113 protein-coding genes, 2 tRNA genes, 1 other RNA gene and 2 riboswitches (2 of these 118 running past the window's edge) are annotated in these 115,343 nt (G+C 36.5%); of the genes, 74 read left to right on the top strand and 42 right to left on the bottom strand.

Features of this window, described 5'->3' with window-relative positions; genetic code table 11:
- Positions 1-117 carry the 3' portion of a bifunctional 23S rRNA (guanine(2069)-N(7))-methyltransferase RlmK/23S rRNA (guanine(2445)-N(2))-methyltransferase RlmL gene (gene rlmKL, locus A6B43_RS01755; protein ID WP_124210874.1) on the top strand. The gene continues 2,031 nt to the left of window position 1, outside the view, so the window shows 117 of its 2,148 coding nt (coding positions 2,032-2,148); its start codon lies beyond the left edge, outside the window; its stop codon occupies positions 115-117.
- Between the two features lie 16 nt (positions 118-133).
- Positions 134-613, top strand: a complete 480-nt coding sequence (trmL, locus tag A6B43_RS01750) for a tRNA (uridine(34)/cytosine(34)/5-carboxymethylaminomethyluridine(34)-2'-O)-methyltransferase TrmL (RefSeq protein ID WP_124210873.1) — start codon at positions 134-136, stop codon at positions 611-613.
- 516 nt (positions 614-1,129) lie between these two features.
- Here trmL and A6B43_RS01745 read toward each other — a convergent pair.
- From A6B43_RS01745 to exbB, 3 genes are read right to left on the bottom strand one after another with little or no spacing between them, the layout of a single operon-like run.
- Entirely contained in the window at positions 1,130-1,918 is a 789-nt protein-coding gene (locus A6B43_RS01745) for an energy transducer TonB family protein (RefSeq protein ID WP_124210872.1), read from the bottom strand.
- Between the two features lie 8 nt (positions 1,919-1,926).
- Positions 1,927-2,313, bottom strand: a complete 387-nt coding sequence (exbD, locus tag A6B43_RS01740; RefSeq protein ID WP_124210871.1) for a TonB system transport protein ExbD — start codon at positions 2,311-2,313, stop codon at positions 1,927-1,929.
- A gap of 42 nt (positions 2,314-2,355) precedes the next feature.
- Complete coding sequence (gene exbB, locus A6B43_RS01735) at positions 2,356-2,805, bottom strand: TonB-system energizer ExbB (protein ID WP_124210870.1); 450 nt, start codon at positions 2,803-2,805, stop codon at positions 2,356-2,358.
- Between the two features lie 149 nt (positions 2,806-2,954).
- Between exbB and glpE the strand changes: the two genes are divergently transcribed.
- The 5 genes from glpE (at position 2,955) to A6B43_RS01710 (ending at position 7,131) form a co-directional block, all read left to right on the top strand.
- On the top strand, positions 2,955-3,281 hold the full coding sequence (gene glpE, locus A6B43_RS01730; RefSeq protein WP_124210869.1) for a thiosulfate sulfurtransferase GlpE: 327 nt from the start codon (positions 2,955-2,957) through the stop codon (positions 3,279-3,281).
- Between the two features lie 86 nt (positions 3,282-3,367).
- The gene (gene sohB / locus A6B43_RS01725) at positions 3,368-4,426 is read left to right on the top strand and encodes a protease SohB (protein ID WP_124210868.1); all 1,059 of its coding nucleotides are present in this window, start codon (positions 3,368-3,370) and stop codon (positions 4,424-4,426) included.
- Positions 4,427-4,699: 273 nt separating this feature from the next.
- Entirely contained in the window at positions 4,700-5,662 is a 963-nt protein-coding gene (dusB, locus tag A6B43_RS01720; protein WP_124210867.1) for a tRNA dihydrouridine synthase DusB, read from the top strand.
- A gap of 28 nt (positions 5,663-5,690) precedes the next feature.
- Complete coding sequence (gene fis / locus A6B43_RS01715) at positions 5,691-5,984, top strand: DNA-binding transcriptional regulator Fis (RefSeq protein WP_124210866.1); 294 nt, start codon at positions 5,691-5,693, stop codon at positions 5,982-5,984.
- A gap of 205 nt (positions 5,985-6,189) precedes the next feature.
- A complete protein-coding gene (locus A6B43_RS01710) occupies positions 6,190-7,131 on the top strand; it encodes an arginase (protein WP_124210865.1) in 942 nt (313 codons plus the stop codon).
- A 50-nt stretch (positions 7,132-7,181) separates the two neighbouring features.
- On the opposite strand, the gene apbC is transcribed toward A6B43_RS01710, so the two are convergent.
- The 3 genes from apbC to A6B43_RS01695 are packed head-to-tail and all read right to left on the bottom strand — an operon-like array spanning position 7,182 to position 10,515.
- A complete protein-coding gene (gene apbC / locus A6B43_RS01705) occupies positions 7,182-8,279 on the bottom strand; it encodes an iron-sulfur cluster carrier protein ApbC (protein WP_124210864.1) in 1,098 nt (365 codons plus the stop codon).
- Positions 8,280-8,287: 8 nt separating this feature from the next.
- Positions 8,288-9,859: a peptide ABC transporter substrate-binding protein gene (locus A6B43_RS01700; protein ID WP_124210863.1), complete on the bottom strand. Its 1,572-nt coding sequence runs from the start codon at positions 9,857-9,859 to the stop codon at positions 8,288-8,290.
- Between the two features lie 2 nt (positions 9,860-9,861).
- Complete coding sequence (locus A6B43_RS01695; protein WP_124210862.1) at positions 9,862-10,515, bottom strand: YchE family NAAT transporter; 654 nt, start codon at positions 10,513-10,515, stop codon at positions 9,862-9,864.
- A 155-nt stretch (positions 10,516-10,670) separates the two neighbouring features.
- Between A6B43_RS01695 and rsuA the strand changes: the two genes are divergently transcribed.
- The 5 genes from rsuA (at position 10,671) to A6B43_RS01670 (ending at position 16,534) form a co-directional block, all read left to right on the top strand.
- On the top strand, positions 10,671-11,363 hold the full coding sequence (gene rsuA, locus A6B43_RS01690) for a 16S rRNA pseudouridine(516) synthase RsuA (protein ID WP_124210861.1): 693 nt from the start codon (positions 10,671-10,673) through the stop codon (positions 11,361-11,363).
- A gap of 1 nt (position 11,364) precedes the next feature.
- A complete protein-coding gene (locus A6B43_RS01685) occupies positions 11,365-12,570 on the top strand; it encodes a Bcr/CflA family multidrug efflux MFS transporter (protein WP_124210860.1) in 1,206 nt (401 codons plus the stop codon).
- 316 nt (positions 12,571-12,886) lie between these two features.
- Positions 12,887-14,293 (top strand): 3-isopropylmalate dehydratase large subunit, encoded by a 1,407-nt coding sequence (gene leuC, locus A6B43_RS01680; protein ID WP_124210859.1) that lies wholly within the window; start codon positions 12,887-12,889, stop codon positions 14,291-14,293.
- A 24-nt stretch (positions 14,294-14,317) separates the two neighbouring features.
- Complete coding sequence (gene leuD, locus A6B43_RS01675) at positions 14,318-14,923, top strand: 3-isopropylmalate dehydratase small subunit (RefSeq protein ID WP_124210858.1); 606 nt, start codon at positions 14,318-14,320, stop codon at positions 14,921-14,923.
- Positions 14,924-15,163: 240 nt separating this feature from the next.
- Positions 15,164-16,534, top strand: a complete 1,371-nt coding sequence (locus A6B43_RS01670; RefSeq protein ID WP_124210857.1) for an SLC13 family permease — start codon at positions 15,164-15,166, stop codon at positions 16,532-16,534.
- 55 nt (positions 16,535-16,589) lie between these two features.
- On the opposite strand, the gene lon is transcribed toward A6B43_RS01670, so the two are convergent.
- Entirely contained in the window at positions 16,590-18,992 is a 2,403-nt protein-coding gene (gene lon / locus A6B43_RS01665; RefSeq protein ID WP_124210856.1) for an endopeptidase La, read from the bottom strand.
- A 131-nt stretch (positions 18,993-19,123) separates the two neighbouring features.
- Positions 19,124-23,962: a DEAD/DEAH box helicase gene (locus A6B43_RS01660; RefSeq protein ID WP_418902975.1), complete on the bottom strand. Its 4,839-nt coding sequence runs from the start codon at positions 23,960-23,962 to the stop codon at positions 19,124-19,126.
- A 285-nt stretch (positions 23,963-24,247) separates the two neighbouring features.
- Between A6B43_RS01660 and hflD the strand changes: the two genes are divergently transcribed.
- The 5 genes from hflD to A6B43_RS01635 all read left to right on the top strand — a co-directional run bounded on the left by hflD (position 24,248) and on the right by A6B43_RS01635 (position 28,225).
- Entirely contained in the window at positions 24,248-24,877 is a 630-nt protein-coding gene (gene hflD, locus A6B43_RS01655; protein ID WP_124210854.1) for a high frequency lysogenization protein HflD, read from the top strand.
- Between the two features lie 13 nt (positions 24,878-24,890).
- The gene (purB, locus tag A6B43_RS01650; RefSeq protein ID WP_124210853.1) at positions 24,891-26,258 is read left to right on the top strand and encodes an adenylosuccinate lyase; all 1,368 of its coding nucleotides are present in this window, start codon (positions 24,891-24,893) and stop codon (positions 26,256-26,258) included.
- 138 nt (positions 26,259-26,396) lie between these two features.
- A complete protein-coding gene (locus tag A6B43_RS01645) occupies positions 26,397-27,164 on the top strand; it encodes a DeoR/GlpR family transcriptional regulator (RefSeq protein ID WP_124210852.1) in 768 nt (255 codons plus the stop codon).
- Positions 27,161-28,042, top strand: a complete 882-nt coding sequence (gene ubiA, locus A6B43_RS01640) for a 4-hydroxybenzoate octaprenyltransferase (RefSeq protein WP_124210851.1) — start codon at positions 27,161-27,163, stop codon at positions 28,040-28,042. The genes A6B43_RS01645 and ubiA overlap by 4 nt, the downstream gene beginning before the upstream one ends.
- 97 nt (positions 28,043-28,139) lie before the next feature.
- Positions 28,140-28,225 (top strand) — tRNA-Leu (locus A6B43_RS01635).
- A gap of 227 nt (positions 28,226-28,452) precedes the next feature.
- Here the strand turns inward: A6B43_RS01635 and gap are convergent.
- On the bottom strand, positions 28,453-29,457 hold the full coding sequence (gene gap, locus A6B43_RS01630) for a type I glyceraldehyde-3-phosphate dehydrogenase (RefSeq protein ID WP_124210850.1): 1,005 nt from the start codon (positions 29,455-29,457) through the stop codon (positions 28,453-28,455).
- Between the two features lie 304 nt (positions 29,458-29,761).
- Here gap and leuS point away from each other — a divergent pair, with 304 nt between their 5' ends.
- From leuS to holA, 3 genes are all read left to right on the top strand, one after another.
- Positions 29,762-32,344, top strand: coding sequence for a leucine--tRNA ligase (gene leuS / locus A6B43_RS01625; protein ID WP_124211035.1), 2,583 nt, complete (start codon positions 29,762-29,764; stop codon positions 32,342-32,344).
- Between the two features lie 76 nt (positions 32,345-32,420).
- Positions 32,421-32,924 carry an LPS-assembly lipoprotein LptE gene (locus A6B43_RS01620; RefSeq protein ID WP_124211034.1) on the top strand — a complete coding sequence of 168 codons (504 nt, stop codon included), beginning with the start codon at positions 32,421-32,423 and terminating at the stop codon, positions 32,922-32,924.
- A gap of 2 nt (positions 32,925-32,926) precedes the next feature.
- Positions 32,927-33,949: a DNA polymerase III subunit delta gene (gene holA, locus A6B43_RS01615; RefSeq protein WP_124211033.1), complete on the top strand. Its 1,023-nt coding sequence runs from the start codon at positions 32,927-32,929 to the stop codon at positions 33,947-33,949.
- Here holA and A6B43_RS01610 read toward each other — a convergent pair.
- From A6B43_RS01610 to A6B43_RS01575, 8 genes are read right to left on the bottom strand one after another with little or no spacing between them, the layout of a single operon-like run.
- On the bottom strand, positions 33,942-34,532 hold the full coding sequence (locus A6B43_RS01610) for a Maf family protein (RefSeq protein WP_418902971.1): 591 nt from the start codon (positions 34,530-34,532) through the stop codon (positions 33,942-33,944). The two genes, holA and A6B43_RS01610, sit on opposite strands and share 8 nt — an antisense overlap.
- The gene (locus A6B43_RS01605) at positions 34,529-35,338 is read right to left on the bottom strand and encodes a glycosyltransferase family 2 protein (RefSeq protein ID WP_124210849.1); all 810 of its coding nucleotides are present in this window, start codon (positions 35,336-35,338) and stop codon (positions 34,529-34,531) included. Before A6B43_RS01605 ends, A6B43_RS01610 begins: the two co-directional genes overlap by 4 nt.
- Complete coding sequence (locus A6B43_RS01600; protein WP_124210848.1) at positions 35,338-36,222, bottom strand: glycosyltransferase family 2 protein; 885 nt, start codon at positions 36,220-36,222, stop codon at positions 35,338-35,340. The genes A6B43_RS01605 and A6B43_RS01600 overlap by 1 nt, the downstream gene beginning before the upstream one ends.
- Position 36,223: 1 nt before the next feature.
- A complete protein-coding gene (locus A6B43_RS01595) occupies positions 36,224-37,396 on the bottom strand; it encodes a hypothetical protein (RefSeq protein ID WP_124210847.1) in 1,173 nt (390 codons plus the stop codon).
- A 3-nt stretch (positions 37,397-37,399) separates the two neighbouring features.
- Positions 37,400-38,176 carry a glycosyltransferase family 25 protein gene (locus A6B43_RS01590; protein WP_124210846.1) on the bottom strand — a complete coding sequence of 259 codons (777 nt, stop codon included), beginning with the start codon at positions 38,174-38,176 and terminating at the stop codon, positions 37,400-37,402.
- A 1-nt stretch (position 38,177) separates the two neighbouring features.
- Positions 38,178-39,101: a glycosyltransferase family 52 gene (locus A6B43_RS01585; RefSeq protein WP_124210845.1), complete on the bottom strand. Its 924-nt coding sequence runs from the start codon at positions 39,099-39,101 to the stop codon at positions 38,178-38,180.
- Positions 39,098-40,303 carry an oligosaccharide flippase family protein gene (locus tag A6B43_RS01580; protein WP_124210844.1) on the bottom strand — a complete coding sequence of 402 codons (1,206 nt, stop codon included), beginning with the start codon at positions 40,301-40,303 and terminating at the stop codon, positions 39,098-39,100. The genes A6B43_RS01585 and A6B43_RS01580 overlap by 4 nt, the downstream gene beginning before the upstream one ends.
- A 2-nt stretch (positions 40,304-40,305) precedes the next feature.
- Entirely contained in the window at positions 40,306-40,977 is a 672-nt protein-coding gene (locus tag A6B43_RS01575; RefSeq protein WP_124210843.1) for an acylneuraminate cytidylyltransferase family protein, read from the bottom strand.
- Between the two features lie 120 nt (positions 40,978-41,097).
- Here A6B43_RS01575 and A6B43_RS01570 point away from each other — a divergent pair, with 120 nt between their 5' ends.
- A complete protein-coding gene (locus tag A6B43_RS01570) occupies positions 41,098-41,847 on the top strand; it encodes a YdcF family protein (protein ID WP_124210842.1) in 750 nt (249 codons plus the stop codon).
- Between the two features lie 58 nt (positions 41,848-41,905).
- Here the strand turns inward: A6B43_RS01570 and thiI are convergent, their stop codons facing one another.
- From thiI to gpt, 4 genes are all read right to left on the bottom strand, one after another.
- Positions 41,906-43,357, bottom strand: coding sequence for a tRNA uracil 4-sulfurtransferase ThiI (gene thiI / locus A6B43_RS01565; RefSeq protein WP_124210841.1), 1,452 nt, complete (start codon positions 43,355-43,357; stop codon positions 41,906-41,908).
- A 178-nt stretch (positions 43,358-43,535) separates the two neighbouring features.
- Positions 43,536-44,930 (bottom strand): toxin/drug exporter TdeA, encoded by a 1,395-nt coding sequence (gene tdeA / locus A6B43_RS01560; protein ID WP_124210840.1) that lies wholly within the window; start codon positions 44,928-44,930, stop codon positions 43,536-43,538.
- Between the two features lie 102 nt (positions 44,931-45,032).
- Complete coding sequence (gmk, locus tag A6B43_RS01555) at positions 45,033-45,656, bottom strand: guanylate kinase (protein WP_124210839.1); 624 nt, start codon at positions 45,654-45,656, stop codon at positions 45,033-45,035.
- A 75-nt stretch (positions 45,657-45,731) separates the two neighbouring features.
- Positions 45,732-46,208: a xanthine phosphoribosyltransferase gene (gpt, locus tag A6B43_RS01550; protein WP_124210838.1), complete on the bottom strand. Its 477-nt coding sequence runs from the start codon at positions 46,206-46,208 to the stop codon at positions 45,732-45,734.
- Positions 46,209-46,374: 166 nt separating this feature from the next.
- Here gpt and A6B43_RS01545 point away from each other — a divergent pair, with 166 nt between their 5' ends.
- Positions 46,375-47,829: an aminoacyl-histidine dipeptidase gene (locus A6B43_RS01545; RefSeq protein ID WP_124210837.1), complete on the top strand. Its 1,455-nt coding sequence runs from the start codon at positions 46,375-46,377 to the stop codon at positions 47,827-47,829.
- A 38-nt stretch (positions 47,830-47,867) separates the two neighbouring features.
- Here the strand turns inward: A6B43_RS01545 and A6B43_RS01540 are convergent, their stop codons facing one another.
- Together A6B43_RS01540 and A6B43_RS01535 are read right to left on the bottom strand one after the other, a co-directional pair.
- On the bottom strand, positions 47,868-48,056 hold the full coding sequence (locus A6B43_RS01540; protein WP_124211031.1) for a YegP family protein: 189 nt from the start codon (positions 48,054-48,056) through the stop codon (positions 47,868-47,870).
- Positions 48,057-48,148: 92 nt separating this feature from the next.
- Positions 48,149-48,433: a PTS sugar transporter subunit IIB gene (locus A6B43_RS01535; RefSeq protein WP_124210836.1), complete on the bottom strand. Its 285-nt coding sequence runs from the start codon at positions 48,431-48,433 to the stop codon at positions 48,149-48,151.
- A gap of 304 nt (positions 48,434-48,737) precedes the next feature.
- Here A6B43_RS01535 and thrS point away from each other — a divergent pair, with 304 nt between their 5' ends.
- From thrS to A6B43_RS01495, 8 genes are all read left to right on the top strand, one after another.
- Complete coding sequence (thrS, locus tag A6B43_RS01530) at positions 48,738-50,669, top strand: threonine--tRNA ligase (protein WP_124210835.1); 1,932 nt, start codon at positions 48,738-48,740, stop codon at positions 50,667-50,669.
- A 105-nt stretch (positions 50,670-50,774) separates the two neighbouring features.
- Positions 50,775-51,938: a glycerate kinase gene (locus A6B43_RS01525; protein ID WP_124210834.1), complete on the top strand. Its 1,164-nt coding sequence runs from the start codon at positions 50,775-50,777 to the stop codon at positions 51,936-51,938.
- A 113-nt stretch (positions 51,939-52,051) separates the two neighbouring features.
- Positions 52,052-52,627: a translation initiation factor IF-3 gene (infC, locus tag A6B43_RS01520; RefSeq protein ID WP_418902970.1), complete on the top strand. Its 576-nt coding sequence runs from the start codon at positions 52,052-52,054 to the stop codon at positions 52,625-52,627.
- Between the two features lie 114 nt (positions 52,628-52,741).
- Entirely contained in the window at positions 52,742-52,939 is a 198-nt protein-coding gene (gene rpmI, locus A6B43_RS01515) for a 50S ribosomal protein L35 (protein WP_124210833.1), read from the top strand.
- A 91-nt stretch (positions 52,940-53,030) separates the two neighbouring features.
- On the top strand, positions 53,031-53,384 hold the full coding sequence (rplT, locus tag A6B43_RS01510) for a 50S ribosomal protein L20 (RefSeq protein ID WP_005714486.1): 354 nt from the start codon (positions 53,031-53,033) through the stop codon (positions 53,382-53,384).
- 153 nt (positions 53,385-53,537) lie between these two features.
- Positions 53,538-53,822 (top strand): hypothetical protein, encoded by a 285-nt coding sequence (locus tag A6B43_RS01505; protein WP_124210832.1) that lies wholly within the window; start codon positions 53,538-53,540, stop codon positions 53,820-53,822.
- 56 nt (positions 53,823-53,878) lie between these two features.
- Positions 53,879-54,139 (top strand): hypothetical protein, encoded by a 261-nt coding sequence (locus A6B43_RS01500; protein WP_124210831.1) that lies wholly within the window; start codon positions 53,879-53,881, stop codon positions 54,137-54,139.
- A gap of 207 nt (positions 54,140-54,346) precedes the next feature.
- Complete coding sequence (locus tag A6B43_RS01495) at positions 54,347-54,571, top strand: YgjV family protein (protein WP_124210830.1); 225 nt, start codon at positions 54,347-54,349, stop codon at positions 54,569-54,571.
- A gap of 261 nt (positions 54,572-54,832) precedes the next feature.
- Here A6B43_RS01495 and secF read toward each other — a convergent pair whose 3' ends face one another.
- The 3 genes from secF to yajC are packed head-to-tail and all read right to left on the bottom strand — an operon-like array spanning position 54,833 to position 58,009.
- Positions 54,833-55,819, bottom strand: coding sequence for a protein translocase subunit SecF (secF, locus tag A6B43_RS01490; protein WP_124210829.1), 987 nt, complete (start codon positions 55,817-55,819; stop codon positions 54,833-54,835).
- A 9-nt stretch (positions 55,820-55,828) separates the two neighbouring features.
- Entirely contained in the window at positions 55,829-57,673 is a 1,845-nt protein-coding gene (secD, locus tag A6B43_RS01485) for a protein translocase subunit SecD (protein ID WP_257792856.1), read from the bottom strand.
- 42 nt (positions 57,674-57,715) lie between these two features.
- The gene (yajC, locus tag A6B43_RS01480; protein WP_124210827.1) at positions 57,716-58,009 is read right to left on the bottom strand and encodes a preprotein translocase subunit YajC; all 294 of its coding nucleotides are present in this window, start codon (positions 58,007-58,009) and stop codon (positions 57,716-57,718) included.
- Between the two features lie 202 nt (positions 58,010-58,211).
- Between yajC and A6B43_RS01475 the strand changes: the two genes are divergently transcribed.
- The gene (locus A6B43_RS01475) at positions 58,212-58,772 is read left to right on the top strand and encodes a YtfJ family protein (RefSeq protein ID WP_124210826.1); all 561 of its coding nucleotides are present in this window, start codon (positions 58,212-58,214) and stop codon (positions 58,770-58,772) included.
- A gap of 99 nt (positions 58,773-58,871) precedes the next feature.
- On the opposite strand, the gene ruvX is transcribed toward A6B43_RS01475, so the two are convergent.
- The 3 genes from ruvX to rsmE are packed head-to-tail and all read right to left on the bottom strand — an operon-like array spanning position 58,872 to position 60,577.
- Positions 58,872-59,285, bottom strand: coding sequence for a Holliday junction resolvase RuvX (gene ruvX, locus A6B43_RS01470; RefSeq protein ID WP_124210825.1), 414 nt, complete (start codon positions 59,283-59,285; stop codon positions 58,872-58,874).
- Positions 59,285-59,842 carry a YqgE/AlgH family protein gene (locus A6B43_RS01465; protein WP_124210824.1) on the bottom strand — a complete coding sequence of 186 codons (558 nt, stop codon included), beginning with the start codon at positions 59,840-59,842 and terminating at the stop codon, positions 59,285-59,287. Before A6B43_RS01465 ends, ruvX begins: the two co-directional genes overlap by 1 nt.
- Complete coding sequence (gene rsmE, locus A6B43_RS01460) at positions 59,843-60,577, bottom strand: 16S rRNA (uracil(1498)-N(3))-methyltransferase (RefSeq protein ID WP_124210823.1); 735 nt, start codon at positions 60,575-60,577, stop codon at positions 59,843-59,845.
- Between the two features lie 173 nt (positions 60,578-60,750).
- Here rsmE and A6B43_RS01455 point away from each other — a divergent pair, with 173 nt between their 5' ends.
- From A6B43_RS01455 to rlmC, 6 genes are all read left to right on the top strand, one after another.
- Positions 60,751-61,938 (top strand): BaiN/RdsA family NAD(P)/FAD-dependent oxidoreductase, encoded by a 1,188-nt coding sequence (locus tag A6B43_RS01455; protein WP_124210822.1) that lies wholly within the window; start codon positions 60,751-60,753, stop codon positions 61,936-61,938.
- A 97-nt stretch (positions 61,939-62,035) separates the two neighbouring features.
- Positions 62,036-63,715, top strand: coding sequence for a DNA repair protein RecN (gene recN / locus A6B43_RS01450; RefSeq protein WP_124210821.1), 1,680 nt, complete (start codon positions 62,036-62,038; stop codon positions 63,713-63,715).
- 58 nt (positions 63,716-63,773) lie between these two features.
- Positions 63,774-64,454, top strand: a complete 681-nt coding sequence (gene mutH / locus A6B43_RS01445; protein ID WP_124210820.1) for a DNA mismatch repair endonuclease MutH — start codon at positions 63,774-63,776, stop codon at positions 64,452-64,454.
- A gap of 88 nt (positions 64,455-64,542) precedes the next feature.
- Entirely contained in the window at positions 64,543-65,271 is a 729-nt protein-coding gene (locus A6B43_RS01440; protein WP_124210819.1) for a TerC family protein, read from the top strand.
- Positions 65,272-65,316: 45 nt separating this feature from the next.
- Entirely contained in the window at positions 65,317-66,354 is a 1,038-nt protein-coding gene (gene nagZ, locus A6B43_RS01435) for a beta-N-acetylhexosaminidase (RefSeq protein WP_124210818.1), read from the top strand.
- On the top strand, positions 66,347-67,531 hold the full coding sequence (rlmC, locus tag A6B43_RS01430) for a 23S rRNA (uracil(747)-C(5))-methyltransferase RlmC (protein WP_124210817.1): 1,185 nt from the start codon (positions 66,347-66,349) through the stop codon (positions 67,529-67,531). Before nagZ ends, rlmC begins: the two co-directional genes overlap by 8 nt.
- Before the next feature lie 91 nt (positions 67,532-67,622).
- On the opposite strand, the gene A6B43_RS01425 is transcribed toward rlmC, so the two are convergent.
- Positions 67,623-68,984, bottom strand: coding sequence for an alanine/glycine:cation symporter family protein (locus A6B43_RS01425; RefSeq protein ID WP_124210816.1), 1,362 nt, complete (start codon positions 68,982-68,984; stop codon positions 67,623-67,625).
- Between the two features lie 111 nt (positions 68,985-69,095).
- Positions 69,096-69,194, bottom strand: a riboswitch (glycine riboswitch).
- Positions 69,195-69,196: 2 nt separating this feature from the next.
- Positions 69,197-69,280: riboswitch (glycine riboswitch) on the bottom strand.
- 265 nt (positions 69,281-69,545) lie between these two features.
- Here A6B43_RS01425 and A6B43_RS01420 point away from each other — a divergent pair.
- The 8 genes from A6B43_RS01420 (at position 69,546) to A6B43_RS01385 (ending at position 75,904) form a co-directional block, all read left to right on the top strand.
- Complete coding sequence (locus A6B43_RS01420; RefSeq protein WP_124210815.1) at positions 69,546-70,586, top strand: extracellular solute-binding protein; 1,041 nt, start codon at positions 69,546-69,548, stop codon at positions 70,584-70,586.
- 136 nt (positions 70,587-70,722) lie between these two features.
- On the top strand, positions 70,723-71,328 hold the full coding sequence (lptC, locus tag A6B43_RS01415) for an LPS export ABC transporter periplasmic protein LptC (RefSeq protein ID WP_124210814.1): 606 nt from the start codon (positions 70,723-70,725) through the stop codon (positions 71,326-71,328).
- Between the two features lie 14 nt (positions 71,329-71,342).
- A complete protein-coding gene (lptA, locus tag A6B43_RS01410; protein WP_124210813.1) occupies positions 71,343-71,861 on the top strand; it encodes a lipopolysaccharide transport periplasmic protein LptA in 519 nt (172 codons plus the stop codon).
- Between the two features lie 8 nt (positions 71,862-71,869).
- Positions 71,870-72,595, top strand: a complete 726-nt coding sequence (gene lptB, locus A6B43_RS01405; protein WP_124210812.1) for an LPS export ABC transporter ATP-binding protein — start codon at positions 71,870-71,872, stop codon at positions 72,593-72,595.
- Between the two features lie 63 nt (positions 72,596-72,658).
- Positions 72,659-73,186, top strand: coding sequence for a PTS sugar transporter subunit IIA (locus tag A6B43_RS01400; protein ID WP_176672536.1), 528 nt, complete (start codon positions 72,659-72,661; stop codon positions 73,184-73,186).
- Between the two features lie 3 nt (positions 73,187-73,189).
- Entirely contained in the window at positions 73,190-74,050 is an 861-nt protein-coding gene (gene rapZ, locus A6B43_RS01395) for an RNase adapter RapZ (protein WP_124210810.1), read from the top strand.
- Between the two features lies 1 nt (position 74,051).
- Positions 74,052-75,242: an FAD-dependent monooxygenase gene (locus A6B43_RS01390; RefSeq protein WP_124210809.1), complete on the top strand. Its 1,191-nt coding sequence runs from the start codon at positions 74,052-74,054 to the stop codon at positions 75,240-75,242.
- Positions 75,243-75,367: 125 nt separating this feature from the next.
- Positions 75,368-75,904 (top strand): lipoprotein HlpB, encoded by a 537-nt coding sequence (locus A6B43_RS01385; RefSeq protein ID WP_124210808.1) that lies wholly within the window; start codon positions 75,368-75,370, stop codon positions 75,902-75,904.
- An 85-nt stretch (positions 75,905-75,989) separates the two neighbouring features.
- On the opposite strand, the gene menC is transcribed toward A6B43_RS01385, so the two are convergent.
- Both menC and A6B43_RS01375 read right to left on the bottom strand, forming a co-directional pair.
- Positions 75,990-76,961 carry an o-succinylbenzoate synthase gene (gene menC / locus A6B43_RS01380; RefSeq protein ID WP_124210807.1) on the bottom strand — a complete coding sequence of 324 codons (972 nt, stop codon included), beginning with the start codon at positions 76,959-76,961 and terminating at the stop codon, positions 75,990-75,992.
- Between the two features lie 51 nt (positions 76,962-77,012).
- A complete protein-coding gene (locus A6B43_RS01375) occupies positions 77,013-78,956 on the bottom strand; it encodes an ABC transporter ATP-binding protein (RefSeq protein ID WP_124210806.1) in 1,944 nt (647 codons plus the stop codon).
- Between the two features lie 78 nt (positions 78,957-79,034).
- Between A6B43_RS01375 and A6B43_RS01370 the strand changes: the two genes are divergently transcribed.
- The 5 genes from A6B43_RS01370 to A6B43_RS01350 all read left to right on the top strand — a co-directional run bounded on the left by A6B43_RS01370 (position 79,035) and on the right by A6B43_RS01350 (position 83,947).
- Positions 79,035-79,658 carry a MarC family protein gene (locus A6B43_RS01370; RefSeq protein WP_124210805.1) on the top strand — a complete coding sequence of 208 codons (624 nt, stop codon included), beginning with the start codon at positions 79,035-79,037 and terminating at the stop codon, positions 79,656-79,658.
- Positions 79,659-79,717: 59 nt separating this feature from the next.
- On the top strand, positions 79,718-80,947 hold the full coding sequence (gene moeA / locus A6B43_RS01365) for a molybdopterin molybdotransferase MoeA (protein WP_124210804.1): 1,230 nt from the start codon (positions 79,718-79,720) through the stop codon (positions 80,945-80,947).
- Between the two features lie 9 nt (positions 80,948-80,956).
- The gene (bcp, locus tag A6B43_RS01360) at positions 80,957-81,436 is read left to right on the top strand and encodes a thioredoxin-dependent thiol peroxidase (RefSeq protein WP_124210803.1); all 480 of its coding nucleotides are present in this window, start codon (positions 80,957-80,959) and stop codon (positions 81,434-81,436) included.
- Positions 81,426-81,977 carry a D-glycero-beta-D-manno-heptose 1,7-bisphosphate 7-phosphatase gene (gene gmhB / locus A6B43_RS01355; protein ID WP_124210802.1) on the top strand — a complete coding sequence of 184 codons (552 nt, stop codon included), beginning with the start codon at positions 81,426-81,428 and terminating at the stop codon, positions 81,975-81,977. The genes bcp and gmhB overlap by 11 nt, the downstream gene beginning before the upstream one ends.
- A gap of 68 nt (positions 81,978-82,045) precedes the next feature.
- Complete coding sequence (locus A6B43_RS01350; RefSeq protein WP_124210801.1) at positions 82,046-83,947, top strand: DUF262 domain-containing protein; 1,902 nt, start codon at positions 82,046-82,048, stop codon at positions 83,945-83,947.
- Positions 83,948-84,024: 77 nt separating this feature from the next.
- On the opposite strand, the gene A6B43_RS01345 is transcribed toward A6B43_RS01350, so the two are convergent.
- The 6 genes from A6B43_RS01345 to A6B43_RS01320 all read right to left on the bottom strand — a co-directional run bounded on the left by A6B43_RS01345 (position 84,025) and on the right by A6B43_RS01320 (position 89,022).
- Complete coding sequence (locus tag A6B43_RS01345) at positions 84,025-85,476, bottom strand: alanine/glycine:cation symporter family protein (RefSeq protein ID WP_124210800.1); 1,452 nt, start codon at positions 85,474-85,476, stop codon at positions 84,025-84,027.
- Positions 85,477-85,573: 97 nt separating this feature from the next.
- Complete coding sequence (locus A6B43_RS01340; protein WP_124210799.1) at positions 85,574-86,560, bottom strand: nickel/cobalt transporter; 987 nt, start codon at positions 86,558-86,560, stop codon at positions 85,574-85,576.
- Positions 86,551-87,186 carry a DUF1007 family protein gene (locus A6B43_RS01335; RefSeq protein ID WP_124210798.1) on the bottom strand — a complete coding sequence of 212 codons (636 nt, stop codon included), beginning with the start codon at positions 87,184-87,186 and terminating at the stop codon, positions 86,551-86,553. Before A6B43_RS01335 ends, A6B43_RS01340 begins: the two co-directional genes overlap by 10 nt.
- Positions 87,187-87,278: 92 nt before the next feature.
- An RNA gene (rnpB, locus tag A6B43_RS01330) (RNase P RNA component class A) lies at positions 87,279-87,658 on the bottom strand.
- A gap of 63 nt (positions 87,659-87,721) precedes the next feature.
- A complete protein-coding gene (locus A6B43_RS01325; RefSeq protein WP_124210797.1) occupies positions 87,722-88,261 on the bottom strand; it encodes a hypothetical protein in 540 nt (179 codons plus the stop codon).
- Positions 88,262-88,338: 77 nt separating this feature from the next.
- Positions 88,339-89,022 (bottom strand): 2,3-diphosphoglycerate-dependent phosphoglycerate mutase, encoded by a 684-nt coding sequence (locus A6B43_RS01320; RefSeq protein WP_124210796.1) that lies wholly within the window; start codon positions 89,020-89,022, stop codon positions 88,339-88,341.
- Between the two features lie 273 nt (positions 89,023-89,295).
- Between A6B43_RS01320 and lepA the strand changes: the two genes are divergently transcribed.
- The 5 genes from lepA (at position 89,296) to recO (ending at position 94,628) form a co-directional block, all read left to right on the top strand.
- Positions 89,296-91,089, top strand: coding sequence for a translation elongation factor 4 (gene lepA / locus A6B43_RS01315; RefSeq protein ID WP_124211029.1), 1,794 nt, complete (start codon positions 89,296-89,298; stop codon positions 91,087-91,089).
- Between the two features lie 78 nt (positions 91,090-91,167).
- Positions 91,168-92,130 (top strand): signal peptidase I, encoded by a 963-nt coding sequence (gene lepB, locus A6B43_RS01310; protein ID WP_124210795.1) that lies wholly within the window; start codon positions 91,168-91,170, stop codon positions 92,128-92,130.
- Positions 92,131-92,168: 38 nt separating this feature from the next.
- Positions 92,169-92,840, top strand: coding sequence for a ribonuclease III (rnc, locus tag A6B43_RS01305; protein WP_124211028.1), 672 nt, complete (start codon positions 92,169-92,171; stop codon positions 92,838-92,840).
- A gap of 71 nt (positions 92,841-92,911) precedes the next feature.
- Entirely contained in the window at positions 92,912-93,814 is a 903-nt protein-coding gene (gene era, locus A6B43_RS01300; RefSeq protein ID WP_124210794.1) for a GTPase Era, read from the top strand.
- A gap of 94 nt (positions 93,815-93,908) precedes the next feature.
- Positions 93,909-94,628, top strand: a complete 720-nt coding sequence (gene recO / locus A6B43_RS01295; RefSeq protein ID WP_124210793.1) for a DNA repair protein RecO — start codon at positions 93,909-93,911, stop codon at positions 94,626-94,628.
- On the opposite strand, the gene metX is transcribed toward recO, so the two are convergent.
- Entirely contained in the window at positions 94,614-95,723 is a 1,110-nt protein-coding gene (metX, locus tag A6B43_RS01290; RefSeq protein ID WP_124210792.1) for a homoserine O-acetyltransferase MetX, read from the bottom strand. The two genes, recO and metX, sit on opposite strands and share 15 nt — an antisense overlap.
- A gap of 194 nt (positions 95,724-95,917) precedes the next feature.
- Here metX and A6B43_RS01285 point away from each other — a divergent pair, with 194 nt between their 5' ends.
- Both A6B43_RS01285 and A6B43_RS01280 read left to right on the top strand, forming a co-directional pair.
- Positions 95,918-96,817: a DMT family transporter gene (locus A6B43_RS01285; RefSeq protein ID WP_124210791.1), complete on the top strand. Its 900-nt coding sequence runs from the start codon at positions 95,918-95,920 to the stop codon at positions 96,815-96,817.
- On the top strand, positions 96,814-97,542 hold the full coding sequence (locus A6B43_RS01280; RefSeq protein WP_124210790.1) for a SanA/YdcF family protein: 729 nt from the start codon (positions 96,814-96,816) through the stop codon (positions 97,540-97,542). Before A6B43_RS01285 ends, A6B43_RS01280 begins: the two co-directional genes overlap by 4 nt.
- Positions 97,543-97,598: 56 nt before the next feature.
- Here the strand turns inward: A6B43_RS01280 and hpf are convergent, their stop codons facing one another.
- Complete coding sequence (hpf, locus tag A6B43_RS01275; protein WP_124210789.1) at positions 97,599-97,925, bottom strand: ribosome hibernation-promoting factor, HPF/YfiA family; 327 nt, start codon at positions 97,923-97,925, stop codon at positions 97,599-97,601.
- A gap of 190 nt (positions 97,926-98,115) precedes the next feature.
- Here hpf and A6B43_RS01270 point away from each other — a divergent pair, with 190 nt between their 5' ends.
- The 15 genes from A6B43_RS01270 to A6B43_RS01200 all read left to right on the top strand — a co-directional run bounded on the left by A6B43_RS01270 (position 98,116) and on the right by A6B43_RS01200 (position 109,894).
- Positions 98,116-99,048, top strand: coding sequence for a Kdo(2)-lipid IV(A) acyltransferase (locus A6B43_RS01270; protein WP_124210788.1), 933 nt, complete (start codon positions 98,116-98,118; stop codon positions 99,046-99,048).
- 41 nt (positions 99,049-99,089) lie between these two features.
- On the top strand, positions 99,090-99,692 hold the full coding sequence (locus A6B43_RS01265; protein WP_124210787.1) for an XTP/dITP diphosphatase: 603 nt from the start codon (positions 99,090-99,092) through the stop codon (positions 99,690-99,692).
- Positions 99,689-100,006 carry a YbjQ family protein gene (locus A6B43_RS01260; protein ID WP_124210786.1) on the top strand — a complete coding sequence of 106 codons (318 nt, stop codon included), beginning with the start codon at positions 99,689-99,691 and terminating at the stop codon, positions 100,004-100,006. Before A6B43_RS01265 ends, A6B43_RS01260 begins: the two co-directional genes overlap by 4 nt.
- Entirely contained in the window at positions 100,006-100,461 is a 456-nt protein-coding gene (locus A6B43_RS01255) for a YcgN family cysteine cluster protein (RefSeq protein WP_124210785.1), read from the top strand. Before A6B43_RS01260 ends, A6B43_RS01255 begins: the two co-directional genes overlap by 1 nt.
- An 80-nt stretch (positions 100,462-100,541) precedes the next feature.
- The gene (locus tag A6B43_RS01250; RefSeq protein ID WP_124210784.1) at positions 100,542-101,294 is read left to right on the top strand and encodes an SDR family oxidoreductase; all 753 of its coding nucleotides are present in this window, start codon (positions 100,542-100,544) and stop codon (positions 101,292-101,294) included.
- A 145-nt stretch (positions 101,295-101,439) separates the two neighbouring features.
- Positions 101,440-101,979 carry an adenine phosphoribosyltransferase gene (gene apt / locus A6B43_RS01245; RefSeq protein WP_124210783.1) on the top strand — a complete coding sequence of 180 codons (540 nt, stop codon included), beginning with the start codon at positions 101,440-101,442 and terminating at the stop codon, positions 101,977-101,979.
- Positions 101,980-102,002: 23 nt separating this feature from the next.
- Positions 102,003-104,063, top strand: a complete 2,061-nt coding sequence (gene dnaX, locus A6B43_RS01240; protein ID WP_124210782.1) for a DNA polymerase III subunit gamma/tau — start codon at positions 102,003-102,005, stop codon at positions 104,061-104,063.
- Positions 104,064-104,106: 43 nt separating this feature from the next.
- Complete coding sequence (locus tag A6B43_RS01235; protein WP_124210781.1) at positions 104,107-105,003, top strand: ABC transporter ATP-binding protein; 897 nt, start codon at positions 104,107-104,109, stop codon at positions 105,001-105,003.
- 9 nt (positions 105,004-105,012) lie between these two features.
- Entirely contained in the window at positions 105,013-105,768 is a 756-nt protein-coding gene (locus A6B43_RS01230) for an ABC transporter permease (protein ID WP_124210780.1), read from the top strand.
- A 24-nt stretch (positions 105,769-105,792) separates the two neighbouring features.
- Positions 105,793-106,551, top strand: coding sequence for a molybdate ABC transporter substrate-binding protein (modA, locus tag A6B43_RS01225; protein WP_124210779.1), 759 nt, complete (start codon positions 105,793-105,795; stop codon positions 106,549-106,551).
- 33 nt (positions 106,552-106,584) lie between these two features.
- Positions 106,585-107,280, top strand: coding sequence for a molybdate ABC transporter permease subunit (modB, locus tag A6B43_RS01220; protein ID WP_124210778.1), 696 nt, complete (start codon positions 106,585-106,587; stop codon positions 107,278-107,280).
- A 6-nt stretch (positions 107,281-107,286) separates the two neighbouring features.
- Positions 107,287-108,339 (top strand): molybdenum ABC transporter ATP-binding protein ModC, encoded by a 1,053-nt coding sequence (gene modC, locus A6B43_RS01215; protein ID WP_124210777.1) that lies wholly within the window; start codon positions 107,287-107,289, stop codon positions 108,337-108,339.
- A gap of 96 nt (positions 108,340-108,435) precedes the next feature.
- Positions 108,436-108,512 (top strand) — tRNA-Ile (locus A6B43_RS01210).
- 137 nt (positions 108,513-108,649) lie between these two features.
- Positions 108,650-108,967, top strand: coding sequence for a DUF4298 domain-containing protein (locus tag A6B43_RS01205; RefSeq protein WP_124210776.1), 318 nt, complete (start codon positions 108,650-108,652; stop codon positions 108,965-108,967).
- 90 nt (positions 108,968-109,057) lie between these two features.
- Entirely contained in the window at positions 109,058-109,894 is an 837-nt protein-coding gene (locus A6B43_RS01200) for an SDR family oxidoreductase (RefSeq protein ID WP_124210775.1), read from the top strand.
- Between the two features lie 414 nt (positions 109,895-110,308).
- On the opposite strand, the gene ppc is transcribed toward A6B43_RS01200, so the two are convergent.
- Together ppc and prmB are read right to left on the bottom strand one after the other, a co-directional pair.
- On the bottom strand, positions 110,309-112,948 hold the full coding sequence (ppc, locus tag A6B43_RS01195) for a phosphoenolpyruvate carboxylase (protein WP_124210774.1): 2,640 nt from the start codon (positions 112,946-112,948) through the stop codon (positions 110,309-110,311).
- Positions 112,949-113,137: 189 nt separating this feature from the next.
- The gene (gene prmB / locus A6B43_RS01190; protein ID WP_124210773.1) at positions 113,138-114,088 is read right to left on the bottom strand and encodes a 50S ribosomal protein L3 N(5)-glutamine methyltransferase; all 951 of its coding nucleotides are present in this window, start codon (positions 114,086-114,088) and stop codon (positions 113,138-113,140) included.
- A gap of 120 nt (positions 114,089-114,208) precedes the next feature.
- On the opposite strand from prmB, the gene smrB reads away from it, so the two are divergent.
- Both smrB and A6B43_RS01180 read left to right on the top strand, forming a co-directional pair.
- The gene (gene smrB / locus A6B43_RS01185; protein ID WP_124210772.1) at positions 114,209-114,745 is read left to right on the top strand and encodes an endonuclease SmrB; all 537 of its coding nucleotides are present in this window, start codon (positions 114,209-114,211) and stop codon (positions 114,743-114,745) included.
- Positions 114,746-114,882: 137 nt separating this feature from the next.
- On the top strand, positions 114,883-115,343 hold the 5' portion of the coding sequence (locus tag A6B43_RS01180; RefSeq protein WP_124210771.1) for an EamA/RhaT family transporter. The gene runs 403 nt beyond the window's last position; the window shows 461 of its 864 coding nt (coding positions 1-461); it begins with the start codon at positions 114,883-114,885; its stop codon lies beyond the right edge, outside the window.

Genomic DNA, 115,343 nt, shown 5'->3' with positions numbered 1-115,343 from the left:
GCAGAACTTGGCTTACAGGCTGAAAATATTTCTCATAAAACATTACCGTTAGATTTTGAACGAAATCCGCAAATTCATAATTGCTGGATTGTTAAACCAATGCCAGATAAACAGTAATTTAAAGAGTAAAAAAATGTTAGATATTGTGTTATTTGAACCCGAAATTCCGCAAAATAGTGGCAATATTATTCGCTTATGTGCAAATTGTGGATTTCGTTTACATATGATTGAACCTTTAGGCTTTACTTGGGACGATAAAAAATTACGCCGTTCAGGCTTAGATTATCACGAGTTTGTTGATATTAAAAAATATAAAGATTTTGAAACCTTTCTTGTTGAAGCGAAGCCAAAAAGGCTTTTTGCTCTAACCACAAAAGGTGAGCCCAATCATAGTGATGTACGTTATCAGTTAGGTGATTTTTTGATGTTTGGGCCTGAAAGCCGAGGCATTCCAATGGCAATTTTAGATAGCTTGCCAATGTCGCAGAAAATTCGTATTCCAATGTGTGCAAATAGCCGTAGTATGAATTTATCTAATTCTGTGGCGGTGGTGGTGTATGAAGCGTGGCGACAATTTGGCTATCAAAATGCCGTTTCTCGACAGCCAATTTAGTGTACAAGCGGTCAGTTTGTATTTTTTTCTGTAAAATCTATTAGTAACTATACATCGGATAATTCAGCCCTTGAACTTAGTAATATCCAGACTATTCATTTTTCGTTGGATTGTGTTGTTATAAAATTTTGTTCCTATTGAGTATTTTTATCAATTTGGGGATTCAAATAATAGAAAAAATATTGTAGCCAGTTGGCTGTTTTGAGTAAGGTAGGTAAGAGATGATTTATCAAAAAGATATGGGATTCTCTTGCATTTGAGAAATAACCGTATAGCTTTTTCCAAGCTTTGTATATAGGCTTACTAAATTTGAATTAGCAATACCTAGCTTTAAGATATCCTTTTGTGTAGAAAATATCTCATACCTTGCAGTTTACATTACATTAAAATTTAATTAAATAAACTGATTTTTAATGTAATACTGTTAATCTATTTTGTCTAAGTGTTACAAGGTCATTCATCGTAATACTATGTTACAAGATAGCTGAACGTAATACCGAGTTTTAGGTGAATTTCTCATTTATAACCAAAGTTGATTGGTACAGTAAAATTACTCGGGAAGTCTTTTGGTGGCGGGTCAACCTGTGTTGTTTGTTGTGCAGCTTTTGTTGAAGCATTATCTAAGCGGCTATTTCCAGATGGTTTTACTAATACAATATTGGTTATTTGCCCTGTTGGGCTGAGTGATATTTTGAACATTACAGTGCCAGTTATCCCTCTATTTCTATTTTTCGGATATGCATCGTTGATCCGTTTATAGAGAATTCGGTGTAGCTTGGCAGTATAGGCTGCTTTAATTTCATCATTATTATTTCGTTGTGTTGTTGGTAAAGTCGCAGTTGTTTGTGCTTTTTCTACAGGAGCTGGATTTAATGTATGTTTAGCCACAACTGATGCTTTAATTTCAGTTGGCTTTGTTAAAGGATTAGGTAGAGAATTCTCTTTTTTAGCCTGTGTTTTGGGTTTTTCTATCGGCTTTGGTTTAATTTTTTCAATAGGCTTTGGCTTCAGCTTTTCGATAGGCTTAGGTTTTTCAATAGGTTTTATCTTTGGTTTTTTAACTGGTTTTACGATTGGATCAGGTTCTTTTTCTTGTTCTTCAAATTGTTCTTCTTTTACGGGTATTGGTTCAACTACTTCGGATTGTTCTAAAACAGCTGTCATCATTTCCATTGAAATGGTTGTTAATTCTTCATTTATATTTTTAGGCTGTGAATGATTAATCGTCCACCAAACACCAGAGAATAGTGCTGAATGAAAGAGTAAAGAAATAATTGTACCAATTAAAGGATAGTGTTTAATCATTGTGTACCCTATTTTGAATGCTCTTTTTTGGTAACTATCGCTACATTTTTGATTTCGTTAGCAGATAAAATATCGGTTAATTCTACAAATTTTTCAAAAGCGACTGCACCATCAACTTTCAGTGTAACTTTTTGAGATTTATCCCATCCTGCAATTTCGTTTTTCAGCTGCAGAATATCAATAGGCTGATCATTATAAAAAAACTCGTTTTTATCAGTAATCGTCAGTAATTTTGCCAATTCATCGGCTTTAATTTTTTGTGTTGTTGATGCCTTGGGCACATTGACTTGAATTTTTCCTTGAGAGATAAAGGATGCTGTGACTAAAACAATTGCTAACAAGACCAACATAATATCAATAAAAGGAATAATATTGATTTCATCAAATTTTTTCATTTTTTACTCATTTGTAAAATAATAGGAGGAAGTAACCGCTTGTTACGCCTGTTTTTTTGCTGCAAGCGCTTGCCATTTAAGTTTATTTTCTTCAACTTTACGTCCAAAGCCGTTATAGAACATCATTGCGGGTATTGCTACTAAAATACCAACTGCGGTAGCTTTGAGGGCAAGAGAGAGATGGACCATAATTGATGCGGCATCAATATCGGCGTTAGATTGCCCTAATTGATAGAAGGTAAGTAAAATGCCAATTACTGTACCTAACAAGCCGATATAAGGCGCATTTGAGCCAATGGTAGAAATGGTTGTGAGATTACGAGTTAAGTCAATTTCTAACTCGTGTATAGTTGTATAGTGCTCAATATCAACTGTTTTATAGAAAAGTACTCGTTCAATTATTTTAGCTACTAAAATAATGCTCATTAATGCCAGTAATCCCAAAATAATATAGTCAGTATATTGTTGTAAAAATTGGAAAATTTGTTCCATAAATTAAACCTGTAAATAGAATAAATTTGAGAATAGTTATTATATGTGTTTATGGCAAAACCGCAATGAAATTTATTTTCAATTGCTCTGTACAATTTCTAATTTGGTGCTATATTTCTTCACTTTAATTTGGTTAATGGGAATTCAAAATGGAAGAACAATATATTGAAATCACACCACAGCAAGCGTGGGAAATGATGCAAAATGAAGATGCTGTGTTAGTTGATATACGAGATAATATTCGTTTTAGTCATAGTCGCCCACAAGGGGCTTTTCATTTAACAAATCATAGTTATGGTGAATTTATCGATGAATATGATTTTGATCAGCCAATTATTGTGATTTGTTATCATGGTGTAAGTAGCCGTAATACCGCTCAGTATTTAATAGAGCAAGGCTTTGAAAAAGTATATAGCCTAAAAGGAGGCTTTGATGGCTGGGTTAGAGCAGAATTACCCGTGGAAATGGGATATTAGTGTTTGTGAAAATAAAATAAATTGTAAACTCACCGCTTGTATTTGTGTAAATTTATAAGTAATAACGGAAGGATAATAAAAAGGTTATGTGGAAAGAGGTATTACTGAATTACGGTATGTTTTTATTAGAATTATTAACAGTATTTGGTGTTGTTGCTGTTGTGATAATGTTAATTTTGGCAAATCGTAAACAGGCTGGAAATGGCACGATTATGCTGACAAATTTAACTGAAAAATATGCAGATCAAACAAAAGATTTAGCGAGTTTTTTCTTGAGTGAAGCAGAGCAAAAACAGCAAGAAAAAATGCAGAAAAAAGCGGATAAAGAGAAGGTAAAAGCCGAGAAAAAACGATTGAAGTCAGGGGAAGAGCATTCAGAAGAGAAGAAAAAATCTCGGGTTTTTGTGCTAAATTTTCACGGCGATGTACAAGCAAGCCAAGTTAATTCATTAAGAAAAGAGATTGATGCAGTGATTAGCCTCGCAAATCCTGAAAAAGATGAAGTTTTATTAAAATTAGAAAGTCCGGGTGGTGTTGTTCATGGGTATGGCTTGGCAGCCTCTCAATTACAGCGATTAAAAGAGCAGAAAATCCCATTAACGGTTGCCGTAGATAAAGTTGCAGCAAGTGGTGGTTATATGATGGCTTGCATTGCGAATAAAATTTTTTCTGCACCCTTTGCAATAATTGGTTCTGTGGGGGTTGTTGCTCAAATACCTAATATTCACCGTTTACTTAAAAAACACGATATTGATGTTGATGTAATGACGGCTGGAGAATATAAACGTACAGTGACATTAGTGGGTGAAAATACTGAGAAGGGCAAGCAGAAATTTCAACAAGAACTCGATGAAACTCATCTTTTATTTAAACAATTTGTTGCGGAGCATCGTCCACAGTTAGATATTGAAAAAGTGGCAACAGGCGAGCATTGGTTTGGACAACAAGCGGTTAGTTTACAATTAGTTGATGCAATTTCAACAAGTGATGATTTAATTTTAAATGCGATAAAAGAAAAAGAAGTAATTGAGATTAAATATTCTTACAAGAAGAAATTAGGACAACGATTAGGTGATCAAATTGAAGGTCGTTTGGAAAATTTAGTCGCAAAATTATTGAATAAAAATCGGTCACCGTTGTTATAATTGTTATCATAATAAATCAAATAGAAACATTAGTGTAAACTAGCTATTTAAAAAATGATAATAATTGAGGAAATTTTACTATTTACGCAAATTGCTCAATAAATAGACTTCCAAAATGACGAAATAATGTGTATGATACGCACCACAAAACGAAGCAGGTTTACTCTGTTTTGTTAAATTGGCTGATAGATAAAAAGTACGGTTTTAGACCGTACTTTTTATTTTGGAATCATTTGAGTTAAATTTGTTTTGAACTTAATCAATGGATGGGTGATGAGAATTGGTCAATATGCAATAAAAAACCGTATTTTCCTTGCACCAATGGCTGGAATTACTGATCAGCCTTTTCGTCGATTATGTAGTCAGCTTGGCGCAGGTTTAACTTTTTCAGAAATGATGTCCACAAACCCTGATGTATGGCATACCGAGAAGTCGAAATTGCGTTTAGCGCATCATCACGAAATTGGAATTAATGCTGTACAAATAGCTGGATCTGATCCAACAGAAATGGCTGCAGCCGCTAAAATTAATGTGGAGTATGGAGCAAATATTATTGATATCAATATGGGTTGCCCAGCGAAGAAGGTAAACAAAAAAATGGCAGGCTCTGCATTATTGCGTGAACCTGATTTAGTTGCTCGCATTTTAGATTCTGTGGTAAATGCTGTTGATGTGCCTGTAACATTAAAAATTAGAACAGGTTGGGATAAAGAAAATCGAAATTGCTTAGAAATTGCTAAAATTGCGGAACAAGCGGGTATTTCTGCATTGACTATTCATGGGCGAACACGGAATTGCCTATTTAATGGTGAGGCAGAGTATGATTCGATTAAAGCCGTTAAACAAGCTGTTTCGATTCCAGTTATTGCGAATGGGGATATTACTTCTGCACAAAAGGCACAGCAAGTCTTAGCTTATACGGGAGCAGATGCTGTGATGATTGGACGTGGGAGTTACGGTCAGCCTTGGCTATTTGGGGAAATTATACATTTCCTAGAATATGGACAAAAGCCAAGCCTATCGCTTGCTGAGAAAAGCCAATTAATGTTTAAGCATATTGAGGATCTTCATCATTTCTATGGAGAAGAAAAAGGTTACCGTATTGCTCGTAAACATATTGGTTGGTATAGCGAAAATTTATGCCCAGGCTCAAATTTTAAGCGTACTTTTAATGCGTTAGAGACGACTAAAGATCAGCTCAAGGCATTGGAAGATTTTTTGGAATTGATTCATTAGAATCTTAATAAAGTTGGATAGAAGAACAATGTTAGAACAACAAACAACAAGCCCATTAACAGTATCAATGTTGAATGCACAAGCACAACAAGTAAATAAACCATTACGTGATAATGTTAAACAAGCGGTGAGAAATTACTTATCTCAATTAAATGGCGAAGATCCAACAGAATTATATGAGTTGGTTTTATCTGAAATTGAACATCCAATGTTAGACATCGTCATGCAATATACTCGTGGTAATCAAACCCGTGCTGCAACAATGTTAGGTATTAACCGTGGAACATTGCGTAAAAAATTAAAAAAGTACGGTATGGGCTAATTTTTGATGATTAGTCTATAAATTTTAATAGCCCCACTAATGTGGGGTTTTTTATTGAAAAGGATTATACTTTTAATGATTAGTAATAAATTTGCAATAAGGGTCACAAATTTAACAAAAATTTATCATTCTTGGTGACGGATTATACAAATTACTGACATAATGACTTCTATTCGTGATATAGCAAGATTATGAGGAAGACATTATGCGATCGTTACAGTTTATCAACATTTTATCTGATATTGGCGCTGGAAAACTAGGTGCTCGGCAAGGCGTCCAGCAATTATGGGAAAAAGCGAGAGTGATCTATCCACATCAGCGATGTACTGAGTTGAGTATAGATACTGTTCCTACTGTTTATCATAACGTAAAAAATGAAGCAAAACATATTGATAAACTCACTTCATTCTTCCAGCATCAAGTTGTACCTAGCCTCACCAAGTTATTCCAATTCCCCGAATTTCCAATCATTTTAAGTGGCGATCATTCAAACGCAATAGGAACGCTTTCTGCTTTGTGTAATGCTTATCCGAATAAGCGTATTGGCGTATTGTGGATTGATGCCCATAGTGATTTACATACACCATATACGACTCCATCAGGTAATGTACACGGAATGAGTTTAGCGGCAGTTAGTCGGCAAGATAATCTTCTTTCATCAGTCCGAATTCCAACCTCAACAATTATTGAACAGTGGTGTAAATTAAAAATGTTAGCACCAACAAGTAGTGGAATTCGCCCCGAAGATATATTTTTTCTTGGGTTACGTAGTTATGAAGAGCCTGAATTAAATCTAATCGAACAGTTTAATATTCCTTACATTTCGGCAATTCAGACAAGAGAATTAGGTTTTAAAAGAGTACTAAATAGCATTAAGCATCATTTTGAAGCGGTGGATTTACTTTATGTGAGTTTTGATGTAGATGCATTAGATGCAAGCTTAATTCCAACAACGGGTACGCCAGAGCCAGACGGCTTTACTTATGCAGAAATCAAAGAGATTTTAGATGCTGTATTAACTCTTCCGCAGCTTGCTGTATTTGAGATAACGGAATTCAATCCAACGTTGGTAACAAACGAGAACTATTTAACTTCAATTTATACATTATTATCTTATGCAATCGAGAAAATTCAGCAGAAAGTGTAAAAAATTTGAAAAACTGACCGCTTGTTTAAGCGGTCAGTTGGCGGAAAGATTTATTTTACTTCACGAATCATAATTTCAGAAGGAATGACACTGCCTTGCCAGTAAAGCTCTGCTGCAATTTTAGCAGCAAGCTCGTTATAAGCTTGGCTAATTTCATGTTCGGGGCTAGCAATCACGGTTGGCGTGCCGTTATCCAAATCTTCTCGTAAACGAATATGTAACGGAATATGTCCCAGTACTTGCGTGTTGTATTTCTGTGCAACTTTATCAGCGCCACCAGTACCAAAAATATGTTCGTGTTGTCCGCAATTTGAACAGATATGTACGCTCATATTTTCGATAATACCTAAAACAGGTACGGATACACGCTCGAACATTGCAATTCCTTTAATCGCATCAAGTAAAGCAATATCTTGTGGCGTGGTGACTACAATTGCTCCAGTAACAGGGATCTGTTGTGAAAGTGTTAGTTGAATATCACCTGTACCTGGTGGCATATCAATGACTAAATAATCTAAGTCTGGCCACCAAGTTTCTTGTAATAATTGGCTTAATGCACTACTTGCCATTGGGCCACGCCAAATAGTTGCATTATCGGGAGACATTAAATAACCAATAGAGTTAGAAAAAATGCCTTGTGCTTCAATAGGAACAATATGTTTATTATCTGGCGATGTTGGGTGTTGATCCGTAGCGCCAAGCATATGTGGAATTGATGGGCCGTAGATATCTGCATCTAAAATACCAACCCTTGCTCCTTGATTTTTTAAAGCTAAAGCGAGGTTTACAGCCGTTGTCGATTTGCCAACTCCTCCTTTTCCTGAGGTTACGGCAATAATATTTTTAACGCCATTAACTGCTGGATGATTATTTGCACGTTTTAAGGTCGCAATTTGATAATGAATAATCCATTTGAGGCTATGTGCTCCTGTCATTTCCTTTAATTTCCGCTCAAGTGCCGTTTTTAATTGCTCAAAACCAGTATTCCAGGCAAAGGGCATTACTAATTCAATGCGTAGAATGCCTGCACCTAATTCAATGCTTTTTAAGGCATTTAGTGTAATGAGATCTTTTTGTAACGTAGGGTGCTGAAACCCTTGGAAAATGTGTTTAATGTCCGAAAGTTGCTGTTCATTAAGTTGGTTCATAGGTATCCTTATTGTCGAGATAAATCTTTACTGTAAATGACCTCACTATCATTGCTAATTGTTACCCCTTGAATATCTGGATCAATCGCAATTCTGCGTTGATATTGAAATAGCGGTAAAATAGCAACATCATCTTGGAGTATATTTACAATATCTAAAATCAGTTTATGGCGTGTTGTTTTGTCTAAATTCTTCCCTTGTAATTGCTCAAGCAATGTATCTACTCGTGAATTAGCATAGCCACTTTTATTATTAGGGCTAGCAGAATGGAATGGCATTACAAAGAGAGCAGGATCATCATAATCTGCACACCAACCGCTACGAATGAATTGGAAATCATTTTTTGTGCGTTTTGTTAAAAGTTGTTGCCAATTTACCGCTTGTAAGTGAATACGAAAAAGATCGGATTGACCAAGTGTACGAGCTATGCGCTTAGCAATGTATTCATTTTTTCCTTGATTGTCGTAGGTTACCGTTAAATTGAGTGGAGTATTTGAATCAATTCCAATTTTGCGAAATAGCTGTTCGGTGGCAAGAGCTGGTAAATGACGGCGAGGTTTATCTCCCATTGTTGCAGGCAGAGCTGAGTATGTAGCAATACCGAGATCACGGCTAATATCTGTGGATGAAAGCATTGAGCTAATTGCTTGGCGAATTTCTTTTTTGTTTAGGGCTTTATCTTTAAAATTAAATTCATAAAAATAGGTACAAAGCCGTGGCAGTTTAACATTATGGTGGTGATAATTTTCTAAAGGATTTTCAATAATATCAAAGCAATCAGGATTTTGTGCCGTATTAATAAGATGATATTCCACTGTTTGGAATGCCTGAGTTGGGGATATAGCTTGTAATTTGAGATTGAGTTTACCTCGTGCAATGATTTTATATGCTCCATTACTAATAAATGTTTGATTTTCTTGAGGTTTCTCCCCTTTGAATGTAGGCAGTAAAGCTAAATGCGCTAACATTTTTGGTAATTGGAAATTTGGCTGACTAAGTTCAATTTTGAGTGTTTTGGGTGATATCGCTGTAACACCTAGTTCGGTTATTGGTAACTTATGCTGAATAATTGCTTTAGCATTATTGATTCCCATATAGATTAAATATGGGGCAAGTGGAGAATGATTATTTGGATCACTTAATCTTTGCCAACTAGCAACGAAATCACTAGCAGTAACTGGCTCTTCATTTGACCATTGAGCTTTTTCATCTAGTTGAATGATCCAGGTTTTTCCATCTTTACTGGTCAAAGAGGTTGCAATTGCAGGAACAATATCACCTTGCTTATCAAATTGCATTAAACCTGTAAGAAGATCCCGTACGGGAGCAGCATCAGCAATCGCCTTGATAAATTGTGGATCCAGTTGTAAATAGGCGGAATAGATTGCTCTGCTAAGGGTTTGTGGGGATTTTGTACAAGATGGCTTTTCAGAGAGAATTACTGAAGGCTTTTTATCGCACCCACTCAGTAGCATTGTGCTAAATAGGAAAATCAGTGTGTAAAGGTAAGCGGTAGGTTTAGCCCATTTTTTTGCAAATTTTAGAAGAGAAGTGACCGCTTGTTGTAGCATATTTTTCATTATTAATGTATCGCAGTTAGTCCCGGAAATAGATTACTCACCCCAGCAACAATGATTTCGATACCTAGTGCCATTAAGATTAGTCCCATAATACGGGTAACAATATTTGAGCCAGTTTTACCGAGACGCTTTACCAGTGGAGCAGAAAAACGGAAAAGAATATAACAAATAATGGCAAAAAGTATAATTGCAAGGCTAAAGCCGAGATAATCTATCCAAGAATTATAACGGGTACTCCATACAATCGTTGAGCCAATTGCCCCAGGGCCTGCCATAATAGGCATTGCTAGTGGCACCACGGCAATATGTTCATATTTAGATACGTCTGCATTTTTTTCTTCTTTATTTTGTTTATGTTCGCCGAGTTTTCCGCTAATCATTGTCATTGCAATGCTAGCAATCAAAATACCCCCAGCGATTCGAAATGAATTTAGAGAAATACTGAATGCATCTAAAATCCATTTACCGACAAAGAGGCTAACGAGCAGAATTATTGCAACGGAAATAGATGTAGTGAGATTCGTCCTATTGCGATCAGCCTCGTATTGATGTGCTGTCATACTAAAGAAAATCGGCAATGTGCCGAATGGATTTACAATCGCAAATAGCCCGATAAAAAATTGTAGGTAGATAGCAAAATTTATGACTATATCCACGAGAAATCCTTAATCTAAAGTTGAAATAAGTAACTATTATATAGGCAATCTTTGTGATGATCTAAATTGCTTGCAAAAATTTACATCAAGAAAAAGAAAAGCATAGGAAAATCGGGCTATAATTCATTTTTATTAAATTAGTGAGCTAAAAATTTATGCGTTTAGATAAATTTATCGCAGAGCATACGGGGCTAACCCGTTCTCAAGCAACCAAAGCCTTGAAAGCAGGACAAGTGTCAGTAAATGGCGATATTGTGAAAAATAGTGCGTTAAAAGTGAATGAACAAGATGAAATTTGTTTTGATGACGCACCGATAGAATGGGTCGGTGAAGGGCAATATTTTATGTTGTATAAACCGCAGAATTGTGTCTGTTCTAATGATGATGACGAATATCCAACGGTATTCCAATTCTTTGATTACCCTTTAACCTCAAGACTACATTGTGCTGGGCGGTTAGATGCGGATACAACGGGTTTAGTTTTATTAACCGATGATGGTAAATGGTCGCATCGGATAACATCACCAAAATATCAATGCGAAAAGACATATTTGGTTACATTGGCTGATCCTATTGAAGAATTTTATGCGGAAAAATTGACTGAAGGGATTTTATTGCGTGGGGAAAAAACACTTACAAAGCCTGCAATATTAGAAATATTAGATGACTATAACGTAAATTTAACGATTAGTGAGGGGCGTTATCATCAAGTAAAAAGAATGTTTGCCGCATTAGGAAATAAAGTTATTGCTCTGCACCGTTGGAGAATTGGCAATACGATATTAGATGAATCTCTAAATGAAGGAGAATTTAGAGCATTAACAAAACAAGAAATAGAGAGCTTTTAAAATGGTTTTAAGAAAAAATGTAAGAGCAAGTGGGCTATTTATTCTGATTTTAGGTTTATTGGCAATGTTACCACCTTTGGCCATTGATATGTATTTGCCATCATTTATTGATATTGCAAATGACCTGAATGTTTCCCAAGAAAAAGTACAAGGAACATTATCTTCATTTACGTTTGGGTTTGCTATTGGGCAGCTTTTTTGGGGACCTGTGGCAGATAGTTTCGGACGAAAGCCACAAATCCTATTAGGATTGGCTGGTTGGAGTATTGCATCTTTCCTACTTACTTGGGTTGGTGATATTGAGAATTTCTATGTATTACGCCTTATCCAAGGGCTATTTGGTGCATCATCTGCAGTTGTATCGGGGGCTTTAATTCGAGATCTGTTTGATCGTGATCAGTTTGCTCGTATTATGTCTACCATTATGATTATTACAATGTTAGCTCCTCTTATTGCTCCGCTTATGGGAGGATATATCGCGAAATGGCTTCATTGGCATTCTATTTTCTATCTTTTGATGGGAAGTGGGATCGTGTGTTTCATTTTAGTTTTTATAAAAATACCCGAAACGTTATCTAATGAAAATAGAGTCCCTCTCAATTTTAGTAACGTATTGAAAAATTTTGGCAAATTGTTATCGCATAAAGCAACTTTAGGCTATGTATTAGTCACAGGTTTATCTTTTGCGGGTATGTTTAGTTTCTTAACATCAGGTTCTCTCGTATATATACAACTTTATGGCGTTTCTCCAGAACATTTTGGCTATTTCTTTTTAATGAATATTGTTGTATTAATTGCAATGACTTCAGTTAATCGTCAGCTTGTTGTAAAAGTCGGATCAGAAAAAATGCTACGATTAGCGCTGATTTTACAGCTTATTTCAGGGCTATTTTTGATTGTTGTAGGCATTTTCCATTTAGGTCTATGGGCAATGGCGTTAGGGATCGCTCTCTATATTGGAATGATTTCGACAATTGGAAGTAATGCGGCAGCGGCAATTTTAGATCGTTATCCACAAATGGCAGGGACGGCGAATGCGGTTGCGGGTACATCACGTTTTGGTATTGCGTCTTTAGTTGGAATGGGACTATCGTATATCCCATTAACCAGCGAGCGTCCAATGCTTTTCACAATGGCAGTTTGTACGATTTTATGCTTTGTGATCTATTATTTCTTTTGCTGTCGTGGCGTATTAAATCAGAATTGATAGAATTTACCTTTTAATAAATAAATATTCGAAATTCTTATTTTTAACAAATCTGCTACAAATTTGAAATGTAGCTAGACATACTCCTAAAAAAATAGATAAAAACAGAATAATTCTCTTTAAATGTTTTGTTTTTGTCTATTTTTTCCTTATTCATTAGCATAAAAGTTTTTATTTTTATTAAAAATAGCATTTTACATTCCATTTTAGAGCAGTTATAGTCCAACTCATTAGCAAGCGGTGAAATAGCCAAATCTTTTGCAGAATAGACCGCTTGCAGATTAATTTGAGTTAATTTAATTGAGTTGGAATTTCTATGAAAAAGACGTTATATGAAAAATTGTTTGATGCGCATATTGTCCATGAAGCACCAGGTGAGACACCACTAATTTATATTAATCGCCACTTAGTCCACGAAGTAACGTCTCCACAAGCCTTTGATGGTTTACGTGCAATGGGTCGATCTGTTCGTCAGCCTGGTAAGACGGTAGCAACAATGGATCATAATGTTCCAACGGATAGCCGAAACCTGAGTGGTTCAGGTGAAATGGGGCGTATTCAAATGGTTGAATTAGCTAAAAATACAAATGAATTTGGCATTCAACTTTACGATATCAATCATATCAATCAAGGTATTGTTCACGTGATGGGACCTGAACAAGGGCTAACATTACCAGGTATGACGATTGTGTGTGGTGATTCTCATACGGCGACACACGGTGCATTTGGTGCATTGGCATTTGGTATTGGTACATCGGAAGTTGAACACGTTCTAGCAACTCAAACAGTGAAGCAAGCCCGAGCGAAAAAAATGAAAATTGAAGTGCGAGGGAAGGTAAGAGAAGGAATTACTGCTAAAGATATTGTCTTGGCAATTATTGGTAAAACAACAATGGCGGGGGGAACGGGGCACGTTGTTGAATTTTGTGGTGAAGCCATTCGAGATCTTTCAATGGAAGGAAGAATGACGGTATGTAATATGGCGATTGAGCTAGGAGCAAAATCGGGCATTATTGCACCTGATGAAACCACCTTTGCTTATTTAAAAGGTCGTCCTTTTGCCCCCCAAGGAAAAGATTGGGAGCAAGCGGTTGCTTATTGGAAAACATTACATACTGATGATGGAGCGGAATTTGATACAGTTGTTATCCTTGAGGCAAGTGAAATTGAGCCACAAATTACTTGGGGAACAAATCCTGGGCAAGTGATAGGAGTAAATGATTTTATTCCCAATCCTCAAGAAATCAGTGATCCGATTGAGCGTCAGTCAGCAGAAAAAGCGTTAGCTTATATGGGCTTGCCTCATAGTATCCGTTTAACTGATGTGGGGATCAATAAAGTGTTTATTGGCTCTTGTACCAATTCTCGTATTGAAGATTTACGATCAGCCGCAGCCGTCGCAAAGGGGCGTAAAGTAGCTAAGGGGGTACAAGCGTTAGTAGTTCCCGGATCTGGTTTAGTGAGAGAGCAGGCAGAGCAAGAAGGATTAGATAAAATTTTTATCGATGCAGGATTTGAGTGGCGTCAGCCTGGGTGTTCAATGTGTTTAGCAATGAATCAAGACCGTTTAGCACCGGGTGAACGTTGTGCTTCAACCAGTAATCGTAATTTTGAAGGGCGTCAAGGGCGTAATGGGCGTACCCATTTAGTTAGCCCTGCAATGGCGGCAGCCGCAGCGATTTATGGTAAGTTTGTCGATATTAGGCAGATAGAATTACATTAAACTAATAATAGTTAGGATAATAAAATGGCGAAAGAATTTAAACGACATACGGGTATTGCAGTGCCTCTTGATGCCTCAAATGTGGATACTGATGCAATTATTCCAAAACAATTTTTACAAAAAGTAACCCGAGTGGGGTTTGGCTCTCATTTGTTCCACGAATGGCGTTTTTTAGATGAGGAGGGGCAGCAACCTAATCCAGATTTCGTACTAAATTACCCTCGTTATCAAGGGGCTAGTATTCTATTAGCTCGTGAGAATTTTGGTTGTGGATCTTCCCGTGAACACGCGCCTTGGGCATTAGATGATTACGGTATTCGGGCTATTATTGCCCCAAGTTTTGCAGACATTTTTTACGGCAATAGCTTAAATAACCAGATGTTACCAATTCGATTAAGTGAACAAGAGGTTGATGAATTATTTCAGTTTGTCAAAGCACGCGAAGGTGCAGAAATTACGGTTGATCTAGGGGCTCAAACCGTAATAGCAAATGGTAAAGTATATCTATTTGAAATTGATAGTTTTCGTAAACACTGTTTATTAAATGGGCTAGATAATATCGGCTTAACGCTACAGCACGCTGATAAAATTGCTGAATTTGAGCGTAATATTCCTGCTTTCCTACGTTAATATGAATAGAATAAGCGGTGAGATTTGTATAAATATTTACTTGAATTGCTAAACTAGTGAAGATAAATCGCCCTGTTAAGGTAACTTAGCAGGGCTTTTTTACATCCAAATTATAAATAAAATTTTTTAATAATATTATTTTGTAAATTATTTGTTAAAAATGTGAACTGTATCCTATACAAATATATTACTCTTATTTATGCTTTACTCAATTAACAAGATGGTTATTTAGGAGGTGTTATGCCAAATCGTAGAGGATACTTTATTCTTTCTATCAGTTTAGCTATTTTTTTCTTGTTGCTAAATATTCTACCTTTCTCATTAAAAGAAAATAAAGGCCTTGCACTATTAGTTTTTGTGGCGATTTTGTGGCTTACAGAAGCGTTTCATATCACAATGACAGCCTTACTCGTGCCTATTTTTGCTATTTTTCTAGGGGTATTATCCACAGAAGCCGCTTTTGCACCTTTTTCTAAGCCCATCATTTTTATGTTTTTTGGTGGGTTTGTGATTGCTGCCGTATTACGTATTCAAAAAATTGATATGTGGATCGCAGGGCATATTATTAGGCTAGCAAAAGGTAGTTTAAAACTTACGATTATCTATTTATTTACCGCAACTGCTTTTTTATCAATGTTTATCAATAATACGGCGGTAGCTGCAATGATGTTGCCTTTAACATTAGGTATTTTGTCAAAAATCGAAGTAGAAGGAAATAGAAACCTCTATGTATTCGTATTATTAGGTATAGCGTTTAGTTCTAGTATTGGCGGGATAGGGACACTAGTTGGAAGTACGCCTAATGCACTGTTAGCGCTTTTGACTGATGTTACGTTTAGTGAATGGCTGCCTTATGGAATGCCAGTAATGTTATTGTTAATGCCTGCAATGATTTTCTCATTGTGGATAGTCTTAAAGCCAAATTTTAATGTTCCGTTTACCTCTTCTGTTGAGGATGTTTCGCTTACAGGTATTAGATTATTTACGTTAGTAGTATTTATCTTAACCTCAATTTTACTGATTTTAAGTAAATTTATCGAACCCCATTTACGCTTATTTTTTGATATTCCCAATCAAATTAAGAACTTTGATTCTGTTATTGCAATGATTGCAGTCGTCGTGCTTGGAATGAGCGGGACAGCAACTTGGAAGCAGATACAAGAAAAAACAGAATGGGGTGTTTTAATGCTGTTTGGTGGTGGGCTGGTTTTGAGTATTGTGTTGAAAGATACGGGAGCGAGTAAAATTTTAGCGGATACCATCGTCTCTTTTGTGGGAGATAAACACTGGCTGTTTATGACCGTTATTTTAACGTCATTTATTGTTTTTCTTACAGAATTCACCTCAAATACGGCAAGTGCTGCTTTATTGATGCCGATTTTTATTTCTGTTGCCAATTCACTTAATTTACCTGTGTTATCGTTAGCCGCAATTATAGCAACTGGGGCATCGTGTGCTTTTATGTTACCGATTGCAACGCCTCCAAATGCCATTGTGTTTTCCACAGGATTTATTAAGCAGAAAGAGATGGCAAAAGTAGGATTATTACTCAATGTAATTTGTATTATGGTTATTGGTGGATTATCTTATTTCTGTTGGATTAACTGGTAACGATGAAAATAAAAAGGCTGGTACAAATTTGTGCCAGCCTTGTATTTAATTGATTTTATTGAATAGCTCTAGTGCTTTTCGTTTTTTTCACCTTGATTGGTTTGCTATGAGCAATCATTTCAATACCTTCAGGTGGATTTTCCAATGCAATGGTAAGTACCTCATCAATAGTCTCAACTGGGTAAATATTGAGAGCGGCTTTGGCATTATCCGGTATTTCTTCCAAATCTTTTTCATTATCTTTTGGAATAATCACAGTTTTAATTCCACCACGATGTGCGGCTAATAACTTCTCTTTAAGCCCACCGATAGGTAATACTTTACCACGTAAAGTGATTTCACCTGTCATTGCCACATCAGCTCGAACGGGGTTACCTGTTAAACTAGAAATAAGAGCAGTACACATTGCAATCCCTGCACTTGGGCCATCTTTCGGCGTTGCTCCTTCTGGAACGTGAACGTGAATATCCCGTTTTTCGTAGAAATCACTTGCAATACCGAGTTTTTCAGCTCTTGCTCGAACAACCATCATTGCCGCTTGGATTGATTCTTTCATTACATCGCCTAAAGACCCTGTATAAGAGAATTTACCTTTGCCAATAACAGAAGCGGTTTCAATGGTAAGTAAATCGCCACCAACTTCTGTCCACGCTAAGCCAGTAACTTCACCGATACGATTTTGGCTATCCATTTTGCCGTAGTCGAAACGTTTTACTCCTAGGTAGTCTTTCAAGTTTTCGCTATTTACTGTAATAGATTTAAGGTTTTTATCGATTACTAATGCTTTCACGGCTTTACGACAGATTTTGGCGATTTCTCGCTCTAAATTACGTACACCAGCTTCACGGGTATAGTAACGAATAATATCTAACACTGCACTGTCTTCAATAATCAGCTCATTATCTTTAATGCCGTTGTTTTCTTTTTGCTTGGCAATCAGATGATCTTTAGCAATATGCATTTTCTCATCTTCGGTATAGCCTGAAAGACGGATAACTTCCATACGATCTAATAGTGCTGGTGGAATATGCATAGAATTTGATGTTGCAACAAACATTACATCAGACAAATCATAGTCCACTTCTAAATAGTGATCATTAAAGGCTTTATTCTGTTCTGGATCTAATACCTCAAGTAATGCAGAGGCTGGATCGCCACGCATATCTTGTGCCATTTTATCGATCTCATCAAGTAAAAATAGTGGATTACGAACCCCTACTTTTGCCATTTTCATCATTAACTGGCCCGGCATTGAGCCAATATAAGTTCGGCGATGGCCTCTAATTTCTGCCTCATCACGCACGCCACCTAGTGCCATACGGACATACTTACGCCCCGTTGCATTGGCAATAGATTGACCTAGTGAAGTTTTCCCTACTCCTGGTGGACCAACCAAACAGAGAATTGGACCTTTTAATTTATTTAAACGGCTTTGTACTGCGAGATATTCTAAAATACGCTCTTTTACACGCTCTAATCCGTAATGATCTTTATTTAAAATATCTTGGGCTTGTTGCAAATTTTTCTTAATTGCAGACCGCTTGTGCCAAGGCATTTGTAAAATCCAATCAATATAGCCACGAACAACAGTTGCTTCTGATGAGCTTTGGGGCATTGCTTTGAGCTTATTAAATTCGCCATCAACTTTCTCTTTAACGTCCGCAGGCAGTTTAGCTTCTTCGATTTTTACTTTGAGCTTGTCGAGTTCTGTTTGTTCGGTTTCTTCTTCGCCACCTAATTCTTTACGAATGGCTTTAATTTGCTCATTAAGATAGTAATCACGTTGGTTCTTTTCCATTTGCTGTTTAACACGGTTACGAATACGTCCTTCCATTTCGAGGGTATCCATTTCTGTAGCCATAGCAACTAACAAGGTTTCAAAGCGTTTAATTAAATTTGCTTCTGCTAATAGCTCTTGTTTTTGTTTTACCGTAGCAATCAAATTTGCCGCAATGGTATCTGCCAAGCGGTCTTCTAAGGTGATTTTTTGCAATTTAGGCAAAATTTCGGCAGGTACTTTTTTATTGCTTTTTACATAGTTCTCAAATTCAGTTAAAGTCGTTTTTGCAACGGCTTTTAATTCTTCATTATTTTCTTCATATTCTGAAAGTATTGGGGAAACCCCTGCCCAAAAGCCGTTTTCATCATCGTGAATATGCTCAACTTTTCCTCGAACTTGACCTTCTACTAATACTTTTACTGTCCCGTCTGGCAAATTGAGCATTTGAATAATGTTCGCCATTACGCCGATATCATAAATATCTTCTACTGTTGGATCTTCATTATTAGGGTCTTTTTGAGCCACTAAAAACAGTTGTTTATTGCCTTCCATTGCGGCACGCAGTGCTTGAATAGATTTATCTCGCCCAACAAATAGGGGCATTACCATATAAGGGAATACCACAACATCACGTAAAGGTAGTAGTGGTAATTCAATTGGTTTTTTCTTTCTTGCCATTTTTACTCTCTAATCTTTTCATTTGAAAATTTGATTTGAACATTATGGGGGTTGATTAAAGAAATACAAGGGAAATTTTAATCAGAAAAAAGTAAAAGGGCGTTGTAACTCGCCCTTTTATTTTAAAATAATTAAACAACCAATTTTGGTAAGCTATTTACAATTTTCATGGTTTCGAGGCTGACGGTGATAATCCGTAAAAATAGCTCCATTGGATAACGAGGGTTATTCATTGTTTCGATTGCCCAATCGTTAGCGTCATTCACAATTCCGCTGGCTTTATCGACTTTTACGCCTTGCCGTTCCATTACCCATTCTAAAGCAGGCTTGCCATTGACAATATATTCATAGGCTTGCTCTGGGATATTTTCTAATGCAAATTTTCGGTTGTAAATGACCGCTGTTTTGTCGTCTTTTTTGGCAAATTTCATTTTTTCGACATAAAAATCTTCACCGATACCGCCGATAATGCAGTCATTTTCGATTTTTAAACCGCCGTTTAGGCGAATATCTGAATACATCGGCACACGTTCATAATGTAAATGCAAATTGGCTAATCGTCTGCCTGCCTGCGAAAACGCCCAAAAATCAGCAGCCTGTTTCACCTGTGGAATGCGTGGTAATTGTTTGCTTAAATTATCGGCGTATTTTTCTCGGTATTCTTCAGAATGCAATAAGCCGTAAATGTAATAGAAAATATCTTCTTTGCTGATGTTTTCATCGGGATAAGGCTGCCTGAAATGGGCTAATGCCTCATCGGTAATGGCTTCACGGCGAGCGTATTCTGTGCAAACGGTGGTTTCCGTTTCATTTTTTGCAAAAAGATCATCAGAACTGACGGCTTGATTAGGCTCGTAGAGGTAAAGTGGGAAGCATTGCCCATTTGCCTGTAATTGAATATCAGGAATAACATCAGTCATAATTACTGAAAATGCCTTTGGTGTTCCTAATCCTGTAAGTGAAATGACCTTATTTTCTGCATCGGCAGTGGGGAAAATTTTGGGGATTTGGTATTGTGTTTCGTTAAATAGCTTATTAAAGTAAATATTTTGCTTTGTATAAGGACGATATAGAGCAATACGTAAATCTTTTTCATCAAAAGTAGCAATTTTTTCTTTGTTCAGATTATTTTTTAATGCTCTGCTCCAGCTAATTTTTTTGCTATCTAAGTTAATAAAATTTTCTAAAGCAATAGATTTATTACTATTATGAAACTTCTTCAATTCTTGATTATAGAAAATGGTGCATTCTTCCATTGTGTACCGTAATTTGTGCTTAGAATAGTTAAATACCCAAGCATCTCGACTGGTAACAACACCTAGCGAATTAATTGTAAAAATAGTATTGTTATTGGTCTTTTTATCTCCCAGCACCATATAATTATCAAAATTCGGATCACGTTGATTGAGCCAATCGTTAAATTGATCGGGGATAATTTGCGTCCATTTGTTTTGCTCGGTAATGCCGTTAATAGATTTTAATTCATCAATGATTTCTAGTTTTTCCTCACGGTTTAGGTAATCGCCGATGTCGTGAAAATAGATGTTGCCGTGTTTGTCGGCAGTCGGATTTTTTACAAAAATGGCAATGGCTATTGGCGTTCTTGTGCCTTGTCCAAAAATATTATCTTTTTCTTTACGGCGGCGTTCACCTGATGTGCGAGCGTTTCCTCGTAAATGGAAAATATAGAGCGAGCTAAATTCTTCAGCCAAACATTTGCGTAAACCGTCTGCGGAATTACTTTCTAAATAACCGCCATTGGTGACAAAGCCAATCACACCGCTGTTACCAATGCGATCACTCGCCCAGCGAATCGCTCGGATATAGCTGTCGTAAAGATTTTTTTGTAAACCCGCATTTGAATATTTGACATAACTATTTTCAATCTGTTTGTCTAAATATTTATATTTGATATTTTTAGCATTATCATTTTCAGATTTTTGCCCTGAAGAATAAGGCGGATTGCCGATAATGACTTTAATCTCCAATTTTTTCTGGCGTTTACGGCGTTTACTGTTTTCGACCAAAATTTGGTCGATTAAATCTTCTTTTTCGTACATTTGGAAGGTATCGGTTAAGCAAATGCCTTCAAACGGGGTGTATTGGGTGCCAGCGGGTACAAGGGCGTGATAGACCGATTCAATATTGATTGCTGCAATGTAATAGGCAAGTAGCACGATTTCGTTAGCGTGGATTTCGTGATATTTTTCAGGCAGCCGTTCAGGGGGAATAATACCGCTTTGCAATAAACGGGTGATGAATGTGCCTGTGCCAGTGAATGGGTCGAGAATTTCTATGCCTTTATCGGCAAGGCTGGCGTTAAATTCGTTGTTTAGAACGTCTTCCACTGAATGAATAATAAAATCCACCACTTCAACGGGGGTATAAACAATGCCGAGCCGTTCTGCCATTTTGGGGAAGGCTTTGTTAAAGAAATTATCGTATAGCTCTTTGATGACTTTTTGTCTGCCTTCTGGTGAGGTGATATTGCCAATTTTGGTTTTGACTTCCTCGTAAAATTGGGTGAGCGGTTTACTTTCGGTTGGCACGTTTTTGCGTTCTAATAGCCCAATAATTTTACTCATCTCTTTAGACATTGGGTTGTGCTTGGTAAAGTTTTCATTGGCAAATAACGCATCAAAAATCGGCTTGGTGATTAAATGTTGAGCTAACATTTCAATCACTTCTTCATCGGTAATGGCATTATTGAGATCATCTCGCAATTCATTGGCAAAGGCGTTAAATACCGCTTTTTCTTCGGCATTATCGGGGTTGGCTAAAATGGTTTGAATGCGGGTGATAAAGGTAGTGGCGATTTTGGCAACATTGCCTGCCCATTCGGCAAAATAGGTGCGTTTTCCAACTTTTTGTACAATTTTTGCGACCAACGCCCGTTCAATTTCGCCGACTTCAAAAACCATTTCCCGCTGTTTGGATTCATCGGGGTAGCCTGTTTCTTTCTGCCCGATGGCGGTTTCGCCTCTGCCTGTGGTTTTGCCTTTTTTGCTCTGCTTCTGTTGGGCTTTTTTGGTGAGATCTGCTATCGCAATCACTTCAATTTTATTTTTTGCCGAGCCGTCAAATTCGGCTCGGTTAATCATTGCATCAAAGCGATCATCGTGAGAACGCAAGGCATTTAATACCTGCCAAACGACTTTGTAGTTTTCGTTTTTATCCAGTGCTTGTTCAGGGGCAACGCCCGCAGGGATAACCACAGGTAAAATCACATAGCCCCGTTTTTTATTTGTTTCGTCAGATTTACGCATTACTCGCCCGACCGATTGCACTACATCAACTTGCGAACTGCGAGGGGTTAAAAACAGTACGGCATCAAGGGCTGGCACGTCCACCCCTTCGGATAAACAGCGAACGTTGGATAAAATTCGGCAAGTGTTAGCTTCAGTGCTGTCTTTTAGCCATTGGATTTTGGCAGCTTTTTCGCTGGCATTCATCGAACCATCAACGTGTTCGGCTTCACAGTTGAGTTTTAATGCTAAATCAGGCACAAAATCAGGCTTTTTAGCCTGTAATGCTTCAATTTCTTGTTCTTGATAAGCTTCAACTACTGTACCAAACATTTCAGAAATAGCGATTGAACTGACTTTGTGATGTTTGCCTTTGTAGTCTTTATCGATTACTTGGCAGAAGGCAACGGCACGTTTCATCGGTTCGTTATCGCCCAATTCGTCCATAATGCCTGATTTAGAAAGGGCTTTCCAACAGCCGACAATTTTGGCTGCGTCATCAACTTGAATTTCACCGCCGTTAAATAGTTTTTCTAGCCGTTGTTGCACTAGGGCTTCTTCTACGGCTAACACAATTACTTTGTAATCTACCAATAATCCTCTTTGCACGGCTTCAGAAAAACTGATTACAAATAATTCTTTACCAAATTGTGTTTCATCGTCCATTGAATAGACGGTTACACCGTCTGTTTTTTTAGCGTCTTCGGTGTAAATACGAGGGGTAGCGGTCATATATAGCCGTTTTTTGGCTTGAATATAATCGTTATTGTGAATGCGAACAAAGGCGGATTCTTCTTTGGCATTATCAAAGGTTGCGCCTGTGGTGCGGTGAGCTTCATCACAAATGACTAAATCAAATTCACCAAAACCTTGCTGTTGGGCTTGGTGAATGACTTCAATGGAATGATAGGTGGAAAATACAACGGTCATTGCCAAATCACGGTTATAGGCTTGATAACTTTTCACCAACGCTTTGGCTTCGGTGGTGGCAGGATATTGCAATTCGTGAATGAGCTGTTGTACCCGATCATCGGTTTTCTCTTTGCCTTTATTTTGTTTGCCCACATCAGAATCAGAGCAAACGGCAAAGCTATGCAGTGGAATGGTGGCTTCTTGCGTCCATTCGGTTAAAGATTGAGAAAGCAGGGCAAGGCTCGGCACTAAAAACAGCACTTTTTTGCCCCTGCCTGCCATTTCTTCGGCAATTTTTAAGGCAGTAAAGGTTTTGCCCGTGCCACACGCCATAATCAATTTGCCCCGTTCAGCGGTGTCTAAGCCAAATTTTACATTTTTAATGGCTGTTTCTTGGTGTTCTCTGGGTATTTTTTTCGGCTTGAAAATAAGCGGTTGGTTAAAGGCAAATTTTTGCCAATCAAGGGCGCTGTTTTCAAGATCAGAACGGTTAATTAAGGTAACGGGTGGATTTTGATCCGATAATGAAGCGTAAGCATTGTCTGTCCAGTGATTGGTGGTTGCTACAATAATTCTTCGTTGGAAATAGTTTTTACCAGAGGCGGTGAAAAAGCTATCGATATCGGCTTTAGTGATTTTGTGATCTGAAGAATAAAATTTACATTGAATGGCGTGATTTTCGCCTGTGTAGGTTACGGCAACTAAATCAATGCCTGTGTCATTGCTGGGTAAATTATTTTTTTCTGCCCAGTTTTTAAAAGTTAAAACTTCTCGGTAGAGTGTGTGGTAATAAGGTTCATTTTGTAAATAGATTTGAATTAAATCTTCAAAATAAGTGCCTTTTTCACGTTGAGTTAAGGAATTTTGTTGATAGCTCTCTAAAAGTTGAGATAATGCTGACTTGACTTGACTTGACTTGACTTGACTTGACTTGACTTGACTTGACTTGACATAATTTTACCTTTATTTTCCATTTATATTAAATAAATTGTTCATATTCTACTGAGTTGTTTGGGTTTGGCAATAATTATTATGGTTCAATAATTCTTGAATAAATGGTATATTTAGCCCTTATTTTTTGAATAAATAACTGAGAAAATGGCGAATTATCAAGATATTTCTATTGCATTGGCAGGGGTATGCCAAGCGGTGAGTTTAGTGCAGAAATTTGCACATCAAGGTGTGGCAGAGCGTGAAAGTTTGTCTTATTCATTGCAGAGTTTGTTGGTAATGCAGCCGGAATCAACCCTTGATGTATATGATAATCAGCTAGAACATTTAACTCTTGGGTTTGAAACGTTACAAGCTTTGCTTGGTGGAAAGCAGGGGAAATTAGATACTGAGCTTGGGCGGTATTGGGTTAGTGTATTAGCCCTTAGCCAAAAATTGAATAAGAATACTCAAGCAAAAAGTGAGCTTGCTCAACGGTTACAGCAGTTAGAACGTCAGCTTTCGCTTTATGATGGCGATGTCCTTCACGAACAGATGATTGCTAATATGGCAGGGATTTATAGCGATATTATTAGCCCTTTAGGTTCTCGGATCAAAGTAATGGGATCAGTTGATTTTCTTGCTCGGCCAGATATTCAAAATCGTATTCGAGCAACGTTATTAGCGGGCATTCGTGCTGCGATTTTATGGCAACAGGTTGGCGGTAATCGTTGGCAATTTCTGTTTGCTCGCAAGAAAATTTTAACTGCTACTCAACAGCTATACGCCTCGTTATAATTGGAGACTATTTATGCAATTAAGTGCTTTAACGGCGTTATCCCCGATTGATGGGCGTTATCAAGATAAAGTATCTGTATTACGTCCAATTTTTAGTGAATTTGGCTTACTTAAATTTAGGGTAATGGTTGAAATTCGTTGGTTGCAAAAATTGGCGAGCCATTCTCAAGTGAGCGATGTTCCGTCTTTTTCTCAAGAAACTAATGCGTATTTAGAGACGCTGATTACCGATTTTTCATTAGATGATGCTCAGCGTATTAAAACGATTGAGCGTACCACCAATCACGATGTAAAAGCCGTAGAGTATTTTTTAAAAGAGAAATGTGAAGGCTTTCCAGAACTGATGAGTGTGAGTGAATTTATTCATTTTGCTTGTACGTCTGAAGATATCAATAATACTTCCCACGCTTTAATGTTAAAAACAGCAAAAGAAAGTGTGTTATTGCCACAATGGCAAGCGGTGATTAAAGCAATTAAATCGCTAGCGAAACAGTATCAGGCTATGCCATTGCTTTCTCGCACACACGGGCAGCCAGCAAGCCCAACCACCGTAGGCAAAGAGATGGCAAACGTGGTTTATCGGTTAGAACGTCAATATAAACAGTTAGAACAGGTTGAAATTTTAGCCAAAGCAAATGGTGCGGTAGGAAATTATAATGCCCATTTATCTGCTTACCCTGAGATTGATTGGCATACTTTTAGCCAAGAGTTTATTGAGTCACTAGGGCTAACCTGGAATCCTTATACTACTCAAATTGAACCACACGATTATATTGCAGAGTTTTTTGATTGTGTGGCACGGTTTAATACGATTTTGACCGATTTTAACCGTGATATGTGGGGATATATTGCGTTAAATCATTTTAAACAGCGCACTATTGCCGGGGAAATTGGTTCATCAACAATGCCACATAAAGTAAATCCGATAGATTTTGAAAACTCGGAAGGTAATTTAGGATTAGCCAATGCGATAATGGGGCATTTAGGGGCTAAATTGCCTATTTCTCGTTGGCAGCGTGATTTAACAGATTCAACAGTGCTTAGAAATTTAGGCGTTGGGCTAGGCTATGCGTTAGTCGCATATGCTTCAATCTTGAAAGGTGTAAGCAAACTTGAGGTAAATGAGCAGCACCTGCGTGATGAGTTAGCTCAAAATTGGGAAGTGTTGGCTGAACCTATCCAAACAGTAATGCGCCGTTATGGTATTGAAAAGCCTTATGAGAAATTGAAAGAATTAACTCGAGGAAAGAGAGTTAATGGTGAAATATTATATCAATTTATTGATGAGTTGGCGTTACCACAATTTGAAAAAGATCGCTTAAAACAGATGACTCCAGAAAGTTATATTGGCTATGCCATTGGGTTGGTTGATAAACTATAATATATAATAGGTGAGCGTGTTTTAAGAAAGAAAATTTTATAAATTGACCGCTTGTAAGCGGTCCTTTATGGAAGAAATTTGTAAAATCAGCTATCTTAAAAAATATAATTTAATATGGTGAATAGATAGGTCAGGGGAATGAAACAGACAATTCGGCATAATAAAATCATTTCATTAGTAAATCAGTTCGGCTATGTGAGTACGGAACAACTAGTTTCTGAGTTGAACGTGAGTTCTCAAACAATTCGGCGTGATTTGAATGAATTAGCCGAAAATAATCTTATTCGCCGACATCATGGGGGCGCCGCATCGCCATCAAGTAGCGAAAATAGTGATTACTCGGAGCGTAAACAATTTTTTTCCCACCAAAAAAATCAGATAGCAAAGAAAGTTGCACAAATGATTCCCAATGGTGCATCGCTTTTTATAGACATTGGTACCACTGCAGAAGCGGTGGCCTATGCATTGCTTTCTCATCGAGATTTACGAGTAGTAACAAATAATTTGAATGCTGCCCATATTTTATTACAAAAAGAAGATTGCCAAGTTATTATTGCTGGAGGGGAGTTGCGAGCCGATGGTGGTATTATTGGTGAGGCGACAGTTGATTTTATCGACCAATTTAGGCTAGATTACTGTATTTTGGGTATTAGCGCTGTGGAAAAAGACGGTGCTATGATGGATTATGATTATCACGAAGTACAAGTTAAACGAGCGTTAATGCGTAATGCTCGCAATGTAGTATTAGCTACTGATCATTCAAAATTTTCCCGTAATGCAATTGTGCGATTAGGTGATTTAAAAGAAGTTCAGTATTTATTTACAGATACCCCTCTTCCTTTAGAACTTCATCATTATTTAAGCCATAGTGATGTGACAGTTCATATTTGCAACGAAACAGAATGAAACAACATTTTACCCCTGACAAGCGATTAGCTTATTTGCAACTGATGCGAATGGATAAACCGATTGGCACACTTTTATTGTTGTGGCCTACTTTTTGGGCATTGTTTACGGCAGCTAATGGTATTCCACCATTATCAATTTTGATTATTTTTACTTTAGGTGTCATTGTGATGCGTTCGGCAGGCTGTGTTATCAATGATTATGCAGATCGTCATTTTGATGGTGAAGTAAAAAGAACCGCAAATAGACCACTTGCAACAGGGCGAGTAACAGAACTAGAAGCTAAAGTGTTATTTGCGGTATTGATTGGAATCGCATTTTGTTTAGTATTGATGCTTAATTATTATACGATAATATTGTCATTTATCGCTGTTGGGCTTGCTTGTATTTATCCATTTATGAAACGTTTTACCCATTTACCGCAATTAGTATTGGGTGTGGCGTTTGGTTGGTCAATTCCTATGGCATTTGGTGCAGTAGAGCAATCACTACCGATAGAATGTTGGTTGCTTTTTCTAGCAAATTTAATGTGGACAGTGGCTTATGATACACAGTATGCAATGGTCGATCGTGATGATGATTTGCGTATTGGCGTAAAATCAACAGCAATTCTTTTTGCTCAATACGACAATAAAATCATTGCATTGTTACAATTTTTAGCACTCGTTTTTCTAGTTATGTATGGCTATTTAAGCCATTTTGATATCAGTTATTACATTGCTTTAGCGATTACGGCAACACTTTTTATTTACCAGTGTAAATTAACTAAAACTCGTGAGCGAGAGGCTTGTTTCAGATCATTTTTGAACAATCATTACGTTGGAATGGGGGTATTTATTTCAATTTTAGTTGGAATTTATTTTCAGCAACCTTTTTAAAATGTTAAGTGTAGAAAATAAAGACAACCGAATTAGTTATACGATTTTCTGCTTGCATAATTCGTATTATTTTCTATAATTAGCTTTCACTTCCTATGCCAGTGTGACGAAATTGGTAGACGTAGCGGATTCAAAATCCGCCGCTGAATAAGCGTGTCGGTTCGAGTCCGACCACTGGCACCAATTTATATCCAACTTTTACTATCGATTAGATATTATTACCTATATAGGTAAGTAAATTAGACATTACTTGGCATCTATCTTTTATCATAAGAATTATATCTAACTATTATTTGAGTAATAGTTACATCGTACCTTTAATTTATAAAAAAAACTGCACTTGCATATTTTGCGTAGTGCAGTTTTTTAGTAATAGAGCTACAAGTCAGTAAATCTTGTAGTAGTATTATTTAGCCTTTGTAGTTATGAACTAATGCAACTAAGTCTAATACTTTATGTGAATAACCTGTTTCGTTATCGTACCAAGAGATTAATTTTACAAATGTATCAGTTAATGCGATACCTGCTGCTGCATCAAATACAGATGTTTCTGGGCAACCGTTGAAGTCGGTAGAAACAACGGCATCTTCAGTATAACCTAATACGCCTTTCATTTCATTTTCAGAGGCACGTTTAAGTTCTGCACAGATTTCAGCGTAAGTTGCTGGTTTTTCTAAGTTTACAGTTAAATCAACAACTGAAACATTAGTGGTTGGAACACGGAATGCCATACCAGTTAATTTACCGTTTAATGCAGGCAATACTTTACCTACTGCTTTTGCTGCACCTGTCGATGAAGGAATGATATTTTGTGCTGCACCACGACCACCACGCCAGTCTTTCACTGATGGGCCATCAACGGTTTTTTGAGTTGCAGTTGTTGCGTGAACCGTTGTCATTAAACCATCTTTAATACCAAATTTATCATGGATAACTTTAGCTAATGGTGCTAAACAATTTGTGGTACAAGATGCGTTAGATACGATATCTTGTCCTGCATATTGGTCAAAGTTCACACCATTTACGAACATCGGTGTACTATCTTTAGAAGGGCCAGTTAAAACAACTTTTTTTGCACCAGCTTCGATATGTTTACGAGCACTTGCATCATCTAAGAATAAGCCAGTTGCTTCAACGGCAACATCAACACCGATTTCGTTCCATTTTAAGTTTGCTGGATCACGTTCAGAGGTTACACGGATTTCTTTACCGTTTACGATTAATTTGCCGTCTTTTACCTCAACAGTACCGTTGAAACGACCGTGTGTTGAATCATATTTAAGCATATACGCCATATAATCCACATCGATTAAATCGTTAATACCTACTACTTCGATGTCATCACGAAGTTGTGCAGCACGGAATACGATACGACCGATACGACCAAAGCCGTTAATACCAATTTTAATTGCCATAGATTGTTACCTATATAAAGTTAAAAGAAACAGGTTCTTTTCGTTTTTTGAAAAGTTGTATTGATTATAGCATAGCCTTTTCTTTTTTTCATAATTGAAAGTAAGCGAAATGTTGGCAAGTGAGGTGGATAGTGTAGAAGATGCTGTTAGAAATTTATAGGGAATACAATAGATGGTAAGAATTTCAGCCTTTTCATTCCATTATAGTAAAAAACTCTTGGAAACTGACCGCTTGTAATTTAAAAATGGGTAGTTTTACGTTATGCTATATCAAAATTTTATTCTAAATTTAAGGTTAAAAATGATGCAACAACAATATAACCCAAATGTAATTGAGCCAAAAGTTCAGAAATATTGGGCTGATAATAACGTATTTAAAGCTGTTAAAGATCCGTCAAAAGAGAAATATTATTGCCTTTCTATGTTCCCTTACCCGTCAGGGCGTTTACATATGGGTCATGTACGAAATTATACGATTGGTGATGTTGTATCTCGCTATCAACGTATGCTTGGTAAAAATGTATTACAGCCTTTTGGTTGGGACGCTTTTGGTTTACCAGCAGAAGGGGCGGCAGTCAAAAATAATACCGCACCAGCAAAATGGACTTACGAAAATATTGAATATATGAAAAAGCAGTTACAACTGCTTGGATTTGGTTTTGATTGGAGCCGTGAAATTGCAACGTGTAAGCCTGATTATTATAAATGGGAGCAATGGTTTTTCACAGAGCTTTATAAAAAAGGGTTAGTGTATCGTAAAACATCAACGGTGAATTGGTGTCCGAATGATGAAACTGTATTGGCAAATGAACAGGTTCACGAAGGCTGTTGCTGGCGTTGTGATACCCCCGTAGAACAGCGTGAAATCCCGCAGTGGTTTATTAAAATTACGGATTATGCAGAACAATTATTAACTGATTTAGATAAATTACCTGAATGGCCAGATCAGGTAAAAACAATGCAACGTAATTGGATTGGGCGTTCAGAAGGGGTTGAAATCACATTTGATCTTAAAGATCTTGATGAAAAAGTAACCGTCTATACCACTCGTCCAGATACGTTTTATGGTGTGAGCTATTTAGCGGTTGCTGCTGCTCACCCATTAGCGACGTTGGCAGCAGAAAATAATCCTGAATTGACACAATTTATCCAAGAAGCAAAAAATACAAAAGTTGCTGAAGCTGAATTAGCAACGATGGAGAAAAAAGGAATGGCAACGGGGCTATCTGCTATTCACCCATTAACAGGGGAACTTGTACCTGTTTGGGTTGCTAATTTTGTGTTGATGCATTATGGCACAGGGGCAGTAATGGCAGTTCCTGCTCACGATGAACGTGATTTTGAATTTGCTCATAAGTATAATTTGCCAATTAAGCAGGTAATCGCACCGCTTGATGGACAACAATGGGATTTCAGTCAAGGTGCATATACCGAGCACGGTACATTGATTAACTCTGATGAGTTTGATGGGTTAAATTTCGAACAAGCATTTAATGGTATTGCAGATAAACTCACAGAAATGGAGGTAGGAAAACGTCAAGTTAATTATCGTTTGCGTGATTGGGGCGTTTCTCGCCAACGTTATTGGGGAGCACCAATTCCAATGCTAACACTTGAAAGCGGGGAGGTTGTACCTGTTCCATTGGAAGATTTACCGATTATTTTACCTGAAAATGTGGTAATGAATGGGGTGCAAAGTCCAATTAAAGCTGATCCAAATTGGGCAAAAACAACTTATTATGGGCAGCCAGCGTTAAAAGAAACGGATACTTTCGATACCTTTATGGAATCATCGTGGTATTACGCCCGTTATACTTGCCCACAATATCACGAAGGAATGTTGGATAGCGAAGAAGCTAATTATTGGTTGCCAGTCGATCAATATATAGGTGGAATTGAACACGCTACAATGCATTTACTTTATTTCCGTTTCTTCCATAAATTATTGCGTGATGCGGGGCTTGTTAATAGCGATGAGCCAACGGATAAATTACTGTGTCAAGGAATGGTGTTGGCGGATGCGTTCTATTATACTAGTCCAACTAATGAGCGTATTTGGGTTAGCCCAACAGAAGTTACATTAGAACGTGATGAAAAAGGGAGAATCATTAAAGCTGTTGATAAAGAAGGACGAGAACTTGTTCATACAGGTATGACGAAGATGTCAAAATCAAAAAATAATGGCATCGATCCACAAGAAATGGTAGAAAAATATGGTGCAGACACCGTTCGCCTATTTATGATGTTTGCATCGCCTGCGGAAATGACATTGGAATGGCAAGAATCAGGCGTAGAAGGTGCAAAACGTTTCTTAGGTCGTTTATGGAATTTAGTCTTTGAATACCAAAAAGCACCAGCAACAGATGCCTTAGAACCTACATTGCTAACAGCAACACAAAAAACGCTTCGCCGTGATGTCCATAAAACAATCGCTAAAGTGAGCGATGATATTGGACGGCGTCAAACGTTTAATACTGCTATTGCAGCGATTATGGAATTGATGAATAAATTGACGAAAGCACCGCTTGTAGAGGCACAAGATAAAGCGGTAATGGCTGAGGCGTTGAGTGCTGTTGTTCGTATGCTTTATCCAATCACACCACATATCTGTTTCGAACTATGGCAAGCTTTAGGCAATCAAAACAGTATTGATGTTGCTCCTTGGGTTAAAGCTGATGAAACAGCAATGGTAGAAGATGAGAAATTAGTTGTTGTTCAAGTGAATGGTAAAGTTCGTGGTAAAATTATGGTGTCAGCGACAGCTAATGAAGAAGAAGTGAAAACAGTGGCACTTGCAGATGAAAATGTAAGCCGTCATTTAGATGGATTGACGATCATCAAGGTCATTTATGTTCCGTTTAAAATGTTGAGCTTTGTGGCTAAATAATACGTTATAGAAAGATGATTAAAATCCTCTCTTTTACTGTAAAAGGGAGGATTTATACCAAAAGGATAATCAAATGATGATAAAAAGACTGTCTATTATTTTTGTTCTATTTCTAACTGCTTGTGGTTGGCAATTTAAAAATAATGAATTATTTCCTGAGGCGTTGCGTACATTGCATTATGAAAGTGCGGATCAATATAGTGATATGTCTAGAGTGCTACGTAATCAATTATTACTAAACAATATCTCTCTTATTTCGGCGCCAAATACATCGCATGTTGCAACATTACGTTTAAATTCAACAGAACTTCATTCGCAAGTGGCTTCTGTATTTAAACAAGCTCGTGAAGCAGAAAAATCATTGAGTTTGATGGTAAAGGCAACAGTGAATATTCCAGAAAAAGGTGAGTTTCCATTAGAAGTTTCAATTCACCGTACATTTTTTGATGACTCCCGTGCAGCATTAGCAAAATTTGAAGAAAAAGAGTCAATTATTCATCAAATGTATGAACAGGCGTCTCGTCAATTATTAGTTAAAATGGTGGGATTAAATGCACAGTTAGGTAGTCATAACAAATAATGATTCAGCGTATTTTTTCTGAAGCAGTTGAACAGACTTTACAAAAAGGGCTAAGCCCTTTTTATCTTTTAGTTGGGCAGGATTTATTACTTATTGGCGAGAGTAAAGATAGTATTGTAAAAATAGCCCGAAAGCAGGGATTTGATGAAAAAAATGAATTTACTATTAGTAATGAAACAAAATGGGATAGTTTGTATGAGCAGGCCCAATCCTATGGGCTTTTTGCTAATCGTCAGATTATAATTTTAAATTTTCCTGAGACTATTACGGCTTTTCAGAAAAAACAGCTTACAGAATTATTATCATTAACTCACTCAGATTTACTGTTTATTCTGAATTTCCCTAAATTAACTAAAGTAATGGAACAGCAAACTTGGTTTAGTCAGATTGCTGATAATTCCACGCTCATTCATTGTCAAACGCCAGATATTACTAAATTACCTCAATGGTTAAAACAGCGTATAAAGACAATGAAGTTACAACTGGAAAATGAAGCGATATCATTACTTTGTTACAGCTATGAAGGGAATTTATTAGCACTCAAGCAGGTTTTACAGCTTCTACAATTACAATTTCCACAGCAAAAAATTAGCGTTGCTAAAGTGCAAGAAGTTATTGAGCGGTCGGCCCAATTTACTCCGTTTCAATGGATTGATTCGTTATTAGAGGGAAAAATAGGGAGAGCAACAAGGGTACTAAACTCCCTAAAAAATGAGAATGTTCAACCTGTTGTGCTATTACGCCTAATACAAAAAGAACTAATGATCTTGTTAGAAATTACACGATCACCACAACCAATATCTATTCATCAGCCTTTATTTAATGGCAATTTACGCTCTGAATTTGACCGCTTAAAGATTTGGCAAAACCGCAGAATGTATTATCAAAATGCAGTTAATCGTTTTAGTTATCGTAAACTTTATACACTCATTCAGTGTCTCGTAGAACTTGAAAAACAGATAAAACAAGAGTTTAGTGATGAAATCTGGTTGGAACTAGAGCGATTTTGCTTGCAATTTAGCTAGATAAAATTTTTATTCCACATTGTCGCAATAATTCAGCTGTTTCATAAAGTGGAAGACCCATTACTCCAGTGAAGCTACCAGATAATTGTTTAACAAAACAGCCACCAATGCCTTGAATGCCGTAAGCTCCGGCTTTATCTAATGGGATACCTGTTGCAACATAAGCGGTAATTTCAGAGTGAGTGAGTACTTTGAATTCAACTTCGTTGGTCTGCACGCAACTAAAGTGTTGTTCGTTGTAGCTAACGCATAATGCGGTAAAAACGTAGTGAGTTCTGCCAGAGAGCTGTTTTAGCATTGCAATAGCATCTTCAGTGTTTTTAGGTTTACCTAAAATTTCTTGATCGATAGATACAGTGGTATCTGCAGTTAGAATAGGTAAATTTGCAAAATATTGCTCAGATCTGACCGCTTGTGCTTTTTTATTTTTTTCAATAGCTAAACGTAAACAGTAGCGATCAGCAGGTTCATTAAAGTATGGTGTTTCATCAATTTCACTCTCTAATTGAATGAATTCTAGCCCAAGCTGTTTAATGAGCTCTTTACGCCTTGGACTGTTAGAAGCAAGATAAATTTTGTTCATTTTAATTGTTTCCGAGTTAATTGATAAATAATGCTCAAGGCTGATGTCGGCAGTAAGCGTGGTAATGCACGCAATAAAAAGGTAGCAAAACCTGATAGGGTATTTTGTATGCTTAATTTTCGTTTTAGTTTGAATAAGCGCCATTCGGCTTTAGCTTGTTTTAACCCTCTACGACGGCTAACCATACCATTTCCAACCCGAGCATAGACTAAAATATCATTTAAATTTGCAACGGGCTTACCTAGCGCAACGAGTTTTATCCAAAGATAGTAATCTTCTTGCAAATCTTCATAGCCACCGTTGGCGAGTACGATATTTTTCTGATAGGCAACGGTCATATGGTTAAAAGGGCAACGCTTAGTTGTAAATTTAATGATAGAATTATGCTCTGTTGGTACATAGCGATAGCTCACAATATCATTGATAGTTTGTCCAAATTCAGCAATTTGTCCACCTAGAATAATGGTATCAGGATATTGTTTAATAAATTTAATTTGCTTTTCAAAACGCTCAGGAATACAAATATCATCTGTATCCATTCTAAACACCCAGCTATGTTTACATTGCTTTAACCCAAAATTGAGAGCATTACCTAGCCCTTGATTTTTTTCTAAGCGAAAGATAACAAGCGGTAGAATCAGACTAAATTTTTGCACAATCTGTTCTAATTCAGGCGTAATTGTGCCATCTAAAATTAATACGATTTCATCTGCTTGTATTGTTTGTTTCACAAGACTTTCAAAACATTGGGTTAAATAATCAGGATTTTCTTTAATATATAAAGACATTAATACTGAAAATTTCATTAAATAAACCTTTTTAAATTAATTGCAAGTTTAGGTGAAATAAATGTAATGAATGCAATCACAAGATATTTTATATTTAGGCTTTTCTTAAATATAAAAAAATAGTATTTTGCAGCTTTTCTTGATAAGTTCATAATATAAGGATAAGCTAATATATAAAGTGAATTAAACTCAAAATTTAATTGTTGCTGATCTGTCTTGACATAGTTTTTAAAGATATATTGGATTGCATTTTCTGTATTTTTTATATTAGTTGAAACACTTGATCTATTTGTATGAAAGGTACATTGCGTTAAAGGAAATTCAATATATTTAGGTTTAAATTTTTTATTCAAAATAACTTTTAAAATAAAGTCATAATCTTCTAATGAAAGAAGCTCTGTCGATAAGCCACCTACATCTTCAAAAAGTGATTTTTTTATTGCTATCATTGGCATACCACCTATTTTATTGCTTTTTAAGATATTATCTAGCGTAATATCATCAATATTTTGATAGGGGTGAGTAAGATAAGTAAAATTTTCATTTACCATAATACATTTTGCTGGGTGATAGATAAAATTTATCTCAGGAAAGTCATCAATCGTTTTAGCTAATAGTTCACATTTATTTGGTTGAAAGCGATCGTCATCATCTAAGAATAGTAACCATTCATAATTTGCATTAGCTACACCAATATTGCGACTTTCCGCTGCCCCTTTATTTTGAATATTACGAATAATCGTTACTTTAAATGGATAAGTGTGATGAATTTCAATAGGCTCTATTGAATGGTCATCAATAATAATTACTTCAAAATTATAAATAGTCTGTTTTTCTAAATCCTTTAGTAATGTTGGAATTTCATTTTTTCTATTATATGAAGGAACAATGATACTAAACATATTATCTCTTTCTTTGATTAAAAAACATAAGGATCTTTCCTTTATTACCAAATAATGAAAGGAACATTAAAAATATCATCATAATACCTGGAAAAGCGTAAGTGTCTGCTTTTATATTTAAAATGGTTAAAATAAATAAAGTAGATATTATAAATTTCCAACTACCGTTAAACCAATTCTGAGAAATTCGCCAAATAAAATAGAATGTAAATGAGAAACAGATCATTACATATGTTATTCCACCATATAAAATTTGGCGTAGAAAACCTGAATCAGTACTTCCATAGTAGCCACCTTGTGGCGAATAATAGTAGCCATCACCGAATAAAAATTGCTTTATTGTTGGCATAAATAGATGTTTTTGCATTAGTGTATCTGTTGATGAACTAATATGTCCTTTACCATAAATTAAGTTAATTAATGGTTCTAATGCGTGGGCAACATATTTATTATCTGCATAGTTAAGTGCAAAGAATAAGCATAATAATAGGAATAATAGTAATGCAGGTATATATCTCCATTTAAAATAGACTGTCAGACTAATAATAGAAAGCATTAGAAATGATCGTCCTGAAATTAACCCAATAAAAAGTAATAAGAAAATAAATATAGGCTGGATAGTGTTATTTCTTTCATTATAAGCTAATAAGAAATGGAATAACATTAAATAGAAAATGCTTAATTGGAAAAATGCAGATGAGGTTATATTATACAGACGATATTCTTGCTCTGAACCATAAAATCTAGGTAGTATAACATTGGTTGAAAGTGCAAACTCAATAACAAATGGGATTCCACATAGAGCAAATAACCCAATTATAGCTTGAATAGTAATACCTATTTTTAGATCAGTAATAAAACGATTCTCTTGGCAAATATAAAAGAGGTTATAGAATGAAATACCTATAAGAAATAGAATTAGAGATTTGCAATACATAATAATAACAGAGAAATCTTTTGTTCCGTGTATTAACATTGGAATCGCACTTATTACAATAAGTAATAATACTGCAATAATACTGTCAATAGGGATAATTAGCTTTTGAGAGAATTTATTTTTATAAATACGATAAATAATAATTAAAAAGAAAATTAATCCAACAAATATGGACATTCTAAAAAAATGGAATAACCAAGGATCGTAAATATAAAATAAATTAAATAGTGCAGACATCAATTATTTTCCTATATTTCTTTTTATTGCTAATAATTTTTTAAGCGGATATTTTAACAATTTTTTTACAATGTTGTTTTTTTCTTCTCCCCGAGTAAGAGATAAATTACTACTTAATATTGGATTTTCAATAACAAGTAGCGGCCTAACAACTTGAATATCTAAGCCAAGTTTTTCAAATAAAATAAAATCGTCAGCTAACCAGTAAGGTTTTTTATATTCTTTAGTATGAGATAATATTTTCTTCACTGCAGATTTTTTAATTAAATAAGCAACTGTACCGGCAAAATAATTCTTATAAGGATAGCTAATTGTATAATTACAATCAGGTTTTTTCTTTAATAAGAAAGAAAAAGTTGTAGGGTAATTAATTTCTAGTTCCAAATCATTAAAATTATTAATTTTTGATTGCCCAAGTATAATGATATCGCTAGATATATTTGAGAAAAGTAAACTATTTAAGTTATATTCAAATTTATTGGCAAATAGGGCATCATCTTCACAAATTAAACTATATTCATCATCGGGAATATTATTATTATCAATTATCTTTTGATAAATAGCCAAATGACTTAATGTACAACCAATTTCACCTTTGGTTGTATTTCTAGAGTAGTGCTGGTTAAATTGGCTAGTATTGAAGACATTTTCTAATAAATAATTATCTTTTTCCATTGTGTTGATAGCGGAAAATAATTCAAAATCTTGAGTATCATTTTGTTTAAAAAATAGATCTCGACGATATTGATCTTTATCTAGTGATATAAGGTATTTTTTCATATTATTCTCGAATATCAATAATGGTAATTCCCATATTTTCTAATAATTTATAGCTATCAATAAAAGCTGGCTCAGTTGTATTTATTTTTAATCCTATAATATCAAGAGGACTATTTTTTAAATTAAGTAGTGTACTGCTAAAATAACTATAAATACGATATTTTTTCTTGTTAGATTGTTGTGCAATATAGTCTTCAAAAATTAGGTGCGTATTAATGTAGTTTATATCACTAATAATATATTGTTCTCGTGGATGAGGGAAATAATAATCAATATTAAATTGTTGTATTACTTTTTTTGCTAATAAAATATTTTTGTTTTGATCTAAATATACAGGCTGACCGAGTAAGATATTTATTGTATCATTATTACCTTCTTGTTCTTGATTAACTAATTTAAATAAATTTACAAATTGTGTATTATTAATGATGTTTGGGATTTTATCATATATAGTAAAATGTTTTTGTGAGAGTGATTTTAGTTTTTTTATACTATATTTATTATTTAATACTGTATTTAATATTCTACGAATAAATGTATTTGGGTCATCATTATGGTAAATACTAGAAGGTACAATATTTGCAGTGCCATCATCAAAGGTATAAAATGAACTAAAATTAATAGCACTTAATAAAAATTGAATTTGAATATCATTGATACTTGCGACAAAAACACGATCAAAATATCTATTTCTAAATTTACATTTTAATTGAATAATTTCTTTAAGTAGATTAAAACGATCAGTATGTTGATGTAGTGAAAAAAATTGTTCACAATATTGAGATAAGCGTGTTGAATAATATTCAAATTTAGTATTTTTTACTGGGTAGATCATTACGCCAAAAAAAGGTTCATTAGGGTATTCCTTGATTATTTTTTCTGCTAATAAAACTTGTAATGGGGTATAGCATATAATTAAATTCATTTATTATTTCCTACTTTTTTAGTCATAATAAAGAGTATGGGTAAAATAGAAAGTGATCCGATAATACTAGCGAATGGAACATATTCAATTTTAGTAAAAGTTAATCCAATTAAACTTAATACATAAATAAATGTAGAAATAATTGAACAGATTGAGATTAGTTTATTTTTTCCATAATAAAAAAGATAATTAACTAAAATAAAATAAGGAATAATTGCTCCTGTAGAAAATAGGAATAGAATAATATAATGTTTTGTTCCTATAAATTGGGTACCTAATAGCCATACGATAAATGATTCAGGAATGGCTAACATTACTAATGTGGGTATTGGCATAATTAAGAGGGATAATATTGTCCATTTATGAACTTGGGATATTGTAATTCTTTTTTGTTTTAGCCCTTCAAAAAAATATGGAATAGCTGCCTTATTTATTGCTTGTAAAATAATCATTAAGATAGCTGATATTTGAGCTCCCATTGCATATAGACCTAAATCACTTTGGTTAAATTGATGAAAGATAAAAATACGATCTAACTGTCCTTTTAAAAATAAGCTAGCATTATGTAGAATGAGTGGAACACCAAAGCCTAATATATAGCTTAATGCTAATTTATACTGGCGAATTGAATAATGTTTTGTTTTATTTTTTTTAGAATAAAATCCGTAAGCTATTAAAAAGGTAGCGAGATTACTCAATAAAATTGCTAATATTCTTTTCTCTACGAGTTCAGTGGTATAAATTTCTAATAGTAGAATGGTGAATAGTACAGAAAATAGGCTAGAACTAAATTGGATTATAGTATAACTAATCGGTTGTTTTTGGCATTGTCTAATGCTTAATTGTACGCCTAAAAAAGATTGAAGCATTGCAGAGACAGCAAGGTAAAAAAGGATTTCTGATTGAGCGATCCAGCAGCCAATAAAAATTATGAGACTAGAAAATAGTGTGTAGGCATAGCCTACGGATAAAGCTAAATTGAGTGAGCGTTTACCATAAGTATAAAAATAGCGAGTAATAGCTCCCTCTTGGCTTAAGCTTACAATAATAAAAAATAGGACACTGAATGTTTGGTAATAAGAAAGTTCACCAAAGCCTTCAACCCCTAGCTTGCGTGATAGATAGGGCAATAATAAGAATGGCATAGATCGAGAAATTAGCTCGCCAATTAAATAGATAAAACTATCTTTTATTGCTTTCATTATTACTCTTTTCCAATCAGGCTTTCGGCTAGCTGTAAATCATGAGTTGCATCAATATCGACAGAACGATAGGTTGGCATTAAATAAAATTTAACAGTTGGAATAAAGAAATTCTTTTGGGTTAATAAGCTTGTAATATCATTAATATAGATTGCGCCGTTAGCTCTATACATTTTTGGTAGCTGTTGGCGAGGAGCCTCAAAATCTTTTAAATCTCGTACGGGAAGAACTTCATTATTTTCCAATGAAAAAGATTTGTAGGGGTGATGCTCACATTCACAAGCAGAAATGACCGATTTGCAATGTCCAGCTAGAAAAAGCTCCATTGCATTGCGAATATCAAGGGCTGTGCGTAAGGGACTTGTTGGTTGGAAAAGAGCCGTAACGCCTTGTGTAATAGATTGTGTATTTAAGCAGTGTAGTACGGCATCAATTGTTTTTGTATCACTTTGAGCCAGCTCTGTCGGACGATGTAAGGCTATTGCTCCGTATTTTTCGGCTTCAGCTAGAATTTTTTCACCATCAGATGTAACGATAATTTTATCAAACATTTCAGATTCTTTAGCAGCTAAAATTGCACGTCCAACTAATGAGATACCGCCAACAAGTTGTAAATTTTTATCTTTAATGCCTTTTGAACCTGCTCGTGCAGGGATAATTGCAATTTTTTTCATAAATTAACCGCTTTTAATGGATTATTTTTGTTATTCTAATTTTTATAGCGTTGCTAAACAATAGACATCATTCATTGAATAATGAATAATAACTAAATTTTACTTACTTTGACATAAGCAATGTTTGAATTGACTAAAATTATTACAGCAATAGTATTGCCACCTTTTAATGTACTGATTTTATGGCTATTTTCGCTATTATTGCATTATTTGAACTGGCGAAGATTAAGCTATTTTATTACATTTTTAGGAATAGGAATCCTTTATATTTTTAGTATTCCTTATACTTCACAAAAATTACAGGATTCATTAATTACTGAAGATAATCTGAGTTTATCGGATTACCGTTCGGCACAAGCAATAGTGTTGCTTGGCGGTGGATTGCGAGATAGTAAGGAATTATATGCAAAATTAGCTACAAATTCTATTGCCATTGAGCGGGTACGTTATGCCGCATTTTTGCAGAAAAGTACGCAACTTCCTTTATTAATTACGGGAAGTAGCCCAAATGGTACTTCAGAAGCCGGGGTAATGGCTCAAGAGTTACAGCAGTTTTTTGGTGTACCAACAAAATGGATTGAAGAAAAAGCAAAAACGACAAAAGAAAATGCACAATTTAGTCATCAAATTTTAGCTAAATTAGGAATAAAAAAAATTGTGTTAGTAACTAATCAATGGCATATGCAACGAGCAAAATTATTATTTGAACGACAGGGATTTGACGTGTTACCAGCAAGTGTGGGAGCAGGAATTACGCCTGAAACTTATGGGTTAAATGTGATGTATTTTATTCCACAATCGGGTGCATTACATAGCAATATGTTGGCATTGAAAGAGTGGATTGGCTATTGGAAAGAGAAGTGGTCGTAGTATAGTCGCATAAAAGAAAGGGTTGCTTAGCAACCCTTTCTATCTATATACTATATGGCTATTCCATTCGGAAAACTTTCACATTATTAAAACCATTTTGTTTGAGATACAAAGCTTGTAGTTTACTCATAACGCCTCGTTGGCAATAGAGTAAATAGGTTTTAGACTGATCAAGCTGTGCAAATTGGTTTGATAATTTATAAAATGGCAGTGTTTGAATATTAACGTTTTCAAGAAAAAATGGTGTTTCATCACTTTCTTCAGGGCTACGAATATCTAAAATGATATCATTGTCACTTAAGGCAGAGGTAGTTTCGACAGAGACAATGTCTTTTTCTGTTTCTGTAGCAATTTCTCGTATATCCAAAAATTGAGCTGAATTGACCGCTTGTTCAAGAATATCAAAATTAAAATGTGCTTCTTCTTCTAAAATTTTACTTTCTACGGCTTTTACGGTCGGATTCTTTGAAATAACGCCACAAAATTCAGGCATTGATTTCGCAATATCATCAGTCCCTATGGTTTTTGCTAATGCAATAATTTGTTCTTTATCGTGTGTGATGAGCGGGCGTAGCACTAACGTATCTGAGGCTTTATCGATCAAGCGTAAATTAGTCAGGGTTTGGCTAGAAACTTGCCCTAATGCTTCACCTGTTACGATCGCTTGAATATCAAAGCGTTCGGCAATTTTGCTTGCTGCTCGTACCATCATACGTTTTAGGATAACGCCCATTTGCCCATTATCGACTTTTTCTAAAATTTCACCAACAACATTTTCGAAGTTAATCGCAATAAAGCGAACTTTATGTGAAGTGCTATAACGGCTCCAAATGTGGTATGCCATTTGTTTTACCCCAATTTCGTGGGCAGCTCCGCCTAAATTAAAGAAACAATAGTGAACTCGAGAACCACGGCGTAGTAACATATAGCTGGATACGCCAGAATCAAATCCGCCTGAAATCAGGGAGAGAACATCTTCTTGCGTGCCTATTGGATAACCGCCTAAACCTTCATGGCGGGCTTTGATGAGTAACATTTTATCGTGATCAATATCAATACGCACTGTTACATCAGGGTGAGAAAGCTTAACGGAGGCCGATTCAATATTTTGATTTAGCCCACCACCAACGTAGCGTTCTATATCAAGGGAACTAAAATCGTGTTTTCCTTTGCGACGAACCCGAACACAGAATGTTTTGCCTTCAAGATCATTTTTTACCGCAGCGTAGGTCTGTTCAAAAATATCGTGTAAAGAGGAAAAAGGCGTTTCTTCCACCTGTAAGATATGGTGAATACCCGGTGTGCGTTGTAATAAACTTAACACTAACGGGGATTCTTCAGCAATTTTTGCTCGTACTTCGATAAAATCCCAGTGGCGAACTACGGATACATTTTCGGTTTCTCGTAAAAGCACATTACGAATATTAGAGGTAAGAATTTTGATAAAGCGTTTTCTCACTGAATCGCTTTTAATCATAATTTCAGGAAAAAGTTTGATGATAAATTTCATTTTATAGTAAGTTATATTGAATGATCAGCTTAAATTTTAAAGGTATAGCTTACCATAAATTACGTTATTCTTTTATGTTTAAATGAGGTAGAGATATAAAAATAAGAAAGGGCAATAATGCCCTTTCTGTTAAATATGGTGTATAAAAATAGTAAGGATTGACTGCTTGTTAAGCAAATTATTGACTAAATTTGCCAGCCATTGCTTGATAAACAGCAACTTCATTTTTTACACGAGTAAATTTAGCTTCTAATAATGCTAATTGTGAACTACGTTCAGTGTTTAAAGCATTTAGCCATTCACGCATTTCTGCTACACCTTGGTCATAACGATTACGATAGTAGTTACTGATTTGTTTATCACTTTGATATTTTTTCTGTAAGTTCGCATATTGGCGTCCAGACTGTTGATAAGCGTAATAGTAAGTATCGATTTCGTTTAATGCAGAGGTGATTTTTTGTTCGTAATTAAGTTTTGCTAATTTATATTTTTCTTCAGAAATCTTGATGTTGTTTTCAACTCGATTCCAATCTAAAAATGGTAAATTAAATGATAACATACCGCTTGCCACAGGATTATCAAGTACATCACCTGCTTTAACTGCTGCGCTTGCTAGCCCACCACCAAGTGTCATTGTTGGAAACCAACTTTTTTCCATTGCGGTTAGTGTTTTAAATGAGCTTTGTAAACGGTTAAGGCTTGCGATTAAATCAGGGCGGTTCGCAATAACAGAAACAGGGACATTAACATTAACGCCCTGCAAGCTGACTTTAGATAGTGTTGGTGATTTTACTGTAAGCGGTTCGTTTGGTTTTAAATTTACCAAATTGCGTAGTGTTTGCTCTGCAGTTTTTTTCCCTGTTTGTAATTGGATTAGGGTATTTTTTGCCGCTAAAATAGACTGAGCAGATTGATCTACCCCTAAGCTATCAATCAATCCTACTTTAAATTTATTGGTTAAGATTCGGTTGATTTCTTCATAGCCTTTAATGGTTTGTTGAGTTACTCGAATAGCGTCATTAAAGTAAGCTAAATTGTAATAGCTACTCACAATACCGTTGATAAGTGATAAACGAGCAGCTTGGAGATCTTCCTCCGTTGCTTTTTTCTCCCATTCTGCAGCACTACTTGCATCGTGCAAGCGTCCCCATAAATCTAGAGTATAGCTTAAATTAAAACCAAGTTGATTATTGGTTTTGGAAACCCCAGTTGAAACGACATTTGTGCTTGCAGAACCAACTCCTTTTGATACAGAAGATTGCCCTGAACCACTGAAAGTAGGGATTAAATCAGCACTAATTAAATTAGCTTGATAGAGGGCTAAGTTCACAGCAATAGCGGCTTTAGCTAAATTGACATTATTATTTAATGCCATTTCAATTAAGCGATTTAACTCAGGATCATTGTAACCAAGCCACCAGCGATCATTGATATGATATTGTTGAGTAATAGTTTGGTAATTTTGAAATTCTTCTTTGGCTTGTTGTAATGAACCATCTTGACTCATTTTGGTTGCACAAGCACTAAGCGTTACGGTTGCAATGGCAGTGAGTACAAATTTAGTTATTTTCATTATAATTTCCTTGTAAGAGATAAGGTCAGTATTATTCTAAAGAATTGCTTGATAATCAACCAGTATAAATATTTGTTATAGAAATAGCGGGATTATTTCTCTTTATTGGTTAAGTAAATCTGCAATTAATTGTTGATAACGTACCGCTTGCGCTTGCCGTTTTAATTGTTCAGCGGTAAGAATACTTTTTAATTGATTAACCGCTGTTTGGAAATCATCATTAACAATAACATAATCAAACTCATCATAATGGCTCATTTCTGATACGGCTTCAGCCATACGTTGGGCGATTGTGTCATCTGAATCTTGCCCACGCTTAATAAGCCGTTTTTCTAGTTCGGTTTTAGATGGGGGAAGAATAAAAATTGTTTTGATATTAGGGACTTTCTGCCGAATTTGTCTTGCCCCCTGCCAATCAATATCTAAAAAAACATCAATACCTTTTTCAAGGCTTTGTACAATCATTGGTAAAGATGTACCATAGTAATTACCAAATACTTCTGCCCATTCTAAAAAATGTTCTTGTTCGATTAAGGCTTTAAATTCAGTTTGATCGGTAAAATAGTAATGAACACCGTGTTTTTCGCCAGGGCGAGGGGAACGGGTAGTGTGCGAGATAGATAGCTGAACTTGGCTACGGGGTAAATCGGCTAATAATGCATTGAGTAGTGAAGATTTCCCTGCACCACTTGGGGCGGAAAGAATATAAAGATTACCTAGGCTCATAATATGTAAGAGAATTTTTGAATATATTTGGGAGTATAACAATAAAAGGACGCTAATGCGTCCTTCATTAGGGTATTATTTTGATAGAGGTTGAACAAAGGTAATACCAAGATCCCATGGTTGTTCAATCCAAGTCTCTTGTGGAATGTCAACAACGTAATCATCAACTAAATCTGCTCCCAGTGGTTTAGCAAAAACCGTAACAAATTTTGCATTAGGATACATTCTACGAATTTCACGTGCGGTATTCCCGGTATCAACTAAATCATCTACAACGATAAAACCTTCGCCGCCGTTTTCAACTTGTGCAGCGTGGATAGTGTTGAGCTCTCCTTGAGAGTCGTGATCATAGCTTGCGATACAAACGGTCTCTACATGACGAATACTTAATTCACGAGCTAAAACTGCTGCAGGAAATAATCCCCCACGGCTTACCGCAATAATCCCTTTCCATTGGTTTGCGGGTAAAAGACGACTAGCCAGTTTACGTGCGTGCATATGAAACATATCCCACGTTACGATGTATTTTTCATTTGTATATTTTTCGCTCATAATGATTACCTAATATAAGGGTGGATTGCCACCGAATAAAAAAATTGCGTAAGGATAACCTGAAAAGGCGTTTCGTGCTATCATTTCAGCGGATTTTTTATAATAAAAACGAGTTTTTGCAAAACTTATCGCAATTTAACCGCTTGTTAGCCAATTAGGAGTAAATATGTCTGAAATTCAACAACTTAGCCCCTCTTTATTATGGAAATGGTTTGACCAAATTTGTGAAATACCTCACCCCTCTTATCATGAAGAAGCGTTAGCAGAGTTTATTGTAGCGTGGGCAAGGCAGAAAATGTTTTTTGTTGAACGAGATGAAGTAGGGAATATTTTGATCCGTAAGCCTGCAACAAAAGGAATGGAAGACCGTCATATGATTGCTTTACAAGCGCATTTAGATATGGTGCCACAAGCGAATGAAAATACACAACACGATTTTAGCTGTGATCCGATTCAGCCATATATTGACGGTGAATGGGTCAAAGCAAAAGGAACAACCCTTGGGGCAGATAATGGGATCGGTTTAGCGTCTTGCTTGGCGGTATTAGATTCAGACGATTTAGCTCACCCTGCACTTGAAGTCTTACTAACGATGACAGAAGAAGCAGGAATGGAAGGTGCTATGGGCTTACGAGCAAATTGGCTACAATCTAATATGATGATCAATACTGATACGGAAGAAAATGGCGAAATTTATATCGGTTGTGCGGGAGGAGAAGATGCGGAACTAACATTGCCAATTAGCTATCAACCAAATTCGTTTGATTGTGCGGTGAAAATCAGTTTAAAAGGCTTGAATGGTGGGCATTCAGGTTGTGATATTCATACTTCAAGAGCTAATGCGATAAAATTATTAGTTCGTGCATTGGCAGAATTACAATCTGAAGTGGATTTCCAGTTATCGGAGATTCGTGGAGGGTCAGTGCGTAATGCAATTCCTCGTGAAGCCGTCGCTATTTTAGCATTAGATGAAAAAGATCTACCGAAACTGACCGCTTGTTTAAGCCAATTTGAACAAGAGCTTAAAGCTGAGTTAGCTATTGCCGAGCCGAGTTTAGTATTTATTACTGACATTGTCGCTAATTCAGCGCAAATTTTTGATAAAACGAGTAGCGAAAATATTATTCGAGCTTTGAATGTGTTACCGAATGGTGTTGTCCGCCAGAGTGATACGGTTAAAAATGTGGTAGAAACCTCACTGAGTATCGGGATTTTGAATACTGAACAAAACAGCGTAAAGGCAAAAATTCTCGTACGTTCATTGATTGAAAATGGAAAAGCAGATGTCCGCAGTAAATTAAATTCATTGGCAGGGCTTGCTGGTGGAACGGTGGTATTTTCAGGCAGTTATCCAGGGTGGGAGCCTGATCCTCATTCACCAATTACCGCATTAACGAAAACAATTTATGATGAAATTCTTGGCTATGAAGCAAAAATCCAAGTAATTCACGCAGGGCTGGAATGTGGTTTAATTAAAAAAATCTATCCAGCGATGGATTTAGTGTCAATTGGACCAACTATTTTAAATGCACATTCGCCTGATGAAAAAGTGCATATTCCAGCAGTTGAAACCTATTGGAAATTATTGACGGCATTGTTAGCTCAAGCGCCTAAGTGCTAACAAATTAAAAGGCTAGATATTCGCTAGCCTTTTTAATTTTATTCTGCTTGAATCGAAAGATCTTTTACTTCCGTTTCTGGTGTCATTTTTTTCACTGAATCAATTCCTTTTAAACAGGCTTGTTTAGTGGTATAGCCTTCGCCACCTGTCGCAATAATCATATGGTTAGCGGCTTTTAATCTCCAGCGAAATTCACCTCTTGCATCTTTATATACTTCAAAATACATCATTTTTCCTTATATTATGGTAATAAATAAATGGTTGTTTTTAACTTATCAATATAAGAAATTTTATATTGATAAAGAATAACTTTAGAGCACTATTTATTTAATAAGTTCTCAAGTGCGACTGCATAATCTTTTGATTTAATCCCAAAAATAGCTTGGATACTTGACCCTACTTTGACGGTATCAACAGCACCCAATGCTTTTAACATTTTATGATTTACTTTATCAAAATCTTTCAATGATACACGCAAACGAGTTACACAAGCGCCGACTTTCTCAATATTTTCTGCACCACCAAGGGCAATAAGAATCTCATTGACATCAATATCAACAGGCTCTAATTCAGATTTTTTTGCTTTCTTAAATAAACTAAACATTTCCTCTCCTATTATTTAGAAATAATATGGATTATTTTACGATATTTTGCACAATATTAGTCTATTTATTGTGAAAAATTTTATTGTATTTTCGTTTATTCGATGATTTTCTTTTTTAGTTAATATTATGCTAAAATAACTATCGCTTATTGAACGTTCATTGTAGGGACGAGCTTAGGTAAATCGTAAAATTTTTGTTTATTTAACCGCTTGCAAGCGGTTTTTTATTCAAACGTTTTACACATTATGAATGAAAAACAAACAAGTAACCTCTCGTATGGGTTACCACTGTAAAGGAACAATTATGCCAATTATTACACTTCCAGATGGCTCTCAACGCCAATTTGAAAATCCAGTTACTGTTTTAGATGTTGCACAAAGTATTGGTGCAGGGCTAGCAAAAGCAACTATTGCAGGGCGAGTGAACGGGATTCGCCGTGATGCATCAGATTTAATTACTGAAGATGCAAAGCTAGAAATTATTACTGCTAAAGATGAAGATGGATTAGAAATTATCCGCCACTCAACGGCACATTTACTTGGGCACGCAATTAAACAGCTTTTTCCTGATGCGAAAATGGCAATTGGGCCAACTATTGATAACGGCTTTTATTATGATGTTGATTTAGACCGTTCTTTGACACAAGAAGACTTAGATAATATTGAAAAACGGATGTTAGCATTGGCTAAAACAAATTATGATGTGGTGAAAAAAGTCGGTAGCTGGCAAACCGCCCATGATACTTTTGAAGATCGTAATGAGCCTTATAAACTTGCTATTTTAGATGAAAATATAGATAAATCGGACACGCCAGCATTATATCATCATGAAGAATATATTGATATGTGTCGTGGTCCTCATGTGCCAAATATGCGTTTTTGCCATCATTTCAAAATTATGAAAGTGGCGGGGGCATACTGGCGTGGCGATAGTAAAAACAAAATGTTGCAACGTATTTACGGCACAGCATGGGCAGATAAAAAACAACTTGCTGATTATTTACATCGTTTAGAAGAAGCAGCAAAACGAGATCACCGTAAAATTGGTAAGGCATTAGATCTTTTCCATATGCAAGAGGAAGCACCGGGTATGGTGTTCTGGCATAACGATGGTTGGACAATTTTCCGTGAGCTAGAAACTTTTGTACGGACTAAATTAAAGCAATACGATTATCAGGAAGTTAAAGGCCCATTTATGATGGACCGTATATTATGGGAAAAAACAGGTCACTGGCAAAACTATGGCGATTTGATGTTTACAACGTCATCAGAAAATCGTGAATATGCGATTAAACCAATGAACTGTCCAGGACATATTCAAATTTTTAATCAAGGTTTAAAATCCTACCGTGATTTGCCGTTGCGTATGGCAGAATTTGGCTCTTGCCATCGAAATGAACCGTCAGGTTCATTGCATGGCATTATGCGAGTCAGAGGTTTTACGCAAGATGATGCACATATTTTCTGTACGCCTGATCAAGTTGAGCCAGAAGTTACCGCTTGTATTAAAATGGTTTACGATATTTACAGTACCTTTGGTTTTGAAAATATCAAAGTTAAACTTTCAACTCGACCAGAAAATAGCATCGGTACAGATGAAATGTGGGCGAAAGCCGAAGCAGATTTGGCCGCAGCATTAGTTGCAAATGGACTAGAATTTGAAATTCAAGAAGGTGAGGGGGCATTTTATGGCCCGAAAATTGAATTCACTTTACATGATAGCTTAGATCGGGCTTGGCAATGTGGCACAATTCAATTAGATTTCTTCTTACCAGAACGTTTAAGTGCTTCGTATGTTGCAGAAGATAATGATCGCAAAACCCCTGTGATGATTCACCGTGCTATTTTAGGTTCATTAGAACGTTTTATCGGGATTATTACTGAAGAGTATGCAGGCTTTTTCCCAACCTGGCTTGCTCCTGTTCAGGCAGTTGTGATGAATATTACCGATAGCCAATCAGACTATGTAAAAGATGTGGTTAAAACGTTATCTGATGCAGGTATTCGAGCGAAAGCTGATCTTCGAAATGAAAAAATTGGCTTTAAAATTCGTGAACATACCTTACGCCGAGTGCCTTATATGATTGTTTGTGGCGATAAAGAGATCGAAGCTGGCAAAATTGCAGTTCGTACCCGTAAAGGGGCAGATCTTGGCACTTTCACTGTTGCTGAGTTTACGGAAATGCTTAAAAACCAGATTAAACAACGTGAGTTAAAATTATTTGGTGAAGAGTAATTTTTTAGCGCTATGATAATAGAAATTATCGTATAAATTTAAGGCTAAACGGATAGAATCTGTTTAGCCTTTTTTGTATCAATTCGGTTCTAAATTGGAGATAAAATGAATATTGTAATAGCCCCTGATTCATTTAAAGAGAGTTTGAATGCCTTAGAGGTTGCATTAGCCATTCAAGAAGGTTTTCAGCGAATTTTTCCACAGGCGACTTATCAACTTGTGCCAATGGCTGATGGCGGTGAAGGGACGGTTCAATCGCTGGTTGATGCAACTTCGGGGCATTTACAAAAAGAAGTCGTAATCGCACCGCTTGCTAATCAAGTTGAGGCTGTTTTTGGACTGTCTGGTGATAAGCAAACTGCTTTTATTGAAATGGCAGCAGCGTCTGGATTGCATTTAGTTCCTGTTGAACAACGTAATCCATTAAAAACGACAAGCTATGGTACAGGTGAATTAATTAAAAAAGCATTAGATTTAGGGGTGAAAAAAATTCTGCTTGGCATTGGCGGTAGTGCAACAAATGATGGTGGAGTAGGAATGTTACAAGCACTAGGCGCTCATTTTCTAACGAATAAAGGAGAGGATGTTAAGTTTGGTGGGGAGCACCTTTCATCAATATCTCAGATTGATTTAAGCCAATTAGATAGCCGTTTAGCACAGGTACAAATTGACGTTGCCTGTGATGTTACTCATCAATTATGTGGTGAAAAGGGGGCGTCGGCCGTGTTTGCTCCTCAAAAAGGAGCAACGCCTGAAATGGTTCAAATTCTAGATCGTGCTTTAGAGCATTTTGCAGAACAGGTAAAATTACAGTATAACTTAGATATTGCTCATCCTTCAGGAGCAGGGGCTGCAGGTGGGATGGGGGCAGGGTTGTTATTGCTTCCAAATGTAACGTTAAAATCTGGCGTAGAAATGGTTGTTCAAGCGACCAATTTAGCAGAGAAAATTAAAAATGCAGATTGGGTAATTACAGGGGAAGGCCGTATGGATTCGCAAACTATTGCAGGTAAAACACCTATTGGTGTTGCAAAAGTCGCTAAGCAATGGAGTAAGCCTGTAATTGCTATTGTTGGAAGTGTTAAAGCTGATTATTCTGTAGTATATGAATATGGGATTGATGCGGTATTTCCGATTATTCGTCAAGTAGAAAATCTTGATGCAACCTTAAAATCAGCAAAAGAGAATATAATATCAACAGCAGAGAATGTAGCAAGATTGTGTAAATTAGCGGCTGAAAAAGAAGGTTTAATCAGAAACGTTAAATAGTCTTGTCATTTTATATATTTTCTATTGCTTTATTCTGCTGTATCCATTAGAATTCGGGCGTTTTGCTCATTTATGAGTCAATGTAAGAAATCATACTTTCTTCTGCAAGCGGTATGATTATAAGAAAAATCTACAAGAGGAATAGAACTATTAAACCTGTAAAACGTGTTCAGACAAATCGAGCTCATCGTCTTAACGATGAAATTCGTGTAAAGGAAGTTCGCTTGACCGATCAAGATGGCGAGCAAGTTGGTATCGTATCAATTCAAGATGCACTAGCACGAGCTGAAGCAGCCGAGTTGGATTTGGTTGAAATTAGCCCTAATGCTGAACCTCCTGTTTGTCGCATTATGAACTATGGTAAGTTTATTTACGAGAAAGAGAAAGCCGCAAAAGAGCAGAAGAAAAAACAGAAAGTCGTACAAGTGAAGGAAATTAAATTCCGTCCAGGTACAGACGAAGGCGACTATCAGGTAAAACTACGCAGCCTGATTCGCTTTTTAGAAGAAGGGGATAAAGCTAAAATTACTGTCCGTTTCCGTGGACGTGAGATGGCTCACCAAGAAATTGGTATGGAAGTATTAGAGCGTGTTAAAAATGACTTAGCTGAAATTTCTGTGGTTGAATCAGCCCCAGGTAGATTAGAAGGTCGTCAAGCCGTAATGGTACTTGCCCCGAAAAAGAAGTAATTAGTGCAACTCAAGTAAAATAATATTGATATTGGGGTATTTACTCAAAAATTAATTATTTATTTTCGCCTAATTGCTATGTTGTAAACTTAAACAATGCGGAGTTTTTAAACAATGCCAAAAATTAAAACAGTACGTGGTGCTGCTAAACGTTTCAAAAAAACAGCGTCTGGCGGTTTCAAACGTAAACAATCTCACTTACGTCACATTTTGACTAAGAAAACAACTAAACGTAAACGTCATTTACGTCATAAATCAATGGTAGCGAAAGCAGACCAAGTATTAGTAATTGCTTGCTTACCATACGCATAAGCGTTTAAGTAAGCTAACGTACGATTAGTGAGTTTTTAGTTTTTAAATGAATGAACAGAATGTTCAAATTAGATAAGTAGGAGATTAAATAATGGCTCGTGTAAAACGTGGTGTTATTGCAAGAGCACGCCATAAGAAAGTTCTTAAGGCTGCTAAAGGTTATTATGGTGCACGTTCACGCGTGTATCGCGTTGCTTTCCAAGCAGTAGTTAAAGCTGCACAATATGCTTACCGTGACCGTCGTCAGCGTAAACGTCAATTCCGTCAATTATGGATTGCTCGTATCAATGCGGCAGCTCGTCAAAATGGTTTATCATACAGCAAGTTCATCAATGGTTTGAAAAAAGCATCTGTTGAAATTGACCGTAAGATCTTAGCTGATATTGCAGTATTTGATAAAGTTGCTTTCGCAGCATTAGTTGCTAAAGCAAAATCTGCTCTTTAATAATTAAAGAATAGAGAAAAAGCACCCATTGGGTGCTTTTTTATTGGCTAAATATTTACCTTTATATTAGAAATTTAGAGGATAAATTGTTTGGAATTTAAACTTATTAATATAGAATTAAAACTAAGTTGATTATTAGTAAGGTTAATATTTATGAAAAGATTATTATTAGTAGCATCTCTATTTCTTTCTGCTTGTAGTTCTCAAGAAAGTACTTATCCTTTGAAGCCAAAGCCTCAAGATCAAGAGACATTATCTAATTTGATAGATAAAGATCCTGTATCTGCTATGGAAAAGGCAACTAATATTAGGGCTAAATCAGAATTTCTTAATAAGGAATATCAAGAAATTGCAAAGCAAGCTAGAAATAAAATAAATGCGTTAAATTCTTCTCATAATTTACCGAAAGTTACTGTTAAGGAATATCATAATCAGTAAATTTTATATGTTTGGAATATAAATTTATGGTGAGCAATTATTTTTAGGGGACTAAAATGAAAAAATATTTATATATAGTCATGCCATTAATACTGACAGCTTGTGCTGAACAAGCACAACAGAGTACTGTTCCTATGGATATGAAAGCTGTTCAGGAATATAACCGAAAAGTTGCGACAGGGAATACAGTAAGCCCAACAGCAAAACAAGATGAGCAGGAGTTAAACCATAGTGATAGAACAACGAAAATTAAAGTTTATCGCTATTATCCTAGTGTTTATCCAAGCTTGTACTACTATGGCTTGGGCTATTATTAAAGTAGATCTGATAATAAGTAGTTATATTTTCTGATTCAGGGTTAAGTTTTTGACTAAAAAATACCATTATCATAGTTATTTTTTTATCAAAAAATGCTTTTTTTGTAAATTTTTTATAAGCAAACCTTTGCGTAAAAAACAACTACCGACAGAAAGTGAAAGAACGGTTAAAATAACTAGATAAGAATATTTATGATAAGGAATTATATGGATTTTACTGAAATTCTTGGCTATATCGCAATGATCCTAGTTGCGATCTCTTTTTTATTGAAAGATGTAATCAAATTACGCCTAGTAAATGCTTTAGGTGCATTTTGTTTTGTGATTTATGGCTCATTAATTGGCTCATTACCTGTTGCAGGTCTTAATATTTTTGTTACAGCAGTGAATATTTATTTTATTTTTAAAGGCTTAAAAGAAAAGCAATCATAAAAGTAAGTGGCTGTGGCTTAAGATCTAACTGATAAAGGGCAATTATTAATATTGTCCTTTTTTATTAGATAATAAAAAAATAAGTAAGAGAATAATTCTTGAGTAGAACGAATATGATAAAGAGAAGTAAATTATTGGGAGCATTATAAAATAAGTATTATTTTCGAAAGTTATAAAAATAATAAGCGGTTAGTTACTTACAGAAATTGCATAATATTCTGGGTAACTAACCGCTTGTTTCGTATTTAGTAATAGGCTGTTTTAGTAATCAATAAGAGATTGTTGATCAGCCCCTTCTTTTTCAGCTACGGGTTGAAGCATATGTTCACGTTTCAAACCGAGCTGTAATGCTACACCGATAGCGATATAAATTGAAGAGTAAGTACCAAAACCGATACCAATTAATAAAGCTAATGAGAAGCTGTGAAGTGTTGGACCACCAAGTAAGTAAAGTGCAAGCACTACAAATAGCGTGGTAATTGAGGTCATTAAGGTACGAGATAATGTTTGGCTTAATGAAATATCAATCACTTCAAAAGATTCTCGGCGACGGATTTTAGGAAAGTTTTCACGTACACGGTCAAATACCACGATACTATCGTTGAGAGAGTAACCAACTACCGATAAAATTGCAGCAACGAAAGTTAAGTCGATTTCAATTTGTAATAGAGAGAAAACGCCAATTGTTACAATCACATCGTGGAATAGGGCTAAAATTCCGCCTACACCTAAACGCCATTCAAATCTAAATCCAACATAAAGGAGTAGCATCACTAAAGTAGCAAGAGTTGCGTAAATTGCTCCTTGTGTAAGCTCTTCCCCAACATTAGGCCCAACGAATTCAATACTTTGAATAGTTGCCTTGGCATCAAGTTTTTGGTGGATTAAATCCATCACTTTGTTACCAAGTGTTGTGTCGCCTGCAGATGCAGGAAGACGGATCATTACATCTTTTTGTCCACCAAAAGTTTGTACTAAAGCACTGTGGTAGCCATGCTCATCTAGTACTGCTCGAACTTTATTTAAATCAGCTGGTTGAGAGAAATTGGTTTCAATTACTGTTCCACCAGTAAAATCTAAGCCCCAGTTAAAGCCTTTGGTGCTAATTGTAAAAAGACAGAATAGTGTTAATAAAATAGAGAAAAGAAAAGCAATTTTTCTGTATTTCATAAACGGTACTAAGCGATAGGGAAGCTTAATTTCAGTTTCTTTTTCTGTACGATTATTTTCAGATTGCTGAGTTGTCATCTGTTCCCCTTAAATCCAAAGTTTTTTCACACGTTTACCGCCATAAATCCAGTTTACAAGCATTCTAGTACCTGTAATTGCGGTAAACATTGAAATAATTACGCCAAGAGCAAGAGTGATGGCAAAGCCCTTGACTGGGCCAGTTCCTACTGCGTAGAGAATAACGGAGGTTAGTACAGTAGTTAGGTTTGAGTCGAAAATACTGGTAAATGCTCCGTTATAACCTGAATTGATGGCTTGCTGAATAGAAAGTCCATTACGGATTTCTTCTTTAATTCGCTCATAAATCAGTACATTGGCATCAACAGACATGCCTACAGCAAGCACAATCCCTGCAATACCAGGCATTGTGAGTGTTGCACCAATGAGTGACATTAGCCCAACAGTGAGAATAAGGTTAGTAAACAATGCTAATGCAGCAAAAATACCGAAGACTTTGTAGTAAACTAAACAGAAAAGAACAGTAAGTACGAGTCCAAGTATACCTGCATTCATACCTTGAGTAATATTATCTGCCCCGAGTGATGCACCGATTGTTCTTTCTTCGACAATCACAATAGGTGCAATTAATGCTCCTGAGCGGAGTAATACGGCTAGGTTTTGTGCTTCAGCAGGGCTGTTGATCCCTGTAATTTGGAATTGGCTACCTAAACGAGAGTTAATCGTTGCAATATTGATTACTTCTTCGTGTTTTTCGAGAATAACTTTACCGTGTTCATCTTTACGGCCGCTATCTTTATATTCACTATAAAGGGTTGCCATTGGTTTTCCTACGGCACTCTTAGTTGCTGCGGACATTAAATCGCCACCTGCACTATCAAGATTGATACTAACTTGTGGTAAACCTTTATCATCAACGCCTGAAGAGGCATTGATAATATGTTCACCGCTTAATACCGCTTTGCGATATAGTACTGTAGGTACATCTTGACGAGTTAGTTTTACTTCAGAATCAGCAGGAATAATGCCACGAGCCGCAGAGTCAGGATTTGCATTCGTATTGACTAAGCGAAATTCAAGTGTGGCAGTTGCCCCTAAAATTTCTTTTGCTCGAGCTGTATCTTGTACTCCTGGGAGTTCTACTACGATTCGATCTGCTCCTTGGCGCTGAATGGTTGGTTCAGATACACCTAGTTCTTCTACCCGTTTACGCAAAATAGATAAATTTTGTTCAATAGCAGAATCTCTAGCGTCAGCTAACCCTTTAGCAGATTGAGCAATAGAGATTGTTTCAGGATTGAGAAATGTTGCTTCTAAATCACTATGGGTACGGCGAAGAAAACGAGCAGCTTTTTCAGCAATTTGATTTGAGCTAAATTCAATTTCAGTTGCAAAATTGTCGGCCTTTTTCACCGCTTTATACTGAAATTTTTCTTTGCGCAATTCGTTACGAATAATATCTTGTAGCTGTTGTTGTTGCTTAACTAATGCAGTGTTCATATCCACTTCCATTAAGAAGCGAACACCACCACGTAAATCTAGTCCACGTTTCATTGGTTCTCCGCCAATAGCAGTTAGCCATTTTGGTGTGGCTGCTGCAAGGTTTAACGCTACGGAGAATTGATCGCCTAACACTTCAGAAATTTTTTCTTTAGCAGGCAGTTGTTGTTCATCTTTTGCTAAACGAACTAGAATTGAACCATTTGCTAAACTAACGGCTTTAGGCTCAATATTCATTGAGTGGAGTACAGATTGTACTTGCGAGAGGGTTTCTGTCGTAGCTTGTTGTCCACGAGTACCCGAAATTTGTACAGAAGGATCTTCACCATATAAATTTGGTAAGGCATATAAAATACCAATGGCAACCATAAAGATTACCATCAGATTCTTCCAAAGAGGGAAGCGATTTAACACAATAAGCCCCATTTAAGAAGGAAAGTTAGAATGAAAACAGCATTAAAGGGATTTTAATGAGCCTTTAGGTAATACTGCTACCACGAAATCACGTTTGATTGTTACTTCAGTTGTATCATTTAATGCAATAACGATACTATCGCTATTTTCAGTTGTTTTGGTAATTTTTCCAATTAAACCACCGCTTGTCAGCACCTCATCGCCTTTTGATAAGCTAGCAAGTAGCTCACGTTGTTGTTTTTGGCGTTTTGCTTGTGGGCGGTAAATCATAAAATAGAAAATTAATCCGAAAATAACCAAAATAAAGATCATTTCTATTCCGCTACCTTGTTGCATAATTAAGCTCCTTAAAAAGTTGTAAGATAAATTTTGAGAAAATTGGTGGCTAAAATAGCATAAAATTGTAAATTAAACGAGTAGAAATTCGCTGAAAAGAGACTGATCGGCTTTGTTATGATAGCGTTTCAGTATAGACTAGCTCAATATTGTTGCTAGCGTGGCAAAATTCAATTCATATAATGAACGAAAAGGAAAAAAGATGAAAAAAAATCTATTGCAAGCGGGGATTTTCAGCTTTCTTTTAGCAAATAGTGTTTTTGCACATAATATCCAGTTAAATGTGTCTTTACCGGCTGTTAATGTCACTAAAGACGGTGAATTGGTGGTAAAAGGAAAAGAGATTATTTATAAAAATTGGTCTTCTGGAGAATTAGTGGGAAAGGTACGAATTGTACAACATATTGCGGGTAGAACGAGTGTAAAAGAAAAAAATGAGGCTTTAATGACCGCTATCCGTCAAGCTAATTTTGATCGTACTAAATATCAAACAACAACGATTGTGAATGCCGATGATGCGATTGTTGCAACGGGGATTTTTGTTAAAAATAGTGTGGAATCAGGTAAATTAGATAATCCTCATAGTCTTGTTGTGTTAGATCAGAAAAGTCGTGTTAAAAATGCGTGGGGCTTAAAAGCCAAAGAGAGTTTTATAGCGGTATTAGATAAAAATGGCAAAGTTCAGTTTGTCTCAGAGGGAAAATTATCGCCAACGCAAGTTCAACAAGTTATTGATTTAACAAAACAATTAGTGGCTCAATAAGTTCTAACTAAATTAGCCTAAATACCTATGTAAAAGGTGAGAAACATTTCTCACCTTTTCTTTATTTTTTAGTAAAAAATTATGAGAATTTACCGCTTGTTATGAGCTTTCAAACCAGCTTTCTAGAATTAAGCAGGCCGAAATAGAGTCCACTTTGTCTTTTTTTAAGGCTTTAAACCCTCCACGAGCAAAAATATCTGCTCGTGCTTCTATGGTGGTAAGTCGTTCATCATGTAATTGTACGGGTAGTTTAAAACGTCCGTTTAAGCGGTTAGCAAATTTTTTTGCTCGTTCAGTTAAAGGCTGTTCTGTGCCATCCATATTGAGTGGTAGCCCAACAATGAGTAGATTAGGCTGCCACTCTTGTAAAATTTTGGCAATTGCGTCCCAATTTGGAATACCGTCTTGGGCTTTGAGAGCGGATAATGGTTGGGCTGTACTAGTAATGCTTTGACCTACCGCACAGCCGATACTTTTTGTACCAAAATCAAAAGCGATAACTATTTGGCTCATTAGGCTCGTCCTGCTTTAGCTAATACGCCATCAATACCGAGCAATTTATGTGCTTCACTCCAGCGATCTAAATAGTGTGTTTCAAACAAAATATGGATATTGCTTGGCGCAACAAGCCAATAATTGTAGGCGATTTCACTTTCTAATTGTTCAGGTTTCCAAGTACAACATCCTAAACAGACGGTAAAATGGCTTGGAGAATTTTTCCGACCAAAGCTTTCTAAAATATCGCCTGATGTGGTGAGCATAATATCATTTGCGGTAGGATAAGAGTGCTGAAGAGGCATGTTAATTGGGGTATGTAAAATAAATCCCCGATCTTGGCTTACAGGACCGCCACAAAGAACGAGTTGATCTTGGCTATAATTACGCTCATTTGCCATTAGAAAATCCATTTTTGCCAATAATTCCATCACAGAAAGATCGGTGGGGGAATTGATCATTAGCCCCATAGCCCCTTGTTCATTATGATCGCAGAGATAAATTACCGCACGGTCAAAATAATCATCATTCATATCTGGCGTTGCAATTAGCAGTTTACCTTGTAAATTTTCCATTCAGCTTAAATCTCCATATAGGGTTTGCAATGCAGTAATGGTAGCGAGTGAAGCCGTTTCGGTTCGCAGTACCCGTTTGCCTAATAATACTTCTGTAAAACCTTGTTGCTCGGTCATCATAATTTCTTCAGTGGAAAGCCCACCTTCGGGTCCTATTAAGAGACGAATACCTGCAGTTGGAACATTAGGCAATGATTTTAGCGTATATTTTGCTCGAGGATGTAAATTTAATTTCAGCATTTCATCGTGCTCTTTGCACCAATCGGTAAGTTTCATTATTGGGCGAATTTCAGGAATGCGATTACGTCCGCATTGTTCGCAAGCTGCGATTGCAATTTTTTGCCATTGCTGGATTTTCTTATCTTGGCGCTCTGTATCAAGTTTAACACCACAGCGTTCTGACCAAAGAGGCGTAATGATATTCACCCCCAGTTCAACGGATTTCTGAATAGTAAATTCCATTCGATCGCCTCGAGAAATTACTTGTCCTAAATGGATCGGTAGGGAAGATTCTCGATTATCTAACTCGTTATGGCTGATCACTACTTGGATCTGCTTTTTAGAGAGAGATTCAATCGTGGCGTAAAAAATATGGTTTGAGCCATCAAATAAGATCAATGGATCACCTTGTGTCATACGCAATACACGTCCAACGTGGTTGGTTGCCTCTTCACTAAGCAAACAGCGTTGTTGATTAACAAGGGGCTCTGGGTGGTAAATTCTTGGTATTCTCATTATATATTTGGTTAGAAAAAATCGGTTAAGTGTAATGAACAGGGCGCATTCACGCAAGTACAAGCGGTGAGATATCCTGAATAATTTGCAATTTGAGTGTGAATAAAAGTTTTGATTATTTGCCTATTTTCTGAATAGAATAGCTGAAACATAAGTGATGTAAAAGGATAAAAATGAAGCAGTATGATGTGGTAATTATAGGGGCGGGAGCCGCTGGTTTATTTTGTGCAGCCCAATTAGGGCAAGCAGGTAAAAAGGTTGTTGTGTTGGATAATGGTAAAAAAATAGGGCGGAAAATTTTGATGTCGGGAGGGGGATTTTGTAATTTTACGAATCTTGATGTGTCTGCAAGCCATTATTTAAGCCAAAATCGCCATTTCGTCAAATCTGCCCTATCACGTTACACCAACTGGGATTTTATCTCATTAGTGGTAAGCTATGGTATTTCTTATCACGAAAAGGAATTAGGTCAATTATTTTGTGATGAAAGCTCACAACAAATTGTGGATTTATTGCAGGCAGAATGCCGTAAAGGTGAGGTTGAAATTGTACTGCGTCAAGCGGTGAGTTCTGTTAAAAAAATAGCAAATTATTTTGAAATTCAGACCGCTTGTGAGATTTACCAAGCTCCAGCTTTGGTGATTGCAACGGGGGGGCTTTCAATGCCGGGATTAGGGGCTACACCTTTTGGCTACAAAATAGCAGAACAGTTTGGTTTGCCGATTGTGCCAATTCGGGCGAGCCTTGTACCTTTTACTTGGAAAGAAAGTGATAAAGCCTATGCGAGTTTATCGGGTATTTCTCTTCCTATAAGTGTGTCTAATCATAATAAAGTCTTTAATAATCAAATGCTTTTTACTCATCGGGGATTATCTGGCCCTGCGATCTTACAAATTTCTAATTATTGGGAAATGGGAGAAAGTATTGAGATTGATTTACTACCAACAGAAAATATTACAGAAATCGTACAACAATTACGTCAATCTTCGCCGAAATTACAGCTAAAAACGGTATTAAGTCGCTATTTTCCGAAAAAATTGGTGGAATTATGGCTAGAACAAAAAATATTTGCCGATAAAGCAATCGCTCAATTAACTAAAACAGAATTGAGTTGCTTAGAAACAGTGATCCATCATTGGCATTTTACCCCGAATGGCACAGAAGGTTATCGTACTGCTGAAGTAACAATGGGAGGGGTTGATACGAATTTTATATCTTCACAAACAATGGAAACAAAAACTGTCAAAGGGCTATATTTTATTGGTGAAGTCCTTGATGTAACGGGCTGGCTAGGGGGATATAATTTCCAATGGGCGTGGTCATCTGCAATGGCGTGTGCGAAAGGCATTTTGGCAAAATAAGCGATTAGTTTACAAAATTTTTTGCAAATTTCGCTTTACTGTTTAAATAAACAGTTTTACTATATGCTTATACAGTGATTTGTTATAGGTTTTGACTATGTTAACGCAGCTTACTATCAATAATTTTGCTATTGTTCGCCATCTGGTCTTGGAATTAAACGAAGGAATGTCGGTTATTACGGGAGAAACAGGGGCAGGAAAATCAATTGGTATTGATGCACTCGGGCTATGTTTGGGCTATCGATCTGAAAGCAGTATGATCCGTAATGGTGCAGATAAATCTGATATTACTGCAACGTTTTCTATGCAAACTAATAGCCCTGCTTTTTTATGGCTGAAAGAACACGAATTATTGGATAGCGATAATCCTAATGAGTGTATTTTACGTAGAATGATTAATATTGAAGGGCGTTCAAAAGCCTTTGTAAATAATCACCCTTTACCGATTTCACAATTGCGTGAGTTAGGGCAATATCTTATTCATCTTAATGGTCAGCACGCCCCACAATTATTGCTTAAAAGTGAATATCAGCTTGAATTGGTAGATAATTATGCGGATTTGCATCCATTACTCGCTGAAATGGCAGAACAGTACCAGAGCTGGCGGAAGTTACATAAACAAGTCAAAAATTTTCAGCAACAGTGCCAAGAAAACGAAGCCCGTAAGCAATTATTGCAATATCAGGTAGAAGAACTTGATGAGTTTGCAATTAAAGAGGGAGAATTTGAACAGCTCGAAGAAGATCAAGCTCGTTTGGCGAATGCGGAACAGTTGCTTGATGTTTCCCAATCTGTTATGGGAGCATTATCAGACAATGATCTGAATATCGATACAATGTTGTATCGTGCTATTCGGGACTTAGAAGGGTTGGTCGAAATGGATAGCCATTATTCATCTGCATTGGATATGTTGAATGAGGCTTTAATCCAAATTCAGGAGGCAAGTTCGGAAATTAGCCACTTAGCAGGTAATATTGAACAAGACCCAGCATTACTTGATGAATTAGATAATCGAATTAGTAAAACTATTCAACTTGCTCGTAAGCACCATATTACGAACGAAACGTTATGGCAACACCACCAAAAATTACAACAAGAGTTGCAAACATTATTAGATTTTGAAGATAACGAAGAACAGCTGATTGCAGAGGAACAGAAAGCCCACCAAAAATGTATTCAACTAGCAGAGCAAATTTATCAAAAGCGGTGTGAGGCAGGGCAAAAATTAGCAGAACAGGTTACTCAACAAATTAAACAGTTAGCAATGGAAAATGGTGAATTTTTTATTGATATTCAACATAATTTAGAGAAACTTTCACCGGCGGGAGCAGATGTTGTCGAGTTCAATTTACGCAGTAATTTAGGACAACAGGCACAGCCATTGGCTAAAATCGCTTCAGGCGGAGAACTTTCCCGTATTTCATTGGCGGTGCAAGTTTTAACGGCGAATAAATTATCTACCCCTACGATTATCTTTGATGAAGTTGATGTCGGTATTAGTGGGCCAACGGCAACAGTGGTGGGTAAGTTATTACGTCAGTTAGGGAAAAAATGCCAAGTATTATGCGTAACCCATTTACCGCAAGTGGCAAGCTATGGAAACCACCACTTTAATGTAGAAAAATTTGTTGAAAATAATGAAACTGAAACGCAAATGAGTTTACTTACTCCGAAAGATCGGGTAAGTGCGTTAGCAAGGCTTCTTGGCGGTAGTAAAATTACTGAAGCGGTATTAGCAAATGCTCAAGAGATGTTAGCGTTAGCAGAAATTGAGTAGTACTCAGGGCAATAGTTGATTAGAATAAGCGGTTAGATTTCACTACTTTTTTGCCATTATGCAACTTTCCACTTTTTCGAATACAGAAGCAGAGCTTTTAAGCAAAGCAAAATGGTTGTCCGGATTTACCTTAGGGGAAATTGCTGAGCAGTTAAATATACCGACTCCTCTTGATTTACGCCGTGATAAGGGCTGGGTAGGTATTCTAATTGAAACGGCTTTAGGCGCAAAAGCGGGGAGCAAAGCAGAACAAGATTTTGCTCATTTAGGGATTGAATTAAAAACAATTCCAGTGAATGAGAAAGGTTTACCGCTTGAAACAACGTTTGTAAGTCTCGCCCCTTTAACACAAAATCACGGTATTACGTGGCAAAGCTCTCACGTTCGCCATAAATTACAAAAAGTATTATGGATACCGATTGAAGGTCGGCGTGAAATTCCATTAGCTGAACGGAGAGTGGGTATGCCTATTTTATGGTCTCCGACTGAAGAACAAGAGCAGCGTTTACGGCAGGATTGGGAAGAGCTGATGGAGCTTATTGTTTTTGGTAAATTAACGGAAATTAATGCAACATTAGGGGAAGTGCTACAGTTACGTCCAAAAGGGCGAAATCGGCAATCATTAACTCGAGCAATTAATCAAGATGGAAATAACATTTATTCGTTACCTCTTGGTTTCTATCTGCGTAAAGGTTTTACTACTGAGATTTTACAAAAGTTTTTATCTTCAACCCTTTAATTTATTGAACATTCTCTATATGATTGCTCGCTTTGATAACAAGCGGTGAATTGGCTTGTTTATTTTCAACTAAAGTAAGGAATAAAGTATGTTTGAATGGGTTGTAAACCCTGAAGCTTGGGTAGCCTTATTAACATTAACGGCATTAGAGATTGTATTAGGCATTGATAATATTATCTTCATTAGTATTTTAGTTAGTCGTTTACCTGAGAAACAACGCCAATCGGCTCGAATTATTGGGTTAGGCTTGGCAATGATCACCCGAGTATTGTTGCTATTATCACTAGCTTGGATTATGCACCTGGTTGATCCCTTGTTTACCTTGATGAATAAAGCAATTTCAGGACGTGATCTAATTTTAATTTTAGGTGGATTATTCCTTATCATTAAAAGTTCGATGGAGCTAAAAGAAGCGATCAGTGGTGAAACTCACGATGATCAGAATCCATCAGCCAAAAAAGCTAATTACTTGATGGTGTTAATCCAAATTGCGATTTTAGATATTGTGTTTTCCCTTGATTCTGTTATTACAGCAGTGGGAATTGCAGATGATATCCCTGTGATGGTCATTGCTATTATGATTGCAGTCGGGGTGATGATGTTAGCAGCAAAATCTATTGGTGATTTTGTTGATCGTAACCAAACTATCAAAAATTTAGCCCTTGCATTCTTAATTTTAATTGGTGTTACCTTAATGGGCGAAGGGTTTAGTATCCATATTCCAAAATCAGCAATTTATACTGCAATGGGTTTTTCAGTCATCGTAGAATTATTAAATATTAGAATGCGACGCAATCAAGCAAAACATCAAAAATAGTTGTAAAATGCTCTCAATATTGAGGGCATTTTTATTGGAGCTAAAGTGTTATTAATTGATTTAATAGGTAAGGAACTAACTGCCGAAGAGCAGGAGTTATTAGAACACCCTCTTGTTTCGGGGTTAATACTTTTTACCCGTAATTTTCACAGTCGTGAACAAATTCAAGCATTAGTTAAGTCTATTCGTCAGCGAGTTAAAAAACCGTTATTGATTACAGTTGATCAAGAAGGTGGAAGAGTACAGCGTTTTCGAGAAGGATTTACTCAATTACCTGCAATGCAAGCATTTAGTGCATTATTGCCAACATTAGAAATACAGCAACAATATGCCAAAGAAGCCGGTTGGTTAATGGCGGCAGAAATGTTTGCATTAGATATTGATCTTAGTTTTGCCCCCGTTCTTGATTTAGGACACAATTCTAGTGTAATTGGTGACAGAGCTTTTGGAGCAAGCTCTAAGCAAGTTTTGTCGATTGCTGAAACTTTCATTGATGGAATGCTTGAAATGGGAATGGCAACCACAGGTAAACATTTTCCTGGGCACGGACACGTTTTAGCGGATTCTCATTTAGAAACACCTTTTGATGAACGTATAAAAGAGGCAATCTTTTCTAGTGATATTCTGCCGTTCCAACACCTAATCCAAAAAGGAAAACTTTCAGCCATAATGCCTGCTCACGTCGTTTATACACAGTGCGATAGCCAGCCTGCAAGTGGTTCTTCTTATTGGCTAAAAACAGTACTTCGCCAGAAACTGAATTTTACGGGCGCTATTTTTTCTGATGATCTTGGAATGAAAGGGGCGAGTTTTATGGGAAATTATGTTGAGCGTTGTGAAAAAGCCTTAAATGCAGGTTGTGATTTGCTTTTGCTCTGTAATGAGCCACAAGGCGTAGTGCAAGTATTAGATAATTTGCATTATCAACCTACAAAATCTCAACAATCACGAGCTTTGAGCTTGATGAAACGTAAACAAGTTAGTTGGCGAGAATTGGAAAAGAGTGTTCGTTGGCAGCAAGCAAGTCAAGCTTTGTCAAGATTACAAACCCAATGGCTTGAGTGGAAAGCATTAAATGGCTAATCAGTTAGACTGTCCACATTTTGATGCGGGAGAATGCACTTCTTGCCAATGGTTAGAAATACCTTACCCACAACAAATTGAGCAAAAAATAGCAGATCTCAAGCGGTTAGTTCAGCCTTATTTTTTACCTACAAGTGAAATGTTATCGCCTGTGTTATCGCCAATTTCTCATTTTAGAAATAAGGCAAAAATGGTTGTTTCGGGGAGTGTAGAAAAACCGATTTTAGGTATTTTAACTGATCCAAATGATCCTCAAACAGCAGTTGATTTGACGGATTGTTTACTTTATCCTGCTACATTTCAGCATTTATTTCCTATCTTAAAAATATTTATTGGGCGAGCAGGGCTTGTGCCTTATAACATTGCAAGAAGACGGGGTGAACTGAAATATATTTTGCTAACGCAAAGTGAGTATAATCAGTCTGTGATGATCCGCTTTGTGCTAAAAAGTGAGCTAAAACGCCCGCTTGTTGAGAGAGAGCTGCCCTTTTTGCTTGCGCAATTACCTGAAAATTCGGTGGTAAGTCTAAATATTCAACCGCAACATTCTGCTGTGTTAGAAGGGGAACAAGAAATTTTCCTGACCCCGCAACGAGTATTGGAAGAATATTTTAACCAAATTCCTTTGTTTATTCGTCCACAAGGCTTTTTTCAAACTAACCCTTCTGTGGCAAAACAACTTTATGCAACGGCTCAGCATTGGGCGGAAGACCTACCTATTACGCACTTTTGGGATCTCTTTTGTGGTGTGGGCGGTTTTGGATTGCATTGTTTAACAAGTTTACAAAAGAAAAATCCGAAAGCGAGTTTAACAGGTATTGAAATCTCAGTTTCAGCGATTGAAAGTGCAACGCAATCCGCACAAAAATTAGGGCTGAGAAATATTCATTTTGATTCATTAGATTCTGCACAATTTGCGTTAAATCATCACGGCTATGTGCCAGAACTTGTGATTGTCAATCCACCTCGCCGTGGTATTGGTAAGCCATTAGCTGAATTTCTTAATCAATTAGGATCAACCTATTTAATCTATTCAAGCTGTAATGCGCAAACAATGGCAAAAGATTTTGCAGTTTTAACTCATTATGAATTAGTAAAAATTCAATTATTTGATATGTTCCCTCATACAGCACATTATGAAGTGCTGACTCTGTTGGTGCGTAAATCAGTAAACTAATATTGTTTTTAATTAAAAATATTAAAATCAACGTTTGACTAAATTCTAATAAATTTTGACAAACGTTGATTTTATTTAGAAGATTTTATCTTTAAACTTGCTGTTTTAACCGTTCAAAATAACTGCGAGTTTCTTCAACGACAACGTGGCGAAGTCCAATCAATGCAATTAAATTTGGAAATGCCATTAGCCCATTGACAATATCTGCTAAGGTCCAAATTGTATTGAGTTGGATAAATGGCGCATAGGCAATCAGTGCAATAAAAATAAAGCGGTAGAATTTAATTCCTTTTGTACGCCCACCTATGAGATAAACAAAACAACGTTCGCCGTAATAGCACCAGCCAAGAATAGTAGTAAACGCAAAGAAAATCAGTCCAATAGTAACAATTATTGCACCAATTTGGCTGGCGAGTCCTTGGGAAAAGGCGAGATTAGTCAGTTCTACGCCTTGTTCTGGTCCTTTCCACGTTCCTGTTAGCACAATAACTAACCCCGTCATAGTGCAAACAATAATGGTATCAAGAAACGTGCCGAGCATTGAAATAAGCCCTTGACGAACAGGTTCTTTAGTGTGTGCAGCAGCTGCAGCGATAGCCGCAGAGCCTAGCCCTGATTCATTTGAGAATATTCCTCGAGCAACACCTGATTGAATAGCTTGAGTAACGGTGAAACCAAGAGCCCCCCCGATGGCAGATTCTGGACGAAATGCAGCATCAAAAATAAATGCAATTGTTGCAGGTAATTTGTCAAAATTGAGCGTTAAAATAAGTACAGAAGCAGTTACATAGGCGATTGCCATAAAAGGAACAATGACACTAGCAATGCTAGAAATTCGTTTCACTCCACCTAAAATAATAGCAGCAACTGTAATCGTAAGTACTACGGCAGTAATGCTAATTGGTACGTTGAATGTATCCTGTAGGGCGTTGGTGATCCCATTTACTTGGGGAAATGTACCGATACCAAATAAGGCAACGGTTACGCCAAAAATAGCAAATAGTTTTGCTAGCCATTTCCATTTTTTACCAAGCCCGAGCTCAATGTAGTACATTGGACCGCCTGCGATAAAGCCATCACGGTCTTTGGTGCGGAATTTTATTGCTAAAAGGCATTCTGCATATTTTGTGGCCATTCCAAATAAGGCAATAAGCCACATCCAGAATAATGCACCAGGTCCACCAGATTGGATTGCGGTAGCAACGCCAACGATATTACCTGTACCGATAGTGGCGGCGAGAGCAGTTGAAAGGGCAGCGAATGCTGAAATATCGCCTGATTGATTTTTGCCTTTTTCAGGCTGAAAAATATAGACGAATGCACGAGGCAAACTAAAAATTTGGATAAATTTTAATTTGAATGTGAAATATATGCCTACTCCAGAGAGTAAGATAAGTAGAGGGGGACCCCAAATAATGCTGTCAAGTGTATTTAGAATGTTGTCGATAGACATTTGATATTCCTCGTAAAAACTGCTTACAAGGAAAGAAAAGAACACGAAACGAGTGCTTTAAATTAAATGTAAAATTTTTATTTAAAGTAACCGCTTGTCTTAAACTTTTCTCCCCTGTCCTTTTGCCTGAGCGTTTCACGATTTCTCGCTTGCGCCTTCGGCGTCCATTTTCTGCTTATTTTTAATTAGCAGAGTGGATCTCTCCAAGGGTTCGTCCAATAGCTGTCCTCGCTTTCGCACCTGAAAGAGTTTGCCTCGTCGGTGTGGGGTTTTCCCCACTCTCCAGCTATCTTCATCCGAACATTTCTCTTTAAAAAGAGATGGCAAATTGTAGCAATTCTTTTTTATTCGTCAATCATTTCATATTGAATAGAGCGTTCTTTATGTTAAATCACTATAAAAAGTGTAAATTTAATTAAGAAAATTGTATAAGTTTATTGCAAAATATGGGGGGTGGGCTAGAATAGCGAGGCTTTTGTTATCTGCTAGGATTGACAAGAGTTCGTAAATTTTGGAGGAATCCAACCGCTTCTTTTTACTCATTATTTGGAGAAAAATTAAATGAAAAAATGGGCTGTGGCTTTAACGTCTGGTATGGTGTTGTTTAGTGCAAATGCAATGGCAGCAAATGAAACTGTGCATCTTTACACTTGGACAGAATATGTACCAGAAGGTCTATTAGACCAGTTTACCAAAGAAACCGGTATTAAAGTTGAAGTTTCAAGTCTTGAATCTAATGAAACAATGTATGCAAAATTGAAGATTCAAGGCAAAGATGGTGGTTATGACGTTATCGCACCGACGAACTATTTTGTATCTAAAATGGCTCGTGAAGGTATGCTAATGGAACTTGATCATAGTAAATTGCCTGTGATTAAAGAGTTAAATCCAGATTGGTTGGATAAATCTTACGATAAAGGTAATAAATATTCATTACCACAGTTATTAGGTGCACCGGGTATTGCATTTAATACCACTGAATATAAAGGTGCTGAATTTACTTCTTGGGCCGATTTATGGAAGCCAGAGTTTAAAGATAAAGTACAGCTATTAGATGATGTACGAGAAGTTTTCAATATTGCATTGCTTAAATTAGGTAAAAATCCCAATACAACTGATCCTGCTGAAATTAAAGCGGCTTATGAAGAGTTATTAAAATTACGCCCAAATATATTGGCGTTTAGTTCGGATAACCCTGCAAATTCATTTATTTCAGGTGAGGTAAATGTAGGTCAATTATGGAATGGCTCAGTTCGTATTGCGAAGAAAGAAAAAGCTCCAGTTGATATGATTTATCCAAAAGAAGGTCCAGTGCTTTGGGTGGATAATTTAGCAATTCCTTCAAATGCGAAAAATCCAGAAGCGGCACATAAGTTGATCAATTATTTATTAAGTGCTCCAGTGGCAGAAAAATTAACGTTAGCTATTGGGTATCCAACTTCAAATATGAAAGCGTTAGATGTTCTGCCTAAGGAAATTACGGAAGATCCTGCTATCTATCCACCATCGGATATCCTCAAAAATAGCCAATGGCAAGATGATGTGGGTGATGCAATTGAAATTTATGAAAAATATTATCAAGAGCTAAAAGCTGCTAAATAATATTGATTTAATTTAAAAACCCTAGGCAATGCGCTTGGGGTTTTTCTTTTTAAGCTATTTTTTTGTATGGCTTGTTTCTATATTAGCACTAAAAGTTGTGCTACAATTTCACAAATTATTTGAGTTAAGAGATAAAATGAATACTCGCTTAAATCTGATTTTATTGCTGATTGTTGCGGTTTTAGGTGGCTGGTATATTAGCCAACAAGAAAGTGATAATCCTGCATTAGCGAACTTAGTAAAACGTGAAGGAGAACCAGAATATACGGGGAGAAAAATGACAACCACCGTGTATGATTTGAAAGGGCAGCCTCAATATTTTGCACAAGCACAAGAAATCAAGCGTTTTGAAACAACGGAACGCACAGAATTTTTAAAACCATTACTTAATCTTTTTGATGTAGAAACGAAATTAAAGCAGTGGAAAGTTACAGCAGATTATGCAGAAATTACTAAAGATAAAATTTTAACGTTAAAAGGTAATGTAAAAATTGAAGGGCTTGATCCCCATTCACGTCTAAATTCGATTGAAACAGAAAGTCTTTCAATAAATTTAATTACGCAGGATATTAATACAGAGAGTGTTGTAAAATCTTCAGGAATGGGATTTACGACTACCGGAACAGGGCTTGTCGGCAATTTAAAAAAGCAGGTAGCAACATTAACTAAGAATGTTAAAACATATATTGAACCGACTGTCATTAAACAGACTGAGCAACAAACAGGCTCAGAGAAAAAATAAATGAAGGATATAAAATGAAATTTGCAAAAAAAGCCTTACTTCTTACCGCTTTATTTTCACTAAGCTTATCTGCTTACGCTTTAAAAGGTGATACGGATAAACCTATTGATATTTTATCAGGTAGCCAATCCTTAGATATGGAACAGCAAGTTGTTATTTTCACTGATAATGTATTGATTACGCAGGGATCAATTAAAATTAATGCAGGAAAAGTGAAAATTACCCGTCAAGAAAATAAAAAAGAAAAAATTGAAGCAAGCGGTTCACCCGTTACATTTCAACAAACGTTAGATAATGGTAAACCTGTTAATGGACGAGCAAATGGAGTAACTTACGATCTTAATAGTGAGTTTTTAACTTTAATTGGTAATGCAGAACTAAAACAGCTAGATAGTTTTATTAAAGCAGAACGCATTACTTATGATGTAAAAAAACAGCAATTAAAAGCAACAAGTGGTGGAAAAACACGGGTAAAAACTGTGCTAATTCCTACTCAATTACAAGATAATAAGATTAAGAGTCCGAAAAAATAGGGGCTAAAATGTCAGTACTTTATGCAGAACATTTGGCGAAAAGCTATAAAAATCGTCAAGTTGTAAAAGATGTTAGCTTATCGGTAAAATCAGGTGAAATTGTTGGGCTACTCGGTCCAAATGGTGCAGGGAAAACGACTACTTTTTATATGATAGTTGGTTTAGTTCGCCACGATCAAGGCAAAATACGCATTGATGATTTAGATATTAGTTTATTGCCAATGCACGATAGAGCAAAACAAGGGATTGGCTATTTACCCCAAGAGGCGTCTATTTTCCGCCGTTTAAGTGTGTATGATAATTTAATGGCTGTATTACAGGTGCGTAAGGATCTCTCCGATCGGCAACGAAAGGCTCGTGCTAATGAATTGATCGAAGAGTTTCATATTGAACATATTCGTAATAGCCTGGGGCAGTCATTATCTGGTGGTGAACGTCGTCGTGTTGAAATTGCCAGAGCATTAGCAGCTAATCCCAAATTTATTTTGTTAGATGAGCCTTTTGCAGGGGTTGATCCGATTTCTGTAATTGATATTAAGAAAATTATTGTCAATCTAAAAGAACGGGGATTAGGCGTATTGATTACTGATCACAATGTACGTGAAACCCTTGACGTCTGTGAACGTGCTTATATTGTTGGTAATGGGCAAATGATTGCAAATGGTACGCCTACGGAAGTGTTAGAAAACCCTGAAGTAAAACGGGTTTACTTAGGTGATCAATTTAAACTTTAAATTAATTGGTTGTTTTTAGAGCATTTATTAGATGACCTAAAATAACCTTTTATAAATAAAATGATGAAACTTACACAATTTCTTAGCCTTGAATATATTCAACAGGGTGTCTTGCTGTCTAGCAAAAAGCGTGTATTAGAGCTAATTGGTAAATTAGTTGCTGATATTGCGAATGCTCAATCTACTCAAACTGAGAATACGGTATGTCCTTTGGAATGTTTTAGTAACTTGTTTAAGCGAGAAAAATTAGGCTCAACGGCATTAAATAATGGTGTTGCATTACCCCATACTAAATTACCTCAAAATAATCATATAACGATAAAGCAGCCCATTGCTGTATTTTTACAGCTTGCCAAGCCAATTGATTTTGAAGCGGAAGATCATAAGGAAGTTGATCTTGTCTATGCTATTTTATTTCCAGAGGAGCATTGTGAGCAATATCGGGGGGGGCTGATGAATATTGCTCACCAGTTAAGCGACAAAGTATTATTAAAACAGCTCCGAGCAGCAACATCAATAGAAGAAATTTGGTCAATTTTCAGTTATGCTGATCAACAAGCAGAAACCCAACTTGAACAAAAAATGGATTAATTTATGGAGCTGATAATCATCAGTGGGCGATCGGGGGCAGGAAAATCGGTCGCATTAAGAGCGTTGGAAGATATTGGTTATTATTGTGTGGATAATATCCCCTTGCCGTTAATTCCCCAGTTAGCAGAATTGTTAGCAAAATCTGATCAATCTACGGTAATTAGCTTGGATGTCCGTAATTTACCCGAAGATCCAACCTTACTTGAGTTAATATTGAACCAGTTGCCTAAGAAAATTCAAGCAAAATTAATTTTTTTAGACTGTGCACGAAAAACATTAATTCGCCGATATAGTGATTCTCGCCGTCTTCATCCACTATCAAGCCAAGGACAGTCTTTGGAAAGTGCGATTGAATTAGAGAATAAATTGCTTGATCCTTTTTTCCAACAAGCCAATTATATTATTGATACAACTTCGCTTTCAGCCCACGAATTAGCTGAAAATTTGCGTGAGTTGTTGCGTGGTTCAGCAGAAAAAGAGTTAAAAATTGTCGTAGAGTCTTTTGGATTTAAGTATGGCGTGCCAGCGGATGCTGATTATGTTTTCGATGTGCGGTTTTTACCTAATCCCCATTGGAATCCTGATCTTCGTTCAATGACAGGTTTAGAGCAACCTGTCATTGAATTTCTAGAGCAACAAACAGAAGTTAATAATTTTATCTATCATACCCGTAATTATTTAGAAATGTGGCTACCTGCATTAGAGAAAAATAATCGAAGTTATTTAACTATTGCGATTGGCTGTACAGGAGGGAAGCATCGATCCGTATTTATTGCAGAACAGTTAGCTAAATTCTTTGCGAGTCGTAATAAAAATGTACAAGTCCGCCATCGTAGTTTAGAGAAATACCATAAGAAATCATAATATGAAAAATGTAGATATTGTTATTGTTGGTGCCGGAATGGTTGGATTGGCATTAGCAGGGTTACTAGCAGAAACGGATTGTCAAATCATATTGATTGAAGAACATAAACCCAATTTATCTCAAAAAGAAAATAAAATTTCTCATCGAGTTAGTGCGATAAATTTGGCAAGTCAAGAGATGTTACAGAAAATAGGGGCTTGGCAAAAAATTCCTTGTGAGCGTCTTTCCCCCTATATGCAGATGAATGTCTGGGAAAAAGATAGTTTTGCTCATATTCATTTTGATAATCACGATCCATTAATTCAGCAATTGGGTTTGGAACATTTGGGGGTGATTGTTGAAAATGAACAAATTCAATTAGCATTATGGCAGGTTATTCAGCAACAGAAAAATGTTGAAATTTTATATGATAAGCCAACAAGTTTAGGTGTTAGCGATAATGGAGCATTTTTGACTTTAGCCTCAGGAGAAATGTTATCAGCAAAATTAGTCGTTGGAGCCGATGGGGCAAATTCTTGGGTGCGTGAGCAAAGTCAAATACCATTAATGAGTCAAGATTACCAACATACTGCTTTAGTGTGTAATGTTAAAACAACCGAACAACATCAACGAACGGCTCGTCAAGTTTTTTCGCCTGAAAATATTCTCGCTTTTTTACCCCTAAATAATGAATATCTTTGTTCTATTGTGTGGTCATTACCGCCAGAACAAGCGAAATTATTTAATGAAATGGATGAAATTTCTTTTAATAGAGCCTTAACAATTGCATTTGATAACCAGCTTGGCTTGTGTGAAGTGCAAAGTTCTCGGGCAATCTACCCGCTTGTGGCACGTTATGCTCGTGATTTTGCTCAACCTCGTATTGTCATTGTAGGTGATGCAGCTCATACTATTCACCCTTTAGCAGGGCTTGGGGTAAATTTAGGTTTTGCTGATGTGATTATGCTAGCTAACGAATTAAAACAGCATTTATTGTTAGGTAATGATATTGGTGAGTATCGCCATCTACGTCGATTTGAGCGTAGGCGAAAAGCAGAGGCAGTAAAAGTATTGGTAGCAATGAAAGGATTAAAATCATTATTTGAAAGCAATAACCCTGTAAAAAAATTATTGAGGGGAACCGGCTTACGTCTGGCAAATGAAAGTACGTTGATCAAAAAATTTTTTATTGAACAAACAATACAGTTTTGATTGTTTTTTATTCGTTCAGATTTAATCTGAATTGTACTTTGAACTAATTATATTGTTTCGTGTCTATCGGAGGCAATAACATCATTTTCAATGATAGATTTTTCTCTTTATTTAAGGAATTTTTAATGACTAAATTTACTAAAATTAGCCTGGCTGCACTTTTTTCAATTTTTTTAAGTGCTTGTGATAAACCTGCGACAGATACTGCAACAAAAACAGAAGCGGCTCAATCATCAGTAGCAAAAACAGCGGATACTCCTGCAGATGCACAAGGTGTTGCTGATTTTGAGAAACTTTTAGCTTGGAAATCAGCACAAGAAACTGCATTAAACCAAGCACAAAATGATCTTCAACAAGGTATCAAAAGCCAAGATCAATCTAAAATTGATGAAGGTTTTAAAGCATTCCAAGCACAAGTTGCAGATGTGCTAAAAAGTTTAGACGAGTTAAATGTAACTAATCCAGATGTTGTTGCATTTAAAGCTAAAACCAAAGAGAGTTTAGTTCTTTCTAATGAATTAATTTCAACTTGGGTCAATGCTGCTGCACAACCAAGCCCAGAAGTACAAAAATTAGTACAAGAAAAAGCACAGAAATTGATCGAATTGGGTGCTGAATTACAACAAACTCAACTTGAATTACAGAAAAAATTCGTAAAATAATTGAGTAATCTTATTATTAGATTTTCAAAATGATATAAGCCATTTCTTTGGAAATGGCTTTTTTATTTTGTTTTTTATCTCTAGGTTAGGCTTTTAGTGGTGTAATAAAAGGGCTGGTAATGTTTACAATAGGTAAAGATGAGCCTTGCCAAGGTCGTATTAGTTGTACGGGCATTAAATTTAATGTATCTAATCCTGGAATGGTATTAGGCGTATATTGATAGGCTATACGAGCTAATTGTGAAAGTCCAAGGCTAGACTCAATACTGGAGCTTATAACGGCAAGCATTCCTTGCTGATGAGCCTGCTCAATCAGTTTTATACATTTTTGTATAGAACCGATTAGCATTGGTTTTAATACAATAGCGGTTAGATAAGGCATTTTTTTGATAGTAAATGAGCTTTCTCGCACGCTTTCGTCCCAGGCAATTGCTATTTGTTGTTGAATGGCAAATTGTTGAGATAGTTCAGGTGTTTGACACGGTTCTTCAATAAATTGAATACGTTTGCGGTTTTTAAGTGAAATCTGTTTAGCAAATAATTCAGCTTGAGGGAGTTGCCAGATACGATTTGCATCAAGCCGTAGCATTAAATAGGGAAAAGCGTGTAAGAAATCTTCTACCATTTTTCCATCGTGTTCTGGATCGAAGCCAATTTTTAATTTAGCAATTGAGGTTTTCTGCTCGTGTAATTGTTCGGCAAATTCAGAAAGATTCCCTTTACACAGGGGGACAGTTTGATAGTTACCTTGCATAGCTAATGTTCCCGACAGCTCTGCCAATGCACAACTTAACCCAAAAGCAACGGACGGCGGTAAATTTTCTATGCTTGGGTTTAGTGCTTTTTCCCATTGGTTGATCCAATGGCGTAAAGTAAGTTCTGCAATATCCAAATCTTCCTGGCTAAAGTGGGGGAGAGGGGCTATTTCTCCCCATCCCATATTTCCTTTTTCTTCCAAGCACACAAGTAACCCTTGTCGTTGTGTCATAGGTCGGTAACGCAGTACCACGTTTACTTTAAGTGGAATTTGATAATGATAGAGCCTAGCTTTTCGCATTATGTACCTACAAAAATAGAGATGAAATAACCGCTTGTACTTGATTCAGTGCTAACTGTTGTTAGTCATTGTTTCCAATAATTCCTGAATACTTAGCCATTCGATTTCTACCGCTTCAAGTTGTTTTTTAGTTTCTACTTGCTTGGCGAGAGTTTCTGCTAAATATGCTTTGTTTTCGGTTTCATAAATTTCTGGATTAGCTAAAGCCGTTTCAAGCTCTGTGAGACAAGCGGTGAGTTTATCTAGATTATTTTCCAACTGTGTTAATTTTTTTCTAAATGGTGCTGTTTGCTGACGGAGTTCAGCTTCAAGGCGTTTTTGTTCTTTACGATTATTGGCAGAATTATCTGTTACAGCGGTGAGTTCATCGCTATTTTTTGCAATTTCTTGTTTCTGTGTGGCTTTTTCATTGGCACTCAGTTGTGTATTTTGTTCATTTAGCCATTTTTGATAATCATCTAAATCCCCTTTAAACTCATCAACTTTGCTATCGTGAACAAGATAAAACTCATTGATAGTACTGCGTAATAAATGGCGATCGTGCGATACAATAACTAATGAGCCTTCATACTGAGTAAGGGCCTCTGTTAAGGCTTGACGCATATCTAAATCAAGGTGGTTGGTTGGTTCATCTAACAGTAATAGGTTTGGGCGTTGCCAAACAATCAGGGCTAAGACCAAACGTGCTTTTTCTCCGCCTGAAAAGGTTTTAACTGCTTGTTTAACTTTATCTCCGTGAAAATCAAATCCACCAAGATAATTACGTAATTCTTGTTCAGTTTTGGTTGGTGCAATGCGTTCCAAATGCCAAAGGGCAGATTCATCACTGCGTAGTGTATCCAATTGATGTTGGGCAAAATAGCCAAGCTGTACACCTTTAGCAAGTTGAATAGTACCTGACTGTGGTTGCAGTTCACTTGCAAGTAGTTTAATTAAGGTCGATTTTCCTGCCCCATTTCGACCTAGTAAGCCAATTCGAGAGCCAGGTACTAAATTGAATTTCACCGATTGTAAAATTGTTTTATCATCATAACCTGCACTTACTTTTTCCATTGTCAGTAATGGGCTTGGTAATGAGAGGGGAGGCTTAAATGTAAAAGAAAACGGGCTATCAGCATAAGCAGGGGCAATAAGTTCCATCTTTTCAAGCGCTTTCACTCGGCTTTGTGCTTGCTTCGCTTTGCTTGCTTTAGCTTTGAAGCGGTCGATAAAGCTTTGTAAATGTGCAATTTTATGTTGTTGCTGTTGGTAAGCGGATTGCTGTTGAGCTAGTTTTGTAGCACGTTGAATTTCAAAAGATGAATAATTTCCTGTGTAATCATTAAGTTTGTGCTGTTCGATATGTAATACACGGTCAATAATTGGATCAAGGAAATCTCTATCGTGAGAAATGAGTAAAAGCGTTCCTTTATATTGGCTTAGCCAGCGTTCTAGCCAGATAACAGCGTCTAAATCTAAATGGTTTGTGGGTTCGTCTAAGAGTAATAAATCAGAACGGCAGATTAACGCTTGTGCTAAGTTTAACCGCATTCGCCAGCCGCCTGAAAAGGATTTAACTGGGCGTGTAAGTTCTTCACTATTGAAACCTAAACCGTGTAATAATGTTGAGGCTCGAGCTTGGATTGTCCACGCATCAATTGTATCAAGCTGAACATGCAGAGTGGCAATTAAATTGCCGTCATTATCATTATTGGCTTTTTCAAGTTGTGCCATTAAATTAGTGTATTCTCGATCGCCTTGAATAACATATTCTAGCGCTGAAATATCTAACGCAGGTGTTTCTTGATTAACCCACGCAAGCGCCCAATTCTGAGGATATTTTACCTCTCCGCTTTCTGTACTCATCTCTTTTTTAAGGAGTGAAAGAAGCGAAGATTTACCGCACCCGTTTTTACCGACTAAGCCAACTTTTTGCCCAATATGAATTGTAGCGTTGGCATTTTCAAGGAGTATGTTCTGACCCCGTTTTAGGGTTAAATTTGTAAAAAAAATCATTAAAATTTGAATAAGTTACTTGTATTAAGGTTAAATTTAGGCACAATAAGATTCATTTAAAACGAGCAAGGAAAGTTAATGTTTGATTCATTAGTTGTGCAGTTTGTTGTGTTATGGGCAGTAATTGATCCAATTGGTTCAATTCCTGTCTATTTAGCAAAAACCATTGGTCTTTCACCCGATGATCGTCGCAAAATCGCTCGTAATGCGATTCTCATTTCAGCAGGGATTTTACTCTTTTTCTTAATTGTGGGGCAATCTCTTCTTGAAGCAATGCAAATTCCCTTGTCTGCATTCCAAATTGCAGGGGGACTTGTGCTATTACTCTTTGCATTATCAATGATTTTTGGTGAAAGTAAACCTGATCAAGAAATTAAAATGAAGAGTAACCTCGGTGAATTGGCTGTTTATCCACTTGCCGTACCTTCAATCGCTTCTCCAGGAGCAATGATGGCGGTGGTTTTATTAACAGATAATCATCGATATAGTATTTCGGATCAGTTTGTAACCGCAGGTATTATGCTTTCGATTCTACTGGTTACTTATTTACTCTTTTTAATTGCCAATCGTATTCAGCATTTGATTGGAAATGCGGGTGCTGCAATTATTAGTCGTGTAATGGGCTTAATTTTATGTGCAGTTGCGATTAACAATATATTACTTGGTCTGCGTGATTTTATTACGCACGCAGCAGCGTCTTAATTTTATTTCCCTTTCTCAATGAGAGAAAGGGAATTTCTTTTAAATATTTAGTTGAACCTATGTCTTTACTTCCTTTATCTCAAGCGATTGAGCAAATTTTATCTACCTTACCAAGCTCCGTTGAAATTGAGCAGATTTCATTAAATGACGCTGCAAATCGAGTGCTTGCCGAAGATCTTTATTCTCCGTTGAATGTTCCTAATTTTGATAACTCTGCAATGGACGGTTACGCACTACGTTTGCAAGATTTATTGTCTAACCAACCGCTTGTCGTAGTTGGAAAAGCTTTTGCAGGAAGCCCGTTTGTTGGCGAAATTAATCAAGGGCAGTGCGTGCGTATTATGACGGGAGCAAAAATTCCTGTTGGAGCAGACACTGTAATTATGCAAGAAAATGCGGAATTAGATGAAAATAACAACGTCATTTTTACTTGTCAGCCAAAACTTGGCGAGAATATTCGTCGTGTTGGCGAAGATATTGCACAAGACGAGTTAGTTTTGGAAAAAGGTAGTCGATTGAATGTAACTACCTTACCGTTATTAGCCTCTTTAGGGATTGCACAAGTCTCAGTTTTTCGAAAAGTAAAGGTGGCGATTTTATCAACGGGCGATGAATTAGTCAGTGTCGGCAACCCGTTACAAGATGGAAAAATTTACGATACCAATCGCTTTGCTGTTAGGCTTTTATTAGAAAAATTACATTGTGAAGTGATTGATTACGGCATTTTACCTGATGATCCAACAATATTTGAACAGACTTTTATTAAAGCACAGCAAAATGCAGATGTATTAATTACTAGTGGTGGTGTCTCCGTAGGGGAAGCCGATTTCACCAAAACGGTCTTAGAGAAATTAGGTAAGATAGGTTTTTGGAAAATTGCAATGAAACCAGGTAAGCCGTTTGCTTTTGGTAAGCTAGATAATGCTTGGTTTTTTGGCTTACCAGGTAATCCTGTTTCCGCATTGGTTACATTTTATCAATTAGTCCAACCTGCTTTATTAAAATTAGCAGGCGCAAAAGCACAAGATATTTCTCAATTCTCTCCAACCTTAATGGCGTATAGCCTTGAACCATTAAAAAAAGCTAGCGGACGGCAAGATTTCCAACGTGGTTTTTACTTTGTAAATGAGCAAGGAGAGCTGGTTGTTAAAGCAGTAGGGCATCAAGGCTCGCATATTTTTAGTGCTTTTAATGAAAGTAACTGTTTTATTGTGCTTGAAGCTGAACGTGGGAATGTGGCTACGGGTGAGAAAGTTACTATTCAGCCATTTAATCCACTATTGAAATAGGAAAAGAAGATGAATTTACTGAAAGTGGGGGAGCAAGCCCCAGATTTTACATTGCTAGATCAAGATGAACAGCCTGTTTCGTTAAGTCAATTTCGGGGGCAACGTGTATTAGTCTATTTTTATCCAAAAGCCTTAACGCCAGGCTGTACTACACAAGCCTGTGGCTTACGAGATAGCAAATCAGAACTTGATGACCTCAATGTTGTCGTTTTGGGAATTAGCCCCGATTTACCTAAAAAATTATCACAATTTATTGAAAAAAAAGCGTTAAATTTTACGTTGTTGTCAGACCCCGATCATCAAGTGGCTGAAAAGTTTGGCGTATGGGGCGAGAAAACGTTCTTAGGTAAAACCTATGATGGTATTCATCGCATTAGCTTTTTAGTGGGAACAAGCGGTCAGATTGAAGCTGTTTTTAGCAAATTTAAAACAGCAAATCATCATCAGCTCGTCATTGATTTTGTAAAAGGATTAAGTAGTGGCAAATAAAGCAGTATTTTTAGATCGAGACGGGACAATCAATGTTGATCACGGTTATGTTCACCAAATTGATGATTTTCAGTTTATTGATGGTGTGATTGAGGCAATGCTCGCTTTAAAGAAAAAAGGCTATTTGTTGGTTTTAGTTACAAACCAATCGGGCATTGCTCGGGGTTATTTTACGGAAGAACAATTTTTACGTCTTACGGAATGGTTTGACTGGTCGCTGGCGGATCGAGGTGTCGATTTTGACAGCATTTATTATTGCCCCCATCACCCCGAAGGATTAGGCGAATACAAAGAAGATTGTGATTGCCGTAAGCCAAAAGCAGGAATGTTTCTACAAGCTATTAAAGAGCTAAATATTGACCCTGCTCAGTCTATTATGGTTGGTGATAAATTAGAAGACCTATTAGCAGCGGAAAAGGCTGGTGTAGGTACAAAAATTTTAGTGCGAACAGGAAAAAGTATTACACCTGAAGCAGAAGAGAAAGCAGATAAGCTATTGGATAGCTTGGCGGATTTGCCTAATTTGCTATTTAAGTGGTAGCTTCAGAATAAATTTTGTAATATAACTAAAAGTGTAAAATTAACTCATAAACCTTAAGGAGGATTGTAATGTCAGCAGATAAACTTCAATCATTAACAGAGATATTTAATCAGAAATTCTTTCGGATCCCTGATTTTCAACGAGGCTATTCGTGGCAAAAGCCCCAACTTGAAGCTTTTTGGGGGGATTTAGATGATTTAACAGAAGATAGGGTGCATTATACGGGCGTTTTAACTGTGAAAGCTATTAAAAATGTTGATGAAATAGATTCTTGGCTAGTTAAGGACAAAAAGTTTGAAGCATTCTATGTTATAGATGGGCAACAAAGGCTAACAACATCAATTATCCTGATTAATGAAATTTTAAATGAACTTGTTGAAAAAGAGCATATTCTTCCAGAGAAAAAATTAAAATGGCAAGAGAAATTTTTATTTAAAAAATACAATGAATATTCTATTTCTTATATTTTTGGTTATGAGAGTGATGATCCCAGTAATGAATTTTTTAAGACAGAAATTTTGAAACAAGAATCTTCAAGTAAAATTGATAAAAGAGATACGCTTTACACGTCTAATTTAGCAAATGCAAAAGAATTTTTTAAAGAAAAATTAGAAGGTTTAGATAAAGATAAATTACGAACAATTCTAATAAAATTGAGTGAGAAATTTAAGTTTAATTTTTCTAAAGTAAATGATGAATTTGATATTCATGTAATGTTTGAAACAATGAATAATAGGGGAAAACCATTATCAAATTTAGAATTATTAAAAAATAGATTGATTTATTTATCTACTTTTTTATCTGATGAAAACGGAAGAAACTTTCTTAAGAAAGAGATAAATGACAGGTGGAAAACTATTTATGAATATTTAGGCAAGGATAAAGATAACCCTATGGATGATGATGATTTTCTGTATCACCATTGGATAATGTATTTTCAGTATAATAGAAATGAAGCATCAGCATATGCAAAATATTTACTTGGTAAGCATTTTACCGCTAAAAAAATTAGAGATGGTGAGCTTAGCTTTAACGATATACATAAATATATAAGAAGTCTTTCTCAGTCTGTGGAATATTGGTTTTATCTTTACAATCCAAAGAGTTCAAATTATAGCGATGACATTCAAAAATGGATAGAAAAGCTTAATCGATTAGGAATGCGAGCTTTTGCACCGTTATTGATAGTAATAATGATAAAGTATAGCAATAATGAGTTTGATAAAGAACAATTTATAAAACTTTTAAAATCCGTAGAAAGATTTAATTTCCTTATATTTAATATTTCTAGAAAAGCTTCAAATACAAAAAATACTTATTTTTATAAACTGGCTAATCAGTATTATTTTAGTAAAGATAATATAAAAACTATTGATAACATAATTGATGAAGTAGATAAATTAATAAATAGCGAACTCAGTCTTGGGGGATTTTATAATTTTATTGAAGAAAAATTTAAAAACTCGGAAGGGTTTTATAAGTGGGACGGGCTAAAGTATTTTCTTTTTGAGTATGAACTTGAGTTACAAAAAGAGCATAATAAAGAAAAGGTAATTTGGGAAGAGTTCAATAAGAAGAAAAAAGAGGAGTCAATAGAGCATATTTATCCTCAAAATCCAAAAGATGGAGAATGGGAGGCTATGTCGAAATATAATGAGGTAGAAAGAGGATATTTATTAAATACGCTAGGAAATTTACTTTTACTTAAACGATCAAAAAACTCTTCACTTCAGAATAAATGTTTTAGTTTAAAGAAAAAAGATCCAAAAGATGAAAATGGATTTTATAATGGCTCTAACAGTGAAATAGAGGTTGATCAGTATGAAGATTGGACTCCTGTAGAATTATTAGAGCGGGGGAAAAAGATGCTTGAATTTTTAGAGAAAAGATGGAATATTAAGTTCGAAGATCATGATAAGTTATTAAAATTAGATTTTCTTAATAAAAAATCTGAAGATAAGAAAAATTAATTATTAATAGTTTTATTGTAAAAAAGCGGGAAATTCCCGCTTTTTTTATTTGCAAATTATTGGATGAATCTCACCGCTTATTCGCTATTTTTATTATTCCATACGTCAGGATTAACGCCACGTTTTATTAAATTTGGGTAATTTTCAACATTGAATACGGGGTCTTTACCTGCTTTTAACTGTTTTTGGTAGTCTTTTAGCACTAACCAGACGATTGGAGAAAGCAGAACGATAGAGACAAGATTGATCATTGCCATTGATGCCATTACTGTGTCAGCAAATGCCCATACAATACCGCCGTCACGTACTGCACCGAAATAAACAAAGAATAATACTAATAAACGGAAAATGAGTACCATTGTAGGCTTGTTACGAATATAACGAACATTACTTTCGGCATAGGCGTAGTTACCGATAATTGAGGTATAGCAGAAAAGTAAAATAATAAAAGCAAGGAAATGTAAGCCAAATTCACCGACGTGGAATTCTAATGCTTTTTGAGTGAGTGAAACGGCTTTTAGTTGTTCACCGCCGTAATCGTTAGACATTAAAATGATAATAGCTGTACAAGTACAAACAATAATGGTATCAACAAAAACGCCTAACATTTGAATTAGCCCTTGGCTTGCAGGGTGTTTTGCATCAGAAGTTGCCGCAGAGTTTGGGGCAGAACCCATACCCGCTTCATTTGAGAATAGTCCACGTTTAATACCGAGTAGCATTGCTTTAGAAAATAACGCACCGAATATTCCTCCTGCCATTGCAGAAAAATCAAAGGCACTGTGAATAATATTGCTTAATACCGCAGGCACTTTTTCAATATTCATTCCTAAAATGATGAGTGCCATTAGTAGATAAAAAAGTGCCATAATAGGTACAATTTTAGCTGATACTTGCCCGATACGCTTTACACCACCAAAAATAATAGCTGCGGTGAGTACCACTAAAATAATGCCCACATAGGTAGGATCCCACTCCCACGCATTGCGTGTTGCTTCCACAATAGAGTTAGCTTGAACGGCATTAAACGCAAAACCAAAGGTAAAAATAAGTGTGATAGCAAAGGCAACAGCAAGCCACGGAGCTTTTAACCCTTTGGAGATATAATAGGCAGGGCCACCACGGAACATTCCGTCTGGATCACGAATTTTATATACTTGTGCAAGAGATGATTCAGCAAAGGCGCTACTCATACCGATTAAAGCAGTAATCCACATCCAAAATACAGCACCTGGACCACCAAGAGCAATGGCGGTTGCGACCCCACCAATATTCCCTACGCCAACACGGCTAGCAAGCCCAGTGGTAAATGCTTGGAAAGGGGTCAAAGAGTCACCACTAGAAGCACGGCCAAACCACATTTCACGAATACTTTGTGGCAATAAGCGAAGCTGTACAACGCCTGTTCCAATCGTAAATAATAAACCTGTACATATTAGGGTAATAGTTGTGATATCCCAAAGTGGACCGTCGATATTATCAACGATCCATTGTAGGGCATTTTCGAACATTGTAACAATGCTATCCATAGAATTAAGACCTCATTTGATTCAATATAAGGATTTATTCTAATCGTTTTGTTACAAATTAAAAAGTTTTTAATACATTTTATAAAGAAAAGTAATGCTAACGTTTAAAAAGCAGGGAACTTGTTTCAATAAAACTTCCGTGAAGTAGGGTAAATCCGAAGCCGATTAAGATAAAGCTGAATAACAATTTTAATAGTAAAACTAACCGCTTGTTTGTTTGCATAGAAAAGTACCATCGGCTTGCTTGAATGGCTTTATGGCGAGAAAAAAAGACTAAACTAGCAAAAATGGTGAGAGTTAGCCCTGTTCCAACCGCCATTATTAATGCGGCAGCCACACCCCATAAATATAAATTGAGAGTGTAAGCGAGAAATAGCACTAAAATTGCCCCTGTACAAGGGCGTAAGCCAATGCTGAAAACAACAATCCACATTGATTTCCAGTCTTGAATTTGTTCCATTTCTTGTGCATTTGGTAAGTGTCGATGGCCACATCCGCAATTTTCTGAATGAATATGCGGTGTATGGTTTACCGCAAATCCGATAGGTTGCTGTGGGCGAATTTGATGTATAACAAGCGGTTTGATTTTTGTTTTTTTTGCAATGAGAGAACGTAGGGCTTGCACAAGCCAGTATAGTCCAAATAGTATCATCAAAGTGAAACTACCACGTTCTACCCATTTTAGCGTTAAGTTAAAATAGTGGCGAGATAGGGTAAAAATTACGACAATCACAGTTACCAATGTAACAGCAACTAAGCCTTGAACAATCGCAGATAACCAGGTGATTTTTAGCGTTTGGGGGAGCTTTGTTTGTTCCAAAGAGAGATAGCTTGTGAGAATAAATTTACCGTGTCCTGGCCCTACGGCATGAAAAACACCATATAGAAAGCTAATAATAAGCAGGGTTGTGCCTGCTTGATAAGGGCTTTCATTGATATTGCGTAATGCCCCTGAAATTTGGAGATTAAAATTTTTCTGCCAGTCCAGTATTTGAAATAGAATGAGTGGATAGGCACGGTAAAGTGCAAAAATGAGTAGCAAACTGGCCGCTATACCGAGAGCATATTTCGTTTTTATTGACATATAATTTTTACCTTCTGTGCAAATTGTGCCCCGAGCGATTGGCTCATATCATCAGGCATATCGGGACTAGCGGTTTTATCCAACCCTGAAGCATATAAACGCAAAGATTGATTTACTTTTGGCTCTTCTAATGACACTTTACAGAGATTTTGTTCGGTACTGCTGAGATCACTAAATTTTTCATACCCCATATAGAGATAGTAACTTGGTTCAAAAGTAAATAACATAAATGAATGGCCTTTTACCTCTTGTGGTTTAGCAAGGGCTAATTCAAAGTGGTAGTAAATTCGGTTATCGTCAATTGTAATAGACGGACTAACAGGTTGAGCTTTAAATTTTAGCGGTGTTTTTTTATCGTCATAAAGTTCGCTAAAGTAGTGGTTATTTACAGCAGACTCATTGAGTTCAGCGGTAATTTTTTGTTTTGCCTTTTGTTTATCTTTACTTTGATTGATTTCATAAATCAGCTCAGCGGAGGTAATTTCATCTAAAATCCACGTCATCGCAAAACCATTTAGCTTATCATTTTCAATAAGCACTTTATTTTTCATATCTAAAAAAGAATGAGGGTGGGAAAATGCGGAAAGACTAAAAAGTGAGAACAAAAGGGCAAAAAATATTTTCATTGGCTACCTAATCTGCAAAATATTGGGGGAATTAAACCGCTTGATACACAGAAGACAAAAAAGCGAACAGAAAGTTCTGTTCGCTTTGAAAAAAGGTGAGTTGGTCGATAAGCCGAGTTCTGTCGTGGACAATCATTCCTCTAGGCGTACATTCACACATACGCTCAAGCAACCTACCCGAATCCCAAGCGGGCAACTCGTTGGATTCCTATTTGGTCTTGCTACGAGTGGAGTTTACCTTGCTGTGAACTGTTGCCAGCCACACGGTGCGCTCTTACCGCACCCTTTCACCCTTACCAACCTAAGTTGGCGGTCTACTCTCTGTTGCACTTGTCGTGGGCTCACGCCCCCCAGGCGTTACCTGGCACTCTGCCCTGTGTAGCTCGGACTTTCCTCTCGTTTACTTGTCCCCTAGTTTACGCTTTCACGAATTTGAGGGCTTCAATAAACCAGCGATTGTCTAACCAACTCATATTTGGGAGTATATCGGAGTTCACTAGGGATTGCAAAAACTCTTTCTAACCAATTTGGTACTTTATTTTTTACATACTGGGAAAGACGGCGATTGAACATTGGTGTATTCAATATATTTAGTCCCACCAACTAAACCACTAAAAAAAGTTTGGGTTGCTTTTAAATAATTATTACTGACCGAAGTGAATTCTATGTTAGACCAACGTCCGATAAAAATAGCATTAAGATCAACTTTATTTTTGCCGGTTGTTTCTAATTTGTAACGTTCTACCTTAATTAAAGCACGAACTAAATCTTCTGTTCCTGGTTGTTTTTCTTCCGCATCCTTAGCAATTTTTTCAATAAGTTGTCCGAAAGTTCCTTTATTTTTTGTCTTGTAATTATTTAAATGATCACAGCTATATCGATATAAAGTAGCATTTCCATCAGCGGTGATTTTTAAAACATTAGCAACATCATCTTGTGGCTTCATTGCCCAATATTTATTATAGATTTGTGGAGATAATAAACTCGCATCGAAAGCGTAATTTCCACTAGGTGCAACGCAACCTGTAAGAAATATAGTGGTAAGAATGGTTGAAAGTGCGTATTTGAGTTTCATAATTTTGCTGATATGTGGACAATAGATAAAATAAAAGGGCTAAAAATTATATTTAATAGCCCTATATTCGTTATTGATTATAAATAAAATTTCTCAATAAAATTTAATTTATCATCTAATTTTAAGATTAACGGCTGACCAGTTGGGATCTCAAAATCCATAATATCTTCATCAGAAATGCCGATAATGTGTTTTGCTAAAGCTCTTAATGAATTACCGTGAGCGGTTACAAGTACACGTTTGCCTGAAAGTAGCGCTGGCGCAATTTGATCTTCCCAAAATGGTAATACACGCTCGAGGGTAATTTTCAAGTTTTCCGCATTTGGAATTACATCAGAAGGTAGGTGAGCATAACGGCGATCGTTATGTGCTGAATTTGGATCTGCTGGGTCTAAATCTGGAGGAGAAATATCGTATGAACGACGCCAAATATGTACTTGTTCATCACCATATTTTTCTGCCGTCTCTTTTTTATCTAAGCCTTGTAATGCACCGTAATGACGTTCGTTTAAACGCCAGTTTTTCACTTGTGGAATCCAAAGTTGGTTAGATTCTTCTAACACGATATTACAGGTTTTGATTGCTCGAGTGAGAACAGAAGTGAATGCGATATCAAATTCATAGCCCGCATCTAATAATTTTTTACCTGCCGATTTGGCTTCTTCAATGCCTCGTTCAGTAAGATTCACATCACGCCAGCCAGTAAATAAATTTTTTGCGTTCCATTCACTAAAGCCGTGGCGAATAAAGACTAATTCCATAGTTTCTCCTAATTGAAAGTTAATAAGTCTAACTTGTTCTTTATAACAAAATTTACTGATTTTTTAAATATTTCTCCGTGTTTTCTTTGATATTACACTAATTTTTATAATTTTTTGTTAGACAATCGATAAGATTTCTGATGTTTTGCAGAATTTAGAGCGAATCTCACCGCTTTCTTTTTTATTTTGGGGAAATTTCGGGTACAATCCACCGATTATTTCTTTTATATTATTTAACCACTTAAAGACAGGACATTTACTGCCCTTATGAAAATGCAGAATATTCGTAATTTTTCAATTATTGCCCATATTGACCACGGAAAATCAACGCTTTCAGACCGTTTGATCCAAACTTGTGGTGGGTTATCTGATCGTGAAATGGAAGCTCAAGTGCTTGATTCAATGGATTTAGAGCGTGAGCGTGGTATTACCATTAAAGCTCAAAGTGTAACCTTAAATTATAAAGCCAACGATGGTGAAACTTATCAGCTAAATTTTATTGATACGCCAGGGCATGTGGATTTCTCCTATGAAGTTTCTCGTTCTCTTGCCGCTTGTGAAGGAGCATTGTTGGTTGTTGATGCAGGGCAAGGAGTTGAGGCTCAAACCTTGGCAAACTGCTATACGGCTATTGAGATGAATTTAGAAGTTGTGCCAATCTTAAATAAGATCGATTTACCCGCCGCAGAGCCTGAGAGAGTGGCAGAAGAAATTGAGGATATTGTTGGAATTGATGCAATGGAAGCAGTACGTTGTTCTGCTAAAACAGGGGTGGGCATTGATCTTGTTTTAGAAGAAATTGTCGCAAAAATTCCTGCGCCAGAGGGCGATCCAGATGCGCCATTACAAGCGTTAATTATTGATTCTTGGTTCGATAATTATTTAGGGGTTGTTTCCCTTGTACGTGTAAAAAATGGTGTCATTAAAAAAGGCGATAAGATTAAAGTAATGAGCACAGGACAGTCTTATAACGTAGATCGCCTTGGTATTTTTACGCCAAAACAAGTAGATACTACAGAATTAAAAACAGGTGAAGTGGGCTGGGTAGTTTGTGCAATTAAAGATATTTTAGGTGCACCTGTTGGCGATACGCTAACCTCTCACCACCATTCAGCAGAGGAAGCTTTGCCAGGGTTTAAGAAAGTAAAACCACAAGTTTACGCAGGGCTTTTCCCTATTAGTTCTGACGATTACGAAGCATTTCGTGATGCACTTGGTAAACTAAGTTTAAATGACGCATCATTATTTTATGAGCCTGAAAATTCAACAGCATTAGGTTTTGGTTTCCGTTGTGGTTTCCTTGGCTTATTGCATATGGAAATTATTCAAGAGCGTTTAGAACGTGAGTATGATCTTGATTTAATTACCACAGCCCCAACGGTAGTCTATGAAGTGGAACAAACCAATGGTGAAGTTGTCTATATTGATAGCCCATCAAAATTGCCACCGATTAGTAATATTGCGGAAATTCGTGAACCGATTGCAGAATGTAATATGCTTGTACCACAAGCATACTTAGGAAATGTTATTACATTATGCGTTGAAAAGCGTGGTGTGCAAACAAATATGGTTTATCACGGTAATCAGATCGCATTAACTTATGAGATTCCAATGGGTGAAGTTGTTCTCGATTTCTTTGACCGTTTAAAATCAACTTCTCGTGGTTATGCGTCCCTAGATTATGGTTTTAAGCGATTCCAAACAGAGGATATGGTGCGTGTTGATATTATGATTAATGGTGAGCGTGTTGATGCGTTAGCCTTAATCGTACATAAGGCGAATGCACCTTATCGAGGTCGTGAGCTAGTGGAAAAAATGAAAGAATTGATTCCTCGTCAGCAGTTTGATATTGCTATTCAAGCCGCAATTGGTAACCATGTTATTGCTCGTTCAACGGTGAAACAGTTGCGTAAAAATGTATTAGCAAAATGTTACGGTGGTGATGTAAGTCGTAAGAAAAAGCTCTTACAGAAGCAAAAAGAAGGTAAAAAGCGAATGAAATCGCTCGGTAATGTGGAAGTTCCACAAGAAGCATTCTTAGCCATTTTACATGTTGGAAAGGATTAAGATCATTTGTAAGCGGTTAGATGTGTAAAAGTTTTATAAAACAGACCGCTTGTATCACTATTAAATAAGGAGAAATAGATGGCAAATTTTCTGCCAATCATTTTTATCGCAGTGTTATATGGTATTTGGAAAGGATTAGATTCAATGGAATTACCCAATACCATTTCAATTATTTTAGTCGGGTTAGTGATTATTTGTGGGATTTTTGCGGGATTTTATCAATTCAGTGCAAATCCACGCCGTAAAGCTAAGATTTTACGTGAAGAAAAACGTTTAGGGCGTGAATTGACCAAGGAAGAATTGCAAGATATTCAGCCTCGTTCCGTGATTGGTGAATTTTTAGCATCACTTTTTGGGGTTCTGTTTGTTGTGACGATTATTCGTTCTTTCTTATTTGAACCATTCCAAATTCCGAGTGGTTCAATGGAACCAACTTTAAGAGTGGGAGACTTTTTGATCGTTGAAAAATATGCTTATGGGATTAAAGATCCGATTTGGCAAAATACATTAATTGAAACGGGTAAACCTCAACGGGGTGATGTTGTCGTGTTTAAAGCACCCAAGCATCCACATATAGATTATATTAAACGAGTAATTGGTGTTGGGGGAGATAGAGTAAAATATAATTTTGAGACTCAAGATTTAACCGTTACCCACGGCGATACGGGGGAAGTTAATGTATTTAAATATAGTGAAGGTAAACCAAATCCTGATTTCTTCTACCACGGAGATATGCAAGTAGAGCGTACCGAGCAGGGCGATGTTACTCATCAAATTTTGAATAATCCAATGCCATTTAATTACGCCCCTTATTTTTATAAGCAAGCAGACTTAGCTGATGGGGAATGGATTGTTCCACAAGGACATTATTTTGTGATGGGTGATAACCGTGATAACAGCGAGGATAGTCGTTTCTGGGGATTTGTACCAGAAAAGAATATGGTTGGTAAAGCAACCTGGTTATGGCTTAGCTTAGATAAAAAAGCGAATGAATTTCCAACAGGAATTCGATTTGAGAGAATGTTTACCCCGATTAAATAATTCAGACAACCTCTGAAAGAGGGATATTAAACAAAATGATGCAGTTAGAACGATTACAGAAAACGTTAGGCTATCAATTTACAGACTTAGCCTATCTGAAACAAGCTTTAACGCACCGTAGTGCAGCAATGAAAAATAATGAACGCCTTGAATTTTTAGGTGATTCTATTTTGAATTTTGTCATTGGTAAGGCGTTATATGAAAAATTTCCAGCAGCAAATGAAGGTGAGTTAAGCCGAATGCGTGCTGCCTTGGTTAAGGAGGAAACCCTTGCTGTGATTGCTCGTCAATTTGATTTAGGGGAGTATTTAAAATTAGGGGCTGGGGAGTTAAAAAGTGGTGGTTATCGACGAGAGTCGATTTTGTCAGATTGCGTGGAAGCGATAATCGCTGCAATTTATCTTGATTCAAATATTGAAATAGCTGAAAAGCAGGTAAATGTTTGGTATCAAGATCTCTTAATGCAAATGAAACCAGGCGAAGCTCAAAAAGATCCTAAAACCCGTTTACAAGAATTTTTGCAAGGACGAAAACTACCGCTACCTGATTATCAAGTAATGGAAATTAAAGGTGAAGCTCATAATCAGCAATTTAAAGTAAGCTGTAAAATAGCAAATGTTGAACAGCTATTTATTGGTATTGGTACAAGCCGCCGTAAGGCAGAGCAGAATGCTGCAGAGCAAGTAATTAACCAGTTAGAGATTAAGTAATAAATAACAAGCGGCGAGTTATATTGTATAATAAATATACATCGCGAGTCTTTTTAATTAAAGAGAATATAATGACAGAACAAAAAACATATTGTGGCTTCATTGCTATTGTTGGTCGTCCGAATGTTGGCAAATCAACGTTATTAAATAAAATTTTAGGGCAGAAAATTTCGATTACTTCCCGAAAAGCACAGACGACTCGCCACCGAATTTTAGGCATTAAAACGGAAGGAGCTTATCAAGAAATTTATGTGGATACTCCAGGGCTACATATTGAAGAAAAGCGGGCAATTAACCGCTTGATGAACCGTGCAGCAAGTAGTGCGATCACTGATGTCGATATGGTTGTTTTTGTGGTTGAAGGTACAAAATGGACCGATGATGATGAAATGGTGCTAAATAAATTACGAGGGACAAGTGTTCCCGTAGTTTTGGTTATCAACAAAATTGATAATGTTAAAGAGAAGGAAGAGTTACTTCCACATATTATCAAATTAAGTGAACAATTCCCTTTTAAAGATATTATTCCGATTTCAGCTCAACGTGGTAAAAATGTTCATATTCTTGAAAAATTAGTGAGAGAATCTTTGCGTGAAGGAACTCATCATTATCCAGAAGATTATGTGACGGACCGTTCTCAGCGTTTTATGGCATCTGAAATTATCCGTGAGAAATTAATGCGGTTTATGGGAGAAGAGCTACCTTATGCTGTTACCGTTGAAATTGAACAGTTTAAAGTGAATGAAAGAGGCACTTACGAAATCAATGGAGTAATTTTAGTTGATCGTGAAGGGCAGAAAAAAATGGTCATCGGTAGTAAAGGGCAAAAAATCAAAGTTATTGGGACAGAAGCTCGTGCAGATATGGAACGTTTATTTGATAGTAAAGTTCACCTCGAGCTTTGGGTAAAAGTGAAAGCTGGTTGGGCTGATGATGAGCGAGCCTTGCGTAGTCTGGGTTATATTGACGAGTAAGAACACTAAATTATCCTAAATAAAAGATGCTGATAATGAGATATTTTATTATCAGCATTTTTACATTTAGCTATCTAATGTGCCGTAATAAATTATGAATATATTACAACGAGGCTTTGTATTGCACCGCCGTGAATATAGTGAAACTAGCTTATTAGTTGATTTTTTCACGGAAAATGAGGGAAGGATTACATTGCTAGCCAAAGGCGCTCGCCGTCCCCGTTCGCCACTAAAAGCATTGTTACAGCCTTTTACGCCGTTATTTTTGCATTGGGGAGGAAAAGGGAATCTCAAAACATTACTTAAGGCTGAATCCGCTTCATTAACTCTACCAATGACAACTCTTGCGTTATATAGTGGTTTTTATGTTAATGAAGTTTTGGTGAGAGTATTAGAAAATCAGACGGCATATCCTGATCTTTTTCAGCATTATTTACAATGTATCACATTGCTAGCAAGCCAACCTGATAACCTTGAGCCAACATTACGAACTTTTGAGTTTAGGGTATTAAAAGCATTGGGATATGGAGTAGATTTTACCCATTGTGCAGCGACAGGAAAAGAAGTTGATCCTGAAATGTCTTATCAATTTTATGAAGACCGAGGATTTGTTGCATCGTTGTTAGCGAATAATCGAATGTTTTTAGGTAAAGATTTATTAGCATTTGATGTGTTTGATTTTAGTGAAAAGGCGACTCAACAAGCAGCGAAACGTTTTACGAGAATTGCTTTAAAGCCCTATTTAGGTAATACGCCGTTGAAAAGTAGAGAATTATTTCAAACTATTTTGCCCTATCAGTTAAAAAGTGGGTAAACAAGCGGTGAGATTTCCCCGTTTTTTTGCGATACTCTCACGTAAAATAGGTTCAAAAAAATCATAATCTACCAAAAAAGCATCGTGTCCAAAGCTTGAATAAAATTCGTGGTATTTAACGTTTACACCAGCATTCAACAACCGTTTATGGCTCTTATGTAGATCAATTTGTTTAAATAATTGATCACTTGTTACTCCAACTAATGTATAATTAGCTTGAATTCTACTGAGTGCTTCTTGCTCGTTATTAAACCCAAAGGTTGGATCGTACAAATCTAATGCCCTAAGTAAACGTATATAGCTGTTAGCATCAAAACGGTCTAAAAATTTTACACCTTGATAGCTTAAATAAGATTCAACTTGAAAATAATCTCCCCAAATTGCCGCTTGTTGCTTTGTCTCACGCCCAAAGGCTTTTTCTAATTGTATATCGGTACGGTAAGTTAGCATACCTAACATTCGTGCAAGTTTTAAGCCGTGAGTTGGGGGAGATTTGTCATAGTAATCGCCATTATTAAAATTAGGATCATTAATAATTGCTTGACGCATAATATGATTAAAACCAATGGCCTCGGCACTCAAGGTGAGCGATGAGCAAAGGTTGATGATATTATCCATAAACTCTGGATAAAAAATCCCCCATTGAGTTGCTTGCATTCCGCCAAATGAACCGCCTACTACAGCTTTTAAATGAGGAATATTGAGCTTATCAAGAAGTGCCTTTTGCACTCTAACAATATCTTGTACCGTAATTGCTGGAAATGTACTGCCATAAGGGCGCTGGGTTTGAGAATTGATTGACATTGGCCCTGTTGTGCCTTTACAGCCACCGAGTACGTTTGAGCAGATAAAAAAATAACGATTAGTATCAAAAGCGAGATTAGGGCCAATAAAATCTTGCCACCAACCTTTATCTGTAAGCGAGTTATGATATGGTTCTGCATCGCCTGTTAATGCGTGGCATAGTAATACTGCATTATCTTTATTTGCGTTGAGGGTACCATACGTTTGATAAGCAACATCAATTGGTGAAAGTGTTCCACCTAAAGCTAATTTCAGAGGAAAATCGTGAAAAAGTGTGATGGTTTGTGCCATAGTATCCTTAAATTACAAAATGTTTACGAAATTTTACTGTTTGCACATTGGATAATGACTAACTTATCTATTGTAAATAGCCTTGTCAAGAAAATTTAGGCATCTATACGTCCATGATTTAGGGTTATATAATTACTTGCTTTTTCTTTTAGCTCCGTTATGCTATTCCCCATTTTATTTTTCATGTAGAGATTATGCAGACACATCAACCAGTTAAGGCTGCTCTTGCGATTGTTACTGCAGGCATTCTTTTTGCTTGTATCAATACTTTAATTCCTAAATTAACGTCAATTTCACCTATTGATTCTAGTGTAATTGCGTTAATGCAGTATTTAGTCGCTTTTCTATTTTTATTACCGAGTATGATAAAAATGGGGTTCACTCAATCGTTAAGGACCAAACATTTTGGGCAGCACTGTTTTCGAGTTTTTTTATCAGCCATCGGAATACAATGTTGGACAATGGCATTAACTCACCCAATTCCAATTTGGCAGGGCATTGCATTACTGATGACTTCCCCGCTATTTGTTACGATTGGTTCAGGTCTGTTACTTAAAGAAAAAGTAGATCAAAAACGTTGGATAGCTACGTTATTAGGCTTTATTGGAGCGATGATTATTTTGGAACCTTGGTCTGATAGTTTTGATTGGATTGTTTTATTACCCGTAGCAGCTGCATTCTTTTGGGCGTGTTATTCATTGATGGTGAAAAAATTATCTAGTGAAGATTCTCCGACTACAATGGTTGCTTACCTATTTATTTTAATTACCCCGTTTAATCTTTTAATCGCAATGACAGATTTAAGCCCTACGGGTTTTCATTTATTATCAATGAGTGATTTGGGGTGGTTAATTTTATTGGGCTTTTTTACAGCATTAGCACAATTAGCCGTGGCTAAGGCATATAGCTTAGCTGATGCCTCTTATATTCAACCTTTTGATTTTATTAAATTACCGTTAAATGTCTTAGCAGGTTGGTTTGTATTTAATTGGGTGCCGCCTGGTAAATTATGGTTGGGTGCTGGTATTATTATTATTGCTACAATGTATATTACTCAAGTAGAAGCAAAGCTTGCTAAACAACAAGTTAAATGACAGAACAGAATCATTCAAATAAACAAAGTAAATTTAAAGTAACCTTGTTTTCGTTACTACGCAAGGTTATATATTTTTTTCGTTTTGCGATTAAATGGGGATTGATTCCATTAGTGGTTTTTGTTTTGTTGATTGATATTAGTACAAGCTATCTTGTTAAAGAAAGCATTTTTACAGATATTGAAAAATTACCTAAGAGAGAATACGCTGTGGTATTAGGCACAGCTAAGTTTTATCCATCAGGTATGCCAAATTTGTATTATAAATATCGGTTAGCTGCAGCAAGAGAGATTTATCGCAATAAAAAGGCCGACTATTTTTTAATGAGTGGTGATAATAAAACCCCTTATTATAATGAACCTAAAATGATGACCGATGATTTGCGTAAAATGGGGGTCGATCGTTCCATAATTCAGCAAGATTATTCAGGCTTTAATACCTTAGATTCAATTATTCGAGCCAATAAAGTTTTTAAATTAAAGCCATTTACGATTGTGTCGCAACGTTTCCATTGTGAACGAGCATTAGTTATAGCTAAATTTCATCATATTGATGCGATCTGTTTTGTTGCAAAATATCCAGAAAAACATTATTGGGTGCGTCTGCGAGAGTCTATTGCTCGGGTTGCAATGGTGCTAGATCTGTTAAGAGGAGCAGATGCTAGTAGTTTAGCTGAATCAAAAATAGTTAAGCCGATAAATTCTAGCACTAAGATAATAAAATAATGGCAGAATAAATCGCCATAAGATAAATGCCTATGGCGATTTGTATTTTGAATGTATTATTCTGATTCTACTAATGTTTTCAAACTTTCGTCTGCTCGGCGAGCTTCTCCTTTATGTTTTTGTTTATTCAGTTGAGCTTCAAGTTTTACTTCGACATCATGTATCGCTTTGTATAAATCATGATCTTGAGCTTTAGCAAAAAGATCTCCTACAGGTGTGCCGATAGCGGCTTCTACTTCGTAGCCATTGGGCTGTTTGTGGATCATAAAATGTGGGTTAATAAGCTGGGTTTGCCATTTATTCAATTTTGCTAAACGTTCTTCAATGTAAGCACGAATTGTTGGGGTAATATCCATTTGTTTGCTTGAAATATTGATTGTCATCACATTTTCCTCTTGTTAGAGACCATATTGGTCAATGAATGATATTCCAGAAAGTATGCTTTTTAACTGAAAATTTCAATCTATTAGACGGATAAAAAACGCAAAAGTTTGATCTACTTAACACTTTTTTATTGTTTTGGACTATAATTCGTGCTAATCAATTGCGATTAGCATAAGAGAATGACTGCGAATGACAGAAAAAAAATTACTCCCGTTTCAACTTACTTTTTTGCGTCCTAAATACTGGGGGCTTTGGGTTGGATTAGGTCTATTTCGACTAGTATTATGTTTGCCCTATCCATTGTTAGTGATTATTGGTAAAGGATTGGGGAGATTGTTTGCTCATCTTAAATTTGGTAAACGTAGAATAAATATAGCTCGGCGTAATTTGGCCCTTTGTTTTCCAGAATACTCTATGGAACAGCGGGAGAAAATTTTGGCTGATAATATTCATTCTGTTGGAATGGCAATTATTGAAACGGGAATGGCGTGGTTTTGGTCGGATAAACGGATTTTAAAATGGTCAAAAATTGAAGGGTTAGAACATTTAAAACAAAATGAGCATACGGGAGTAGTTTTAGTTGGCGTTCATTTTTTAACGCTAGAGCTTGGAGCAAGAATTGTTGGGCTACATCATCAAGGCGTTGGGATCTATCGTCCTAATGATAATTTGTTGTTTGATTGGCTACAATACCGTGGACGAGTACGTTCGAATAAAGGAATGGTTGATCGTAAAGATTTACGAGGAATGATAAAAGCTTTACGAGCGAATGACACAATTTGGTATGCGCCCGATCACGATTATGGACGGAAAAATAGTGTGTTTGTACCATTTTTTGCGGTACAGCAGGCTTGTACAACAACAGGAAGTTATATGTTATTGCGTTCAGCACCAAATAGTGTTGTTATTCCTTTTACTCCAATGCGTAATTATGATTATTCAGGCTATACGGTAAAAATTAGTCCTGTAGTAGATTTTAGTGAATGCACGAATGAAATTGATACGGCAACTCAAATGAATAAAGTGGTAGAGACGGAAATTCTTAAAGCGATAAGTCAATATATGTGGCTTCATCGCCGTTTTAAAACTCGTCCTAGTGAAGATGAGCCAAGCTTGTATTGACAAGCGGTGAGATATAACGAAATTTAGTAAAAGGATAACGAATGTCAAAAATTAAAATTGTATTAGCCACAAGTAATGCAGGAAAAGTACGGGAAATGGCTGATGTACTCAATGAACTCGGCTTTGAGGTGATTGCTCAAAGCGACTTTGGTATTTCAAGCCCAGAAGAAACGGGGCTGACTTTTGTAGAAAACGCGTTAATTAAAGCTCGCTATGCATCAAAAATGACAGGGTTACCTGCAATTGCTGATGACTCTGGACTTTCTGTTGATGCTCTTGGTGGGCAACCTGGGTTATATTCGGCTCGTTATGCAGGAATAGATGGCGATGATCAAGCGAACCGTGCTAAGTTATTACAAGCTCTTGCCAATGTTGATGAAACGGCACGAACAGCGAAGTTTGTCAGTTGCCTAGTATTTTTACAATCTGAAACAGATCAAACTCCTAGAATTGCACTTGGCGAATGTTCAGGTGTAATTCTAGCCGAAGAACGAGGAAAAAATGGTTTTGGTTACGATCCATTATTTTTTTATCCCCCTAAAAATTGTACCTTTGCTGAATTAGAATCAACAGAGAAAAAAAAGGTGTCTCATCGAGCGATGGCATTGGCATCATTAAAACAACAGCTTAAGGAGCAATTATGATTATTAGTACTACCCCAACAATTCAAAATCACGATATTATTGAATATAAAGGCCTAGTTTTTGGTGAAGTTGTTTCAGGTGCAAACATTGTGCGTGATTTCTTTGCAAGTATTACCGATATTATAGGTGGGCGTTCAGGCTCTTATGAGCGTAAAATTAGTGCATCTCGTGAAGATGCATTACGAGAGCTTGAAGAAAATGCCCGTAAATTAGGTGCAAATGCCATAATAGGGGTGTCTTTTGATTATTCAGCTCTTGGCACAAAAAGTATGTTTGTCATTGTGGCAACGGGTACTGCGGTTGTAATTCGATAATGTGGCAAAATAATTCAGCGATCGAACCGCTATTTTGGCAGAAAAAATCGCTGTTAGAAATGAATGAAGTTGAATGGGAAGCCTTGTGTGATGGTTGTGGTAAGTGCTGTTATCGTAAATATATTCAAGGCAGAGGAAAACGAGAGAAACTTTATTACACCGCCGTAGCTTGTAATTTATTGGATATAGAAACAGGTAGGTGCAGTAATTATGCTAATCGTTTTAAACTTGAAACGGACTGCACTAAGCTTACAAAAAAGAATTTACCTGATTTTGGTTGGTTACCGAAAACCTGTGCTTATCGTTTGATTTATGAAGGTAAGCCGTTATTTGATTGGCACCCATTGATTTCTAACGATCCAAATTCTGTTAAAAATGCCAATATCTTAATTAAGAATGGTATTCACGAACAAAATGTCATCGATTGGTTTGAATTTGTTATTGATGACGTATAACAAGCGGTCTGTTCCAAGTATTTTTTGCTGTTGGGGTGATTCGCTTATTTTATAACAATAATAAATGAAAGGAGCAAACAATGAAAACAGCATTAGTTACTGGCGTTACCGCGGGATTTGGCTTAGCCATTTGTAAAATATTGATTAACGCAGGTTATAAAGTGATTGGAACGGGCAGACGAGCCGAGCGTTTAGCTGAGTTAAAAACAGAATTCGGTGAACATTTCTTACCATTAGCCTTTGATGTGAGTGATGTTGAGCAAGTAAAAACAGCATTGAATGATCGCCCGACAGGTTGGCAAACAGTAGATTTATTAGTCAATAATGCAGGGTTAGCGTTAGGGCTCGAGCCTGCTAATAAAGCTAATTTGAATGATTGGTTACAAATGATTGATACCAATATTAAAGGGCTTGTAGCGATAACTCGTGAAATTCTACCTGAAATGGTGGAAAGAAATCAGGGACATATTATCAATATTGGTTCGATTGCGGGAAATTATGCTTACCCAGGAGGTAATGTATATGGTGGTACTAAGGCTTTTGTCAAACAATTTAGTTTGAATTTACGAGCTGATTTGTCAGGAACAGCAATTAGAGTGAGCAATGTTGAACCAGGGCTTTGTGGCGGAACAGAATTTTCAAATGTTCGTTTTAAAGGTGATGATGAAAAAGCCACAAAAGTCTATGAAAATGTAGATTTTGTTACCCCTGAAGATATTGCAAATATTGTGTTATGGCTTAATCAACAGCCTGCACACGTTAATATTAACCGTATTGAAGTGATGCCAACGGCACAAAGTTTTGCTCCGCTTTCTATTAGCCGTAGCCAGTAGAAATATGCAAAATGATAAAAGATTGGCATGTTATTTGCCAATCTTTTGATAGATCTCACCGCTTGTTGCATTTTTTCCTTGTAATTCCTCAAATTTTTGTTAAATTCCATCAGTTATTTTTCATTTAAACACGAAAGGTTAAGCAATGAGCCAACTGGATTTAATTAAATCATCAATCAAATCTATTCCTGATTATCCGAAAGCAGGGATTATTTTCCGTGATATTACTTCTTTATTAGAATCACCTGAGGCATTTCGTGCCTCGGTTGATGCAATCGTGGCGGAGTTTAAAGATAAAGGTATCAATAAAATTGTTGGAACAGAATCAAGAGGTTTCATCTTTGGGGCACCTGTTGCGTTAGCATTAGGTGTACCTTTTGTTTTAGTGCGTAAGCCTAAAAAATTACCTCGAGCAACAATTTCTCAATCTTATACGCTAGAATATGGTGAAGATACGTTAGAAATTCACTCTGATGCTATTAAGGAAGGGGACAATGTCCTAATTATTGATGATTTATTAGCAACAGGTGGAACAGTTGAGGCAACAGCAAAATTGATTCGCCGTTTAAATGGCGTGGTTGAAAATGCGGCATTTGTTATTTGGCTACCTGAATTAAAAGGGGCAGAGCGTTTAGCTGAATTTGGCATTAAGCCTTTCACTTTAGTGAGCTTTGACGGTCATTAATTTATATTAAAATAGGTAATTTTGTGTCCTATCAAGTTCTTGCACGAAAATGGCGACCACAACGTTTTAATCAAGTGGTTGGACAACAACACGTTTTATCTGCTCTTGAAAATGGGTTGCGAGAAAATCGGTTACATCACGCTTATCTTTTTTCAGGTACTCGGGGGGTAGGGAAAACGTCTATTGCACGTTTATTTGCAAAAGGGCTAAACTGTGAAACAGGAATTACGGCTGATCCTTGTGGAAAATGTGCAAATTGTAAAGCGATTGAAGAAGGGCGTTTTATTGATCTTATTGAGATTGATGCGGCTTCTCGAACTAAAGTGGAAGATACCCGTGAGTTGCTTGATAACGTGCAGTATAAACCTACGGTAGGACGTTTTAAAGTTTACTTAATTGATGAAGTGCATATGCTCTCTCGCAGTAGTTTCAATGCATTGCTAAAAACATTGGAAGAGCCGCCTGAGTATGTGAAGTTTTTATTGGCAACGACTGATCCACAGAAATTACCTATCACGATTTTATCTCGTTGTATGCAATTTCATCTGCGGGCATTGGATCAGTCTCAAATTCAGCATCATCTTGAATTTATTCTAAAACAAGAAAATATTTCGTACCAGCTTTCAGCGGTTGAAAAGTTAGCAAAAGCTGCACAAGGTAGTATAAGAGATTCGCTTAGTTTAACGGATCAAGCCATTGCAGTTGGTAATGGTGAAATTACCTTACCAACAGTTAGCCAAATGCTAGGGTTGATTGATGATCATCAACCTATTGAATTGGTACAAGCATTAGCTCTTGCTGATGGTGAAAAAGCGATGAATGTTATTCAATCGGTTGCACAAAAAGGTGTAGATTGGCAACAGCTATTAAGCGATGTGGCTGAGCGTTTACATCAAATTGCAATGTTGCAATTATTACCTCATTCATCACAACATCACGATCACAATATAGAAAATTCACAAAGCGAAAGTGCATTACATTTTCTTGCTCGTCAGTTACCCCCTGAAGATGTACAATTTTTCTATCAGTTAATGTTAGCAGGGAAAAAAGAGTTATCGCTTGCTCCAGAGCCTCGCATTGGTGTGGAGATGACAATATTGCGAGCATTGGCTTTTCACCCGAAAAACGCCGATAAAATCGTAACACCTACGACCTCAGTAGTTTCTACTCAGCCAGTTAAAAGTGTCTCAGCTACGCAGTCAAAGATTGCACAGATAAAGGAACAACTTGTACAAAATCAACAAGTAGAGGCTAAAAAGACAACAACATTACAAGCGGTGAGTTCTATAGAAAATATTGCAAATAACGTAGCTGAAACTACCGCTTTATCCGAAAATTTATCAAAAACATCGCCATTAAAAGCGGCAACAATGGCTCTCAATGCGTTAAATCGACTTGATGCATTAAGTTCAGAACAGCAAAAAAAAAAGCGTGAATTTTTAACGCCAACCTCAACTAAAGGAAGCCGTTCTGATAGTGAGAACTTACAGGCACGTTTTGCAAAATTAGCGAATAAAAATGTAGAACAGGCGAAAAAAGCTGAACATTCAGTGCAAGATAATGATGGTGAAGATTACCGTTGGACATGGCTCAATCCCGAATTAGAAAATCAGCAAGAAATTACTCAAAAACCTTCCGATATTAAGCAAGCTATTTTGCAAGAACGCACACCTGAGTTAGTGCAGAAAACAATTAAACTTGCTAGTGAGCAAGATGAGTGGTGTCGTATTATTAACCATTTAACCCTTCCAGGGCTAGCACGTCAATTGGCTTTAAATAGTTATCTTGCAGGTCAGCAAGGTGATGAGTTGCAATTAGTTTTAAAACCTGTAATGGCACATTTAAAAAATACTGAAAACTTAGAAAATTTAAAGCAGGCGTTAGCAGAACAAGGGTTAAATTACCATCTATCTCTTGGCGAGAGCAATACACATAAAACACCCTTAGAACTACGCCGGCAAATTTTTGAGCAACTTACTCAATCAGCGAAACAAGCGTTGATAGCAGATGAGAAATTACGATTATTAAAAAACGCGTTTAATGCAGAAATTGATGAATCTACGATAAGGGCAGTTGCAGAGTAATAGTATCAAACAGAATAAATAGAGAAAAGGTGAGTAATCTAAAATGAAAGCATTAGAAATTAAGCAGTTAGTAAAGCAATATCGTACAGGTGTACAAGCTATTAAGGGAATTGATTTAAGCGTGGAACAGGGCGATTTTTATGCATTACTTGGGCACAATGGTGCAGGAAAATCAACATTAATTGGGATCATTAGTTCGTTGGTAAATAAAACAAGTGGTTCTGTTAATGTGTTCGGCTATGATCTCGATACGCAAAAAACACAATTAAAACAGCAGATTGGCTTAGTACCACAAGAATTTAATTTTAACCAATTTGAAAAAGTGATTGATGTATTGCTTTGTCAAGCAGGATTTTATGGAGTAGATCGAGCAACGGCATTAGAGCGGGTTGAATATTGGTTGCGTAAATTAGAATTATGGGAAAAAAAAGAGGCACAGATCCGAGAATTATCGGGTGGAATGAAACGCCGTGTAATGATTGCCAGAGCTTTAATGCATAACCCTAAATTATTGATTTTAGATGAACCAACGGCGGGGGTTGATATTGAATTACGCCGTAGTTTATGGGATTTCCTGCGTGAGCTAAACCAAAATGGGACAACTATTATTTTAACTACCCATTATTTGGAAGAGGCGGAAATGCTTTGTCGGAATATAGGCATTATCCAAAAAGGGCAATTAGTTGAGAATACTTCGATGAAAGCATTGCTAGCAAAACTAGAGGCAGAAACATTCGTGTTAGATATTGCCGAAAAGCAACCGCTTGTGATTGAAGATTACCCAATTAAATGGATTGATGAAACGACGCTTGAAGTTGAGGTTAAACGCAAACAAGGGCTGAATAGATTATTTCAACAGTTGACGGAACAACATATCAATATATTGAGTTTGCGTAATAAATCTAATCGTTTAGAAGAATTTTTTATGAGCTTGAAATAGGAAGAAGATATGATTGGTTTTTACACGTTAGTTTTTAAAGAAACAAAAAGAGTGCTACGCATTTGGCGACAAACACTTGTTCCACCGATAATTACGACTACGCTATATTTTTTAATTTTTGGTACTTTAATTGGTAATCGTATTGGTGAAATGAATGGCGTGAGTTATATGCAGTTTATTGCACCAGGGCTGATTATGATGAGTTCTATTACTTCAGCTTATGGTAATACGGCTTCTTCATTTTTCTTGAGTAAATTTGTGCGTAATATTGAAGAACTGCTTGTTTCGCCAATTTCTACTCATACTATTATTTGGGGCTATGTTTTCGGTAGTATTGTTCGAGGTGTATTGGTTGGAGCATTAGTTACTGCTGTCGCGCTCTGCTTTGTTTCTTACGATATTTATTCGTGGAGTATTATTTTTCTTACAATGTTGCTGAGTACCATCGTTTTTGCATTAGGTGGGCTTATCAATGCAGTATATGCTAATACCTTTGATGATATCGGTATTATTCCGACTTTTGTATTAACACCTTTAACCTATTTGGGCGGTGTGTTCTATTCTATCAGTTTATTACCAGAATTTTGGCAAATTGTTTCTCGCTTTAATCCGATTGTTTATATGATTAGTGGTTTTAGATATGGTTTTCTTGGAATAAGTGATGTGTCTATTTACTACACTTTTGGTGTGCTTGCCTTATTTATTATTGCTTTATATAGCTGGGCATATTCGTTAATTGAACGTGGCGTAAATTTGCGTAGTTAATTCATAACATATAAGGAAATAAGAATGAATTGGCGTTGGATAAGTGTAGCTGTTGCTTTTGCAAGTTGGTTATTTCCAAATAATGTGTTTGCTGAAAATATTCGAGTATTTGCAGCCGCTTCAATGACGAATGTATTACAGCAGTTAGGTATGCAATATCAAACAAAATTTCCAGCTGATCAGCTAACTTTTTCCTTTGCAGGCTCATCAACACTTGCAAAGCAGATTGAACAAGATGCTCCCGCTGACCTATTTATTTCTGCAGATCAACATTGGGCAGATTATTTAATAGCTCATCAGCCAAATAAAATAACGAACCAACGAATTCTTGCCAAAAATAGTCTGGTGTTGATTGCACCTAAAGAAAGTGATTTACACGCAATAGAAATTCAGCAAATGGATCTCCCTAAAATCTTAGGTGAACGTTATTTAGCCATTGCAGATGATAATGTACCAGCAGGGCGGTATGCTAAAAAAGCATTAACTTATTTAGGTAAGTGGAACAGTGTTGAAACTCGATTAGCTAAAGCGAAAGATGTGCGTGCTGTATTATCCTATGTTGCACGAGATGAATTACCATTAGGTATCGTTTATGCAACGGATGCTAATATTAGCCCGAATGTCAAAATCGTGGCTGAATTTCCACCAATAAGCTATGGCGATATTGTTTACCCCATTTTAGCATTAAATAATAAACCTGAAGTTCAACGTTTTTTTGCGTTTTTATTTAGTTCAGAGGCACGGCAAACTTTTCAAGATGCAGGATTTGTACCAGTTGAATAAGTTTTCAATAAAACAACCGCTTATCATCACAATATGAACTTATTTTCTGCTTTTTCTCAGCAAGAACTTGATGCTATTTTTTTGAGTTTGAAAGTAGCATCGGTTGCTGTTCTTTTTGCATTACCCTTTGCTATTGCAATAGCGTGGGTGCTTGCCCGCAAAACATTTTTTGGGAAAAATCTACTAAATGGCATTATCCATCTGCCATTAGTCCTTCCTCCAGTGGTAATTGGCTATATATTACTGATTGTAATGGCAAAAAAAGGTATGATTGGGCAGTGGTTGTGGCAATGGTTTAATTTTTCATTTAGTTTTTCTTGGCGTGGAGCAGTGCTTGCATCAATGATTATGGCATTTCCGTTAATGGTACGTTCTATTCGTTTAGTATTTGAAACAGTTGATCCCAAATTAGAACAGGCGGCGAGAACGTTAGGAGCTAGCCCATTAAAAGTATTTTTTACCCTGACGTTACCGCTTTCTTTTTCGGGTATTATTGCAGGGATTGTGCTGGGGTTTGCACGCTCACTTGGAGAATTTGGAGCAACCATTACTTTCGTATCTAATATACCAAATGAAACCCAAACAATTCCTTCTGCTCTTTATACTTTCATTGAAACTCCCGATGGAGAAATGGCTGCTGCCCGTTTATGTTTAGTAGCTATTCTCATTTCTTTATTTGCATTGATTTGCTCGGAAATACTTGCAAAACGTCAGCAGACATATCAGTAGGCTAAAATGTTACAAATTTCGGTAAAACAGCAATTAGGACAATTAAATTTAGATGTAAATGTAGCGATAGAGAGCCAAGGCGTTACCGCAATTTTTGGGCGTTCAGGGGCAGGAAAATCAAGCTTAATCAATTTGATTGCAGGATTGTCTAAAGCTGAAAGTGGGCAGATTGTGTTAAATCAGCGAGTATTATTTAGTACTAAACAAAAGATAAATTTACCCCCAGAAAAACGACGGATTGGCTATGTTTTTCAAGAACCTAGATTATTTCCTCATTATCGAGTTGAGGGCAATTTGAAATATGGTTGCAAGCGGCCAGATCCTGAAAAATTTTTGCAATTAGTTGAGTTATTAGGACTCGGAAACTTGCTTAATCGTTACCCCAATAGCCTTTCTGGGGGAGAAAAACAACGTGTTGCGATTGGGCGAGCTTTACTTTCTGAGCCAGAACTATTATTGATGGACGAGCCATTATCTGCTTTAGATATTCCTAAAAAAAATGAATTGTTGAGCTATTTACGGCAACTTGCCCAGAAACTTCAAATACCTATTTTATATGTTACTCATAGCCTAGGTGAAGTTATTCGGTTATCTAACCGCTTGTTATTGCTTGAACAGGGTAAAATGATGGCCTATGCATCTACCACTGAAGTGCTGAATAGTGAGCTGTTTTTGCCCTGGCAAATTGAAAGTAAAAATAGTTTGTTAGAACTTTCGTTGAGAAATGAACAACCACAAGATCAAATGTTAGCATTACAGCTAGGTAAGCAGAGTATTTGGATAAATAGGCAATCAGGCTATGAATTTGGTGATAAAATTCGGATTATGATTGCTAGCCGAGATGTGTCAATTACCCTCGAACAACCTGTAAAAACATCAATCCGTAATATACTTAAAGGAACCATTTACAAAATTGAGACACGACCTGACCGCTTGGACATTGCAATTACAGTTGGAGAACAAATCATTTGGGCAACAATTAGTTCTTGGGCATTTAGCGAATTGCAATTAACCGTAGGACAGCTCGTTTATTTACAGATAAAAAGTATCTCAATTTAGCCTGTTTTTTCAGCGAGTAATCTTAGATATAAGCAGAAAAGTAGCTTTTTAAATATTTTCCTATTATAATTGACACCGTTTTCATATTCTTAATATCCCCCCTTAGCTCAGTTGGTTAGAGCAGGCGACTCATAATCGCTTGGTCACTGGTTCAAGTCCGGTAGGGGGGACCATTCAAATTACTTGTCCTAATTTATAATCTCAGATTTACAACCGTATATTTTAGTAGTACGCTAATCACACAAATAAATAATTGTTCTAACAATTATAATGATTTCTTATAAACTTTAATTGATAAAAGGAAAGCAAAATGGCAGACGTTGATATCGCTTATATTCAGAAAATGCAAGATCTATATGGTAAATGGGTAAAACTTCAACCAAAACTTGAAAAAAATATTCAACAATGGCAAGAGGCTGTGGCAATCATGGCTGAACTTAAACCATTTTATTCAAATCCAAAATGGATTGAACTATATGAAATGAGTGAGGATGAGTTACCGTTAGAAACCAATGGAAATTATAGCGTGCTATCTCAAGATGCATTGTGGAATGCTTTTGAAGAAGAGCAAAGCTTATCTTCAGAATTAAAAGAGATTTTAGCAAAACTTGAAGCGCAAAATGATTAATTATTAACATAAATATTACTAAATTATGCTTTTTTAGGGCAATTAAGTCATTAAAAATAGAATTGCTCTTTAATGAGATAAAGGAAAGTTATGACAAATAATAAAGTATGGTTAGTTACGGGGGCTTCCAGTGGCTTAGGTTTAACAACGGTTAAGACATTACTTGCACAGGGTTACCGTGTGGCAGCTACTACAAGAGATGTTGAAAAATTGAAAATTGCTGTAGGCTATTCAGGCGAGAATTTTTTACCAATTACAATGAAAATCACAGATGAAATTGATATTCAGCGTGGTATAGCTGATATTTTAAGTACATTTGGTCGAATTGATGTAACAGTAAATAATGCGGGTTATATCCAAGTTGGAGCTATTGAAGAGCTTTCAGACAAAGAAATACGTGATAATTTCGATATTAATGTATTCGGTATGATGAATGTTATTCGAGCAGTGATGGCAGTTTATCGCCAGCAAAAGAGCGGTCGTTTTCTCAATATATCTTCAATTTCGGGAAGTACAACTGCACCTGGACAAGCAATTTATAGTGCAACGAAAGCCGCTGTTATTATGTTAAGTGAAGCCGTGGATTATGAAGGCAGAGATTTTAATGTGCGTTCTATTGCAGTTTGTCCGGGAGGACTACGCACAAATTTCCTTGGAGGTTCGGCTCGTTTCCCGGAACATCCGTTAAATGAGTATAGTAGTGTTCGTCAATATGAGCAAGCATATCGTGGTTTACATCAAAATCAAAGTGGTGATCCTGAGAAAGCAGCAGCGGCATTGATTGAGTTAGCAGAAGCAGAAAATCCACCACTTCGTATCTATTTAGGTGCGGATAGTTTTGGTGGGGCTGTTCGTAAGAACCAAGAAATAATGCAAGAAATGCAAGAGTGGCAACCGCTGTCGTTAAGCACTCGTTATGATAGTTAACTAAATTATCCCATTGTTTTTAGAAAAACAGTGGGATTTTTTTACTATCTTTTGAGTGCTTTTCTAGTTTATATTTTTTGTTATTTCTGACTATATAAAAATAGTCTTGGTATAAGAAATTATTTAAAAGTAATAGGTATAAAAAAGCCCGATACCAAAAGGGTAATAGTATCGGGAGGAGGTCTTACCTAAGGAAATGAAAAAAACTTTGCTATTTGAGTTTAAGCATTTAGCACTTAATCAGACTAGTTATTTATCATAAAGTTCATTCGTTTTTATAAAATAGTTAAAAAATTTCAATAAAGAATGAATGGAAGATAAAAGTGGTTTATTAGTAATAAAAGTGCAAAATTTTGAATAAACAGACCGCTTGTTGAGTATTACAAGCGGTCTGTTTATCTAAAGAATTTGTAATCAGCCGGTATTCCTCATTCCCGCAGCAATACCTGTAATGGTAATCATTAAAGCCTGTTCAAGAGCTGGATCGGTTATTTCTCCTTGTTTACGTAAGCGGTATAGAAGTTCAACTTGCAGAAGATTGAGCGGGTCGGTATAAATATTGCGTAAGGCGATAGAATCTGCAATCCATGGAAGATCCGCCATTAATTGTCCTTCGTGAGCGAGAGATAAAACGGTTTTGATATCCTTTTGTAGTTGGCTACGTAAGGTGTTACCTAAATAGTGTAGTTGCTGTGCCACGAGACGTTGATCGTAATGTTCGGCAAGCCATAAATCAGTTTTGCTGAAGACCATTTCTAACATACCAATACGGGTAGAGAAAAATGGCCATTGTTCGCACATCTCTTTCAATAGGGGATAATTTCCTTGTTCAATTAATTGTTGTAACGCTTGACCAGCACCTAACCACGCAGGCAGCATTAAGCGGTTTTGCATCCAGGCAAATATCCACGGAATTGCTCTTAAACTTTCAACACCGCCATTCGGGTTACGTTTGGCAGGGCGAGAGCCTAAAGGTAATTTTGATAATTCTAGTTCAGGGGTAGCACTGCGGAAATAAGGTACGAAGTTAGGTTCATCTCGTACTATATGACGATAGCATTGGCAGGAAATATCTGCACTTTGATCCATTATTTCACGCCATTGCGGTTTTGGTTCTGGTGGCGGGAAAAGATTTGCTTCAAGTATCGCACTGGCGTAAAGATCTAAGCTTTCAATGGCAACAGCTGGTAGACCAAGTTTAAAGCGAATCATTTCGCCTTGCTCGGTTACTCGTAAACCATTTTTTAATGACCCAGGAGGCTGAGAAAGTAGAGCAGCGTGAGCAGGTGCGCCGCCACGTCCAATTGTACCTCCACGCCCGTGAAAGAGCGTAAGTTCAATATCAAATTTTTTGCAGAGATTAACTAAGGCTTCTTGTGCTCGATATTGTGCCCAAGACGCCGCTAACATACCCGCATCTTTCGCTGAATCGGAGTAGCCGATCATGATCATTTGTTGGTGATCAATGATTTCACGATACCAATCCATCTCAAAGAGTTCACTCATCACTTTTTCACAGCGGTTGAGATCATCTAATGTTTCAAATAAGGGAGATACAGGAATTTTTTGAGTACAGCCCATTTCCTTGAGTAATAGATGAACGGCAAGCACATCGGAGGCCTCACGAGCCATTGAGATAATGTAGGCAGAAATTGCACCTTCTGGTTGTTTGGCAATGATTTGAGCTGTTGCTAAAATCTCTGCTGTTTCAGCACTAGGTTGCCAGTTGGTTGGGATTAAAGGGCGGTGCGAGCGGAGTTCTTGAATTAAAAAGGTCTGTTTCTCTTTTTCAGACCATTGGGCGTAGTCGCCTAAGCCAATATAGCGAGTAATTTCTGCAATCGCCATTGTATGTCGGGAGCTTTCTTGGCGGATGTCTAAACGAGTTAGACCTAAGCCAAAGCAACGAACTCGGCGCAGGCAATCTAATAATCCTCCATTAGCGATAATCCGCACGCCACATTGTATTAAAGATTGGTAGCAATCATAGAGAGGCTGCCAAAGTTGTTCATCTTGTGTCAAAATTTCTTGTAAATGAATAGTAGAAGGTTTTCCTTCGAGCAATTCACCGTAATAGGTAACCGTTTTGATCAATTTTGTGCGTAGAGATCGCATAACTGCTCGGTAGGGCTCTAAATTGCCGCCATATTTTTCTCGAAATTCAGGAGTACATTGCACAACGGAAAGTTCTTCCGTTAAATTTCGAATATCATTTAAAAATAGTTCTGCGGCTTTCCAGCGGTTCATCAGTAGCACTTGGCGAGTTGTTTCAGCAGTAACGAATGGGTTACCATCTCTATCTCCGCCCATCCATGAAGAAAAACGCACCGAAGAAAGCGAGACCGAATACTGCACGCCGAAGTGTTTTTCTAAATGAAAATTGATTTGACGACAAAATTCAGGCACAGCGTGCCATAAACTATTTTCAATTACTGCCATTCCCCATTTGGCTTCATCGACTGGCGTTGGGCGTTGGGTTCGAATTTCATTTGTATGCCATGCTAATGCAATTAGTTGCAATAAACGGCGTTTGTATTTGGTGCTTTCCTGTTCAGTTAAATCATCGTGTTCAAGTAGGCTCAGGCAACGGTTAATCTCAACATGTTTATGGACTAAGGAACGGCGAGTAACTTCTGTTGGGTGAGCGGTTAGAACAAGATCAATCAGCAACTTATCAATGGCTTCTAGCACTCTACCTACGGGCATTTGTTGTGCTTTTAACCGTGCAAAAAGTGCTCCGAGCGATCGTTCACTTAATGAATGATCTTGATTATGACGGGAAATAGTTTGGTACTGTTCAGCAATATTAGTGAGATTAAGAAAATGGCTAAATGCTCGAGCAACAGGAATGACGTTTTCGGTTGAAATGGTCGATAAAATATCGAGTAATTGTTTTCTGGCGGTGTCATCTCCGCCACGAGATGCTCGTGAAAGTTTACGAATATTTTCGATTAACGCTAAAATATCGCTCCCTTGCGCATCGCAAATAGTTTCCCCTAGAAAATCGCCTAACATATGAATGTTATTTCGCATTGATTCATATTGATGATGCATAAAATATCCTTTTGCTATTCTTCTAAAATATATTGGGTGTAGATATACCGAAAAAGTAAAGCGAGTGCAATATTTTGTTCAATTATTTTTATACTGAGGATTAGAAAAATTTATGCTTTAAATTGATGTAGGAGATATAAGCGGTTTCTTTGCAAAAAATTTTGCGAATCAACCGCTTGCTGGATAGGCTTACTGCGAATTAAATAGTGCTTGGTGAGCAAGTAATTGCTCTCGGGTTAGGCTGAAAACACCCAAACCGCCATTTTGGAACTCAAGCCAGTTAAATGGCACGGTAGGGAATTGCTCAATAAGATGAACCATACTGTTACCTACTTCGCAAACTAATACACCGTTGTCGGACAGATATTCTGCGGATTGTGCCAAAATACGTTTAGTAATTTCTAGCCCATCAATGCCTGAGCCAAGAGCGAGCTCAGGTTCGTGTTGAAATTCTTCAGGCATTGAGTCAAGATCTTCTTGGTCAACATAAGGTGGATTAGTGATAATTAAATCATATTTATCTTGTGGTAATCGGTTAAATAAATCTGACTGTAACGGGAAGACTCGTTCTGCCATTTGATAGCGGTCAATGTTGATTTCAGCAACATTGAGAGCATCAGTTGAGAGATCAATAGCATCAATTTCTGCGTTCGGAAAGCGTTCAGCACAAGCAATAGCAATACAACCACTGCCTGTACAAAGATCTAAAATTCGGTGAGGTTCTGTACGTAAAATCCCTGTAAAGCCTTGCTGAATAAGTTCGCCAATAGGTGATCGTGGAATAATTACTCGTTCATCAACATAAAAATCTAAGCCACAAAACCACGCACTATGGGTGAGATAAGCAACAGGCTTGCGTAGTCCTAAGCGTTGTTGCACCATTTCAATAATACGTTGTTTTTCAACAGCGGTAAGACGTGATTGGTAGAGACTTTCTGGCACATCAACTGGCAGAGCTAAAGCGCTTAAGACTAATTGATTAGCTTCATCCCACGCATTGTCGTGCCCGTGTCCGTAGTAAATATCAGACGCATTAAAATAACTATATGCCCAACGCATCATATCTAAAATGGTTTTGAGATCTTGCTCAACGGGAGATTGGGCTATATCGTCAAGTAATTCAAGGTTATATTTAAACATAGGTATCCTATTTTAATTTTACGGTTAGCAGAATAAATCTTTGCTAATAAAACTGTGAAGATTTATACCATATTTCCCTTTATGTTAGAATGCTAGTAATAAAATTTAACGGGATAAATTATGAAAGAACAAGATGATGATGTAGCATTATTTCAAAATGCAATAAAAGGCACAAAAAAAATTGAGCAGAATACTTTTGTACCTAAAACAGTACTAGGAAAAAAGATTAGTGAAGTTCGGGAACAAAAAGAACACGCCGATACGTTATTCTATTTTTCTGATGAATATGAACCGCTTTTAGCTGAAGAGAATGAAAAAGTGCGTTATCGTCGTGAAGATGTTGATCCTTATATTCTCAAACAATTACGCCGTGGAGATTTTCACCCTGAGCTTTTTTTAGATCTACACGGACTAACCCGTGAACAAGCCAAAAAAGAGCTAGCAAGTTTAATCTTAGCCTGTGAGCGTGAAAATGTGCATTGTGCAAGTATTATGACAGGATACGGCACACGAGCTTTGAAAAATCAAATTCCTCGTTGGCTTGTTCAGCACCCTAAAGTGTTAGCTTTACACCAAGCACCAAGGGAGTGGGGGGGGGATGCAGCTATTTTAATCCTTATTGAGCAAGTTCGTAATAATGAGGAGTTTCGCCGTTAACAAGCGGTAAGATTTAGGCAAATTTTTCGACTATTTTAATGAGCTAGAAAATTATAATGATAAAAATGGTGGTATAAGAGCACTAAATTACATTAAGATTAGTGCTTGTTTTTTATTCAAACATTAAAGGAGAAAAAATGTTAGAACTTGTTTTAGCTATTTTATGTAGTGTATCTGTTGGTGCATTGATAAAAATAGCTCATCAAAAAGAGATCAAGATTGCACAGAGTATTGCAGTCAATTATTTAGTTGCTGTTGCATTCTGTTATTTTTTATTGAAACCCGATTTCAAAGGGCAAACAGTCGTTGATATTGTGAGTAATAACCCATCTTCTTATCTCTTTTTCGCATTGGGCATTTTATTACCTACGGTTTTTTTAATTCAAGCGAAAGCTATTGAATTAGCAGGTATTGTGCGTACTGATGCTGTACAACGGCTCTCATTATTTTTGCCTATTCTAGCGGCTTTTACTTTGTTTGGAGAAGCGGTAACTTCCCATAAATTATTTGCATTAGTTTTGGCATTTATTGCATTAGGATTTTTATTGTGGAAAAGCCAGAGCGAAATGGCAAAAGTAAATAAAATAGTATTTTTAAT

This window comes from Vespertiliibacter pulmonis (assembly GCF_013377275.1).
Lineage (GTDB): Bacteria > Pseudomonadota > Gammaproteobacteria > Enterobacterales > Pasteurellaceae > Vespertiliibacter > Vespertiliibacter pulmonis.
Note: the sequence above shows the minus strand (reverse complement) of the source record. Positions and strands in the feature narration are given on the sequence as shown.

What these genes read in the sequence shown, in the direction of transcription:
- A6B43_RS01320 (WP_124210796.1), bottom strand. Translation starts at nt 89,022, where the DNA reads ATGGAATTAGTCTTTATTCGCCACGGCTTTAGTGAATGGAACGCAAAA.
- leuS (WP_124211035.1), top strand. Translation starts at nt 29,762, where the DNA reads ATGCAACAACAATATAACCCAAATGTAATTGAGCCAAAAGTTCAGAAA.
- A6B43_RS01280 (WP_124210790.1), top strand. Translation starts at nt 96,814, where the DNA reads ATGACAGAACAGAATCATTCAAATAAACAAAGTAAATTTAAAGTAACC.
- mutH (WP_124210820.1), top strand. Translation starts at nt 63,774, where the DNA reads ATGCAACTTTCCACTTTTTCGAATACAGAAGCAGAGCTTTTAAGCAAA.
- bcp (WP_124210803.1), top strand. Translation starts at nt 80,957, where the DNA reads ATGAATTTACTGAAAGTGGGGGAGCAAGCCCCAGATTTTACATTGCTA.
- A6B43_RS01645 (WP_124210852.1), top strand. Translation starts at nt 26,397, where the DNA reads ATGAAACAGACAATTCGGCATAATAAAATCATTTCATTAGTAAATCAG.
- modC (WP_124210777.1), top strand. Translation starts at nt 107,287, where the DNA reads ATGTTACAAATTTCGGTAAAACAGCAATTAGGACAATTAAATTTAGAT.
- A6B43_RS01250 (WP_124210784.1), top strand. Translation starts at nt 100,542, where the DNA reads ATGAAAACAGCATTAGTTACTGGCGTTACCGCGGGATTTGGCTTAGCC.
- A6B43_RS01535 (WP_124210836.1), bottom strand. Translation starts at nt 48,433, where the DNA reads ATGTTTAGTTTATTTAAGAAAGCAAAAAAATCTGAATTAGAGCCTGTT.
- hflD (WP_124210854.1), top strand. Translation starts at nt 24,248, where the DNA reads ATGGCGAATTATCAAGATATTTCTATTGCATTGGCAGGGGTATGCCAA.
- recO (WP_124210793.1), top strand. Translation starts at nt 93,909, where the DNA reads ATGAATATATTACAACGAGGCTTTGTATTGCACCGCCGTGAATATAGT.
- recN (WP_124210821.1), top strand. Translation starts at nt 62,036, where the DNA reads ATGTTAACGCAGCTTACTATCAATAATTTTGCTATTGTTCGCCATCTG.
- lepB (WP_124210795.1), top strand. Translation starts at nt 91,168, where the DNA reads ATGGCAAATTTTCTGCCAATCATTTTTATCGCAGTGTTATATGGTATT.
- dusB (WP_124210867.1), top strand. Translation starts at nt 4,700, where the DNA reads ATGAGAATTGGTCAATATGCAATAAAAAACCGTATTTTCCTTGCACCA.
- A6B43_RS01230 (WP_124210780.1), top strand. Translation starts at nt 105,013, where the DNA reads ATGATTGGTTTTTACACGTTAGTTTTTAAAGAAACAAAAAGAGTGCTA.
- A6B43_RS01590 (WP_124210846.1), bottom strand. Translation starts at nt 38,176, where the DNA reads ATGAAAAAATACCTTATATCACTAGATAAAGATCAATATCGTCGAGAT.
- A6B43_RS01545 (WP_124210837.1), top strand. Translation starts at nt 46,375, where the DNA reads ATGTCTGAAATTCAACAACTTAGCCCCTCTTTATTATGGAAATGGTTT.
- A6B43_RS01600 (WP_124210848.1), bottom strand. Translation starts at nt 36,222, where the DNA reads ATGTTTAGTATCATTGTTCCTTCATATAATAGAAAAAATGAAATTCCA.
- rsuA (WP_124210861.1), top strand. Translation starts at nt 10,671, where the DNA reads ATGCGTTTAGATAAATTTATCGCAGAGCATACGGGGCTAACCCGTTCT.
- A6B43_RS01585 (WP_124210845.1), bottom strand. Translation starts at nt 39,101, where the DNA reads ATGAATTTAATTATATGCTATACCCCATTACAAGTTTTATTAGCAGAA.
- A6B43_RS01375 (WP_124210806.1), bottom strand. Translation starts at nt 78,956, where the DNA reads ATGATTTTTTTTACAAATTTAACCCTAAAACGGGGTCAGAACATACTC.
- modA (WP_124210779.1), top strand. Translation starts at nt 105,793, where the DNA reads ATGAATTGGCGTTGGATAAGTGTAGCTGTTGCTTTTGCAAGTTGGTTA.
- purB (WP_124210853.1), top strand. Translation starts at nt 24,891, where the DNA reads ATGCAATTAAGTGCTTTAACGGCGTTATCCCCGATTGATGGGCGTTAT.
- A6B43_RS01345 (WP_124210800.1), bottom strand. Translation starts at nt 85,476, where the DNA reads ATGGATAGCATTGTTACAATGTTCGAAAATGCCCTACAATGGATCGTT.
- lepA (WP_124211029.1), top strand. Translation starts at nt 89,296, where the DNA reads ATGCAGAATATTCGTAATTTTTCAATTATTGCCCATATTGACCACGGA.
- A6B43_RS01475 (WP_124210826.1), top strand. Translation starts at nt 58,212, where the DNA reads ATGAAAAAAAATCTATTGCAAGCGGGGATTTTCAGCTTTCTTTTAGCA.
- apt (WP_124210783.1), top strand. Translation starts at nt 101,440, where the DNA reads ATGAGCCAACTGGATTTAATTAAATCATCAATCAAATCTATTCCTGAT.
- tdeA (WP_124210840.1), bottom strand. Translation starts at nt 44,930, where the DNA reads ATGAAAATAACTAAATTTGTACTCACTGCCATTGCAACCGTAACGCTT.
- A6B43_RS01710 (WP_124210865.1), top strand. Translation starts at nt 6,190, where the DNA reads ATGCGATCGTTACAGTTTATCAACATTTTATCTGATATTGGCGCTGGA.
- A6B43_RS01370 (WP_124210805.1), top strand. Translation starts at nt 79,035, where the DNA reads ATGTTTGATTCATTAGTTGTGCAGTTTGTTGTGTTATGGGCAGTAATT.
- infC (WP_418902970.1), top strand. Translation starts at nt 52,052, where the DNA reads ATGATTATAAGAAAAATCTACAAGAGGAATAGAACTATTAAACCTGTA.
- A6B43_RS01500 (WP_124210831.1), top strand. Translation starts at nt 53,879, where the DNA reads ATGAAAAAATATTTATATATAGTCATGCCATTAATACTGACAGCTTGT.
- A6B43_RS01335 (WP_124210798.1), bottom strand. Translation starts at nt 87,186, where the DNA reads ATGAAAATATTTTTTGCCCTTTTGTTCTCACTTTTTAGTCTTTCCGCA.
- A6B43_RS01570 (WP_124210842.1), top strand. Translation starts at nt 41,098, where the DNA reads ATGTTTGAATTGACTAAAATTATTACAGCAATAGTATTGCCACCTTTT.
- A6B43_RS01285 (WP_124210791.1), top strand. Translation starts at nt 95,918, where the DNA reads ATGCAGACACATCAACCAGTTAAGGCTGCTCTTGCGATTGTTACTGCA.
- A6B43_RS01260 (WP_124210786.1), top strand. Translation starts at nt 99,689, where the DNA reads ATGATTATTAGTACTACCCCAACAATTCAAAATCACGATATTATTGAA.
- A6B43_RS01425 (WP_124210816.1), bottom strand. Translation starts at nt 68,984, where the DNA reads ATGTCTATCGACAACATTCTAAATACACTTGACAGCATTATTTGGGGT.
- metX (WP_124210792.1), bottom strand. Translation starts at nt 95,723, where the DNA reads ATGGCACAAACCATCACACTTTTTCACGATTTTCCTCTGAAATTAGCT.
- rsmE (WP_124210823.1), bottom strand. Translation starts at nt 60,577, where the DNA reads ATGAGAATACCAAGAATTTACCACCCAGAGCCCCTTGTTAATCAACAA.
- A6B43_RS01605 (WP_124210849.1), bottom strand. Translation starts at nt 35,338, where the DNA reads ATGAAATTTTCAGTATTAATGTCTTTATATATTAAAGAAAATCCTGAT.
- glpE (WP_124210869.1), top strand. Translation starts at nt 2,955, where the DNA reads ATGGAAGAACAATATATTGAAATCACACCACAGCAAGCGTGGGAAATG.
- lptB (WP_124210812.1), top strand. Translation starts at nt 71,870, where the DNA reads ATGTCAGTACTTTATGCAGAACATTTGGCGAAAAGCTATAAAAATCGT.
- A6B43_RS01620 (WP_124211034.1), top strand. Translation starts at nt 32,421, where the DNA reads ATGATAAAAAGACTGTCTATTATTTTTGTTCTATTTCTAACTGCTTGT.
- secF (WP_124210829.1), bottom strand. Translation starts at nt 55,819, where the DNA reads ATGACAACTCAGCAATCTGAAAATAATCGTACAGAAAAAGAAACTGAA.
- A6B43_RS01325 (WP_124210797.1), bottom strand. Translation starts at nt 88,261, where the DNA reads ATGAAACTCAAATACGCACTTTCAACCATTCTTACCACTATATTTCTT.
- A6B43_RS01255 (WP_124210785.1), top strand. Translation starts at nt 100,006, where the DNA reads ATGTGGCAAAATAATTCAGCGATCGAACCGCTATTTTGGCAGAAAAAA.
- gpt (WP_124210838.1), bottom strand. Translation starts at nt 46,208, where the DNA reads ATGAGCGAAAAATATACAAATGAAAAATACATCGTAACGTGGGATATG.
- A6B43_RS01505 (WP_124210832.1), top strand. Translation starts at nt 53,538, where the DNA reads ATGAAAAGATTATTATTAGTAGCATCTCTATTTCTTTCTGCTTGTAGT.
- A6B43_RS01700 (WP_124210863.1), bottom strand. Translation starts at nt 9,859, where the DNA reads ATGAAAAATATGCTACAACAAGCGGTCACTTCTCTTCTAAAATTTGCA.
- rplT (WP_005714486.1), top strand. Translation starts at nt 53,031, where the DNA reads ATGGCTCGTGTAAAACGTGGTGTTATTGCAAGAGCACGCCATAAGAAA.
- smrB (WP_124210772.1), top strand. Translation starts at nt 114,209, where the DNA reads ATGAAAGAACAAGATGATGATGTAGCATTATTTCAAAATGCAATAAAA.
- era (WP_124210794.1), top strand. Translation starts at nt 92,912, where the DNA reads ATGACAGAACAAAAAACATATTGTGGCTTCATTGCTATTGTTGGTCGT.
- trmL (WP_124210873.1), top strand. Translation starts at nt 134, where the DNA reads ATGTTAGATATTGTGTTATTTGAACCCGAAATTCCGCAAAATAGTGGC.
- A6B43_RS01595 (WP_124210847.1), bottom strand. Translation starts at nt 37,396, where the DNA reads ATGTCTGCACTATTTAATTTATTTTATATTTACGATCCTTGGTTATTC.
- A6B43_RS01610 (WP_418902971.1), bottom strand. Translation starts at nt 34,532, where the DNA reads ATGAACAAAATTTATCTTGCTTCTAACAGTCCAAGGCGTAAAGAGCTC.
- A6B43_RS01390 (WP_124210809.1), top strand. Translation starts at nt 74,052, where the DNA reads ATGAAAAATGTAGATATTGTTATTGTTGGTGCCGGAATGGTTGGATTG.
- apbC (WP_124210864.1), bottom strand. Translation starts at nt 8,279, where the DNA reads ATGAACCAACTTAATGAACAGCAACTTTCGGACATTAAACACATTTTC.
- yajC (WP_124210827.1), bottom strand. Translation starts at nt 58,009, where the DNA reads ATGCAACAAGGTAGCGGAATAGAAATGATCTTTATTTTGGTTATTTTC.
- menC (WP_124210807.1), bottom strand. Translation starts at nt 76,961, where the DNA reads ATGCGAAAAGCTAGGCTCTATCATTATCAAATTCCACTTAAAGTAAAC.
- thiI (WP_124210841.1), bottom strand. Translation starts at nt 43,357, where the DNA reads ATGAAATTTATCATCAAACTTTTTCCTGAAATTATGATTAAAAGCGAT.
- gap (WP_124210850.1), bottom strand. Translation starts at nt 29,457, where the DNA reads ATGGCAATTAAAATTGGTATTAACGGCTTTGGTCGTATCGGTCGTATC.
- ppc (WP_124210774.1), bottom strand. Translation starts at nt 112,948, where the DNA reads ATGCATCATCAATATGAATCAATGCGAAATAACATTCATATGTTAGGC.
- gmk (WP_124210839.1), bottom strand. Translation starts at nt 45,656, where the DNA reads ATGAGCCTAGGTAATCTTTATATTCTTTCCGCCCCAAGTGGTGCAGGG.
- exbB (WP_124210870.1), bottom strand. Translation starts at nt 2,805, where the DNA reads ATGGAACAAATTTTCCAATTTTTACAACAATATACTGACTATATTATT.
- rpmI (WP_124210833.1), top strand. Translation starts at nt 52,742, where the DNA reads ATGCCAAAAATTAAAACAGTACGTGGTGCTGCTAAACGTTTCAAAAAA.
- A6B43_RS01525 (WP_124210834.1), top strand. Translation starts at nt 50,775, where the DNA reads ATGAATATTGTAATAGCCCCTGATTCATTTAAAGAGAGTTTGAATGCC.
- lptC (WP_124210814.1), top strand. Translation starts at nt 70,723, where the DNA reads ATGAATACTCGCTTAAATCTGATTTTATTGCTGATTGTTGCGGTTTTA.
- ruvX (WP_124210825.1), bottom strand. Translation starts at nt 59,285, where the DNA reads ATGAGCCAAATAGTTATCGCTTTTGATTTTGGTACAAAAAGTATCGGC.
- A6B43_RS01400 (WP_176672536.1), top strand. Translation starts at nt 72,659, where the DNA reads ATGAAACTTACACAATTTCTTAGCCTTGAATATATTCAACAGGGTGTC.
- A6B43_RS01235 (WP_124210781.1), top strand. Translation starts at nt 104,107, where the DNA reads ATGAAAGCATTAGAAATTAAGCAGTTAGTAAAGCAATATCGTACAGGT.
- fis (WP_124210866.1), top strand. Translation starts at nt 5,691, where the DNA reads ATGTTAGAACAACAAACAACAAGCCCATTAACAGTATCAATGTTGAAT.
- rlmC (WP_124210817.1), top strand. Translation starts at nt 66,347, where the DNA reads ATGGCTAATCAGTTAGACTGTCCACATTTTGATGCGGGAGAATGCACT.
- prmB (WP_124210773.1), bottom strand. Translation starts at nt 114,088, where the DNA reads ATGTTTAAATATAACCTTGAATTACTTGACGATATAGCCCAATCTCCC.
- thrS (WP_124210835.1), top strand. Translation starts at nt 48,738, where the DNA reads ATGCCAATTATTACACTTCCAGATGGCTCTCAACGCCAATTTGAAAAT.
- A6B43_RS01575 (WP_124210843.1), bottom strand. Translation starts at nt 40,977, where the DNA reads ATGAAAAAAATTGCAATTATCCCTGCACGAGCAGGTTCAAAAGGCATT.
- A6B43_RS01200 (WP_124210775.1), top strand. Translation starts at nt 109,058, where the DNA reads ATGACAAATAATAAAGTATGGTTAGTTACGGGGGCTTCCAGTGGCTTA.
- ubiA (WP_124210851.1), top strand. Translation starts at nt 27,161, where the DNA reads ATGAAACAACATTTTACCCCTGACAAGCGATTAGCTTATTTGCAACTG.
- A6B43_RS01205 (WP_124210776.1), top strand. Translation starts at nt 108,650, where the DNA reads ATGGCAGACGTTGATATCGCTTATATTCAGAAAATGCAAGATCTATAT.
- A6B43_RS01495 (WP_124210830.1), top strand. Translation starts at nt 54,347, where the DNA reads ATGGATTTTACTGAAATTCTTGGCTATATCGCAATGATCCTAGTTGCG.
- A6B43_RS01350 (WP_124210801.1), top strand. Translation starts at nt 82,046, where the DNA reads ATGTCAGCAGATAAACTTCAATCATTAACAGAGATATTTAATCAGAAA.
- A6B43_RS01745 (WP_124210872.1), bottom strand. Translation starts at nt 1,918, where the DNA reads ATGATTAAACACTATCCTTTAATTGGTACAATTATTTCTTTACTCTTT.
- A6B43_RS01270 (WP_124210788.1), top strand. Translation starts at nt 98,116, where the DNA reads ATGACAGAAAAAAAATTACTCCCGTTTCAACTTACTTTTTTGCGTCCT.
- leuD (WP_124210858.1), top strand. Translation starts at nt 14,318, where the DNA reads ATGGCGAAAGAATTTAAACGACATACGGGTATTGCAGTGCCTCTTGAT.
- A6B43_RS01440 (WP_124210819.1), top strand. Translation starts at nt 64,543, where the DNA reads ATGTTTGAATGGGTTGTAAACCCTGAAGCTTGGGTAGCCTTATTAACA.
- lptA (WP_124210813.1), top strand. Translation starts at nt 71,343, where the DNA reads ATGAAATTTGCAAAAAAAGCCTTACTTCTTACCGCTTTATTTTCACTA.
- A6B43_RS01540 (WP_124211031.1), bottom strand. Translation starts at nt 48,056, where the DNA reads ATGTATTTTGAAGTATATAAAGATGCAAGAGGTGAATTTCGCTGGAGA.
- A6B43_RS01340 (WP_124210799.1), bottom strand. Translation starts at nt 86,560, where the DNA reads ATGTCAATAAAAACGAAATATGCTCTCGGTATAGCGGCCAGTTTGCTA.
- A6B43_RS01465 (WP_124210824.1), bottom strand. Translation starts at nt 59,842, where the DNA reads ATGGAAAATTTACAAGGTAAACTGCTAATTGCAACGCCAGATATGAAT.
- rapZ (WP_124210810.1), top strand. Translation starts at nt 73,190, where the DNA reads ATGGAGCTGATAATCATCAGTGGGCGATCGGGGGCAGGAAAATCGGTC.
- modB (WP_124210778.1), top strand. Translation starts at nt 106,585, where the DNA reads ATGAACTTATTTTCTGCTTTTTCTCAGCAAGAACTTGATGCTATTTTT.
- sohB (WP_124210868.1), top strand. Translation starts at nt 3,368, where the DNA reads ATGTGGAAAGAGGTATTACTGAATTACGGTATGTTTTTATTAGAATTA.
- A6B43_RS01685 (WP_124210860.1), top strand. Translation starts at nt 11,365, where the DNA reads ATGGTTTTAAGAAAAAATGTAAGAGCAAGTGGGCTATTTATTCTGATT.
- exbD (WP_124210871.1), bottom strand. Translation starts at nt 2,313, where the DNA reads ATGAAAAAATTTGATGAAATCAATATTATTCCTTTTATTGATATTATG.
- A6B43_RS01385 (WP_124210808.1), top strand. Translation starts at nt 75,368, where the DNA reads ATGACTAAATTTACTAAAATTAGCCTGGCTGCACTTTTTTCAATTTTT.
- lon (WP_124210856.1), bottom strand. Translation starts at nt 18,992, where the DNA reads ATGGCAAGAAAGAAAAAACCAATTGAATTACCACTACTACCTTTACGT.
- A6B43_RS01580 (WP_124210844.1), bottom strand. Translation starts at nt 40,303, where the DNA reads ATGAAAGCAATAAAAGATAGTTTTATCTATTTAATTGGCGAGCTAATT.
- hpf (WP_124210789.1), bottom strand. Translation starts at nt 97,925, where the DNA reads ATGACAATCAATATTTCAAGCAAACAAATGGATATTACCCCAACAATT.
- rnc (WP_124211028.1), top strand. Translation starts at nt 92,169, where the DNA reads ATGCAGTTAGAACGATTACAGAAAACGTTAGGCTATCAATTTACAGAC.
- leuC (WP_124210859.1), top strand. Translation starts at nt 12,887, where the DNA reads ATGAAAAAGACGTTATATGAAAAATTGTTTGATGCGCATATTGTCCAT.
- A6B43_RS01455 (WP_124210822.1), top strand. Translation starts at nt 60,751, where the DNA reads ATGAAGCAGTATGATGTGGTAATTATAGGGGCGGGAGCCGCTGGTTTA.
- A6B43_RS01420 (WP_124210815.1), top strand. Translation starts at nt 69,546, where the DNA reads ATGAAAAAATGGGCTGTGGCTTTAACGTCTGGTATGGTGTTGTTTAGT.
- moeA (WP_124210804.1), top strand. Translation starts at nt 79,718, where the DNA reads ATGTCTTTACTTCCTTTATCTCAAGCGATTGAGCAAATTTTATCTACC.
- A6B43_RS01265 (WP_124210787.1), top strand. Translation starts at nt 99,090, where the DNA reads ATGTCAAAAATTAAAATTGTATTAGCCACAAGTAATGCAGGAAAAGTA.
- A6B43_RS01670 (WP_124210857.1), top strand. Translation starts at nt 15,164, where the DNA reads ATGCCAAATCGTAGAGGATACTTTATTCTTTCTATCAGTTTAGCTATT.